Below are 98668 nucleotides of genomic sequence, written 5' to 3'. Positions count from 1 at the left end.
AAATCCATATTTTGAAGCAATTTCACGTAGACACTGCTTCAAGACAACTTCAACGTTTCCTTTCAACACTTTGTTGCTGTATTTAGTTCCCCATATGATGTGGTAATTCAGATTGTAGACTGATGTTCGACCATATGTAAGTTTATTAATATCATTCATACCAAGCATTGTATCATATTTTGCTTAATCCATGTGTGAAATAGGCATAAAAAGTAGGGGCAATTCATCACGTCCTTAAAAGAACGAGTTTTCTTGCTCTCATTTCAAAAAAGCTACAGTGTTGAACACTGCAGCTTTTTGATTTTATCGCTGTGAGCTAGCCTTCAAAGGCATCGGTCAACGGTGGAACCACTTGTTTCTTCCGGGAAACAACACCAGGCAGGTTCATCCGGTGCTGATCATTTAACTTCTTACCAAAGGCCTGTTCGACCTTTTCGGTTGGTTCGCCGGTCACTAAGAGGTCGGAATCACTGTTAAGAATGTTGGTGACAATTAAAATGAAGAGGTCGTAACCATTTTTGTCCATTTCACCCTTCATGGTCTTTTCGAGATCAGCTTGCCGCTTAAAGACGTCATCTAAATCAACACAGTTAACCTGACCGATGCGAATGCTCTTGCCGCCGAGACTAAAGGACTTTGAGTCACCCTCAACAATGTCCAAGTCGGTCCGCTTATCGACATTCGTCCCGGCCTTCAGCATTTGCAGACCATACTTTTCGTAGTCCACATTAGCAATTTTAGCAAGGTATTTTACTGCTTCACGGTCATGATCAGTAGTGGTTGGTGACTTCAGCAACAAGGTATCAGAAATAATAGCAGAAAGCATCATCCCAGCTAAGTTAGCAGGGATATCGATGTTTTTCTCCTGGTACATTTCCGTCAAAATGGTGCTGACACAGCCGTAAGGACGGGCGGTGTAGTATAACGGTTGAGCAGTATTGAAGTTGGCAATCCGGTGGTGATCAACAACGTGCGTGACGGTAACCTTATCAATATCTTCAGCACTCTGTTGCGGCTCGTTATGGTCAACTAGCATTACCTTGTCAACCTCGTTGGAAACTGTTTTAACAACCCGTGGAGCCTTCATCTTGAAATGGTCTAAGGCGTATTTCGTTTCATCGTTTGGCTCACCTAGTGCAACAGCTTCAGTTTCAAAGCCTAATTGGTTTTGGTAATACGAGTATGAGATAGCGGCTGTGATGGCATCCGTATCAGGATTGCGGTGGCCAAAAACTAATTCTTTACTCATAAAATGAATTCCTCCTCGATTGCTTGTTGTATCAACAAGTTACTCACATTTTAATTTTACCACTTTCCGCCCCTGAAGTTGATCAATTATTTCCTGTTAGCATCAGGAACTGGCTGGGCTTTTTCTTGAAGAATTAGGGGCAAACGAATTGCCACTGGTTCGCCCTGACTATCAACGTCGATCACAAACATCCCGTTGGATTGTGGTCCGCTGACGTGGTGCTCAGCCACTGGGATTTCGATGATTTGTGGCCGCTTGGTAATAACTTCGACCCTTTCCCGGTAATCAGGCGCGAAGGCGACGGCCGCTGCTAATTCGTGCGGGTTTCGCTTAAGGTGTCGCAGAACCAGGTTGCCGCGGCGAGCACGACTGCCGAGTTCAATATCCGCAACCTTCATCACTTTAAAGGATCCTCGTTGGGTGATGATCGCAAGATGCTGATCATCAGCCACTAAGTTCATACTAGACAGGGAATCACCATCCTTTAGATTAATCCCCCGAACGCCACCCGTTCGAACGCCCATTGTCGGTACTTCGGCAACGTCAAAGCGGAGGGCATAAGCTTGCCGGCTCGTCAGCAGCAATGATTGCTGGACCTGACTGTTTGGCTCGTAGTAAATCACATTAACGACCTCGGCATCCTTGCTCTTCAATTTCAAATACTTGGAAGCGTGGGTCTTGTAACGGCTGCCAGGAGTGTAATCAGTCATCTTAGTTTGTTTGATTTGCCCATCACTGGTAGCCATGATAAAGGTTCCCGGCATGGACAATTTATTAAAGATGAAGGCCTTGATGATGTATTCATTGTCGGCCAGGCCGATGGTTTGGGATAGATGTTCCCCCATCTCCTTCCAACGGACATCAGACAGCTCATGCACGGGCCGATAAATAAGGTTGCCACGGTTTGTAAAGAGAAAAAGATGATTGAGAGTTGATGTTTGCTGAATCATCACCGGATAATCATCTTCACGCAAACCATTGTCATCAACCGGAGACGCATTAAAGGAACGAAGGCTGCTCCGTTTGATGTAGCCAGCGTGTGATACCAGCACGACAACCTGCTCATCGGCAACAGTTACTTCGCGGGCAACCGTCAACTTGGCAACGTGCTGCTCAATCTTGGTCCGCCGTGGATTGCCGAATTCCTTCTTCACCGCTAGCAACTCGTTCTTTAAAACGCGATTCAATTCATTGGGATCATCCAAAATATGGTGAAATTCTTGAATCTTGTGATTCAGCTGTCGTTGCTCCTTTTGCAGCTCGCTGACGTCGGTATTGGTCAAGCGGTAGAGCTGCAGGGTAACGATCGCTTCTGCTTGATCGTCAGTAAACTGATACTGTTGAATTAAATTTTGCTTGGCATCGGTACGATTCTTACTGGAGCGGATGGTAGCAATGACCTGATCAAGAATCGACAAAGCCTTGATGAGGCCTTCGACAATGTGTAATCGTTTCTCGGCACGTTGTAAATCAAAGCGGGTCCGGCGGCTGATAATTTCCTGCTGGAACTGCAAATAGGCACGCAAGAATTCCTTCAAACCAACACGTTGTGGCCGCTGATTTTCGATCGCAACCATGTTGAAATTGTAGTTGATTTGCAAGTCCGTGTTTTTAAAGAGGTAATTCAAGATTCCCTGGGCGTCGGCTTTACGTTTGAGCTCAATAGCGATGCGTAACCCGGTACGGTCGGTTTCGTCCCGCACTTCAGCTAAACCTTCAACCTTTTTGTTGATCCGCAGATCGTCGATTCGTTTGACTAACTGGGCCTTATTGACCTCGTAGGGGATCTCCGTCACGTTAATCTGCTGACGGCCACCTCGCAGATTTTCGATGTTCGTCTTAGCTCGCACAACGATGCGGCCGCGGCCTTTGGTATAAGCTTTCTTAATCCCTTCAACCCCTTGCACGATTCCGCCGGTCGGAAAATCAGGACCAGGAATGAACTTCATCAGTTCATCCAAACTGGCTTCAGGATGGTCCATCAGATAGGTCAAAGCATCGATCACTTCACTCAGGTTGTGCGGCGGAATTTCGGTAGCATATCCGGCCGAAATTCCCGTAGCTCCGTTAACGAGCAGGTTGGGGATGCGGGCAGGTAGAACAGTTGGTTCCCTTTCAGTGTCGTCGAAATTCAGGGTCATATCGACGGTTTCTTTGTCGATATCACGAAGCATCAAACCGGCAATTTTGCTCAGCCGGGCCTCAGTATAACGCATCGCAGCTGGCGGGTCACCGTCCATCGAACCGTTATTGCCGTGCATCTCGATCAGCGGCTCCCGCAATTTCCAATCCTGGCTCATCCGGACCAGGGCTTCATAAATGGAGCTATCACCGTGCGGGTGATAATTACCCATGACGTTACCAACGGACTTAGCAGATTTGCGAAAACCCTTGTCATAAGTGTTACCATCCTTGTTCATCGCAAACAGAATTCGACGCTGAACAGGCTTGAGACCGTCACGAATATCTGGAAGCGCACGCTCTTGAATAATGGCCTTGGAGTAGCGGCCGAAGCGATCACCCATCAATTGTTCAAGTGTTTCTTCCCTAATTTTTGGTTTACTCACCTTTTTCGCCTCCTAAATATTGAGATCCAGTTGATCTGTTTGCTTTGGGGATGCGCCTTTCTTGCTGTGCTGACGGTGAGACGAGCTAGCCGTGCTGCCCTGTTTCATTTGTTGACGACTTTCTTCCAGTTGGTCGCTATCGCTATCGTTCATCGTGAAATGAACGTTCTGATCAATCCATTCCCGCCGCGGTTCAACTTTGTCGCCCATCAAAGTGGTGACACGCCGTTCTGCCATTGCCGCGTCTTCGATGCGCACCCGAATCAAGGTCCGTGTTTCGGGATTCATCGTCGTTTCCCAAAGCTGGTCGGCATTCATTTCCCCGAGACCCTTAAATCGTTGCAACGACCCACCATGACCCCTACTGGTCAGCTTAGCTAACTCATCATTGGTCCAAGCGTATTGGATTGTTGTTTTTGCACCACGTCCTCGTTGCAAGCGATAGAGTGGTGGCAAGGCAATATAAACCCGCCCCGCTTCAATCATCGGCCGCATATACTTGTAAAAGAAAGTAAGCAATAGAATTTGAATGTGGGCGCCGTCATCATCGGCATCAGTCATGATGATCACCTTGTCATAGTTGGCGTCTTCTAGTTTGAAATCAGCGCCGGCGCCGGCACCGACCGTATAAATAATCGTATTTAATTCTTCGTTTTTCAGGACGTCATCCAATTTGGCTTTCTCAGTGTTGAGAACTTTCCCACGGAGGGGCAAGATTGCCTGATAACGACGATCGCGGCCCTGTTTAGCACTACCGCCAGCAGAATCCCCTTCGACCAGAAAAAGCTCGTTCTTCTTCGCGTTCTTTGATCGGGCTGGCGTCAACTTGCCAGACAGGTTCCGTTCCTTCTTGTTTTTACGTTTACCGCGGGAAATGTCCCGGGCTTTCCGGGCAGCTTCCCGGGCCTTGCGAGCGCGCAGAGCTTTGTGAATCAGATCCTGCGCGTAATCACCGTTTTCCATCAGTTCGTAGGACAACTGGTCACTGACGATGGAATCAACAATCTTCCGGGCTTCTGGAGTTCCTAATTTATCCTTAGTTTGTCCCTCAAACTGCAAAATGCGTTCCGGGATCCGGACGGAGACGACGGCCGTTAAACCTTCGCGGACATCAGACCCCTCAAGATTCTTATCGCGTTCTTTGAGCAAACCGACTTTACGCGCATAATCGTTAAAGGTTTTGGTCCAACCACTGCGGAAGCCGGCTTCATGGGTACCGCCATCGGGAGTCCGAACATTGTTGACAAAGCTCAAGACATTTTCGGAATAACCATCATTATATTGGGCTGCCACTTCAACTTCAACGCCGTCCTGTTTTCCATCGAAATACATAACTTTGCCCAGGACATCCTTGCCCTCGTTGAGGTAGTCGACAAATTCCTTAATCCCATCTTGATAGTGATAGGCCTGAGTCTGTTCCTGGCCCGGTCGCTGGTCGATCAGGGTGATCTTAATTCCCTTCAGCAAAAAGGCGGATTCCCGCAGGCGTTGCGCAAGGGTGTTGAAATCAAAAGTGGTTGTCGTAAAAATCTTCGGATCCGGCTTGAAGTGAACAGTCGTTCCGCTCTTTACAGAGGTATGGCCGATTTTTTTAAGGGTTCCAACCGGGTGCCCGCCATTTTCAAACTCTTCCCGATAAAGGGTATGGTCCCGGACGATCGAAAGTGTCAGCCGGGTCGATAAGGCATTAACCACTGAAGCCCCCACCCCGTGGAGCCCCCCGGAAGTCTTGTAACCATCATCCTGACCGAATTTACCCCCGGCATGAAGCACAGTCATAATGACTTCTGGCGTCGGTTTGCCGCTGGCATGCATCCCCACTGGCATCCCCCGCCCGTGGTCCACCACCGCAATTGAATTATCAGCACCAATCGTGACTTGGATTTCCTTGCCATAACCTGACAAGGCTTCATCCACTGCATTATCAACAATTTCGTAGACCATGTGATGTAGTCCGCGTGAATCAGTGGATCCGATATACATTCCTGGACGCTTCCGAACGGCTTCCAGGCCTTTTAAAATTTTGATTGAAGCATCATCATACTTAGCCATAATGATTCCTCCTAACGTTGCAACGCCATCATTTTCGCGACGTCGCGTCAAAAACAATACCATACTATAATAACGAACAATGTAAAATGGCGCAAATTGAGTGCATGATGGCTGGAGCTTAGAAATGAAGCATGATAAGATGAATGGGTTAATAAACATGGAGGAGCACTTAAATTCAAATGAATATTTTATTAATTGTCTTGATGATTGTCATCGCTTATTTCTTAGGTTCCATTCCTTCTGGCCTCTGGGTTGGCAAACTGTTATACAACAAAGATATCCGTTTGGAAGGAAGCGGCAACATCGGTACGACTAATGCTTTCCGAGTCCTTGGAACACGTGCTGGGATCATCGTGCTGGTCGTTGACATCCTGAAAGGGACACTCGCTGCCAGCCAACCCTATTTTTTCCATTTGTACCCGCAGGTCAACCCGCTGTTGATTGGGATTTTCGCATCGCTCGGCCACACTTTCTCAATCTTTGACAATTTTCACGGGGGAAAAGCTGTCGCGACTAGTGCAGGGATTTTGCTAGCATATAATCCCCCGCTGTTCTTATTAGCCGCCGGGGTATTCGTTGCCATGTTGCTCCTCACCAGCATGGCTAGTGTAGCCAGTATGGTTGGCATCTCAACTATTTTTGTCATTGCTTTAGTAGAACATGATCTGATTTTGTCAATTGTGGCCGGTTTGTTGACAATTCTCGTATTTATCCGTCACCGCAGCAACATCGTTCGAATCATCAAGGGGCAAGAATCAATGGTTTCCTTTGGTCTTGGCCGTTATTTAAGAAATCATCATCAGCATTAATTGAGTGCAACAAATAAAGAAGAGACTGGGAAAAATCCCGGCCTCTTCTTTTTGCATAGTAGCGACTTGTCTACCACTAGCCAGGTGACAAAGCAAATTGTCATGCCAGCCTAAAATAATTGAATGGAGAACTGGTAATTAGCATTTTTCCCGGCTGCCAATCGATGGATAGCTTGTTTTTCACTTAATTGCCCGCTGGCGTTAATGTTATCAGCAATCCCCCACCACGGCTCGATGCAGACAAAATTGCCCGTGGCCGGATATGAAGACCAGAGGCCCAGATACTCAATATCCTTTGCACTAACTTTTACTCCGTGGTGGTTGGCAGGGTTAGCTAACAGGACTGAGATAGGTTGTCGATTGATAGCGAGAGTTAGCGCATCATCTTTAAATAATTCGTGGTTTAGCTGACGGGGGCTGGTAAAGTCGATGGTTCGTGCTTTACCAGTACCAATATCATTATAAGAACCAATTAACATACTAAGTGGATAAGACTGGGCTGGTGTTAGAGAAAGCTGATAATCCTCATAGCGGTCACCTGCTAAGCGGTCACCTGCTAAGGGAATTCTAAAACCAGGGTGCGCCCCGATGGCATACAACATTGACTGCTGAGAATCATCGTTAGTTACTTGGTAGTTAATCTCGATTTGATTGCCGATTAAACGATAATTAACGTTAAGGGTGAAGTGAAAAGGATAAACTGCTAATGTTTGTTTGCTGTCTGTTAACTGAAAAGTAACTGCGGACTCACTCTGATTGACGACTTGGAAATCACAGTCTCGCGCAAAGCCGTGCTGCCCTTGGTGATAGTGGCGGCCTTGATATTCATACTGATCATCCTTGAGTCGGCCAACAAAGGGAAAAAGAAGCGGAGCTTGCCGATTCCATGATTGAGGATCACCCTGCCAGAGATATTCTACCGGGGATGCTCTGCGTTTAAGGCTGTGCATTTGGGCACCATGTTGATTGATCTGGGCCGTCAGCTGATCATTTTCAATTGTTATCATCGGTTTTAGTTCTCCCTTTCTGTTGATTAGTTGCTTCCTTAGCTCGCGGAAAAAATTTGGCATAGCTTCGCTGAATTTTTTCACGACTAACGTGAGTGTAGATCTGGGTTGTCGACAGGCTAGTATGGCCAAGCAGTTCCTGAACACTGCGAATATCAGCCCCATTGTCTAAAAGATGCGTGGCAAAAGTGTGACGCAGCATGTGGGGATGAATGTTGCCAGTCAAGGTGCTGCGTTTCATCACTTGTTTCAGTAAGTATTCGATCCCGGCGCTAGTAATCGGTTTGCCATGGGCGTTGATAAAAACATAATCATGATGCTGATTATACCTCGCCATCAATGGCTGCCGACAACGTGTATAGTAACGATGTAGGGCTTGCAAAGCATAATTTCCAAAAGGGACATAACGCTGTTTGCCACCCTTTCCTTCAACCAAAATCATTCTGACGTTTTCTTCAATTTGCTGCAGCCGGAGATGGGCGCATTCACTAACTCGCAGGCCGGTAGCGTATAGCAATTCCAGCACCGCGCGGTTGCGAAAATCTAATGGCCGTCCGTTTCCGTCGGCAGCTTGAAAAAGCGCAGTCATTTCCTTTTGGTAAAAATAGCGCGGCAGAGAACGGGGATGCCGTTTAATGTGGACGTTGGCAAAGGGATTGTGGTTAACTAAACGATTGCGTTCCAGAAAGTTGTAAAAAGATCGTAAACTAGAAACCTTTCGTGAAAGCGTAGTCCAAGCGTCATGTTGGTCCCGCAAGTGGCTCAAATAGACCTGGACGTCGAGCTGGTCGATAGCTGTCCATCCTGTAAACCCACCAGTCATCACTAAAAATTGACGAAAAGCAGAAAGATCTTCAAGATAGGCTTGAACTGTATCGGGACTGTATTGCCGCTCAGCACTGAGATATTGACGATAGAGCGAAGCATAAGTTAGAGGGTTCTGCTCGTAATATCCATTTTGGGTTAATAGCGCGCCCAGCTCAGTCAACCACCCCACCCTTTGGCAGATTTCGTGCTGACTCTTACCATCCTGGTTTAAGCCTTCAACATAGACTGCCAGTTCGCTACTACTGAGCTGGTCCCAGCCGGGAAAAGAAGATGTTACCGCAAAAAAATGTTGAAAAGCTGCTGCCTCTGCTGCAATTTGCGCCCGTTTGTGGGCGGGAAAAGAGCTTTTTTGTAGAATTTCTTTAATTGTTGTTTTAGACATAAAAACACCCCTTCAATGCGCTCCAAAAGCACAGTGGCAAGGTGTATTGGACATTATTTTTGTTCATTTTCCTTGTAGTCACCATTCGGACAGACAATCTGTTGCCCACCCTTTAATTTTTTGACTACCAGGAAGTGCCCACACTTTGGACATTTCCGTGCAAGCGGTTGATCCCAAGAGACGAAGTCGCAATCAGGATACCGCGAACAGCCATAAAAGGTTCGGTTCTTTTTTGATTTGCGTTCGACCACGGTGCCTTTGCCACATTTTGGGCACTGAACCCCGGTGTCTTTAACGATGGCCTTCGTGTTATGGCAGTTTGGAAAACGGGAGCAGGCGTAAAACTTCCCATAACGCCCCATTTTAACAACCATTGGGGCACCGCAAATGTCACAGTTAATGCCTGCCAATTTATCGCGCATCTGGATCTTTTCAACCTGCTTTTCGGCGGCGTCCACTTCTTTTTGAAATGGTTGAAAGAATTGATCGACGACTTGTACCCATTGCCGTTTTCCTTCTTCAATTTGGTCAAGGTGCTTTTCAACGTCGGCGGTAAACTTAACATCTACGATCTCTGGAAACTGTTTTTCAATAATTTTGTTGACGATTTCGCCTAATTCAGTCGGTTCGAAGTGGCGCGCCACCAGGCGAACATAATAACGGCGTTGAATGGTATCCAGGGTTGGCGCGTAAGTAGATGGCCGACCAACACCATTTTCTTCAAGTGTTTTAACCAGGGCGGCTTCAGTATAACGAGCCGGTGGTTGGGTAAAGTGCTGGGCTGGATCATCCTTAACCATTTTCACCGCATCGCCGTCTGCTAACTCAGGTAGCAGGTTATCAGTATCTTTGTTCGTCCGGTGATAAACTTTGGTAAAGCCAGGGAATTTTACCTTAGAACCCGTCGCCCGAAAATCGACTGAATTCTGGCTGATGGTCAGACTCATCGTATCCAAAACTTGGGCAGTCATTTCACTGGCAACGAAACGTGACCAAATAAGTGAATAAAGTCGGTATTGATCACTGGTCAGGTACTGTTTCATCTCCGCCGGCGTTCGGTAAACAGACGTGGGCCGAATTGCTTCGTGGGCGTCTTGAGCTCCTTCTTGCAACTTGCCCTTTACAGGTTTTGCAGCTGCGTAATTGGCACCGTATTTCTCATGAATAAACTTAGATGCTTCGTGCTTGGCAACAGAAGCAATCCGCGTTGAGTCCGTCCGCATATATGTAATTAAACCAACAGCGGCTCCTTGGCCAATGTTAATGCCTTCGTAAAGTTGCTGTGCCGCCATCATGGTCTTGCGGGTGCGGAAGTTTAACCGCCGGTTAGCTTCTTGTTGAAGGGTGGACGTTGTAAATGGTGGTTGAGGCATCCGTCGCCGTTCACGACGAGTAACTTTGCTGATCATAAACGGCGCTTTTTTGTCCAACTGACGGAGCACCTTTTGGACGTCGCTATTGTTATGTAAATCTTGCTTTTTACCATTTTGTCCAAAGAAACTGGCTTTAAAGCGTTCAGCTCCCTTGGCAAATTCAGCGTCAATTGTCCAGTATTCAACCGGCTTAAACTTGCGGATCTCTTCTTCACGTTTAATGATCAAATTAAGGGCAACCGATTGAACCCGGCCGGCACTTAAACCGGTTTTGACCTTCTTCCAAAGAATCGGGCTGATAGAATAGCCGACTAGCCGGTCTAAAACCCGACGGGCTTGCTGGGCATCCACGAGGTCCATATTAATCGAGCGCGGCTCTTTAAAGGCATCTTTGACGGCGTCCTTAGTGATTTCATTAAAGGTGACCCGATTCTTTCCCTTGGGGTCGAGCTTTAAAATATTCGAAACATGCCAGGCAATTGCTTCCCCCTCCCGGTCGGGGTCAGAAGCTAAATAAATTGCTTTGGCGTTTTTGGCGTCACGTCGCAAACCCTTAATCACATCGCCTTTGCCGCGAATCGAAATATATTCAGGTTGATAGTTGTTGTCGATTTCGACACCCATCCGGCTCTTTGGTAAGTCACGAATGTGGCCTAAACTTGCAACAACTTTATAGGTTCGTCCCAGGAAACGGCCAATTGTTTTGGCCTTTGAGGGCGATTCAACGATTACGAGTTTGCGCGTATTAGTACGTGGCCGTCGCTTTGTCGTTGTTTTCGTTGCTTTTTTGGTTGCCATGGTCAGGCTCCTCACTGCATAAAATTTTTGAACAAATCAATCATTAAAATGATGATCAAATCAAAATCAGCATATTGCATTAATTCGTGGATGTCAAACTAAGAATTGCTTTCTTACCATATATGTGCCCCTATGATGCGTCATTGCGCAAGATTTATTTAAGCGGAAATTGAAATTCGCTGAGAAGATCATTAGCCGACAAAACCGGTTTGGCACCGGCTGCGATCAACTCATTGCAGCCTACTGATAAGGGCGCATCAATTCGGCCCGGGACCGCGCAAACGTTGCGGTTTTCCTGGAGGGCAATGTTGCTAGTGATCAGGCTGCCACTCTTCTTCTTCCCTTCAACGACGAGGCAGGTCTGGCAAAGGCCGGCAATAAGGCGATTCCGCTCCGGAAAATGCCAAGCCAGTGGTGGGGTTCCCAGCGGGTATTCACTAATCAGAAGTCCATCGTGAGCCACCGCAGCTTGCAAACGCTGGTTTTCACGCGGATAAGCTTGGTCTAAACCAGTTCCAATGACCCCGATGGTCCGACCGCCATATGTCAGCGCTAATTCTTGTGCTGTGGAATCAATACCGCGTGCCAAACCGCTGACAATGGTAAGCCGATGCTTGACAACTGTTGGAATCAGGCCATGAAGCACTGCTTTCCCGTAAGTGGTCATTTGGCGACTGCCGACAACAGCTAGGATCGGGTCACTTAGTAAAGTCAGATTGCCGCGGTAAAACAGCACGATTGGCGGGCAATACGTTTCCCGCAACAGTTGTGGATATTGATCATCCAAAATAGTAATAAAGGCCTGCCCTTTGTTGAGCGCGACAGCTTGATCCAATAAGGGACTGGTCCAGTTATTAAATAATGCGGTCTGGGCTTTCAAACTAAGCCCGCTTTGGTTCGCAACTTTAGCAAGGTCATCAAATTGGTAAGTGTCGCTGGCGTTTTGCCAAAGCCGGTACTTGCCAACGATGCCAATCCCTTGGCAAAGGGCTAAACGCAACAAAAAATCTCGTGGTCTCATCATAATTTTCCTCCCATAACAAAGTTACGAGAAAAAAACGACCAGCACCTTATTGCAAATATTTCTGAACCGGGGCAAAGGAACGACGATGAATCGGACAGGCCTTGTACTGTGCCAAGGCCTTGAGATGAGCTGCTGTCCCATAACCCATGTTTTGTGCAAAACCGTATTGAGGATACAAGCGGTCATAATCCCGCATCAAGTGATCCCGGTACTCTTTAGCAACAATACTTGCTGCCGCAACACTGATGCTCTTTTGATCACCTTTGATGAGGGTCGTTTGGGGAATCTTCGTTGCTAAAGGCACCGCGTCCACAATTAAATGGCTTGGCCGATGGTGCAACTGATGGACCGATCGTATCATCGCTTGTTGGGTTGCAGCGTAGATATTGAGCCGGTCAATGACTTGGTGATCATTGACGGCAATGCTTACTTCGACGGCCTCGTTGACAATCTGCAAGTATAATGACTCCCGTTCGTGACGCGTCAACTGTTTTGAATCGGTTACCGCGACCAGGTCAAAGCTCGGATCGAGGATTACCGCACATGTGACGACTGGTCCCGCAAGCGGTCCGCGACCAACTTCATCGATTCCCGCGACATATTGATTACCGGCTTGCCAGAGTTGTTGCTCATAAACAAAACGTTTTTGAAAGGCCGCCCGAGCTGTTGCTTGTTGTTGAAGATGACGTTTTGCCACCAGCAACGCCTTCTGGACTCCTTTACGCGGATCCGCAGCCAGACTGGCAAAGATTGGGTCGTGTTTATCTTGAACCTGGGCTAATAACTGACGGATCTCTTTGATAGTCTGTTTGCTCTTTGCCATCCTTAATCCTGACTTTCATTTAAATACCGCGGACTTTCCAGCGAAATACGACCCAATTTGCCACGACGCAGCTCAAAAATCAACCGCTCGCTTGCCCGATCATAATCATCGCGAAACCCCATTTTCCTGGTAATTGTCAGCAGAAGATCAGCATCGCTGACAGCATCATCAAGATCACGATCCTGCAAGTGGTAACGGTTCATCAGCTCTTGCGGGCGATGCTGCCGCAGGTATCTTAGCGCATAAAGCGCAACATCGTCTTTCGGGTAAAGGCTATCCTTAATTGCACCGCTGATTGCGAGCAGCTTGGCCTGGTCTTGGTTAGCAAATTTAGGCCAAAGGACACCTGGAGTATCAAGCAGTTCCAGATCTGCTGATGAACGGAGCCACTGCTGACCAGTCGTGACGCCAGGTCGATTGGCAGTTGTGGCCACGTTTTTGCCGACCAAATGGTTGAGGAGCGTCGACTTGCCGACGTTTGGCACGCCGACACACATTGCCCGAATGGCCCGCTTTTTCATCCCTTTCGACTGCTCAGCCTCTATTTTATCTTTCAGGATGCGCTGCACCGTTGTTGTCAGCTGATGCTTGATTTTATTGCCACGAGAATCCAGGGCAATAGCTGGCAGGCCATGTTGTTTGAAATAATCGATCCACTGTTGGGTAATGTTAGGGTCAGCCAGATCAGCCTTGGTGATGATCAAAAGGCGCGGTTTATTGCCGGTAGTTGCGGCTACCTCGGGATTTTGCGATGAATAGGGGATGCGAGCATCCACTAGTTCGAAAACAATATCCACTTGCGGCATTTTCTCGCTGATCAGCCGTAAAGCCTTAGCCATGTGGCCTGGAAACCATTGAATATCTGCCATCAAATCTCCTCCTAATTCATTTTATCAATATACATTTGCCAAGCATCGTCGAAAATGGACATGGCCGGCAAATAATCCGCATTTTCTTCCAAATAGTGAGAAATTTCGTCAAATCGCTGCGATTGTTTAGGAAATGCTGAATCAAAAAAAGCATTGTTGGCAAATTGCTCGACTTCACTGGGCTTATTGGGCTGCCGAAGTGTCATCAAGAAGTGATAAAAACTCTGTCGATACAATCTTATGACTCCTCCCTACTTAATTGGCATTTGCTGGTGCGGTGGAATTGAAACCTGAATTTTAAAACGGCCTCTAGCCATATCGATTTCTTTGGCGGAATAATGCAGTTCCTTGCTGCGGCTATATTTATTAAGATCCAGCAGAACCGTCTTCTGCCGTTGATTGATGGAAACCCAGTTAGGCAACTTATAAGTATTTTTGACATAGCCCATCACAAAAGAAACTGGTAAGCTGAGACGCCCGACCGCAAGTCCTTTTGCCTTTAACAAGACGTTGCCGTTATCTAAGCGTTTTGGAACACAATTGAGCGCAAACTGCACTTTCGCCCCCAGCACCTTCGTTTTACCGATCAAAGTGGCATACTTTGGGCCGACGATAAAACGGTATTTGATTTTGCTGTTGTGCAAAAAATGATTTAAGTAATTGGCAGAAAGGGCGTTGATCTGTTTGCGGTTTAAATTGACTTGAACCGCACTGTCTGTTTTTCGATAAGCTGCTGTTCCAGTCATATTAGACGGAACGGGAGCGAATACCTTGTGAGCGAGGAAGCCGCCGGTTAGTAGGATCACAGCGACAAGTAAGAAAAAAGCCCATTTCCACCAATTATGTTTCTTGCCTGCATTTGGACGTTGTTCAGTCATTTATTGTTCCCCCTTCTGCTGGTAAGCCCAGCTATCATGGCGCTGCATGACTTTAAAAAGGTGATTTGCCATCTTCACATAGCCACGATGGTTCGGATGGAAATTGTCATCAGTTGAGATATATTCGTTAAGGTTGTGATTCTGGTGGTTGAGAATGCTAGTGACTTGGTTCTGGGTCATTGAATTACTGTTGCTCTTTTGAGCTGCGTGAACGAGTTTTTGCCGCGAAGCTTTTGTTTGGTACTGTCCGTAAGACATCAGGTGGTCAATATTAACAAAGTAGCTGTTGCGATACTCACCAACTGTCTCACTGGTTAAACGGTTCCATTGGGCAATGGAGCGGGTGATGGAAGTAACATTGGCAAAGTAAGTGTAAACTGGGTTGTAAATACTGAGAACAAAGATTGGGGCACGAGGATTTTCTTGACGGATGGTGTTCATCAATTTCGTCAATTTTGCTTGGTAAGTACTCCCGCTTTTAGCCACCTGACTGTCAAATGCTTGCTTGTTATTACTGGTAATGTTCTTTTCTAGCGTTTGCATAAGATCATTGCCACCAACTGTCATGGTGATGACATCAGCTTTGCGTAAATCGCGGCGCATCTTCTTCTGGCTCTCCAAGCGTGCGAGTATTTGATCGGAGCGATCCCCACTGACACCATAATTAACACTTGTCACTTTGGTATGATAGTGTTTATGAATTTTTTGATCAATGATGCCGACATAGCCGCCGTCTTTCTTCTCGTCACCCTGTCCATAAGTTAAGGAGTCGCCAATTGCATAAAGACGTACACGCTTTTTAACGTGCTTAGCAGGGCGAGGACGGTTTTGGACACTTTTTGATGAAGTACTATTTACCGGCCGATTCAGATAGAACCAGTAAGCCGTAGCGGCAATCAGCATGAGAATGACCAAGCCAACCAATATTTTGACGACCTTTTTCAAGCTTAAACCTCTCCTTTAATAAGCAAGGCTGCGTAATCCTGATGGTTCACGCAGCCTTAAATAGTTCTTATTCAGTAAAGTACAACAAGCAACAAGCACCCATTCCCGTATGGGTGGCAATAATTGGAACTGTTTCCCGCACCACGATCGGAATCTTCGGGTAGAGTTCCGTCAAACGTTCTTTCAGACGGTTAACCTCTTTCATGCCCTCAACGTGCGAAATACCGATCGCCTTCACAGCCGGCCCTTCACTCATGTTTTTCAGAATTTTATCCCATTCTTTGTGAATGGCCTTGGTGCCGCGGCCCTTCATGGCGATATGAATTTGCCCATCATAAACTTGCAACATAACCTTGATATTTAAAAGGCTCGACAAAGCACCGGCAAAACGGTTAATCCGTCCACCTGCAACTAAATTATGCAGATTGTCAATTGCTAAATACAGCTTTGATTTGCTGAGAACCTCTTTCATCCGGGCAATAGCTTCATCAACTGTTCCACCAGCCTCGATCACTTTGGCTGCTTCGATGATTTGAAAAGCCATTCCCCGATCCGTTGTCTGGGAATCGTAAACCGTAACTTTAGTTTTAGACATATTTGCCGCCTGTTCGGCAGTATGAACGGTTCCCGAAATCGATGCCATCATGGTCACGCAAAGGACTTCGCTACCGTCCTGACCCAGCCGATCAAATGCTTCCACAAATTTGCCAATTGGCGGTTGGGAAGTGGTCGGTAAAGATTTCGCATTTGCCATCATCTTCGGGAATTGTTCATTGGTGATTGTTTCCCTTTCGACATAGATCGTACCATCAATCATCACGTTTAAAGGAATAATTGTGATATCATACTTTTTAATTTCATCATCAGTTAAGCCGGCTGATGAATCAGCCACAATTTTAATTTTAGCCATTGGAACATAACACTTCCTAGAATATTCATTTATGCTATAATATATCTAGTTTTCAAAACTAGCAAGCGCATTTTTAATATTACTAAGGTCCAAAAACCACGTTACGATCAGTATAACAGAAGTTCTAAATGATTTCATTTAATCAGTGACAGTTGCTGGAGGAGGTTTGCCATTAAATGACCACTGTTAATTCAAAAAAGACCCTGCTGATAGAGATTGGCAACGCGATCAGCCATGGTTTGGGAGCCATTCTTTCAATTATTGGCCTGGTTCTACTCATTATCAAAGCCGTCCACACCGGTAATCCGGTTAGAATCGTCACTTTCACGATTTATGGCAGTATCCTGATTCTTTTTTACCTCTCATCGTGTCTTTACCATGCCCTGATCTACACCCGCGCCCGACACGTTTTTCGGATTTTTGATCATACAATGATCTTCCTGGTCATCGCCGGAACCTACACACCTTATTGTCTGCTGGCCATTCGCGGCTGGCTGGGCTGGACCATTTTCGGTGTCATCTGGTTCTTAGCTATTCTAGGAGTAGTTCATAAGGCGATTCGCCTAAAGAAAGCAGGTAAAAGTAAAATTTCCACAATCCTATATGTCGCAATGGGTTGGCTATGTATCTGCGCTTTTTTCCCGCTTTGGCAAAGCCTGGGACCTTTAGGCTTCAGCTTATTGTTAGCCGGCGGGATCGTCTTTACCCTTGGTGCCATTCTTTACAGCTTTCCAACTGCTTATACCCATTTGATTTGGCACTTCTTCGTTTTAATCGGAACGACGCTCATGTATTTCTCAATCCTACTTTGTTGCTAACTCCCATGTTTTGAAGATACAGTTAGGTTCGCCCGGACGACCTGCGCGAACCCGATTTTGTTCAACCAAATGCCACCGCTGTTGATTCAGGGGCGGCATTTTTGTGTCTGAAGGATAATGACCTTCAATGATGGTTTGGTACAAACGATCGGCCAGTGGCAACAATTGTTCAAAGACAGAAACGCCACCGATGACAAAGACATCAGTAGCGGACTGCTGAATCGCTTTTTGCGCCTCATCAATTGATGCTAAAGGATGAATGTTCGTTTGCTGGAGGTGTCGGTGCGTCAAAACATAGTTGTAGCGGTGTGGCAACGCTCGCTTCCCCATCGAAACAAAGGTTTTGTAACCCATAATAACCGGAAAACCATTAGTTAGCTGGCGAAAGTGGACCATGTCCTCATGACAATGCCACGGCATAGTCCCCTGATAGCCAATTGTTCCGTTGAGGTCCTCAGCCCAAATAAAATTTAACATGATATTCCCCCACTTAAACGGCAACTGGAGCTTTGATTGGGCCCTCGTGTTCGTAGCCTTCCAATTTGATGTCAGACATCTGGTACTCATCAATGGCTTTTGCTTGATCCGGCAAAATCAATTGTGGTGCCTTGTGAGGGGTCCGGCTTAACTGCTCTTTGATCTGCTCAAAATGATTAACGTAAATATGAGCGTCACCCAAAGTGTGCACAAAATCGCCCACCGCTAAATGGCACTGGTGAGCAATCATATGCGTCAGCAAGGCGTAGCTAGCGATATTAAAGGGAACCCCCAAGAAGATGTCGGCACTACGTTGGTAGAGCTGACAACTCAGTTTTCCGTCATTGACATAGAACTGGAACATTGTGTGGCAAGGCGGAAGCGCCATACTTGGCACGTCTTCGGGATTCCAGGCCGTGACGATCAAGCGGCGCGAATGTGGATTAGTTTTAATTTGTTCAATCACATTGCCTAATTGATCAATAAATTGCCCTTGACTAGTCCGCCAGTGTCGCCATTGTTTGCCATAAATATTGCCTAATTCACCATACTTGGCAGCAAATGTGCTGTCAGCTAAGATCCGCTGGCAGAACAGCTTTTTTTGCTCTTGGTAAAGCTTGTTGAACTCCGGATCTTTTAATGAACGTCGGCCGAAATCAGTCATGTCCGGTCCCTGATATTCATCGCTGTTGACCCAGTTTTTAAAGGCCCATTCATCCCAAATGTGATTCTTGTGCTGTAACAGGAAGCGAATGTTTGAATCGCCCCTTAAAAACCACAACAGTTCACTTTTGATCAAGCCAAATGGGACGCGCTTCGTGGTCAGAATTGGAAAACCCTTTTGTAAATTAAAGCGCATCTGATAGCCAAAGATCGAGCGCGTTCCAGTTCCAGTACGGTCATCTTTAAAATGTCCATGCTCCAAAACGTAACGCGCTAAGTTTAGATACTGATCCTCATTCTCATTAATTGTCATTACAAATCCCCTTATAATTGGTCATTGTCAACAAACTGGCTGAGATATTCCCAGCGTTTCATCTTTTCGTCACTCTCCTGATTAAGGGAGTCGAGTTGTTTTTGCAAGTCAGCCAATTTATCGTAGTTATTACCGTTTTCGGCCATCTCTTGTTCAACCGCTTTGATCTGGTGGTCCAGTTTATCCAATGCAGGCTCTAAGTCGCGCCATTCCAGCTTTTCCTTATAAGTCAGCTTACTTTTTTTAGCTGTTGACTTCTGCTGGCCGTTCTGACCCTGCTTTTTAGAATTGTTGGTCTTCTGCTTAACTGGTTTTTTCTTGGCAGCCAATTTTTGACTTAGGTAATCAGTAAAGCGGCCAGTATAACGTTCAATTTTAGCGTTACCATCAAAAATAAGTAAATCGCTAGCAACCTTGTCCAAGAAGTAACGGTCATGTGATACCGTAATGACGGTTCCGTTAAAGTTCGCAATATAATCTTCCAAAACTGTTAAAGTGCTGATATCCAGATCATTGGTCGGCTCGTCCAATAATAAGACGTTTGGCTGTTGCATTAGTATCTTCAAAAGATATAGACGCCGCTTTTCACCACCAGACAGCTTGCGAATCAATGTTCCGTGCATGAAACGAGGAAACAAGAACCGTTCTAGCAACTGGGTGACACTAACCCGCTGACCATTAGCATCAGTCACGCTGTCGGCCACCTGGCTAAGGTAGTTGATCATGCGCATGTCTTCATCGATAGGCTCCGTCTTTTGGGTATAGTAACCCAATTTAACGGTCTCACCGATCTTAACAACCCCGCTATCGACGGGCAGTTGACCTGCAATGACGTTAAGGAGACTGCTTTTCCCTGCACCGTTCTCCCCGGTAATTCCGATTCGATCCCCAGGCTTTACTAACCAGTCAAAATGAGCCAGGAGTTGGTGGTTACCTAATTTGAGATTAACGTCCTTCATCGAAAGAACATCTTTTCCCAGTCGTTGCGAACCAAGACCGATTTCAACATTATCCTCAGTTTTTAATTTACCAACCTGCTGGCTCAGCTTATTGAAGCGGTTGATCCGTCCCTTTTGTTTGGTAGAACGAGCTTTGGCTCCGGTCCGCATCCAAGCCAGTTCTTTCTTGTAAAGTTGCTGGCGCTTATGTTCAGCACTCGATGCCAATTCTTCCCGCTCAGCCTTTTGCTGAACATATTCTTGGTAATTGCCATCATATTTATAAAGTTTTCCAAACGACAGTTCCCAAATATGGTTGGTGACTTTATCGAGGAAGTAGCGATCGTGGGTGACAACTAGTACTGCCCCGCGATACTGCGCCAAGTAGTCTTGCAACCAGATGATGGAATCAAAATCCAGATGGTTCGTTGGTTCATCTAGCAGCAACAAGTCCGGTTGTTGAATCAAAACTTGGGCTAAGCCAACCCGTTTCTGCTGGCCACCGGACATCTGCCCAATTTTTTGATTCATGTCTTTGATCTTTAGCTGCGTCAAGACCGTTTCAACACGACTTTGCACTTCCCAAGCGTTTTGTTGATCCATTTTAGCTTGCAAGTCATTGAGCCGATTTAAAGCAGATTGATCTTCTGGATGTTTACTGACAATTTGCAAAGCACGTTCATAGCCGCGAATCAAACGGAAAAGCGGTTGATCCCCAGCCAAAACGGCATCCAAAATATCCTTGTCCGGATCCAGCTGTGGTTGTTGCAATAAATAGCCCATCGAATAATCGTTGGGCTTTTCAAAAGAGCCCTTTTCTGGGCTAGTGACTCCGGCAATAACATTCAAGAGCGAAGTTTTGCCACTGCCATTAACTCCGATCAAACCAATGCGATCGTGCTCCTTAATTAAAAAGGAAACGTCTTTAAAAAGGTCCTTTTCACCATATGTGCTTGTTAATCCTTCAGCACGCAGGCTTTGCATTATTCATGGCTCCTTTCTTGAGCATACTCCATTAATTTTTCGTGATTATTCGGGAGTTTTCCGTATAAAACGTTGGTCAATAATTCTTGTAACAGCTTGCCGACGGCTGGTCCCGGCTTAACAATTTGTGCTTTTAGTAAATCGGCGCCATTGATGGCCAGTTGCTTTGAATCCTTAATCGGCAAATACTGATATGCGCTGTCCAATTCGCTTTGAAGCATGTTCCAATTAAAAATGGTAGCAACCCGGTTGGCATCATAGAGCCCTTGCTGGCCGGTAGCAAACATTTGCTCACGCGTAAATGAGCGTCTTTTGATTGAGTTAACAGCCGGTACAACTTTTTTAACGTCCGCTATTAGTTTGTTAGACAGCTTCCAACGGCGGAGAAAAGAAGTGATTTCTTTTTCCGGCAAGTACATCGCAACAATCAGACAGCTCCAGGCCTGGGTAGCATTATCAAGTGGCCAGTGGTTGGATAAAGCGAGCTGACTGAGCTCATTTTTGTAGTCCTTCAGAGCCGGACAGTACTGGTAAAGACCGGTTTTTAGCATCACTGCTAAACCGGCAGAAACGTTTTGCCCGAGTAGAAGTTTCTGCATCTCGACCTGGGTCCGTTCAACTGCAATCTTACTCAAGAGAGCTGCATTATCAGCAATCCCCTGCACGGTCTGCGCGTCAATCTTAAAGTCAAGCCGACTAGCAAAGCGAACAGCCCGCATCATGCGCAACGCGTCTTCGTGAAAACGAGTATCAGGATAGCCAACTGCCCGAATTAGATGATTCTTTAGATCACTTAGTCCATCAAACTCATCAATAACTTCACCGTTTTCTTTCATCGCCAAAGCATTGATAGTAAAATCGCGCCGCTTTAAATCTTCCTTCAAGGAGCGGACAAAAGTAACCTTGTCAGGACGTCGGTAATCTTGGTATCCCGACTCGGTTCGGAAAGTTGTAATTTCATAACCCTGATTGTTAGCTAAAACCATCACCGTACCATGTTCAATACCGGTGTCGACAGTCCGCTTAAAAATGGATTTGACTTCTTCAGGATAAGCACTGGTAGCAATGTCAATATCATGAATTTTATCGCCCAGCAGTGTGTCACGTACACATCCACCAACAAAATAAGCTTCATAGCCTGCTTTTTCAAGTTGTTGGAGGATAGGACGTGCAGAATCAAAAATCTTTGGTAACTTTTCAATTTTCATATCTGTCATTCCTTAATAATTCCGGGTTGTGCCTATCCATTTTAACAAATCTAGCGTGTGAATGGTTAGTTGTTTCTTGTTTGTTTTTGTGGTAAGTTAAGGTAAATATTTATTTCTGCGAAATGAAGTGATTAAATGCAAAACCAACAATACCCTTACCAGACGTCCTTTGAACTATATCTCAAGAGTCAACAGCTGTCGCAAGCGACAATCATCACATATTCAGTAACGGTTGCCCAGTTATTTAAATTTTTAATGGCAAACCGACCCCAAGCATTGCAAAACGGCCCCCGCTCCGTCAACACAGCCGATGTGCGAGCTTACTTTGATTATCTGGAAGCTGAACGCCGTATCACCCTTGCTTCCTACAACAAAACCCTTGCTCAGGTCAACCGCTATTTCACTTACCTCTTTACTCACCAGCTCAGCACCCAGTTGCCCACTTTGCTTTTGCATGGTCAACAAATTGCCGCTAAACCCGAGCTTAACCTTACTTGGCTTGGCAAGATGGACGCAATCCTCATGGACAATCATTTGCATCATTACAGCCGTTTAACCCTCTTGCTGCTCGGTCACGGTTACACGGTCAAAGAGTTTCTGCAACCCGGCTTTTACCGCGTTTATCGATCAATGAAACCGACCTTTGCGCGCGAAAAAGACTTTCGACGCGACTTTGCCAAATTTATCAAACCACTTCAAGATAAGCAAAATTCCGCTGATATCTTTTTAAAAAAACGTTTTTCCCCCTCTTCACCAAACCTTACCAACCCGGCCCTTCACAAATATCTCAAGAGTGACGAGGAGTATCTCGGTTTTGCCATTTCACCTGCTAAACTCCACCAATCCTATATTTGTTGGCGAATTCAGCAGCTCCATGATAAAACTGATCAGGAAATTGAAGATATTCTCCAATTGGATCCCCAATCGCTGATCTATTTTAAAAAGCTACTATTAACCCTCAAAACAGAAAAAGGCTAACCGCCTTCGCAGTTAACCTTCCTAAAATCCTTCGTCTGTCAATTCATCAAAACGCTGCAACATCTCTGTATCTGTCGGCACCAGCTTGACGTAGTGCTTGAGGATCCCTTTTTCAGTAGCAGGGTCCCCGCTTTGCCGGGCCCAGTCGGCGTAATCGTGCAGGAACTGTGAATCATCTTTTAAAGCCAGGGCAGCCGCTTGGTAGAATTTGCCGGCCTGATCATCTTGATCCATCGCTTGGTATGAGCGCGCTAAGTTCCATTCGACCTGTGGATCAACTTCGTCCTGATTGATCAACGGCAGCAGCAAATCTAGATTATCCCGATGGCGTCCCTGCAGCAAAAGATGCTGACTCAGTGCCAGTGTGATCGTAATGCTATCAGGATTGAGCTGGTGAGCCTTGATCAGGTATTGACTCGCCAAATCTGGATGCCCAAGACGATCTGCTAACTGACCAGCCATCATAAAAAGCTGTTCATTATATTGATCAACCCCTAAACCCTCTTGCATGACTTTGAGGGCCTCGTCATCCTTGGCTTGTCCTTCAAGAGCCGCTGCCAATTGGGGATAAGCGGAAGCATAGTCAGGTTCGCTTTCAATGAGGGCATTGAGACTGTCTTCAGCCGCCTGGTAGTCTTTAAGGTGTAATTGAGTCATGCCCATTTGAAAACGAAGATCAGAATTTTGCTTGATCGGTGCCACTTGTTTAAAATAGCCGAGAGCTTGCTCATAATGCCCACTTTGGGCATAAGACATTCCCAGGCGTCCGGCAAGATCCACTTTAGCAAATTCGGTATAACCCTTTTGAATGAGGGCAAAATAATACGGAATTGCTCGCTCAAAATTGCCCATCAGATAGTAAAGCTCCGCATTGGCAAACAAGACTGCTGGTTCGTCCGGAGCAAGACGGTAAGCTTCTTGCAATTTGCTTTCACTAACTTCCAATTCACCCTCTGTTTGGTAAAGATCGGCCGCAACAAGCAGTGATTGAAGATAATTATCAGAATCAGGGCGAATTGAAGTGAGATAATTCAAAGCCCGGTCATTATCATCATCATCGATGGCAATTTCGGCGAGATTTGCCTTTAAGTCGTCATCATCAGGATAGGACTGAAGAAGCTTTTCATAAATCCGCTGAGCACGCTTGTTAAAGCCCAATCCGTATAATTCTTCTGCGAGGTTATACAAGGTTTCATCATCATCTTTGCGCAAAGCCCAGATGAAACTCTTCTTAGCTTCTTTTAGTTGGCCCTTTTCCAGCTGATCTAGCATTCGTTTGGAGTAACTCATGGACACACGTTCCTTTCAGTTCAGAATAAGCAAAAAACGGCGGTCACAATGACCACCGTCGTTTTGTCGTTAAAAATTACTTAACGGCATCCTTCAAAGCCTTGCCTGGCTTAAATGCCGGAACCTTGCTTGCAGGAATCTGGATTTCCTTACCAGTTTGTGGGTTACGACCCTTACGGGCGGCACGGTGACGTACTTCAAAGTTACCGAAGCCGATGAGTTGTACCTTTTCACCCTTGGCAAGTGAAGCCTGGATTGAGCTAAATACTGCATCAACTGCAGCAGTTGCATCCTTCTTCGTCAAGCCAGTTGCAGCTGCAACGTCGTTGACCAGTTCTGCCTTGTTTGCCATTAGAATTCACCTCCCAGAAGCCGTAACCGTAGATTACGGCAGTGCTCAGTTAATTTTGAGTGGTCCAAAATTAACGAAATAATAACGAAAAGTCGTATCATTTCGTTTTTTACGTTACCATAATGAACCGCTAACCGCAAGCGGTTCTAAGCGTTTTTTTGCTTTTTTTACCTGAAGCAAAAGCCAAGGTAAAATTAACAAATTGTTACTTTAATCATTGTCGTTTTCGACTGATTACCTTAATCGGCGTTCCGGTGAAATCAAAGGCAGCCCGAATCCGATTTTCCAGGTAACGTTGATATGAAAAATGCATCAAATCAGGATCATTGACAAAACATACGAAGGTCGGTGGGGCAGTTGCAACTTGCGTCATGTAGTAGATTCGCAAACGTTGACCATTGACCAACGGGGTCGGGTTAGCCGCCTGCGCGTCAACCAATACATCGTTGAGAACACTGGACTTCACCCGCCGCTGATGATGTTCTTCGACCTCCGCGATCAGTTCAGGCAGTTGATTCAAACGCTGTTTCGTTTTGGCAGAAACAAAAATAATCGGCGCATAGGACAAATACTGGAACTGAGAGCGGATCAGGTTGGTAAAGTCGGTCATCGTCGCCTGATTGTGGTTTTTAATGAGGTCCCACTTATTAACAACGATAATCACTCCCCGACCAGCATCATGGGCGTAACCTGCCACGTGCTTATCAAGTTCCCGAATCCCCTCTTCGGCGTTTAAAACAACGAGGACAACATCAGATTCATCGATCGAACGCATCGCCCGCATCAGGGCATAGCGTTCTGTGTTTTCGTACAACTTGCCCTTTTTCTTAATCCCAGCCGTGTCGACCATGGTGAACTGCCGACCCTGTTTATCAGTAAACTGGGTATTGATCGAATCACGGGTAGTCCCAGCCAGATCAGAAACGATCACCCGGTTTTCACCAAGCATCGCATTGACCAGAGAAGATTTGCCGACATTCGGTCGTCCGATAAGCGAAAAGCGAATCGAATGATCTTCTACACTATCGCTATCTTCAGGAAAGACCTTCACAACCGCATCCAACAAGTCTCCGAGTCCAACCCCGTGGACACTGGATACTGGGTAGGGTTCACCAAGACCAAGTGAATAAAAATCATAAACTTCAGCTCGCCGCTCCTGATTGTCAACTTTGTTAACAGCCAGGACAATTGGTTTGTGCGACCGATATAAAATCCGCGCAACTTGTTCATCCGCATCGGTCACGCCACTGTTGATGTCAACCACCATTACGATCACATCAGCTTCATCAATCGCAACCTGAGCTTGTTGACGAATCTGGGTTAGCATCGGCTGGTCCGACATCTCAATTCCGCCAGTATCGATCATGCGAAATTGCTTACCTAACCATTCAGCATGAGTATAAATGCGATCCCGGGTAACACCAGGCGTATCTTCAACAATTGAGATCCGTTCGCCTGCAATACGGTTAAAAAGTGTTGACTTGCCGACGTTGGGCCGCCCAACGACAGCGACAATTGGTGTTGCCATTGTAATGCCTCCTTTCGGAAAAACAAAGAGGATGCAGCCAGATAACCGCATCCTCAATTCGCTGAAATTACAGCAATGTTAACTTACTTGCCAGCCTTCTTCAGCTTGTCACCGATCAGGTCACCAAGGGTAAAGCCACTTTCTTCTTCTGGAGCATTGGAAGCAAAGTTGCTACGACGACGAGGACGACGGTTACCACCACGTTGGTTGTTATTGTTGTCATCAGCGTCAGCAGGCTTTTCTTGCAGGGCCTTGATTGACAAACCAAGACGTTGCCGTTCAGGATCAACGTTCAGGACCTTGACCTTGATTTCTTCGCCCGGCTTCAAAACATCAGCTGGGGTAGCAATGTGCTTGTGTGAAATCTGTGAAATGTGAACCAGACCTTCAACGCCAGGGAAGACTTCAACGAAGGCCCCAAAGCTCGTCAGACGACGAACCGTCCCGGTCAGGACACTGCCAACCGGTGCCTTGTCTTCGATGTCGTCCCAAGGGCCTGGCAGGGTCTGCTTGATAGACAGGGAAATCCGTTGACGATCTGGGTCAACGTTCAGAACCTTAACCTTAACCTTTTGGCCAGACTTCAATACATCTGATGGCTTGTCAACATGTTCGTAAGAAATTTCAGAAACGTGGCAAAGGCCATCGACCCCACCAAGGTCGATAAATGCACCGAAGTTAGTCATCCGGGCAACAGTGCCTTCAACAACGTCACCCTGCTTCAATTCAGCAAAAATCTTCTTCGCAGCAGCTTCATGCTGAGCTTGAACGATTTCCTTGTGGGAAAGAATCAGACGGTTCTCACTAGGTTCAATTTCAACGATTTGGAATTCCAGTTCCTGACCCTTGAATTGGTTCAGGTCTTCCACATAATGATCAGTAATCATTGAGGCTGGAACAAAGCCACGAACACCTGCGTCGACAACTAAGCCACCCTTAACTGCCTGGGTTACTTTAGCAGTGATGTGCTCGCCAGCATCGAACTTCGCTTGAATATCATCCCATACCTTGCGAGCTTCTAAACGCCGGTGTGAAAGCAGGTAACTGCCATTTTCCTTGTCACTGCCAATCTTGGCGATAACAACAAGGTCCAATTCATCACCCTTCTTAACCGCTGCATTGACGTCTTCAACAGGCGTAGTTGACAGTTCCTTAGCAGGAACAACCCCTTCAACACCTGCATCTTCAATGCCAACGATAACTTGGCGATCGTCATCAATCTGCAGTACCTTTCCTTTAACAACATCCCCAACCTTGATGGTCTTGATGCTGTCAAGAGCTTTTAACATTGCGTCTTTGTTTTCGTTTTCAGCCATTAAAAAAATCCTCCTTGCAACACAACTCTGACTCATAGTCTACCAGAAAAAAGTATTTATTGCCAACAATAAATTCAATTTAAGCCAAAGCTTTTTTGATAATTCGAACAATTGAATCGCAAACCTCGTCGATTGACATTTTGGTCGTATCAATGCGGATTGCGTCGGCAGCCTGCCGCAATGGCGAAACCGCTCTCGTGGAATCCTTCTGGTCACGCAACTGAATTGCTTTTTCAATTTCCGCAAGACTGGCTGTCGGGATACCTTTGGCCACATTTTCTTTGTAGCGCCGGGCTGCCCGTTCATGAGCGCTTGCAACCAGAAAGATCTTCACTTCAGCATCCGGCAGAACCGTCGTCCCAATATCACGACCGTCCATCACAATGCCACCGTGGCAAGCAATTTGTCGTTGCTGATTTGTCATTTGAGCTCGAACAGCCGGAATCGCCGCCACCGCTGAAACATTAGCACTGACTTCCCCACTTCGGATATCCCGGGTCACTTCCTGCCCATCGACAAACACCCGCTGATTGTCCTCGGCGGGTTGGAAAGTAATTGAAATCTCCTTAGCAATTTCAATTACAGCATCTTGATCACTGAGGTCGACATGACGCCGCAGCGCCGTCAGAGTTACTGAACGATACATCGCTCCCGTGTCACAATAGACGTAATTAAACCGCTTTGCCAACAACTTTGCAACGGTACTTTTCCCGGAAGAGGCCGGACCGTCGATAGCAACTTGGATTTTTTTTACCAAAATTAAAAACTCCTTTACTTGACCCGCAGACGTTGACCTGGATGGAGCGGCGTTGAGGGTGAAATGTTATTCAATCGTGCTAATTCTTGAACCGTTAAGCCGTTGTTAACAGCGACCCGGTAGATGCCCTGCCCGGCTTCAACAGTCGTGTACTGGCCACCGGACTTGCTCGATGAACTGACCGAACTATTGGCGCTACTGCCACTGTTGCTTTCTGCCTGACCATTGGTCGAGCTTAGGCTTGAACTGCTTTGCTTAGCTTGACGATGATGATTGGGCTTTGCCGACTGACTTTGAGAATGATGCTGGCGTTTACTCGCCGAACTCGAGCTGTTTTTAGCCTTGGCCACCTTTTCTGTCCGGACCGGGTGGTTAAAAGACTGTTGGTGGTGGACCCAGAAAACTACCGGGGCAGCTGCCAAAATAATAATAAACAAAACGAGTATGGTCGTAATCATCGAATTATGCGAATCTCGTTTACGGTGCTCAGTGCGTGATAGATGACCATCAGAACCGATATCAGGATCATCGGTGAACGTTTTATCCCACAGCTTATCACCATCACGGTGCTGGTCTTCGCGTCGTTCGCTCATCAATTCATTCCTCCTCTGAAGACATTTAAATTAAATTGTAGCGCACTTAAATAGCGACTGTCCACTCTCCTAAAAAAAGAGTTGCCGCAACCGTTTTTGCCAATCGAAGTCATTCTCCACCGGGAAGCGCGTCGGCTGAATGACGGGCAAAACCAGGTCCTCTTGCCAGGCCTTTTGATCCGCCGAACAGCACCAATTGACAGGCTGCTTTTTCCCCGGCTCCCCAAAAGCAGTCAGCATAAATTCTCGCTTACACTGGCCAGTGCGGATATAAGCCAGCATCTCTTGCACCTGCCTTTGGGCAAGCTGCCAGCGCTGTTGAAAATAAGCCACGATCCGTTCAGGCTGCCAGCCGTGGTCCAAATAAAAAGTAAGGATGGTAGCGTTACGGCCCAGCGCATTAGCCGCTACCTGGTGCTTGCGGTAAGCATTCATCATCGCCACCGACGGTAATTCGACCGCTTTTAAATTCAGTGCCAGCTGCTCATCCCCCGGGCTGTACAACAAAACCGCCGCAGACTGCTTCCCGTCTCTACCGGCCCGGCCAATTTCCTGCACATAGCTGGTTAGAGAGGGCGGAAAATGATAATGAATCACGTAGCGAATATTGTTTTTATCAATTCCCATCCCAAAGGCGCTGGTCGCACAAATGACGTCGAGTTTCTCCTGCATGAATTGCTGTTGAATTCGGTAACGATCAATCGAAGCAACGCCGGCATGGTAAGCCGCCACCCGGAGCTTTGTTTGATTGGCCAGGAAATTGGCTACCTCACTGGCTATTTTGCGGCTGGAAAAATAAATCACCCCACTCCGGTCAAACTTTTTAACCAAGCGCAGCAATTGGCCCTGCTTTTCGTCTTGAGAATCACACTGTTCTACCGCCAGGAAGATATTCGGCCGGTCAATAGAACGCACCACCCGGGTCACATGCGTTAGAGATAATTTTTGGCAGATATCATCAGCAACCCGCCGGGAAGCGGTCGCTGTCAGCATCAAAGTCGTTGGATGACCCAAACTTCTAATCACCCGACCTAGGAGCAAATATTCCGGGCGAAAATCCGGTCCCCACTGGGAAATACAGTGGGCTTCATCAATCACCAGCAAAGCTAGCTTCATCCGGGCTAAGCCCTCTTCCACATCCTGCCGAGCAAGCATTTCAGGAGAAACAAAGATATAGTGATAGGAATTCAAGTGGGTAAGTACATGGATCCGCTCACTCATCGTCAACAACGAGCTTAAAACGACGACCCGTTTTTCTCCGCGAAGGCGGAGACGGTTTTCCTGGTCCTGCATCAACGAGAGCAAGGGTGAGACAACGATAATTGTTCCCTTCAGCAGGTAAGCGGGTAGCTGGTAAAGCAGCGTTTTCCCCGCCCCCGTCGGTAAAATAGCCAGCGTATCCTGTTGGGCCATAATCGATCGCAAAGTAGCTAACTGTCCTGGACGAAAAGCATTAAAACCGAAATGCTGTCGCAATGTTGCCAGAAGTTTTGCGTCATTAACCATGCTCTTCCTCACTCTTTAAAATCTGGTACGCCCGAAATTCGAAGAATGCCGTCGCTTTGTCTTCGCCGGTCGGGACTTGAAATTGCCAGTCGTTTATCGTCCCGTGGTAGCGTTGTCTTAGTTGGGCAAGCGTTTGGTCACCCAAAAGACGACGCAAGTTGACACTATCCGGCAGCAAAATTGCGGCCTGCAACAAATGTTCACGAATAGTCGACACTTTCAAATGACGACGAGCAGCAATAGCTTTCACCGCCATCCCCGTTCGGAAGTAATCGAGGGTCTGTTGGGTTGTCTGGTTCAGCGGTGACTTTTTAACGAGCGGCCGGCATAGATCAGCTAGGGGCCCGCGTTCTTGAAGGACGTGCAGACCAATGCCAATCCACAGGTCACGAATCATCAATCGTAATTCTTCGCTCTCCAGCTGCAAATTTTTAGCCGCCGTCAACTGAGTCCAACCGGCCTGGTGATAGCCGGGAAACTGGTAGATGAAAAGCGTCGCTAACCGCAAATCAACTTGTGCCAGATCATGAGCCCAGCTTTGCAGTTCCTCATAACTGGTCTTGCGCAGTTGCTGAAAAGGCTGCCGCAACCACTGCCGAACACAAGCCAACTCAGCCGGTGAACTTGTTACAGGAACGTAACGCCTGACACCATGACCAAGCTGACTCAATGCCTGTACTGCTAGCCACAGCCGAACCGGGAGGGCAGAATTTTCGCCTGCCCATGCCCACTTTCCTAACCGGGGCTGGTAAAATTGCCCTCTGATTTTGCGAACCCTTTGTATTCCTTTCGCGGTCAAACGTGCAGTCGAATGCTCAACATCAACCAAAAGTAAGCTGTGGATCGCGTAACTTTGGAGCAACTGGTCAAAATCATCCCGTGACAATTGTGGCATTGCTTTGAACCAGTCCAAAAGCCCATATTGTTGGCCCCAGAACAGAGTTGCAACTGTTCGCCGCCCGTGCAAAATCCCTTCGATAACGCGATAATGACGTGGCTGCTCATCAAAAAGTGTCAACAAGTAATCCATTCCCAGTCACCCCCTCTTCACAATGTCTATATTATAAAAGACATGGCGAATAACCGCCATGTCAGCTCCCTACTTTAATTTAAATTTCTGGGTAATCCGGGCCGGCAAATGAACCGCCAGGATAACAAAGACCGTGCCGACGATGATTCCCTTTAGTAAGTTGAAGGGAACAACCCCAAACAAAACTAGTTGCGGAATCGGCAGTGTCGGTTTCCAAGACCAAATTGCCATATAGAGTGGCGTCAACACGAACAAGTTGAGCAACGCCATCACAATTGTCATCATAATTGTTCCCCACGCCAGCCCTTTAGCCATTTGTTTAGCATCAACACTCCCAGTCCTCTTGATTACCAGGGCAAACGGAATCAGCATTGCCAGTGCTGCAAGGAAATCACTGCCACTCCCTAATAAAGTGCCAAGCGATAACCCGTAAATCACCGCGTGCAAAATGGCTTTGACTGCCGCGACGCCAATTCCCATCGCGGGTCCGTACATCAGTGTTCCGAGTAGAACCGGTACATCGGAAAAATCAACCTTGAGATAAGGGGCAATTGGAATCACCGGAAACTCGAAGAGCATCAGGATAAATCCGAGTGCACCCAAACAAGCCAACATTGCCAAACGCTTAATCCGAACATTTTTACTGTCCATCATATAACCTCCTCAGTGAGGTTATCTTCAAGTCAAACGAAAAAAGCCGCTGGAAATATCTTCAGCGACTTTTCGGGTTTCGTTTAAAACAAAATCTTCTGCATACCAGACTGTACTGTCGGCATCGGAATTTCACCGAATCAACCGCGAATGCGGGTTGCGGGCTATCACCGCCGGTCGGGAATTGCACCCTGCCTTGAAGATAATCCTAATTTAAATTTACAAATTTATTATAACACACTCAACTCATAGTAGCTAGAGTTGCCGAAGCGCGTCTACTTCTGCCGTCCGCAACTTGCGAAACTGGCCCGGGGTCAGGCCGTGCAAATTCAAAAAGGCGTATTGCTCCCGATGCAGCTTGAGCACCGGGTGCCCGACAGCCGCAAAGATGCGCTTCACTTCGTGGTAGTGGCCTTCGTGAATTGTCAGCCGCACGATACAGGTATGCTTATCGTGATCGACTGCTTCAAGGCGCGGGTGCGTCTCCTGGGTCCGGTGGCCGTCAATTTCCACTCCCTGACGAATGGTTTTCATTTCCTCGTTGGAAATGATGCCCTTCAATTTGGCCACGTAAGTCTTATCGACCTCAAAGCGCGGGTGCATCAGCTTATTGGCGAGGGCCCCATCGTTCGTCAGCAAAAGCGCTCCCGTCGTGTCGTAATCCAAGCGTCCGATCGGATAGATCCGCGCGCTAACCCCGGCTTCTTGCAAAATATCTACGACCGTCCGCCGACCCTTGTCATCGTGAGCCGAAGAAATCACCCCGCGTGGCTTGTCGAGCAGATAGTACTCGGCCTGTTCCTTTTCAATTGGCACCCCGTCAACCCTGATTTCGTCACTAGTGCCAACCTTGACGCCTTGCTGGCGCACCACCTGACCGTTGACCTGGACGCGGCCGGCCGCGATGATCTTTTCGGATTGGCGGCGGGAGGCGATCCCGGCCTCAGCCATCACCTTTTGTAATCGTTCCTTTTTCATCAACTTGTCAGTCCCCTTTTTGTTGTTTTTGCCGGCGCTTCAAGGCCTGCAAGAAAATATCACTATCGTAGTCGGCCAGGTTATCAGGCAGTTCTTCCTTGCTCAACGGCGGTAAGTCCGCCAGCGACTGGAGGCCAAAGTAGTCCAAAAACTTGTCCGTCGTGACGTACTGGAAGGGCCGCCCCGGAGCATCCAGCCGACCAGCCGTTTTCACGAGTCCCCGGACCGTCAATTTCTGCAAGGAACCAGAACTCTGCACGCCCCGGATATCGTCAATTTCAATGCGGGTCAGTGGCTGCTTATAAGCGACAATCGCCAAGACTTCCAGCAGAGCGTTGGTCAATGGCACCGTCAACGGCACTTCAAAGTAGTGTTTCATGAGTGGCGCCAAGTCGGGCTTTGTCGCCAGCCGGTAAGTTTGGCCGGCGTTCAGCAAAACCAGGGCGCAATCCGGATCCTGGGCGTACTTGTCAGCCAACTGCTGCAAGATTTCCAGGACGGCCGGCTTCATAAAGCCCGTCACCCGGCTTAAATCACCCAGGCTGATTCCCTGATCCCCGCTGATAAACAGCAACGCTTCAATTTGCGCTAGATTCGTCATTTTGGGTTCCCTTCTTCGTTAATTCCACAATCAGCGGCGCAAAAAGACCGGCTTGCGAGATTTTCACCTGACCATCTTTTCCCAAATCGAGAATTGCTAAAAAAGTAGTCACCAGGTTTTCCCGTGAAGCCTGATCGCTGAACAAATCGATAAAGCGCATGGGGCCGTCGGCTAGGCGCTGGCGAACAAAAAGCAGTCGCTCAGCGACCGTGATCTTCTCGGCCTGGACCGTCCCCCGTAGCGGTTCCTCGCTGACGTGGCGTTTGAGGACGTCAGCAAAGGCAGCTTTCAACTGGTCGACCGTCACTCCCGGTGCAACATGAGCACTGACCATTCCCGCCGGCACCGTCATCGCTTCCCGAGTGTACTCCCGCGCTCGCAAATGCTCCTTGTCCTTGAGCTTGCCCGCCGCTTTTTTATAGCGCTGGTATTCCATCAGACTTTCCACCAGCGCCGCCCGCGGATCGGCTTCTTCTTGGTCATCCGCCACCTCAACCGGGGCCTTGGGGAGAAGCATCGCGCTCTTGATCCGCATCAAAGTCGCTGCCATCACAAAATAATCGCCAGCAATCTGCAAACGGTGCTTCTTCATTTTCTTTAAGTAGGCCATGTACTGGGAAGTAATTGGCTCAATTTGAATGTCACTAATCTGCATCTGGTTTTCCCGAATTAAATGCAAGAGAAGGTCCAGCGGCCCTTCAAAGTCCCCCAGTTTCAAAGTTGGCTGATAGGGGTGCTGGTTAATCGCTGCTTCATTCATCAGTTTCGCGCTCCCAATTGGTAATCAACGGTTGGGTATTAAAGGTCCCCATGACCCGCTTGCGGGGAAACAACTGGGCAATCGCCGTCAGCATTCCGTAGACATTACGGCCGCTCCGCTCGCTCGGAGTAAAGGAAAGCCAGCGCACCAGGACGTAGTTATCGCCTTCCTGGATAATCGCTACGCCGGTAAAGTGATCCTCATCAGCGTTGTGCCATAAGTAGATGTGGTAGCCCTGCTGCAGTGACCATGCTATCTCGTCACGGACCCGTTCCACATCATGCAACTGGGGGACAAAGGACAGGATTCCCATAACAATTTTCTGGTAGTCTTTTCGGTATGATTTTAGCATTGTATCAACCTTTCTAGGCCCGCGGATGATAACGATTATAAACGGCCGCCAAGTGCTGACGGGACACATGGGTATAAATTTGCGTCGTCGTAATGTCGGCATGACCGAGTAATTCCTGAACCACCCGCAGATCGGCACCATGTTCCAATAAGTGCGTGGCAAAGCTGTGGCGCAGAGTATGAGGAGTCACCGGCTTATCAATCCCGGCAGCTTGCACCGCAGCTTTTAGGTTTTTCCAAACACCTTGCCGGGTCAACTGCCGGCCATGCGCATTTAAAAAGACATAAGGCGATCGTTGTTTCTTCAGCAACTGAGGACGGACCTCTTTAAGATAACGTTGCAGCCAATCGATGGCGACTTGGCCGATCGGAATGATCCGCTCGCGATCACCCTTGCCGCGGGGTTGTATCAAGCCGACTTCCAAATGGAGTTCATTAAGGCTTAAATTAACCAGCTCGCTAACTCGCAAGCCCGTCGCGTACATCACTTCCCACATTGCCCGGTCGCGTAGGCCCAGCTTTTGGTCGGTCTTCGGCACCGCCAGCAATTGCCCCACTTCCGCTTCCGTCAACACGGCCGGCAATTGGCGCTGGCTCTTCGGTAGGGTCACCAATTCCAGTGGATCCGTCGCAAGCAAATGTCGCCGATTAAGGTAGGCATAAAACTGGCGTAGAGAACTCACTAACCGGCTCAGACTGTGTCGCGCCCGCCCTTGATTTTGCAAATGAGCCAGGAGTGATAGAACCGCAAAACGATCCACTGCTTGCCAATTTTGCAGGCCGCGCTGAGCAAAAAAATGGGCTGCTAGCTTCAAATCGCTCTGATAAGCCAGCCGGGTGTTGTCGGCCAGACCGCGCTCGGCCCGGAGGTAGTCGACAAAGTCTTGAATTAATTCCTGATATGCTTGCTCTTGATGACCGTTCACCATTAGTCACCAGCTTGAAGCAGCTTTAGCATGCCGTCCTCTTCTTTAACCAAGCCGGCCTTCATCAGGTGACCGACCGCCCGTTTAAACTGTCCCTTGCTAATGCCAAACTCCTGCCGGATGGCAGCAGGATCGCTCTTATCGGTAAAAGGCAGCTCAGCGTTGACGTTATGTTGCAGCATCACCAACAGCATCTGCGCATCATCACCGATGGCCTCATAGGCCCGTGGCTTCAGGGACAGGTTCAAGCTGCCGTGCGCTGACAGGCCGATTACTCGCCCAGAAACGTGCTCACCCAGTCGCGGTTCACGGTCGCGTTCACTCGGGTGGACGAAACCCAGCTGATAATCGTCAGTCAGGATGTGGGTGCCAGTGATCTTCAACCGAATCACGGTGCCCTTGACATTGTGGTTCATCAAATGACGATCCGGCTTTTTGGCAATCGTCATAAAGAGGTCTTCGTCAGCCAATTGACCCCATAGCCGATCCTTGCGGTCTACTTTCAGGGCAATCATCAGCCGATCATCTACTTGGGGCCACAATTCCTTCTGTGCCGGCAGATCATCCTTGGACACCACGATGTCCTTATTGGGCAGGCCAATGTCGACGAAGACCCCCAGATCCCGGCGAACCCGGACCACGTGACCAAAGTCATAGTGATCCACTTGCACCGTGGGAATATGCTGGCAGGTCATCTGAAGTTGATGCTTTTCATTTTCGTAAACAAAGCCCCGGACAGAACCCCCAATGTGCAAAACCTGCGGGCTTTCTCCCTTTGGCAGCCGGTAAGTCTGCCCATTACGAGCCGGTTGAACAAAATAGTCCTGTTCGTTTTCGTCGATCATCACGGCCGAAACCACTTTCCCCAGTGACTGATTCATTTGCCTACCTCCTGCAAAACTTGTTGTCGCTTTTGTTTTACAATCACTTTATTTTACACGCGTCGCCAGTAAAAACCAAGTTGGCCCATAAAAAAAGAACTGAGAGCGAGTCTCAGTTCTAAATTTGTGATCGAAATTCAATTTAGACGCGTTGAATCCGCATCGTGTTAGTCGTCCCTGGAGTGCCAACTGGAACCCCGGCAACGACGATGATCTGGTCACCCTTTTTGGCAAAGCCGCGCTTAACAGCTTCTTCACCAGCCCGCTTAAACATTTCGTCAGTGTTAGCTGGCTTGTCAACTACGATCGGTTGAACACCCCAGTTAACCATCAGACCAAGTGCAACCCGGTCAGTAAAGGTCATCGCCACGATATCAGCATCTGGACGATACTTAGAAATCATCCGGGCAGTGTAGCCGCTGGCCGTCGCAGCAACAATCGTGTGGATGTTCAATTCGTCAGCAGCAGTCTTAACCGCAGAACCAATTGATTCGGTGACGTTGGAAGTGTCAAAGTCAAAGGTTTCGGTCCCGAATTCCTTCAGACGACCCTCAGCCTTAATGTCAATCCGGTTCATCGTGGCAACTGATTCAACTGGGTAGTCCCCGTTGGCACTTTCACCAGACAGCATCGTAGCGTCAGTCCCGTCAAAGATCGAGTTGGCAACGTCAGAAACTTCAGCCCGAGTTGGCCGTGGGTTCTCTTGCATCGAATCCAGCATTTGGGTAGCCGTAATAACCGGCTTGCCTAACAAGTTGCACTTGCGAATCAGGGTCTTTTGAACCAGCGGAACGTTTTCAGCTGGAATTTCAACACCCATGTCACCACGCGCAACCATCAGCCCATCAGAAACCTTGATGATTTCGTCAAAGTTGTTGATTCCTTCTTGAGATTCAATCTTTGGGAAGATTTGAACATCTTCCATGTTCTTTTCCTTAAGCAGTGCCCGAATATCCAGGACATCCTGCGGCTTCCGAACAAAGGAAGCGGAAATGTAGTTGATCCCATTGTCACAACCGAAGCGAATGTCATCTGAGTCCTTCTTGGTGATCCCAGGCAGGTTGATTGAAACGCCAGGAGCGTTGACACCCTTACGTGAACCCATCACTCCATCGTTTTCGGCCACCGTTACCAGTTCTTTGTTGGCATCGTCTTTTTCGATAATCTTGAAGTCAAGCAGACCATCGTCTACTAGAACGTGACCGCCGACGTGGGTGTCATCATAAAGACCAGGATAGGTAACCGCGATCTTGTCCTTGGTCCCTTCCAGGGAATCATCCATCGAAATCCGCAACTTATCGCCAGTGTGGAATTCAATCTTACCGTCCTTTTGAACAGTAGTCCGGATTTCAGCACCTTTGGTATCCAGCATGATTCCGACACGCTTACCGGTGATTTTTTCAGCCTTGTGAACATTTTGCATCCGACCTAAGTGTTCCGGATGATCACCGTGTGAGAAATTAAACCGGAAAATATTTGCACCCGCGTTAATTAACTTCACAATTGTGTCGACATCAGTGCTGGCAGGACCCAGTGTGCTGACAATCTTTGTCTTCTTCATCAGTGACATCTCTCCTTTATGTTGATACGTTAATCGGTAATTGCTCATCACCGAACACAGCTAAATCATACCACTTTTTGAACACATTGTTCTACCATTTTCACCCAGCAATCACAATTTAGATAATAAAAGCGCTTTCGTTAGACCGGCACTTTACCGGCTTCCAGCTTTCAAACGTTGCAAGAAAACATTGGCACTGCCAAAGGCATCATTCAATGCGGCACGGGTGCGCTGGTCCGTCGCTAAGGATTGCTGCTTGGGTTGTAAAAATTGCTGGTGCAAGTCTGGATAATAAACCACCACCCTAGCGGGGCCGGGATGGACCTGGGACAATCTGTCCAAGATTTTATTAACCTGGGGCGTCATCAAACCGTTCACCACCTGAACAGCCCACCGATCCACTACATGGTCAACTAGCTGCTGCTTGAGCAGGCGGGCTGATTGCATCTGTTCAACTACTAATTGCAAGCCACGTTCTCGTTGTTCGAGGTGCCCCGACACTACCAACACCCGATTTTGATCTAATACCGGTTCAAATTGTTGGTACTGTTTAGGAAACAGGGTGAGGTCCAGCTGACCAGTTGCGTCGCTGACACTAATAAAGGCCATTCGTTGCTGCCTTTTACGAGTCGTAATTCGTTTCACTTTCATAACGTACGCGACCACTGTAGCCCGCCCAGTAGCCCCCAGTTCCTTAATTGGAATGGCACCAATATATTCGGCCAGCTGCTGATATTGATCTGTGGGGTGACCAGAAAGATAAACCCCCAGTGCTTCTTGTTCCTGATTGAGCCGTTCCGTTAGCGAAAATTCAGGGCAGGAACTGATCGTAGTCGTCAAACTATCTCCCAAGTCAAGGTGGTTTAAACCAAGCTCAGCCCCACTAATTAAGTCAGGCAGGGCTGTCACCATCTCTTTGCGATTATAGCCAAGTCCATCAAAACAACCGGCTAAAATTAAAGCCTTGAGTGGTTCAACCTTCCGCCATTGAGCAGCAATCCGGTTCAAAAAGTTTGGTAAATCTCGGTACGGCCCGTTTGCCGTCCGTTCCTCGATAAGGGCCTGTGCCATGTCGCGACGCATCCCTTTGATATTGGCGAGGCCAAAATAAATCGTTGTGTCGATTAGATGAAAACTCAATTCGCTCTGGTTAATTCGCGGCCCACTGACATGAACTCCTACGCGGCGCGCGGCCTCGACATAATCACGAAGTTTTTTTACATCACTAGTATCACTCATCAAAGCGGTGAAGAAAGCCGGACCGGCGTGGAGCTTCAAATAAGCAATTTCAAAAGCTAGTTTAGCATAAGCCACCGCGTGGGAATGGTTGAAGCCATAGTTAGCAAACTGGTCGATGTAATCAAAGACCCGGCTAGCCGTCGATTCATCAGTTCCCTTCTTAACGGCCCCTCTGATAAATTGACTCCGCATTTTCTCCATCGTTGCCTGTTTTTTCTTGCTCATCGCCCGCCGCAGCAAATCCGCTTCACCCATTGTAAAGCCGGCCATCACACTGGCAACCTGCATGACCTGTTCTTGGTAGACCAAAATACCATAGGTAGGCGCCAAAATTGGCCGCAAACGAGAATCAGGCAGGCTGACTTTTTCCTGTCCTTTCTTCCGAGCAATGTAGTGGGCAATGTTTTCCATCGGTCCCGGCCGGTAAAGCGCGATAACCGCTACAATATCATTAAAGGAATCAGGATGCAGGGACACCAACACCTGCCGAATTCCCCGGGATTCAAACTGAAATACTCCACTGGTAGCACCCTGCTGAAACATTTTGAGAACACTAGGATCATTAAGATCAATCTGGTTTAGGTCAAAATCAGGCTGCTGACGGCGAACTTGACGCACCGTGTTATCGACGATCGTTAAATTGCGTAAACCTAAAAAGTCCATTTTCAGCAAGCCGACTTCTTCGACGGCATTTTTGTCATACTGGGTCATCAGCATTCCGTCACTGCCAGTTTCTAGTGGAACCGTATCACGCAGCGGCGCCTCTGCCAGGACAATCCCCGCCGCATGAGTCGACTGGTTGCGCGGCAGCCCCTCGAGCCGCAATGCCGTCTGGTAAAGCAATTGATTAAGTGGACTGTCAGCAACAAAATTACGAAAACGTTGGGACTGCTGATAAGCCTGGTGCAAAGTAATGTTGTGTTCTCGTGGGATGGCGGCGCTCCAGTCGGCCTGGCTGTATTGGGGAAGGCCAAAAGCACGGGCCACGTCACGAATTACCTGTTTGGTCTTTTCAGTGCCGAAAGTAATAATCTGTGCCATCCGCTTATGACCATACTTTTGGTGCAGGTACTGCAAAACTTCCTGGCGACGGTTATCTGGCAAATCCAAGTCAATATCCGGCATTTGCTGCCGTTCTGGATTTAAAAACCGCTCGAAGAGCAAGTCATATTCGAGGGGGTCCACTTCAGTGATTGCCAAAACATAGGCGACCAGCGAACCACTCGCTGACCCTCGTCCCGGTCCCGTGGTAATCTTCTGCTGGTGGGCAAAGCGCATCACATCCCATTCAATCAGAAAATAGTCATCGAAGCCTAACTGATGAATAATCTTTAACTCATAATTCAATCGTTTTTGGTAGTCTGCCCGGGTTTGCCCGGCCGCGAGCGGCCGCTTCGCGAGCCCCTTTTCGCACAACTGCCGCAAGTATTGAGCTGAGCTTAATCCTTCTTCATTGTGAAAATGAGGCAAAACGGGTGCTTTGAGCTCCACCGTGGCCTGACAGGCATCCGCAATCTCAGCGGTTTTTGCCGCCGCCGCACCGAGGCCAGCCTTTTGGTAGGCGGCAATTTCTTCGGCCACGGGCCGCAAATAATGCTGACCGGACTCCTGGCTGCTATGCAAAGGGTCAACGATCGTTTGTCCGTTACCAATCGCTTTGAGTACCTTAGTTGCAAAAGCATCCTCCGCATTAAGGTAACTGACATTTGACATCCCCACTAGCGGCAATTGATAACGCTTGGCAATTTCCTTTAGCGTCGTCTGCAGAATCGGCGAACAATAAGGATTAATCCCCTGTAAGAGCTGACCAGTAGACAAGCCTTGGGACAATTGAGCCAGCAAATCACTTTTGGCTTCCGGCCCACATGCTAAGCCAACGTTATTACTGGCAGCAATGATGACAAACAGGCCCCTCGTAAAGGGCAATATTTGATCAACATTTAACGGCTGGTTATCTGTCTTGGTCTGAAGCAGACTCGACAGCATCATCAGGTTCCGGTAGCCTTGTTGGTCGCGCGCTAGGATAACCAGCGGAAGGGTGTGCCCGTCGACATCATTGATAGCAACCGCTATTTGCAAACCGAGGAGTGGTTTGATGCCGACACTTTGCGCAGCGTGGAAGAATTTCACGGTTCCATACATCACGTTCACGTCCGTCATCGCTACCGCACTGTAGCCGCGTTTTTTGGCAGCTTGGGCTAGTTTGGCCGGCGCAATAGTGCTTTGCAGCAGCGTATAAGTACCTGTTACTTGTAATGGCACGAAATTCATTCCAAAACCTTCCTTTCGTCATTTTCCCCCACTTTTTACAAAAAATTTTAATGGTCACTGTCAATATGGTACAATAGTTTTGACAAGTAGAGGAGTGAGGAGCATGAAGTGGCTTATTCAAAACGTCATCGTTGCCTTTTGGGCTTTCCTGCTTGGTGAGGTATTGACTTACATTACCGCCCAGCTCGAAGGCGTCCAACCGCAATACCTGTTTGACGGGATTGTCGCAATCATTGTCGGTTTAATCGCAGTTAACCTCATCAGCTGGATTACTGGTCACGCCGACCCACATCGTCAAGACAATTAATCTGATTTAGAATTTAAAACTGCCGCGATTCAAACGCGGCAGTTTTTTTATTTAATATGGTTTTCGACGTTCAGTGCATTGATCTTCAGGAGAACATCGAGAGCTGCTTCCATCGTTTGCAGTGAAACATACTCGTAGCGTGAATGCATGTTTTCTCCACCAGCAAACAGGTTTGGCGTTGGCAAACCCATGAAGCTAATCGTTGAACCGTCCGTACCACCCCGCACCGGGTAGATGACGGGTTTAATCCCAAGATCTTCCATCGCGGCCTTGGCCAGCTCCACCACATCCATGTGCTTTTCGAGGACCTCCCGCATATTGTAATACTGGTCGCGAAGAGTCAAATGAACCCGGTCAGCGCCGCAGCGCTGGTTAATCCGGTCCACTACCGCCCTTAAGTGCTGTTTGCGATCCTCAAAAATGGCTTTATCATGATCACGAATTAAATACTTCATCGTCGCATGGTCAACCGTCCCATCCAGGCGGTAAAGATGATAGAAGCCTTCTCGCCCTTCAGTCCGTTCAGCGCGGTCGTGTTCAGGCAATAATTCATGCAAGTCGATCGCCAGTTGAATGGCGTTGACCATCGCCCCTTTGGCAACAGCCGTGTGCACATCCTTGCCTGCAATGTCAATCGTCGCGGCAGCCGCGTTGAAGGTTTCGTATTCCAGTTCGCCAAGCGGCCCGGCATCCACCGTGAAGGCAAAATCAGCATTAAAATCTGTCACGTCGAAATGATCGGCTCCCGTCCCAATCTCTTCGTCCGGGCTCAAGCCAATCCGGATAGTTCCGTGCTTAATTTCTGGATGAGCCATCAGGTACTCCGCCATCGTGACAATTTCAGCGACTCCAGCTTTATCATCAGCACCTAATAAAGTAGTGCCATCGGTCGTAATAAGGGTTTGACCAGCATAATTTTTTAAAGCCGGAAATTCAGCGGGGTCGAGCTGATATTGGCCATTCTTCCCCAACGGAATCTTCGAATGCCCGTCATAGCTTTTGACTACCTGCGGATTGACCCCATGAGCATTAAAATCAGCGGTGTCAATATGAGCTAAAAAACCAATGGTCGGGATCTTGCTGGATTCACCCAGATTGCTGGGAATCGTTGCTAGTAAATAAGAATTCTTGGGGTTAATGCGTACGTCACTAAGCCCTATGTCCTGGAGTTCAGTCGCTAACCGCTGTAAAAAAGCAGTCTCCTTAGGGGTTGAAGGAATCGTCGAACTTTCGGGATCCGAACGAGTCTCGACCCGCACGTATTTAAGAAAACGTGGTAGTAACTCTGCATATTTTGCCATCTTACTCACCTCGTGGACTTATACTTTGGTCAAAAAGTGAAAAGGCTCCGTGTTCACTTCAGACTTGACAACATCAATTCCCCACTCTTCTTCCTGATTCCATTTTAGCAGGAGTTTTGCCAGGCCATCAACCATTGTGACCTCGACATGGTGACCAGGATCAACAAGCAGCAGGTGATTAATCTGCATATCCTGGGCAATGTGGTAGCTAACGTCACCGGTCACAAAGGCGTCAGCGTGTTTTGCCAAAGCAAGTGGGAAGTATTTCGCAGCTGAACCCCCAATAACAGCAACCCGACGGACCTTCTTTTTCGCATCAGACTCGTTGTAACTATAACGCAGCCCTTGAAGGTCGAAATGCTGCAGACAATACTGGTTAAAGCTATCAACACTCATCGCTTCTGGCAAATCGCCCACCCGGCCGAGGCTGACCGCTAAGTTGGTGTTCGGGTCGACAGCGCTGTCGTCAAGGTGCTCAACGTTTTTGAGACCGAGATCAGCAGCAAGCCAGTCGTTCATCCCCTCATTAGCCATGTCCAAGTTGGTGTGAGCCGAGTAGACTGTGATGTCATTAGCCATCAAGTCTTTGTACATTTGATTCTGCGGATTGGCCAGGTCAAGGTCGCGGGCCGGATGAAACATCAGGGGATGATGGGAAAAGATCAATTGAACCCCGCGACGCTTGGCCTCAGCGATCACCTGGGGCCGGACATCGAGGGTCACGAGGACCCGCCTGACCGGCTGACTTAAAGAACCCAACTGTAAACCAACGTGATCCCAAGACTCAGCGAGTTGCGGCGAAGCAAAACGTTCAAAACGATGCGTTAACGTTCCTACTGTGATCATCCTAAAACCCCCTTAATTAAATCGATCCGGTGCTTAAACTTTGCTTCTCTTTCCACGGGACTTTGCTTGGCCTTCTGAAGCTGCTGGATGGTCCGTTCGTCGCGCTGCAATTCTCCGAGCCACTTGTCACGGAAAACTGGGCCCGCTTGTTCTAATAGAAGGGGGCCAAAGATGAGTTCCCGCTCATTATAGACAACCGGCATGGCAACCGGGTCCGCAACGATGACTTCATAAATGTGACCATCCTCTTCAACCAGTTGCTCGTGATTGATTTGAAAACGATGGTCAGCGAGCCAGCGACGGAGGTTTGCTGCGCCAATATTAGGTTGTAAAATCAGCCGCTGAATCGTCGCTAAGCGTGCCTGACCTTGATCTAAAATCTTGCGAATAAGGCTCCCACCCATTCCGGCAATAATCACTGTATCGACCCGGTCAGAATCGTTGATGGCAGCCAGACCATCCGCCAATCGGGGAATTACTCGACCAGTCAAACCTTGCCGTTTCACTTCGGCCACAGCGTTTTCAAACGGTCCGCGCGCCACTTCGCCCGCAACCGCGTACTCCGCAACGTTGTTGACGATCAATGAAGCTGCCAAGTAGGCGTGATCCGCCCCAATATCCGCAATTCGCGACCCAGCGTTGACAAATGAAGCAACAAGTTGCAACCGCTGGGAAAGATGATGTTCGTCCACAAAAAAACCTCCCTTTGCATTGTCATTATACACAAAGCCGCAACCAAAAAGAAACAGGACCATGAGAAAAGTCTCTCACGCTCCCGTTGATCTCAATTGATGAACTTAAAGCAAGTCCATTTCAACCATCTTTTCGGCATTTTCAACCGTGTTCCAAGCGGCTCCCTTGAGTAGGTCGTCAGCAACGACCCACATATTGAAGGCTCCCTTGTTTTCGTAATCAGGCCGAATCCGTCCAACAAAGGTGGACCGGTGACCAGTTGCGTATAGTGGTTGCGGATAGACTTGGTGCTTGATGTCGTCTTGCAAGACGTTGCCAGGAAAGTCAGCTACCGCCTGCTGAATTTGTTCGTTCGTGGCAGTCGAGTCCTCAACCGTAAAGTAGACACTCTCCCCGTGTGAAATCGGAATTGGCACCCGGACACAAGTAGCGGTAACTTTGATGTCCTGAGCATTCATGTCGCCGAGCATGATCTTCTTTGTCTCGTGGATCATCTTCCACTCTTCATGGGAGTAGCCCGAATCTTCCAGCACGTCAATTTGCGGCAAGAGGTTGAAAGCTAATGGGTAGTGACGCCGGTCCCCCTTTGTTGGCAGAATCTTGGCATCAGGCTCCATCGGCTTACCGTCGATGTAATCTTGGGATTCCTTCAATAGTTCGTTAATTGCACTTTGTCCCGCACCACCAGCGGCTTGGTAGGTGGAAACAATAATTTGCTTGAGGCCAAACTTGCGGCGAATTGGTTCAAGAGCCATCACCATCTGAATGGTCGAACAGTTCGGGTTGGCAATGATACCGTGGTGGTTCTTTAACGCTTCGGGGTTAACTTCGGGAACCACCAGGGGAACATCCGGTTCCATCCGGAAATGACTGGTATTATCAATGCAAACCGCACCCCGCTTGACAGCTTCCGGCAACAACTTAGCCGAAACCGAGCCACCAGCCGATGACAGGACAATGTCAACACCATCGAAGGATTCTGGTTTAGCTTCTTCAACCGTTACTGGCTGACCGTTAAACTCCAATACCTTGCCCACGGAACGCTTAGAAGCCAGCAATTTGATCCCTTTAACCGGAATCTTATCGCATTCCATCGCCAGCTGTTCGATCATCCGGCGACCAACAGCACCAGTGGCCCCTAAAATTGCAACGTTATACTGCTTACTCATGACCTCACCCCGTCTTAGTTCAAATGTTCCATGAAGGCACTGATTCGCTTGACAGCTTCGTGCAAATCAGCGTCAGAAGCAGCGTACGACAGCCGTACGTAACCTTCACCACCGGGGCCGAAGACGTTGCCTGGAATCAAACCGACCTTAGCCTGCTTAGCCAAATCGGTCGCAAACTTGAGGTCATCCGTACCGTACTGGGCCGGAATCTTAGCGAACATGTAGAAGGCACCTTCTGGCGTGGCCATCTCAAAGCCCAGCTTGCGCAATGCTGCTTCCAAGTAGTCACGGCGCTTTTCGTATTCAGCCCGCATCTTGATTGGGTCCTCGTCACCGTTATTTAAAGCTTCAATAGCCGCGTCTTGGGAAGCGTCAGTTGCAGTCGTGACTAGGTAACTGTGAATCTTACCAGCTTCGTTAACGAACTTGGCTGGCCCGCAGATATAGCCGAGCCGGTAACCAGTCATCGCGTGGGACTTAGACAAACCAGAAACGAGAATCGTCCGTTCGGGCATCTCGGTAGCCATTGAGTAGTGCTTACGGCCACCGTAGATCAATGAACTGTAAATTTCGTCGACGACAGCAAAGAGATGGTGCTTCTTGATAACCGCTGCCAAAGCCTGGATTTGCTCTTTCGTGTAAGTCCGGCCAGTCGGGTTGGTTGGATAGTTAAGCATTACGGCCTTCACTCCATCGCCGGCCTTAGCAATTTCGTCTTCCAAACGTTCTGGGGTGAGGTTAAAGTCATCACTTGCTGTGTTGACGAGGATCGGCTTAGCCCCTGTAATTTCAACGATTGGGAAGTAAAGGGAGAAAACCGGTGTCGGGATAATTACCTTGTCGCCAGGGTTTAACATCGCCATCATCGTGGAGGTTAAGGCTTCGGTCCCCCCAATCGTAACAATAATTTCCGTTTCAGGATCATAGTCGATCCCCCGGCTGCGCTTGATGTAGCTTGCAATAGCCTGCCGCAGTTCAATCTTGCCCCGGTTGACCGAGTAATGGGAATCATTGTTTTTGATTCCATCGATAGCTGCTTGCTTCACGTGTTCCGGCGTATTGAAGTCGGGTTCACCCAAAGTCAGCTTAAGAATTCCGGGAATCTTGCTGCACATGCCATCAAAGGCCCGAATCCCACTGATTTGCATCTTCGTAATTCGGTCATTGACCGTCTTGTTTAAATCTTCTGCTAATTGTGGCATCTTTTTTACCTCCAATAAAATCTGTCAGTGAACTAAAGAATATTTTCTAGGCCAACAACAAGGGTCTTCAAATCGTCAGCGTGTTCAAGGGCCACCTTGACACCGCTCATGAAACTGCCGCGGTCAAAGGAATCTTGCCGGATGGTCAACGCTTCGCCCGGGCCGCCAAAAAGCACTTGCTCATGGGCCACATAACCCGGCAAACGAACCGAATGAATATGAATGCCGTGGTAATCGCCACCACGCACATGATCGAGCGTCGTGACCTTGTCGGGACTGGACTCGTGTTCCGGACGGTTCTGGTCAATCATTTTAGCGGTTGCCAGAGCGGTACCAGATGGAGCATCAGCTTTATCAGCATGGTGCATTTCGATAATTTCAACGTCAGGGAAATATTTAGCGGCATCACGAGCAAACTTCATCAGCAGGACGGCTGACATTCCAAAGTTCGGGGCGATCAAGCCGCCGATCCCCTTTTCCTTGGCTAAAGATTGTAATTTCTTTACCTGTTCATCACTCAAACCGGTCGTCCCGATGATTGGCTGAATCCCATGTTGAATCGCCGCCGTCGCGTTGTCAAAGACAGCCGCTGGAGCTGTAAAGTCTACCCAGATATCGGCATCGCCATCGGCCACTTCAGATGCATCGTGATAAACCTTGACATCATCTCCTAATGCCAAATCCTTCACATCCTGGGCCGTTGTCGTGGGTGAAACCACCGCACTAATTACAAAATCGTCAAGACTTTGTACCAGTTTGACAACCTTCTGACCCATTGAACCATTGTAACCAGCAATTAATACTTTTTTCATTTAATACCTACTCCCCTAAATCCAGCGGTAACTTCCCCTGCAATGCATCACTCGGCAATGACAAAGCCGTCGCTAACCGTGCTTTCTCTTCGGCATTTAAAGGAACAATCGGCAAGCGACAGCCACCCATCGCAAAGCCTTGAGCGTTGAGCACAGCCTTCACCGGTGATGGCGACGGGAACATGAACAGCGCCGCCATCCGTGGCGTTAACCAGCGTTGTAATTTACCTGCTTCCTGGTACTTGCCCGCATACAGATCATCATACATCTGCCGCATCTGCTTGCAGTAGACGTGGCTTGCCACCGAAATCACCCCGTTACCACCGAGCAAGCGGAATGGCAGTGCCTGGGCATCTTCACCGCTAAAGACGAGAAAGTCGGGATCCTTGTGGTCCACAATGTATTCCATGTCTTCTAACGGTCCACACTGCTTGACAGCAACGATATTCTCATGGTGTGACAATTCAACAATGGTCTGCGCTTCCATCTTAACGCCGGTCCGCCCAGGAATATTATACATCACCACCGGCAACTTCACCGCATCGGCTACCGTTGTAAAGTGAGCAACCATTCCACGCTGGTTAGGCTTGTTATAAGGCGGCACAACCACCAGGGCCGCATCAATGCCCGCAATTTCAGCAACTTCGTTAGTAAAGGCGATCGTCTCCTGGGTGTTATTGCTGCCCGTTCCGGCGATAACTGGCACCCGCCCGTTCACGATTTGACCAAAGTGTCGATAGAGAGCGATTTTTTCGTCGTGGCTCAGAGTCGGGGTCTCTCCAGTCGTTCCGCCGATCACAAAACCGTTACAACCCTGATCAATCAAGTAAGTCGTTAATTTTTCTAAAATATCATAATTAATAGAGCCATCTTCGTCAAAAGGAGTGGCCAGCGCCGTCAACAGATCGGCATCCTTCAAAGCAGTCATTCTAAGATCTCCTTAATCTTGGTCATTCATTCGGTACTCTAAAAATGAGCTAATTGCATCAACACCCCGCGATAGTGCCCGTTCGTCAGGAGTTAATGTGGCGGAGTGAAGCTGCGAATCATCTTCGACTCCCAGCCAGAACATCGTGCCGGGGAATTTTGCTAACAAGAAGCCGAAATCCTCACCGGTCATCGCCGGTGCCGTTTCAATAAAGTTCACGTCCTTGTTATTAGCCATGAAGTTAATGAAACGTTTGGTCAAGGCCGGATTGTTTTCTACCGGCCAGTAGCCTCCCTGATTCAATCCCAGCTTTACATCACAATTGTAGGAGCGCGCAATCCCATCGCAAACATCCTGCAGACGGGCATCAATTTGCTTGATCATTTTCTGGGTCAAACCACGGATGGTCCCTTCAACCCGGGCATCCCCCGCAATCACATTGCGAATTGTTCCCGCCTGAAACTTTCCCAGGGTGATAACCCCACTCTGGATTGGGTCAATTGAACGGGAAATAATCGTCTGCACCTGCATGATGAGAGCAGCAGCAGCCACAACCATGTCGTTAGCATCTTGGGGGTAAGCGGCGTGACCGCCCTTGCCATGCAGATCGATGTTGACTTCCGTCGTGCCAGCAAACAGTGTTCCCATGCGGCAACCAATCGCTCCCGCCGGTAATTCAGGATTATCGTGGAGACCGTAAAATTCATCCGGGCACCATGCCCCCTTGAAGAGGCCTAGTTCATAAGCTCGTTTCCCACCGTTTTCCGATTCCTCGGCTGGCTGGAAGAAGAAGAGCAAATTGTCCTTTGGCTGATGCTCGCTAAAGTATTTCAAAACTCCGAGGGCCACTGTCATGTGAATATCATGACCACAGGCATGCATCACTCCAGGATGCTTGGACTTGTATGGCAAGCCCGTTTGTTCTGTCACCGGCAATGCATCAATGTCAGTCCGGTAACCAATTGTCCGCTGCGGGGCGCTGCCCTTGACCAGCACCATTAAAGCGGTCGGCAACTCTGCCGGTTCCCGGATGGTTAGGTAGGTCTGTGACATTTCCTGCACGCATTTGAGCAGGTAAGCGTGCGTTTGTTTCTCGTGCAAGGCCAGTTCTGGAATTTGATGAAGGTGACGGCGAATTTTGACTAATTGATCCTGTGTATATGCCATTTGATCACAACTTTCTCAGATCATCCTGCAGGCCGGTCTTGGATTCAGTTTTGGTGTCAACCTTCTTCAAAACCCGGGCTGGTACCCCACCGACAACGGTATGCGGGGCAACATCCTTCGTCACGACGGCTCCGGCCCCAACAACAGCACCTTCACCAACGTGAACCCCTTCGATTACCACTGCATTAGCTCCAATCAAAACATTATCATCAATTCGCACTGGTTCCGCGCTGGCGGGTTCAATCACGCCAGCTAAGACGGTGCCGGCACCGATATGGCAATGCTTGCCAACGATCGCCCGGCCTCCAAGGATCGCACCCATGTCAATCATGGAACCTTCACCAATTTCGGCACCGATGTTGATGGTTGCTCCCATCATGACCACTGCGTTATCGCCGATCAAGACATGGTCCCGAATCGTAGCTCCTGGTTCAATCCGGGCATTGATCCCTTTCAAATCCAGCAACGGAACCGCTGAATTGCGGGCGTCGTTTTCAATGGCGTAGTCCTGGATATGATCTTCTTCCTGCTTCAGGAAGGGTTTGATGACTTCCCAGTCACCGAAGAGGGTCCCACTGTGCTTTTCAACAAAATCCTTGACCCCCTCAGGGTAATTCAAGTCATCTAGATTGGTACCCTTGATGTAAACCTTGACCGGCGTCTTCTTCGGGGCGTTGCCGATGTATTCAATGATCTTTTTTGCATCTAATTGAGCCATTTTTATCTTTCCTCTCTATACTATTAGCCGATTATTCTATCCATTATAAGGCAGGTCTAAGTGAATCAAATCAGCATAGCTTTCTCGTTTGATTACCAGCGAAGCCTTGCCGTTCTCGGCGAAAACTACGGCTGGCCGGGGATTACGGTTATAATTTGACGCCATCGCGTAACCATAGGCCCCGGTGTCCAGGGTAACCAGGACGTCCCCGGCTTTAGTTGCCGGTAACGGTTGGGCTTCGGCCATAATATCGCCTGATTCGCAATACTTTCCAGCTAGACGCACCGTTTCGACAGGCTTTGCCTGTGGATCCCGCGCAAGGACCGTCTCATACTTGGCTTGATATAAGGCGGGACGAATGTTGTCACCCATCCCCCCATCGATGGTAACGTAGGGCTTCAATCCTGGAACGTCCTTGCGCGAACCAACAGTGTAAAGGTTATAGCCAGCAGGACCAACAATTGAGCGGCCGGGTTCAATCCAGATTTCCGGTAGCGGCAAGCCCTTTTCCTGGGCTGTCTTCTTAATGGTCTTGACGATCGCATCCACAAATTGTTCCGGCCGGAGGGGTTTGTCGGAAGCTACGTACTTAATCCCGAATCCGCCGCCGACATTGACAATTTCAGCGGTGTAACCAAAGGCTTCCTGCCAATGGGCCGCAATATCAATTAATTTCTTGGCTGCCAGTTCAAAACCCTCTAGTTCAAAAATCTGAGAACCAATATGGCCGTGCAGACCATGCATTCGCAACCGCGGGTTAGCCAGAACTTTTTGCAAGGCTTTATCGGCCTGGCCAGAATCAACGTCGAAGCCGAATTTCGAATCCACCTGGCCAGTTTGGTCATATTTGTGGGCGTGGGCACTGATGCCGGGAGTAATCCGCAGCATGACGTCTGCACTGGTGTCTGCTTCTTCTAAGACCTGGTTCAGTAGGTCAATTTCGTGGAAGTTGTCCAGCATGATCATCCCTACATGATGGTCGACGGCCAGTTTCAATTCCGCAAGTGACTTGTTGTTGCCGTGGAAACTCACCTTGTCCATCGGAAAACCGGCCTTGATCGCCGTCGTCAGCTCACCGCCGCTCACAACGTCCGTATGTGCTCCTTCCTCTTTCATTACCTGGTAGATCGCCACGGAAGAGAAAGCTTTACTGGCATAACTTACTTCGTAGTCAACATCGTTATCTTCAAATACTTTTTTGAAGCGGCGGATCTGATCGCGAATCGCTGCAACGTCATAGACTACCAGCGGCGTCCCAAACTGTTCGGCTAACTCTAACGTATCAACTCCGCCAATCGTTAAATGACCGGCAGCGTTAATTTCTGATGGTTGAACTTGTTCGTTCATCTTTCACCCTCCAAGTAAATCAGTAGCAAAAAAAATCCCGTGGGCACTATGCTCACGGGATTTTTTGGCGACAAGATCGTCAATTTATCCACGATAACAAAATAGCGCCCCGCAGCATTCTTTGCCGCGACAGTCCGTGATTTGTTAAACCACGCCCCAGCAACTGCTCCCTGTCAAAGAACAGCACTTCGGCAACCGCCCCTTTCTCTACTTGGCATTGATTGACAAATCGCCACGCAGATACTGATGTTGGCTGCGCCTCTATTTCTCTATGCCAATAGTATAAAAGTTGAATGAAATAGCGTCAAGTGCTTTTTAATGTTTTTCTCATTGACCGTCGTTCCAACACGGGCAGACAATTTTATCGAAGTCGATGCTTGCAACCAAGGAGGAAACTGTTAGAATTTCATTAATAAGATCTCACACAAGGAGGAGCATGTTTATGAAGGTTGTTAAGTTTGGTGGCAGCTCATTAGCCGACGGACAAGCCTTTCAACAGGCAATTAAAATTATTACGGGAGACCCCGAGCGCTGGGTAATCGTCACCTCCGCTCCGGGCAAACGACAAAGCGGTGACACCAAAGTAACTGATCTCCTAATCAAATACGCCCAATTAACTAAGAAAGGCCAGGAGACGACCGCGATTGCCAAGGCCATTTTTCAGCGCTACCAGCAGATTGGCAACTTCTTCGGTCTTGACGATAACGCTTTAGCCCCAATTAAAGAAGCCCTGGAGCAACTACCTGCCGGTGATTATCCAGACAAAGATTACTTGATGGCTGCTTTTAAGGCCCACGGCGAACGGCTTAATGCCCGTTTAATGGCGATGGTCCTGAACCATCTCGGCTACAAGAGCCGCTTCGTGGACCCTTCCGAGGCCGGGATCATCGTCAGTGGCACCCCCAATAACGCTTCAGTCCTGCCGATCACTTATCAAAACTTAGCAAAACTGAAAGTCAGTGACGACGAACGCCTCGTCTTCCCTGGCTTCTTCGGCTTCACGCCAACCAACCACATTGCCACTTTCTCCCGTGGCGGTTCTGATATCACCGGAGCTATCCTGGCAAGAGGGCTTCGGGCACGCGTCTACGAAAACTTTACCGACGTTGACGCGATCTTTTCGGCCAATCCAAAAGTCGTTGATCACCCCGCACCGATCAAGCGAATGACCTACCGGGAAATGCGGGAATTATCTTATGCTGGCTTTTCCGTTTTTCACGATGAAGCTTTAATTCCTGCCATTCAGGGACAAATTCCGGTAAACGTCCGCAACACCAAGAATCCTAGTGCTCCCGGAACCATGATTGTTCCCGAAAATGGCTTTCAGGTGGCCTCAACGGTCACTGGCGTAGCCTGCGCTAAACACTTTGCTGGCCTCTACCTTCACAAATACCTGATGAACAAGGAAGTTGGTTTTAGCTTGCAAATCCTGGAAATTCTGCGAAAATATCATTTAACCTATGAACATATGCCGTCTGGGATCGATGACATCACGATCATCCTCGACCGCAACCAGCTGACCGACGTAATCGTCGACCGTATCTGTAACGAAATTCAAGAAAAATTCAACCCCGACACCCTGCGCTGGATCGACGACTATGCCATCACGATGGTCGTTGGTGAAGGAATGAACCACACCGTGGGCGCGATGTCACGGATTGCTAACGCGGTTGCTAAACAACATATGTCAATGACGATGGTCAACCAAGGCGCTTCGCAAATTTCGATTATGATCGGGACGAAGACTGAGGACGCCGATGACGCCGTCCGGGCGATTTACGACGAATTTTTTCATTCAAACCCAAAGGAGGATTAGTTAATAATGACTGAATTAATAAAGGTCCACGGATCACAAAACTGCTTCTTCATCCTTGACCAAACCGAACTCACCACGCCGCTGTCAAAAAAAGAACTCAGTGCCCTTGGGGTTCAGCTGTGCGATCCGCAAAGCGGAATCCTCGGCGGGGCTGACGGGCTCTTAGTGGTTGACAAAGGAACCCATGAACAAGTTGCCGGCCGGATGCAAGTTGTCAATGCTGACGGATCGTTTGCTTCAATGTGCGGTAACGGTTTGCGGACCGTTAGTCGCTACCTGGCAGAAAAACTGGGGCGCGATCATTTCGTCGTCCAGACCCAGGATGCCGACCTGCACGTCCGCAAGCATGCCGATTTTGCCGCTGGGGTTCCCGCCTACGCGGTAGAAATTTCTCCGGTCCGTTTTAACCGCGAGGCAATGCCGCTTGACAATGTCGGTCATGAACGCCTGCTGGATGATTACGTGCCAGAATTTGCCCCGGCGATGAAGTTTTCTGCCATTGCCGTGCCAAATCCCCACTTGATCAGTTTCATGGACGAAGCAACCTTAACTGGACCTCTGCTCGGCCAGTTAGGAAAGTGGCTCAACGGCAATAATCCTTACTTTAGCGACGGGGTCAACGTCAACTTTGCCCAGATTCTCGGCGACAATCAGCTATTCGTCCGCACCTACGAGCGCGGGGTCGGCTTCACCAACGCTTGTGGAACGGGCATGTCTGCCACCAGCCTGGCCTTTGTACTGACCCATCCGGAACACGCTCAAATGGACCAAACCATTACCGTCTACAATCCAGGCGGGATGGTGAAGACGATTGTGCACCGCGACCTTGATCGCTACTGGATCGAATTGATCGGCAACGCCACCTTTACCCACCACATTACTGTAAATGAAGGCGACCTGCATCAAGCCAATGTCGAGCCGGATCGCGTTAAAATTCAGGTAACGGACGAACAAGCCGCTTACCAGCAATTTGTCCAGTCAATGCCGAAAATCAACAGTCTCCAAGTTCGTTAATCCATCCTTTAATTAATAAAAATGCCTCATAATTGTCAGACAAAGGTCTAACGATTATGAGGCACTTTTTGTGAGCTAATTTTAAAATGATTTCTCTGCAACTAATCGCGCGTAATTACCATGGTAAAGTTTCGCTAAATCGTCCTTTGATAGGTCGAGACTATTAATAGCGTCAATAATAATCCCACTGGCTCCGCTCGGTTGAACCGCAAAGGGCGCATCAGTGCCAAAGAGAACGTGGTCAATCCCGTAATAGTCAATTGTCAATTGCAGAGCCGCCGGATTACCGAGGATCGCCATGTCAACGTAAAACTTCCTAAAATCAGCTGCGTGGACCTGGTCCAAGATATGTTCAATTCGGCCAGCAAAAAACAGCACCATCGCTCCAGCATGATGAACAATTATCTTGATTGCCGGATATTTTTCAAAGAGATCGCTTTGCACCAAGTCTAACATCGCTTGTGATAATTCATATTCCCAGGAGAATACTAATTCATTATCTGGTTTCCGTTGATCGAAAACTGGGTGTAACCATAATGGAATACCAAGCTCAGCTGCCCGGGATAAAACAGGCCTAAATTCTGGGTCAGCAATGCTTTTACCAAGATGACGAGTATAGATCTGGGCACCAACCAAAACAGGACTTTTAGCGACCTCGTTAATAACCTTTACCGCCTCTTTAATATTATTCATTGGTAAGATAGCAATACCAGCAGCAAAAGAGTCTGGATGAGCACTGACGATCGTACTCAGTTCTTGATTTGCGGCGTGACATAGTTTGGCAGATTTATCAGAGCTGACATAATCTTCGGGATTGATATTCACCAGTGAAATTACTTGTTTGATCGACTTATCTGGCCACTTACTTAGCCGCGTGTCCATATCAATAAGCGTTTTAATCTTAATGAATGGATATTTTGTGGGAATCTGTGGGTCAATTGCCAGCATCTGTTGGTAGAATTTTGCTGGCAGAATATGGGCAAAGGCATCAATTTTCATCCTAATCACCTCAATTATTCTTTTAGCCACAATTCAATTATAGTAGCATCTTTCAATTCAATAATTTAAAATATGGGGAAAAGGAGGAACAATAATGAGTTTTACGATGAATCTTTATTACACTGGTGAAAATGACAACGCCCAAAAATTCGTCCAAGAAATGGAAAGTCGTGGGATTGCTGATCAAATTCGTCAGCAGCCAGGCAATTTGCGTTATGAATACTTCCAGCCACTAAATGACCCGCATACGGTGTTGCTCATCGATTCCTGGGAAAGTCAGGAAGCGCTTGATGCCGATCACGACTCGCCTATGATGACTGAACTTGCGAAATTGCGGGAGAAATATGATCTGCATATGCGGGCAGAACGTTTTGTCCCCGAAAAATTACCAAACCAAGACAATAAATTCCTACGAAAGTAAATCTGAATAAAACTAAGGAGGTGAAGGAATGGATCAGATCCTCACCAAACGTGTTTCGATGATTGAACTGTTTTACGACTTGGTCTTTGCCTACACGTTATCGCAAGCGACCGCGCTAATTCACCACCTCGAGCACGGGATCGTTAACCCAACTTCTTTTCTTGTCTTTGCTGTCATTGTAATCGTCTTTATCAATTCATGGATGTTTCAATCGGTCTTCACTAACCGTTACGGAAAATCGTCATGGAAAGATATTATTTTCTACTTCATTGATATGGGAATTCTCCTGTATATGGCCAATGCCTTTACGGAGACGAGCGTCCAACACTTGCAAAGTTTCTTTTTTGCAGCTGGCCTTTTATCATTAACCCTAATGATCGAATACTTAATCGTCTATCTCAGGAGCAATAACCATCATGACCAGGCTATTGCCAAGGTTTTTTCATTAATTCTGCTCCTGCGAACGGTAACTCTTTTCATCGGTGGTCTTTTTGATAATCATGCTGGCCGCTGGATTGCCTTTCTGGGCATTATCATCAGTTGGCTCTTGCCAGCAACGACCGGCAAATATACCCGTCAGCATCCGATCATCTTTTCCCACTTACTTGAGCGGCTCACCCTCTTGATTATCATAACCTTTGGTGAAACGATCATCGGAATTGCTGATTATTTTCGGCCCCAAACTTTCAATCTCGTATCCGTCTTCGTCTTCCTAATCGTGGTCACCCTGTACTTCAGCTACATTGTTGAATTTGATCACTTAATTAACGAAAAGCAAAGACACGAAACCGGTAACCTTTTGATTTACCTGCACTACTTCAACTTATTCGGGCTGAGTTTGATTACCGTGTCCTTAAAGTTTATCGCTGAAGAACATGCCAACCACAACTTTGCCGTATCGTGCTTATACTTAGGCATTCTATTATTCTACCTTGGGATAATCTTAGCCAGCCATTACAATAAGCAACGAGTTCAATTATCTAAACAACTGAATCTTCTTGTTTTAGCAATTTCAATTGTTATTGCTTACTTCATCTGTATTCAATCTTCATCGATACTGGTGATTACCCTGACGACCACTATCCTCTCACTCCTGAATACCGGAATGATGATCAGACTATACTATAAATTAATGGGGACAAAGTAAATAGAACTTCTAAATGCAAAAAGGCTTGATATTGGGGATTTACAATCCGTGATATCAAGCCCTTTTTTGTGGTTCAAACCATCTTATTCCAGAAAATCCTTCAGTTGCTTGGACCGTGACGGATGACGGAGCTTGCGGAGCGCCTTGGCTTCGATTTGCCGAATCCGTTCACGCGTAACACCAAAGACCTTTCCGACTTCTTCCAAGGTCCGCGTCCGTCCGTCATCGAGGCCGAAACGAAGCCGCAAGACGTTTTCTTCCCGGTCCGTCAACGTGTCCAGAACGTTTTCCAGCTGCTTTTTCATCATCTCGTTGGCGGCGTGGTCGGCCGGACTCGTTGCATCCTGGTCTTCAATGAAGTCCCCAAGGTGGGAATCGTCTTCTTCACCAATTGGCGTTTCCAGAGAAACCGGTTCCTGAGCGATCTTCAAGATATCACGCACCTTGGAGGTCGGCATGTCCATTTCCGCCCCAATTTCTTCGGGCAGTGGTTCCCGTCCGAGGTCCTGAAGCAGTTGTCGCTGAATCCGAATCAATTTATTGATCGTTTCAACCATATGAACCGGAATCCGAATCGTCCGCGCCTGATCGGCAATTGCCCGCGTAATTGCTTGCCGAATCCACCATGTCGCGTAAGTGGAAAATTTGAAGCCCTTCCGGTAGTCGAACTTTTCGACAGCCTTCATCAGCCCCATGTTCCCTTCCTGAATCAAGTCAAGGAACTGCATCCCCCGACCGACATAACGCTTAGCAATCGAAACCACCAACCGAAGATTAGCTTCGGCCAACTCCTGCTTGGCTTCCTCGTCGCCTTTTTCAATTCGCAGCGCCAATTCGACTTCCTGGTCGGCTGTCAGCAATGGTACCCGCCCAATTTCCTTCAAGTACATCCGCACAGGGTCGTTAATCTTGACACTGGAAGGCGCACTCGTATCCTTCATCGCCTTCTTGGTTAGCTTTTCCGTGGCCTTCAGTGCGCGCGGGTCCGGCTCACCGTTTTCGTCAACAACACTAATACCGGCATCTTCAACATTTTGAATCAAGTTGTCCATTCCATCAGCGTTTAACTCAAACGGTTGTGCCAATTCTTTGGTCAGATCACTGTACTTGATCTGCTTAGCTTTCTTATACTTGCGGATTAATTTACCAACTGCGGCGTCATAATCTTTTTGGTCAAAGTGATCTAAGTTGGAAATCATAACATTCTTTTTCTTACTCTTTGCCATATTAACTTTCCTCCGTTTTGAGTTGTTGTTGCTGAGCATACAACTGCACGAGTTTCGCAGTTAATGTTGTTTCAAGATCGTCATTGTGAACCGCACTGGCTTCTTGTAAGGCTGCCTTGGTCTTTTCAATTTGAGCGTCCAAAGGAACCTTTTGTGTCAAGAAGCGAACCAGATCATCAAAAGCCCGCTCACTAAGGACTTGTTTATTTGACCGGGCTTGAATAGAAGCCAATAACGCCTTTAAATTAGCATCCGGCAGCTTTGCCATTAAGTCATCAGGCCGAACCAAACGATCCGGAGCTGTTGCCTGGACCTGCTGAAAAATGTGGTATAGCTGATCATATGATCGATCCGGAAAACTAAATTGTGCGGCATTCGCTCGTAAACGTTCATAGCTACCATCATCAGCCAGCAAGGAATAAAACAGCATCTGCTCCGCCTGCTCCGTCTGGCTAGGCTGATCTGCCACTGCGGTATCAATCTGGGGTGTGGCTCGCCCGTTTTGCCTAGCAAAATGACGATGCACTGTCTGGTGTTCACTCCCACCCCGCCGGTGCAAAATAGTCTGTAACTGGGCCGCCAAGGCTTGAGAATCTAATTTGAATTCCTGAGCTAACTGCTGAACATACATGTCACGACCAAGGGGATCTTTCTCCGTTGCTACCACCGCTAAAGCGGCATTGAGGTAGCTTAGCCGTTCCGCTTGGTTGGTCAGGTCTAAACCTCGCCGTAGATAGCGAAGCTGAAAACTCACCGGCGATTCCTCATGGTGGTTCAAAAACTGGCGAAATTGGGCTCCCCCATATTTCTGGATATACTCATCAGGATCAATCCCTGCCGGCAACTGAACTACCCGCAGAGTCAAAGGACGTCGGGCTTCTTGGTTAATCAGCTTCAGTGCCCGGTTGATGGCATTTTGCCCAGGATCGTCGCCATCATAGCAAATATCAAGCTGGGCCGTTGTCGACACAATCAATTGGACCTGCTCTCCAGTAAAACTCGTTCCCATCGAGGCAACCCCATTCTTGACACCAGCGCTAAAAGCCGAAATAACATCCATGAATCCTTCAAATAGGATTAGTTTGCCTGCCTTGCGCGCAGCCGTTTTTGCCTGATCGTAATTAAACAATAGCTGACTTTTGTCGAAAATTGGCGTATCCGGACTGTTTAAGTACTTCGGCAGATCCGTGCCCCGCGTCGTTAGCAATCGCCCAGAGAAGGCGATCACTTGGCCGTTACCATTTAGGATTGGGAACATCAGCCGATTGATAAAACGATCAGTCAGTTCCTCTGCATCACCCCGTCCAGTCGTAAACAGGCCTGATTGGCGAAGCAACTGGTAATCAACCTTCTTCTCGGTAAAATACTGCTTTAAAATCCGCTGTTCAGGAGCAAAACCAATGTGAAACTGGTCGATCATCTCACGCGTCATTCCGCGCCGCTTTAAATAGCGACGGCCAGGCTCACCCGCAGCGGTATGCATCAAGACATGATGGTAAAGCTCCATTGCCTGCTGTTGAAGACTTACAAGCTGGTGATAACGAGAAGAGGCTCCAGAATTTGTTTTCTTCTCAGTCTGGGCTTGCCAGTCCGCTGGCATCGAAAGATGAGCAAAGTTTGCCACTTCGGCGAGGGCTTCGGCAAAGGATTCGTTTTTGAGATCCTCCAAAAAGGTGAAAACATCCCCACCACGGTGACAACTGAAACAATAGAAAAATTGCTTTTTTTCGTCGACCGAAAAGGAAGGGGTTCGCTCATCATGGAAAGGGCAAAGCGCCATTAAGGATTTACCAGCTGGCCGAAGCTGGACATACTGGCCAATAACATCAGCAATGTCAACGGTGTTACGAACGGTGTCCACAAAATCTTTTGAAACACGAGCCACGCACTCACCCCTCTTAACTTGATTATTAGCACAGAAAGGTCGCCTTCTAATACGAACGCGACCTTCCCCTTATTTACCACGAAAGGCAAAAAAGCGCCACTAAGGGCATACTAATTTGCCAATGCTATTTTAATTTACTACTTGACAATCAATTTGTCAAGGTTACCGAATTCCTCCGTCATATGAGCAATGATACTGAGTTGGGCCAGCCGGTTGTGCCGAACAGCTTCATCCTTAGCCATGATCATATTGTCATCAAAGTATTTTGTGATAACTGGCTCCAAAGCCAAAAGGCCATCAAGGTGTTGAGCCAGACTCTGCTGAGCAAATTTTGCTTGCAGCTCTTTAGTTGCAGTCAGCAACTGCTGTTCTGAATCGGCTTCAAAGTGCTGCGGGTCAATGTGCCAGTCATCTGGAGCCAGTTTGCCCTTCTTTGCCAGCCGGCAAACCCGAGTTAGTGCCTCAATTGCTCCCTTAAAGTCCGGCTTATCTTTCCGTTCATCCAAGGCCTTAGCAGCTTCAATCACAGCATCGATGTCATTTTGCCGGGTAGCAGTCACAGCGTCAACGATGTCATGCCGCAACTTTTCGCCGTGGAAGAGCTGGCGTAAGCGGTCCAGGAAGAACTCGCGCACATCACGAGCGTGTTTGGCAAAGTCCAGCTGGTTGGCAACTCCTGCTTGCTTCAAAGCGTCACTGTACTGCTGGCTCATATCCATCAATGGCACTTGCCAGCCCCGCGAAGCGATAATACGAACGATTCCGTAAGCTTGCCTGCGCAAAGCATAAGGGTCATTGGAACCACTCGGAATCATGTTGACCGCAAAAAAGCTCATGATGCTATCAAGCTTATCCGCAATTGAAAGGACAGTCCCGACAGTCGTATGCGGCAGCGCTCCCTCCGCTGATACCGGCATGTACTGTTCCTGAATGGCCGTGGCAACCGCGTCATCTTCACCCTGCAGGCGGGCGTAAATATCACCCATGTAGCCCTGCAATTCGGCAAATTCACCGACCATTTGGGTAGTTAAGTCAAACTTGTAGATTTGGCTAGCCCGCTTGAGGTCCGTCAATTCCTGGTCAGATAAGCCAACCTGCTTGCCGATTAACTGAGCCAAGACAGTCACCCGGGCTAATTTTTCGGCCATCGAACCGATTTTGTCGTGGAAGCTGACCCGCTTTAAGCGTTCAACATACTGGCTGATGGTGATTTTTTGATCTTCCTGGTAGAAAAACTTGGCATCTTCCAAGCGGGGAACCAAGACCCGTTCATTACCCTTGATGACGTTAGCGAGGTGCTTTTCATTACCATTGCGAACAGAGATGAAGTGTGGCAAGAGCTTGCCATCATCGCCACGAACACAGAAGAAACGCTGATTATCCCGCATCGAAGTGATCAAAACCACTTCAGGCAATTCCAGGTACTTGGGATCAAAGTCACCCGCAAAAGCGGTCGGCCATTCAACCAAGTTGTTAACTTCTTCTAACAGATTATCGTCACGATCAACATCCCACTTGTGGGCGGCAGCAATTTGGTGAATCTGATCAACAATCAATTGCTTTCGCTGGGCTTGGTCGGCGATCACAAAGTCATCCTTCAGTGCTGCTTCGTAATCACTAGCCTGCTTCAAATCAAGATTATGACCAAGGAACCGGTGACCGCGGGTCGTCCGACCAGCAGTAACATCCAAGATCTTAAACGGAACGACTTGGTCATTCAAAAGTGAAACGAGCCAACGAATTGGCCGGATAAATTGGAGGTTATTGTAGCCCCACTTCATCAAAGTCGGAAAAGTCATCGCGGTGATGACACTTGGCAGTCCCTGCAGGACTTTTGCCACCGGCTTGCCCGCAATATGCTTTTCAACAAAGACGTATTCAACACCCTTAACTTCCTTGAATTCAATATCATCAACCGTTGCGCCCTGACCACGGGTAAAACCGATTGCCGCTTTGGTCCAATTGCCATCAGCATCCTGGGCAATCTTTTTGGCTGGGCCTTTAACTGACTCGTCAATGTCAGGCTGTTCATCACTCAGACCTGAGATGAGCAGAGCCAGCCGCCGCGGAGTAGCAAATTCTTTGATCTGATCAAAAGAAATGCGTTCTTCTTTGAGGTAGTTAGCAACTCGCTGGTGCAGCTGCTTGATACTTGGTGTGACCACATGGGCAGGCATCTCTTCTACGCCGACTTCTAGTAAATACGTATTAGCCATGATTACTTATCCCCCTTGTGCTGTTTCTTGGCCCGTTGCTTGGCTTTTTCCGCCTTCTTGGTGTATTCGGCCAGCGTCTTTTGCCGGAGCTGATCATCGTGAATCAGCGGGAAGCCACGCTTGCGCCGTTCCTCAACGAAGGCTTTGGCAATCGACTTTGCCATGATCCGGATACGGTGCAAATAACCAGCCCGTTCAGTAACGGAAACCGCGCCCCGCGCATCCAGGAGGTTAAAGGTATGACTGCATTTCAAAACGTAATCATAGGCGGGGTGAACCAAGCCAAGCTTAATCAGCCGCTTGGCTTCTGCCTCATAATCATGAAAGGCTTGCAGAAGCATTTCCTGGTTACTTTCTTCAAAGGCATACTTTGAATGCTCATATTCCGGCTCTTTGAAAATATCGCCGTATTTGACGCCATCCGCCCATTCTAGATCGAAGACGGAATCAACATTTTGAATATACTCTGCTAGCCGTTCCAAACCATAAGTAACTTCAGAAGCAACGGGGTTCATCGGCAACTCCCCCACTACTTGGAAGTAGGTGAACTGGGTAACTTCCATCCCGTCTAGCCAGATTTCCCAACCGACACCGGCACAACCCATCGACGGATTTTCCCAGTTGTCTTCAACAAAACGGATGTCGTGTTCTTGTGGCTTGATTCCCAATTCTTCCAGGCTTCCCAGATAAAGGTCTTGGATGTTTTCCGGCGATGGCTTCATGATCACCTGGAATTGGTGGTGTTGGTAGAGCCGGTTCGGATTTTCCCCATAACGACCATCTGCTGGCCGCCGTGAAGGTTCCACGTAAGCCGCATTCCAGGGTTCCGGCCCAATTGCCCGTAAGAAAGTATACGGACTCATCGTCCCGGCACCCTTCTCAGTATCATAGGCCTGCATCAACATGCAGCCCTGCTTGGCCCAATATTGTTCTAGTGTGAAAATAATGTCTTGCACACTCAGTGTCTTTGCCATCAAGATCCTTCCTTTCAAAAAAAGCCCTGCAACAGCCAAGTTACACTAACCTGGTTGTTGCAGGGACGAATTCAAATTCGCGGTTCCACCCTGCTTTTCCGCTCGACGCGAAACAGCTTCATTCAATAACTCCGAAGTGCCACACTGAAACAGAACCACGCGGCTCCCACTAACCCGCACTCGCTGAGGTCTGCATCCAATCTAATCTCCATCAATGCTATTTTCTTGATTTAAATGTGAACGTCATCATCATAGAAAAAAATCGAGCCCTTGTCAATTCTTGCGCGGATTTAATTTCAGCCGACGGTCCCACTCGTGCATCTGCTGAATATACCGTTTGCTCTTGAGATGCAGGCCGGCTTCGTCGTCATAAATGGTATCGATCAACTGACGCAAATCTGCCTTCGTCCATGAATCAACGTCAATAGCATCTACTCGTCGCAAGTCAATCCGCGCCAAGAGGGCTAGATAAGCGGCGGTCTTTTGGCGGAGATGCAAGCAGCGGGGGTCTTGACTCCAGTGGTTAGCACATAACATCCCCCCAAATTCTTCCGAAAATGCCATTGCTAAGTCAGAACGGCCGCAAATCACACAACGGTCCCAAACCGGCGCCAACCCGAAACGCCCGAGCAATCGAATTTCCATCACATTGACGATAATCTGCGGATCCCGGCCTTTCTCCATTAACTCAAGTGCCGCTTTGACCTGATCGTACCAGCCACCGAGAACCTGCCGATCATCAAAGGCGACATCGACCAAAGCAAGCAAATAGGTCGCATAAGCATTGGCGAGAAGATCATCGGCAATGTGACGATACATTTGATAATGGTCCACCGCCGTAAGGTAACTTAGGCCGTGACTGTGGATCGATCCTAAGTATTGACCATGGCAGAGGGGCTGGACCGCTCCGGCTAGCTTTGCCCGCGGCCGTTTGGCACCCCGCGCTAGAAACATCACTGGTCCGGCCTGTTTGGTTAATATCTTTACGAGGAGGTCATGCTCGCGATAAGCACGTTGCGACATGATGATGCCAGACAGCCGTTGGATCGGCATTTAATCATCTCCCAGCAAGCAAAATCTAATAATCCTGGTTGCGATAACCATATTCCTTCAGTAACGATGATTTATCCCGCCATTTGGGAACGACTTTGACCCACAGCTGCAAAAAGACATGGCTGCCCAGCAAAGCTTCAATATCCTGTCGTGCCAAAAACCCAATCTTCTTCAGCTTTTGACCACCCTTGCCAATGATTATGCCCTTTTGCCCTGGCCGTTCGACAACGATGTTCGCGCTAATGTGGACCTGATCCGTCTCAGAACTCTTGACGCTGGTTACGTCGACAGCCACCGAGTGGGGGACTTCCTGCCGGGTCAGCTTGAAGACCTTTTCCCGAATAATTTCCGCAATCACGAAACGCTCTGGGTGGTCACTGACCTGATCAGCCGGATAGTACTGCGGGCCCTCTGGCATGGTCTTAACTAGCGTTGCCAAGAGTTGATCGACATTATTGCCGTTCAAAGCCGAAATCGGGATTACCCCCGCAAAGTCCATCCCTTGCTGGTAGTCAGCGACAATCTTCGGCAAATCGTTTGGGTGAACCGCATCAATCTTGTTAACCACTAAGTAAATCGGCTTTTTGACCTTATCGAGAACGTGGTCGACGATAAACTGGTCGCCCATCCCCCGCTTGTCGGCAGCACTGACGATATACAAGACTGCATCCACTTCATCTAAGGCTGAATAGGTCGACCGTTCCATAAAGTCGCCAAGTTTGGTCTGTGGTTTGTGAACTCCAGGGGTATCGATAAAGACAAGCTGAGCGTCCTTCGTCGTATACACGCCTTGAATCTTATTCCGAGTCGTCTGAGCGACGTCGCTCATAATTGCCACTTTTTGTCCGATAACCTGGTTCAAAAGGGTTGACTTACCGACATTGGGCCGGCCAATCAAGGCAACAAACCCCGAACGAAAACCATGTTCTTCTCTCATTTTCTAAAACTCCTTTAAAAATTTTAGCAGGGCAGGCACGAAAATAATTAAACCGATGATTAACGCCAAAAAAGCGACCAGGATAACCATTCCGGCCGCTGCATCCTTAATTTTTTTGACCAGGGGATCAAAGCGTGATCCCACCACTAAGTCACACAACCACTCAGTAATGGTGTTGAGCATCTCAGCAGCCAAAACGGCAACGATGGCTGTCACTAACCACAGCCAATCTAGACAGGATACCTTCAGCAGTCCACCGGCAAGTACCACCAGCACAGCACTTGTTAAATGAAAGCGCATATTGCGCTCACTGGTGATCACATCCTCAATACCTTGAAGTGCATGTCCTACCGCCTGCCCCAAATGACGGTTTTTAGCAGTCTGTCTTTTATCTTTCAAGGCCATAAGAGTCCAAAATTTCCCGTTGCAAGGTAAACATCTTCTTTTCGTCAGCAGCTTGTTCGTGGTCATAGCCGTTGAGGTGAAGAAAGCCGTGGACGCACAAAAAGCCTAGCTCACGTTCCGGTGAATGGCCCAAAAATTTGGCCTGTTCGGGCACTTTATCAATACAAATAAAGAGGTCCCCGAGGTTTTCCGGCAACTCAGCTTTCAATTCGGCCGGCATGATAATTTGGCTCTCGTCGCTATCGTCCTCGGCTGCAAAGCTAATTACGTCCGTGGCTCGATCAACACCTCGGTAACGCTTGTTCAGTTCCTTGATTTCCGGATTACGAACAAAGGTTAATGACATCTGAACGTCGGGTGCTAAATGGAGATAGTCAGCCGCGTAATTCAGTAATTTTTTGGCTAGTGTACTCTGCTCCGTAGTTAAAAGACCATCTGTGTGATCAAAGATTGTTAGATCCATGTTAATGCTCCTGTTTGCTTCCCGCTTCTTCATAAGCGGTAATGATCCGCGCAACAACTGGGTGCCGGACAACATCATCAGCCGTGAAGTGGACAAAGTCAATCGACTTGATATTGGCCAAAATGTGCTGAGCACTAATCAAGCCACTTCGCGTCCCATGGGGCAAATCGATTTGCGAAACGTCACCGTTGACCACCATTTTGGAGCCAAAGCCCAGCCGGGTCAAAAACATCTTCATCTGGGCATTGGTCGTGTTTTGGGCCTCATCCAAAATCACAAAGGCGTTATCCAATGTCCGACCACGCATATAAGCCAGCGGAGCAATTTCGATCGTATCACGCTCCATCAACCGTTCGACATGATCTGCTCCCAAAATTTCGTTTAACGCATCGTAGATCGGCCGCAAGTAAGGGTCAACTTTTTCCTTGAGATCCCCCGGCAAAAAGCCTAGTGATTCGCCAGCTTCAACGGCTGGCCGGGTCAAGATAATCCGTTCGACTTCACCACGCTTGAGAGCGGCAACAGCCATTGCAACGGCTAAATAAGTCTTCCCCGTTCCGGCCGGGCCAATCCCAAAAGTGATGTCATTCTCCTTCATCGCATGAACGTACTGCCGCTGGCCAAAATTTTTAACGCGAATTGCTCGCCCCCGGCGGTCCTTAATGATTAATTCATTGTACAATTCAGTAAAATATTCGAGCGTTCCCCGGTGAGCCATCTTCATGGCACTGACGATGTCGGTGCTGCTAATCATGATTCCCTGTTCCAGTAGCTTAACTAATTGGTCCAGGACATCGACGGTTAACTTCACATCAACTTGGTCGCCGATGATGGTCAAATGATCCCCAAAGGGGTTAACCGTCACCCGCATCCCACTCTCCAGGAGAGCAACATACTTGTCCTGGGCACCCAACAAGCCGATTTCGACCTGTGGACTATCGAGCCGATAACTTTGTTCATATGATCCTGATTGTTCTTCGCTCAAAGATTGTGGTCCCCTTTTCTGTCGGTTAGATAACCGCAAAAATCTTTATTTATTATAGCATAAGGCGTCCTGTTTCCTGCAGAAAATGCGCTCAAAAAGGGCCCCGTCGCCAAAACGGGGCCCTAATTCAATTAAACGCGCTCTATTGCAACATTGCCTTGACAGTTTGGTTGACAATTTTTCCATCAGCACGACCGTTGAGCTTCTTCATCGCAGCTCCCATGACCTTACCGAAATCCTTCATGCTTTGAGCATCAACGTCCTTAATCGTTTGCGCGATCACAGCCTTGACTTCATCTGCCGACATCTGCGCTGGCATATATTTTTCAACGACCTTGAGCTCTTTTTCGGTCTTTTCAATCAGGTCGTCACGACCAGCCTTTTTAAAGTCAGCCAGGGAGTCCTTGCGTTGCTTGTCTTCCCGCTTGAGAACGGCTAATTCTTCATCAGCTGACAAGTCATGGCCCTTTTCAATCTGTTCGTTTTTGACTGCGGCCTTCAGCATCCGAACAACTTCCAGAGTGTCCTTATCGTGATCCTTCATCGCCTTGATCATATCTTTTTGTAAAGTAGCTAATAAACTCATTTGATTGCCTCCCAAAAATAAAAGCCCCTGCCGAATGAAACATTCGTTCAGGAGCTTTCCAGCTTGCAAGCTTAGTAACGGCGACGCCGCTTGTTCTTCCGCTTCCGAGCCGCCTCTGATTTCAACTTACGTTTTACGCTTGGCTTTTCGTAGAATTCACGTTTGCGATATTCGCGAAGAGTGCCATTGCGTGAAACTGAGCGTTTAAAGCGTCGAAGAGCGTCGTCTAACGATTCATTCTTGCGAACGACTGTTTTTGACATCAGATATCCCTCCCTCCGAGCTAAAAATGCGTAATTGCCGCGGCCAGATCGACAATCTGGCCTTACCACTACAGGTACCAGTATACCCACTGGCATTTCCACCGTCAACAGCTGATTTTATTTTTTTACAATCGATTGGCGAAACTTCAAAAAAAGTGGTTAATCTTTAGGGTTCTTATCCTTTTGGTCCTTAATGATCAAGTGGGATTCATCCAGTTGTTCCTGGGTGATCTCACCTGGGGCCTCGGTCATCGGTTCAACAGCCTTGGAGTTCTTTGGGAACGGAATAACGTCCCGGATATTTTCAGCCTTGGCCAGTAACATCACATAACGGTCCAGGCCAAACGCTAAACCACCTTCTGGCGGCATCCCCATCTGCAAAGCATGAATCAGAAAGCCAAAGTTTCGTTCGGCTCGTTCCTTAGTAAAGCCTAACGCCTTCAAAACCTTTTCTTGGACTTCAGGCTGATGAATCCGGATTGAACCACCGCCAATTTCGTGGCCGTTTAAGATAATATCATAACTTTGCGCGTGCGCTTTGTGCGGGTCTTCACCCGGTTCAAGGTAGTGCAAATCTTCTTCATTCAGCATTGTGAATGGGTGGTGGGCAGCAATCCAGCGACCCCGACCTTCGTCATATTCAAACATCGGCCAGTTAACAACCCACAAGTAATTCCACTTGTTGTAGTCGATCATTCCCAGCTCATGGGCAAAGTTTTCCCGCAGGTAGCCCAGCGCGCCACAAACAACCTGGAAACTGCCGGCAACGAAGAGCAGGAGATCGCCTTCATTAGCATTCAAACGCGCATTCAGCTGGTCACTAGAATCTTTTAAGAATTTAGCAACCGGTCCGGAATAACCATCGGCAGTTACCTTAACCCAGGCCAGTCCCTTGGCATGGAAACGTTTGATGTAATCTTCTTTTTCACTGATCTTTTTGCGTGAGTATTTATCCGCCCCACCCGGAACACAGATAGCGCGGACGTAGTTGCCGTCGGCCACTGTCTTGGCAAAGACCTTGAAACTACTGTCTTTGACCAGGTCAGAAACGTCGGTGATCAGCATGTCAAAACGAGTGTCTGGTTTGTCAGTTCCGTAACGGTCCATCGATTCCTGCCACTCCATCCGCGGGAATGGTGTCTTGACGTCAACATCTAACACATCCTTCATGATCTTCTTGATCAAGCCTTCCGTTTCAGTTTGGATGTCTTCCGCTGTTGCAAAACTCATCTCGGTATCAATTTGCGTAAATTCCGGCTGGCGATCGCCCCGCAAGTCTTCGTCACGGAAGCAACGTGCCAGCTGGTAATATTTGTCAACCCCTGCCGCCATCAGAAGCTGCTTGAACAACTGTGGAGACTGCGGCAAAGCGTAGAAGTGTCCCGGATAAACCCGTGAAGGTACGACATAGTCCCGGGCCCCTTCCGGCGTCGAACGGGTCAAATCAGGCGTTTCGATATCCATAAAGCCTTCTGAGTCGTAATAGTGATGAACTACGCTCGTCACTTTGCTCCGGATCTTTAAGTAGCGCATCATTTCAGGCCGCCGCAGGTCAAGGTAACGATACTTCAGACGCAGGTCTTCACTGGCGTCCACCTTATCTTCGATGGCAAACGGTGGCGTCTGTGACTTGGCCAGGATATTAATCGTGTCCACCACGACTTCGATCTTGCCTGTTGGGATATCTGGATTCGGGTCCTTACGCATCCGCACCTTGCCTGATACTTCGATAACGTATTCACTCCGGCAAGAATCAGCAACCTTGAAGGCTTCTTCATTTTCCTGCTCGTTAAAGACCAGTTGAACGATTCCTTCCCGATCCCGCAAGTCAATGAATACCAGACCACCCAGGTTGCGTTGCTTAGCAACCCAGCCCTTCAGGACTACCGTTTGACCTACTTGGTTTTCAGAAGTTAGACCGGCATAATTGGTCCGCTTCACGATGATTATCCCCTTTCACATTCCTGAAAATACTTTGCAAAATCAGCCAGCAGATCACTGATAGCGACCCGCTTGTCTTCCTGGTGACCGACCCGCAGACGAACCGTCTGGTCTGCCAAGTCTTTTTGGCCAAGGATCACAATCAACTTGGCTTTTTCCCGGAAGGCGTTCTTCATCTGGGTCTTGAATTTGCGCCCTTCGTAGTCTCGTTCGGCTCGCAAACCGGCGTCACGTGCGGCTTCAACCAGCTGCAGGGCTGGTAGATTGGTGCCCTCACCATCGTTGATCACGTAAACATCTAAGCCAGACTGCTGGCCAAGACTGATTCCTTCATCTTCTAACAGTAAAAGCAAGCGTTCCAAACCGATCCCAAAGCCGATTCCGGGCGTCTCCGGGCCGCCTAATTGTTCAACCAAACCGTTGTAACGACCCCCACCGCAGATAGTTGTGTAGCCACTACCTAAGGACTTCGCTTTAACCATGATTTCAAAAATCGTGTGGTTGTAGTAATCGAGTCCCCGCACCATGGTCGGATCAACAACGTAGGAAATCCCCAATTTGTCCAGCATCGTTTTCACCGTTTCAAAGCGCTGGCTTGCTTCCGGGGTCAGGTAATCCAAAATCGACGGGGCATCAGCGACAAACTGCTTATCCCGCTTATCCTTACTGTCGAGGACCCGCAAAGGATTCTTTTCCATTCGCTCTTGTGAATCTGGACTCAGTTCGTCAAAGTGCGGTTTCAGATAGTCAACGAGGGCTTTGTGGTAATCATCCCGTGACTTTTTATCACCGAGAGTGTTGATTGCTACCCGCAGATCGTGCAAGCCAATCTGCTTGAAAAGACGCATTGCCATCGTGATGACTTCAACATCCATTGCTGGATTTTCGCTGCCGAAAGCTTCCACCCCGATCTGATGGAATTCACGTTGCCGTCCAGATTGGGGACGCTCATAACGAAACATTGGACCCATGTAGTAAACCTTGTAAGGTTTCTGATATTCCGGTCCGTACAGTTTATTTTCAACAAAGGCCCGCACTACCCCTGCAGTTCCTTCGGGCCGCAAAGCAATGTGCCGACCGCCCTTGTCGTCAAAATCATACATTTCCTTGGTAACAATGTCAGATGTATCACCCGATGAACGGGAGAAGACCTCATAATTTTCAAACATCGGGGTCCGAATGTTTTGGTAACCATAACGCTGAAAAATTTGACGAGCCGCATTTTCGACCCGCTCCCAGTTAGCGGAAGCCCCCGGCAAAATATCTGCCGTCCCGCGTGGACGTTGGTAACGCATGTTATTCCTCCTTAAAATTCTGCCAAAAAGAAAAACACCCTCGCAACTGCAAGGGTGCATTGATGCACGGTACCACCTTGGTATCACTCTTGGATAACGTCGTAACGACGGGGATTAACAGTCCCGACCTCCAAAGTGTCAAGCGGATAACCTTCCAGTAGGCTTTCACCAGACCCTACTCGCTAGTTTGAGGCTTGCCGCACATTCTTCTTCACTGGTCATTAATATCTTGTACGCTATTTAAGTTACCAGTTGCCCTGCGTCAAGTCAAGTCACAATCACTCCCAATTGGAAGAAGACGCTTGCAAAAGCCCACAGGTGTTTTAAAATCAAAAGCAGAAACTTCTGGCCGGGGGTGACGTCGTGAAGAAAAAACTGCCAAATTCGATCATCATCAGTGTCTTGCTAATCTTGTTAGCGCTGGTGTTGGTCTGGGGATTAAGCCGGCAAAAAACAGTCGACATCAAAACTGCCAACCTAAACATCCATCGTGGGCCTGGAATCGATTATCCGACCATTGACCATACCCAGCGACAACGCTACCATGTCATTAGCAAACGCAACGATTGGTATAAGATCCGCATTACAGACCACAAATACGGCTGGGTCGCCAGTTGGCTTGTTGACCGCAAGAAGCCACTGGGGCATGTGTCCCGTCTTTCTGAAGCGACGGTGGTCATCGATGCCGGCCACGGCGGGTCCGATTCAGGGGCAGAATATAAAGATTCCAAAAATTCTCGCTACATGGAAAAAACTTATACACTCCAGTTGGCAAAAAAGGTGGCCGCCGCCCTTCGCTTACGGGGTTGTCACGTGATCATGACGCGGGATAACGACCGTTATGTTGCCTTAAAGCCCCGGCCACAACTCGCCGAGAGTGCCCACGCCGATGCCTTTATCAGTTTCCACTATGATTCTTCACCCCAACGTAACGAAGGAACTGGGATCACGACTTATTATTACCACCGCGGAACTTCCAAGCAGCTAGCCGAAAGCTTGTCAGCACAGTTTGACAACCTTCCGTTGACCAATAAGGGGACTGATTTTGGAAACTTCCTGGTAATCAGGGACAATACACGGCCAGCAATTTTGTGCGAAATGGGCTATATTAATAGCCGTAAGGACTTCCACCACATCAAAAGTTTTTCCTATCAAGTTAAGGTTGCCAATGATGTTGTAAAAGGTCTCAACCAATTTTTTAAACAGTAAAAATCTAAGGAGATGCAGGAATGAGTCGATTAAACCATCAATGGATTAGTCAATTACCGATCAAAAACATCAAGAAGCTCAAGCCAGTTAGTGGTGGCGACATCAATGAAGCCTATCAAATCACCACTGATAGCCACCAATACTTCATGAAGGTTCAACCTCACAAAACGGCAAAGTATTTTGGACATGAAATTAACGGTCTCAAAGCTATGAGCAAGGCGATTCGCTGCCCCAAACCTTTATACAACGGGCAAATTAATGGGGACGCCTACCTCGTTTTAAACTGGGTGAATACCGGCTTCCAGGGCAGCCAAGCTGAACTGGGGCAGCTTGTTGCTAAACTGCATTCCCAGACTAATGACCGTTTTGGTTTTGTCGACAACCACGAAACTGGCGCCCTCAATAAGACCAACAACTGGGACGATAACTGGAGTCGCTTTTACGTTGAGCAGCGCTTGGAACCAGAAATCGATGCTTGCGAAAAGCTGGGCCGGTGGAACAAGTGGCGCCAGCAGCACATGGATCATATGATCAGTGCCTTTCAAAATTACTATCAAGAGCATTCTGTTGTCCCGAGCCTTTGCCACGGCGATCTTTGGTCCGGCAACTACATGTTCGACCAAGATGGTCACCCGCTTCTCATCGACCCTGACGCAGTTTATGCCGACCGGGAATATGATCTTGCCATGACAACCATCTTTGGCGGTTTTGACAGCGAATTTTATCAAGCCTACCAGCAAACTTTCCCCTTTGATGATGGCTTTCGTGACCGTTTGCAGTGGTATCGTTTCTTCTACCTCTGCTTGCATCTGATTCTCTTCGGCGAAACTTACGGCGGTTCAGTGGACGCAATCCTAGGTGGTTTTTAGTTGATTAAAAGCTAAATTATAAAGACCTCATGGCTTTCTTTTACAGGAGTCATGAGGTCTTCTTTGTCATCTATGCATCTTGTTCTTTTATTTTTCGTAGATAATTGTCGTCGGCCCATCATTTTCTAAAGCCACTTGCATATCAGCGCCAAAATGGCCGGTCTCCACATGAATCCCGGCCGCCGCGAGCTTCTTGTTGAAACGCTCATATAACGGTTCAGCAATGTCGGGACGGGCTGCCTTGGAGAAACCAGGACGGTTGCCGTGCTTGGTGTCCGCGTAGAGGGTAAATTGTGAAATCGACAGGATGGCACCCCCGACATCTTTTATGGAGTAATTCATTTTCCCATCCTTGTCTTCAAAGACGCGCAAATTCACGATCTTATGGACCAGGTAGTCAAGCTGCTCATCTGTGTCGGTCGGGGCAAAGCCAACCAGTAACATGTAACCCTGCTGGATTTGACCAACAACGCAACCCTTAATCGTAACGCTAGCGTGATTGACCTTTTGCAACACCACTCGCATAATCTGCCTCCTTAAGAGATTACCCGTTTCACAACGTAAACATCTGGGATATTCTTTAAAGCATCGATAATCAATTGCAGGTGCTTCAAATTGCGAACGCCAACCGACGCGTTGATCGTTGCCATCTTATTATGGTCTACTTTACCGTTAACCGATGTCAAATAACGCGTATTGTTATTGATTGAACGCAAGACATCGTTCAGCAGCCCACTGCGGTTATAACCCTGCACTTCGATATCAGCGTTGTAGTTGGTCTTATCACCTTCCGGACTATCCCAATAGACATTGACAATGCGTTGTCCATTGAGCTCGGCTTGTTTGATGTTCGGACAGTCGGCACGGTGCACTGAAATGCCCCGCCCCTTTGTAATGTAGCCGACAATTGGATCGCCAGGAACTGGATTACAGCAGTGTGATAACCGGGTCAACAGGTTGTCGACCCCTTCGACCACGACGCCGCCACCCCCTTTAGACATATGCTTAGCCTGGTTGTGGCTCGACTTGTCGACGGTTTGATGGTTCTCAAGAACTGCTTTTTGCTCGGCCCGTTCACGATCATCACGGCGTTGCTGTCGAATATCAGCCGTAAAGTGATTGGCAGCCCCCTTTGGGGTCGTATCTCCAAAACCGATCGACGCGTACATGTCATCAGCGGTCTTAAAATGCATCTTGGCAACAATTTCTTGTTCTTTGTCTGGCACCATTAAAGTGGCTGGTTCATAGCCACTCTCGTGCAGCTCACTTTCTACCAACTGACGCCCTCGCTGAATGTTTGCCGTACGGTTATGGACCCGGAAAAATTGCCGAATCTTGTTGCGCGCGCGCCGCGTTGAAACCAGATCAAGCCAGTCACGACTTGGCCCGGCCGACGACTGCGAAGTCAACATATCAACTATATCGCCGTTTTTGATTTCGTAATTGAGTGGAACAATGCGACCATTCACCTTCGCTCCAGTCGTATGGTTACCGACCTCAGTGTGAATCTGATAAGCCATATCCAAAGGGCCTGAACCTTTTGGCATTTCGATGACGTCCCCTTTCGGGGTAAAGGCGTAGACCTTGTCTGCAAAGACGTCGCTTTGAATCCCCTTGAGAAAGTCATCAGTCCCCTGTGACTCGCTCCGCATTTCTAGAATTTCCTTGACGACGTTAAGCTTCTGGGAGTCCTGACTAGCTTTGACACCCTTAAAATTACCTTCCTTGTATGCCCAGTGAGCCGCAACCCCGTATTCAGCCACTTGGTGCATGTGGTGTGTCCGAATTTGAATTTCCAGCGGCGTCCCCTGGGGGCCGATCACTGTTGTGTGCAGGGACTGATAGCCATTAGCCTTAGGCATCGCAATGTAATCCTTAAAGCGACCCGGCATCGGTTTCCAGGTTGTATGAATTGCGCCGAGGACGGCGTAACAATCCCGAATAGAATCGACGACCACCCGAACAGCCAAGAGGTCGTAAATCTGGCTAAATTGCTTGTGCTTCGTCACCATCTTATGGTAAATCGAGTAAATGTGCTTCGGGCGCCCGTAAATTTCGGTATTAGGGCCCAAATTCAAACCGCTAATCGCCTTTTTGATCTGTTCGATTGCCCGCTTGATATAATCGACCCGCTGATCCCGCCGGGAATTCATCAGATGAACAATCCGGTAATACTGTTGCGGATTGAGGTAGCGCAAAGAGAGGTCTTCAAGCTCCCACTTAATTGTGCTGATCCCCAAGCGATCAGCAATTGGGGCATAGATCTCTAACGTTTCGTTAGCGATGCGCCGTTGCTTATCCGGCCGCAGATGCTGCAATGTCCGCATATTATGCAAACGGTCAGCAAGCTTGACGATCATCACCCGGATATCCTTACTCATCGCAAGCAAGAGTTTCCGGTGAGTCGCCGCCATTTGTTCTTTATTCGACTTGTAGTGAATTTTGCTCAGCTTGGTGTCACCGTCGACGATCAGGGCCACGGTCGGCCCAAACAAAGTCTTGATGTCATCCAGGTTGGCGCCCGTATCTTCGACAATGTCGTGAAGGTAGCCAGCACAAACGGTATCGGGATCCATCCGCAAATTGGCTAAAATCCCGGCCACTTGAATCGGGTGAATAATGTAAGGTTCCCCCGATTTGCGTCGTTGATCGTGATGGGCCACAAAAGCAAAATGATAAGCCCGGTCAACCTTTTTGACGTGCTCCTCATTCATATACTTCTTGCAAAGATTGTGAACGTCATCTGCCGTCAGCTCTTTTAATTCTTCTGACATGATTGACGACCTCCTTTACTTTGTGCCCAGTGATGAACGCTTAATCGACCACGTTAAGTAGCTGACCCCTAGATAGAATAAGGCAAAGTACCAGGTATACTTGGGTGCGAACTGGTAGGCAGTAATGAAGAACAAAACCGGTAAAACAAAAAGCTGCCACCACTGGCCAGCCCGCTGTACCAAACGGTAACCCAGCCAAACACTTGCCAGGCCATTAATGGTAAACAAGAACCAGCCAACAAAAATGGCCTTTTTCAAGTGACCGAAGTGAATTAGCGGTTGCTTCTTTAACATGGGGATAATTAAACCGCAGATGATCACCACAATCCACCAGACCAGATCGAGATGTTGACTAATTGTTTGCCACTTTGCCTTCATAACACCAGCTCCTTCGCATTAGCTAATGGAAATATTCTACCACAGAACGCAGCGACTTTAACAGTTCAACAGCTCTAGCTGATAGGAAACCGCTGCCATCAAATACAGAGGCGCAGTCTCAGTCCGCAAAATCCGCGGACCTAACCCGACAGCAATCATTCCCGCGTCTTTCATTGCACTAACTTCCTCAGAAGTCAGCCCCCCTTCAGGTCCGAAAAGCGCCAGGAGACGCTGGTTTTTTTGTAGTTTTTGCAACTGCTGTGCCAGCTGGGCACGTTCGCCGCGTTTGGCCGATTCTTCCCATGCCACCAGGCTGACATTGGGTCGAGTTATTTGCAGCGCCTGCTGCCAATTGTCGGCATATGAAATCTTGGGAATGTAGTTACGGTGTGATTGTTCTGCTGCACCCTGGGCGATTTTTTGCAACCGCTGCAGCTTCTTTGCTCGTTTGTTGGCTTTCCACAGCGAAACAGAGCGCTGCGCGTTGAAGAAAACTATCTCACGTACTCCCAGTTCCGTGCTCTTTTGAACGATCCACGCGGGTTTTTCTTTGGTCTTCGGAATCCCGCAAGCGAGAATGGTTTCAACCGGCAACTCAGACTGATGCGGCAAGTTCTTGACCACCTGAACACAGCCCTGGTCGTCGATTAAACGCACCAGGTAAGTCTGGTGATCTTTTAATACTAATTCACACTCATCCCCGGCTACAGCCCGTAAGACCGTCAAAAAATGGTGACGAATGTCTGCTGGGAGTTGGAATTTCTTTTCTTGTGGTGATTGCTCAAGTAAAAAATAGTGTTGCATTTGACTCCCCCCTACTCCTGCTCAGTTGGTCTGTGGGCAATGATGCCGTACCAATCCTTCATGCGTAAAGTTTCGTCAACCAAGAACCCCTGTTTACTCAACGTTTCAGTGACCAGGCTCAACTTATCCTTGATGATTCCCGACAGAAGCAGCTGCCCGCCCTGCTTCAGGTTATCCCACGCCTGGGGGATCAGCGGAACGATAATTTCAGCCAGGATATTGGCCACCACCAGGTCAACCTGCTGGTGAATGCCATCCAACAGACTATTGACCCCCAATTCAACGTCGCTTGCTACCGGATTTAAATTGAGATTCTCGCGGGCTGATGCCACCGCCGTTTCATCGATGTCATAAGCGATAACATGCCCGGCACCCAGTTGTTTGGCGGCAATGCTCAGCACCCCTGATCCTGTTCCGACGTCAATCATCGATTCGCCACCCTTAATGACGGTTTCCAGTGCTTGCAGCATCAGCTTGGTTGTCGGGTGCGTCCCAGTCCCAAAAGCCATCCCCGGATCCAAAATCAGCAACTTTTCGCCGGCTTGCTGACGGTGGTAATCTTCCCATTTAGGTACGATAGTCAGTTGGTTAGTGACCCGCACCGAGTGGTAATACTTCTGCCAAACAGTTGCCCACTGCTCGTCTTTAATGGCACTGCTTTCAACAGTCCCAGGACCGCAATTAAGGCCAAAGGAAGCTAACTGTTTAACCCGGCTTTCAATCGTCCTAATTAATTCTGGTAAAAAGGTCTTAGGCGGAAAATAACCGGTCACTGCTGCGCCATGTTGACGGTGGGGCAGGGTTTGCGGGTCCACAATTTCACCATATTTGCCATAATGACCCGCTTGCAAGTGAGCGTAGTCCGCGGCATTATCGATTTGAACCCCACTCGCTCCCTCATCGGTCAGAATGTAAGAGACCGCTTCAACCGCTTCATTACTGGTAATTACCGTCACTGCCGTCCATTCCATGAAAATCACTCCTAAACAAGCGGAGGCCGGAGAAAAAACGCAGTTTTTCCCCGGCCTCCAAAATCTTTCGCTTTAATTTGCGTTGTCGTGCTCTTTGTCTTTTACAATTTTGCCTTCCTTTGCCCATTTCTTTTCTAAGTGGTGACGAAGGTAGTCAATTAACTCTGTTTCCGTTTTAAAAATACGGGGATGCTTTTGGTGGTGCAGTCTAACGTCAATTTCATTGATCCGCAGACGCCCCGTCCAGGTATGGGAGTAACGAATGATTACCCGGTTCTTTAATTCGTGTTTGCCAAAGCGAAAAACATAGATATGCTGTGGCGTCATCATTGGCCGAATATAGTCTTTTTGGTATGTCAGGTCGTTATCACGCATAAATTTCTTAGTGCGATTAAGCATGGTAATCATTTCCTCCTTTCACGCAAAGTTAGTAAAAAGCCTGTTCTGTTCGACAAATTGCTTGTAATCTCGAATATTGTATCATACAAACATTGATTTGCCAAAAGACGACGTGTTCCAACTCATTAATGCTGGCTAAAAAAACGAGTAGCTTCAATTGCCTTCTGCCAGCCTTGATAGTAACGCTTAGCATCCGCGGCCGCCATCTGTGGCCGAAATTCAGAACCGATCGGGCTGCAGTTCTTCAGATCAGCTTGCTTGTCCCAAAAATCAACCGCCAGACCAGCCAAAAAGGCAGCACCCAGGGCAGTCGTTTCTTCCATTTTGGCCCGTTCGATCCGCGTTTGCAGAATATCAGCCTGGAATTGCATCAAAAAGTCATTGCGGGACGCTCCACCATTGACGGTCAATTTTGACAATTCGAGACCAGTATCTTTACGCATCGTGTCAATGACATCCTTAGTTTGGTAAGCAATTGACTCCAGAGTGGCCCGGGTGATGGCCTTTTTATCAGAGCCACGGGTCAACCCGAAAATGGCTCCCCGAACATCCTGATCCCAGTACGGTGCACCTAGGCCCGTAAAAGAAGGAACGACGTAAACCCCACCAGTCGATTGGGCTTGTACTGCCATTTCTTCTGACTCACTGGCATGCTTGAAGAACTTTAAGCCATCGCGCAGCCATTGAATAGCTGAGCCCGCAACAAAAATGCTGCCTTCCAGTGCGTAATTGATCTTGCCATCAAGGCCGTATGCGATCGTTGTCAGAAGGCCATTTTTTGACAAGATCGGCTGAGTTCCGGTGTTCATAACAATAAAAGCACCAGTACCATAAGTATTCTTGATATTGCCCTTTTCAAAGGCTCCCTGCCCGAAAAGCGCCGCCTGCTGGTCACCTGCGATCCCGGCAACCGGAATCTGGACCCCGAAGAAATGATAATCGCCAGTGTAGCCGTAAACTTCCGATGAAGACCGAACCGAAGGCAACATTTCTTTCGGAATATCGAGCAGTTTCAAAATATCCGTATCCCATTTGAGGGTATGGATATTAAACAACATTGTCCGGCTGGCATTGGTGACGTCCGTCGTGTGAACGCGGTGACTAGTGAGATTCCACAGCAGCCAGCTGTCAATCGTCCCAAACAGCAATTCTCCCCTGCGCGCTCGTTCTCGTGAGCCAGGGACGTGATCCAGGATCCACTTGATCTTAGTTGCTGAGAAATATGAATCAACCACCAGTCCTGTCTTTTGGTGAATCATATCCTTATAACCATCGGCGATTAACTGATTAGCAATGTCACTAGTCTGCTTGGACTGCCACACGATGGCATGATAAATCGGCTTGCCGGTATAACGATCCCAAATGACAGTCGTTTCGCGTTGGTTGGTGATCCCAATTGAAGCGATCCGATAAGGTTGAATTCCCGACTTGATCAAGACGCTGGAAATTACCTGTTGAACGCTGTCCCAAATCTCCATCGCGTCATGTTCAACCCAACCGGGATGGGGAAAATACTGTTTAAATTCTTGTTGGGCCATGGCAACTTCTTGGCCCTGGTGATCAAAAATCATCGCCCGCGAACTCGTTGTCCCCTCATCAATTGCCATCACATACTGCTGCTCATTCAAGATCGTCAACCCTTTCCAAATTTTACCCGCTAGCTGCGCGCCAATATAACACTATTTTAGCATATCCCTGCTTAATTGTTACGACTCAACGCCGCTTGAACGGAAGCGATATCATCGTAGGAAGCCGTCACGAAAAGGCGATCACCGGCGTTTATAACTGTGTCACCGTGAGGAGTCAGCCACTTGCCATCGCGTCTGATTCGACTAATCGTGATCTTGTCAATCATCGGCAGTTCATCAATATTGATCCCAGCATAACGCCGATTTTTGACCGTAATTTCAAAGATACCGTGTTCTGTATCAGTTAAAATGTCCATCATTGCTGGTGATTCAATTAATGCCCGCAGCATACTTGACTGCACATTGTAAGGATTAAAGATCTCAACCCCTTCTTCAACTAGGTGGTGGATATTGTTGAAGTCATGGTGATTGCTCATCTGCGACATAATAACTCGCTCAACCCCATTCTTACGGGCAATTTCGGCGATCGGGAAGTTACGATCATCTTTCCGGAAACCGACAACTAAAACCTCGGTGTCAAAGAAGTTGCCCTTTTTAAGACTGGCTTCATCGACTGTTGGCAGGTAAGTAATGTTTGCTACCTCACTATTATAAGTGCTATAAGCATCATGGTTGTCCGTAACCATCCGAACGTCATAGAGCTGACTCGTCAGTTGCTGGGTGATCGGTACTGTCAAAACGTTGGCCCCGATGATGACTACGCGTTGCTTAATCAGGTCTTCCTTAGTGGCCTTAAACAAAACGTTAAACGTGATTGGTCCACAAATGCAGACAATCACTGCGCCAAGAATAAAAGCGTCTTGCTGGGTCGCCGTAATGGCATGCAGGTTGCGTGCCACCTGCAAGGTTGGTAGCACCAATGTAATCGTCGTGGCACAGAGAAAGGCGCCTGCCAGGGAATTATTCGGACTGAAACGTCGTCGATAAATGAATGTCGGCACCATCTTAGCAAGTAAGAAACAGATGACCAGGACTGGAATGAGCATTAACGCTCGTGGATTCGAGAACAATGTGCGCAGATTAAGTTTGATCCCCGTAGTGATAAAGAAAATCGGGATGAAGAAACCATAACCGATCGAAGTCAATTTGTCTTCCGTCGCTTGTTCCGGCTTCAGCAACTTCATCACCATCCCTGCGAGAAAGGCGCCCAGGATGTTTTCAGCACCGACCGTCGTGGCCAAGGTCACTAAGGTGAAGATTAAAAAGAAAGCTAGCCGAACATCGAGCTGGGTCGTAGACTTGGTGATCTGGTTAAACCACTGGTATGGCTGCTTAAAACGACGCAACAAAATAATTGCCGCAACAAACAAAAGAACGATTAACCACAAACGACCGGCATGTCCCCCGTTTAAAGACGCGTAAACCGTCAGCATCAGCATCGGAATCACTTCGCCCAACACGGCAGTCAATAAAATTGTTTGTCCGATCGGTCGGCTCAGGATTTCTTTTTCCTTGAGGGTCGCAATCACAACACCGAGAGCAATCGAACTGAAAATGATTGTCGCCAGCATTACGCCATTAAACATCCCCAGGGCTTTCAAAAGGAAGCCGAGAATTGCCGACACAATGAAAATCGAAGCAAAGGCCCAAGCGGCTAACTTTACCGGAGAAGCAGCTTCAGCCTTTTGGTCGGGCTGGCGCCGAAAAAGATCAAAATTAATCTCCATTCCGGAAAGAAAGATTAAAACAATTACGCCCAGGCTCGAGAGCAGGTTCAGCGTACTGTTCATTTGAACGACATTAAAACCACTCTGGCCGATCACAATCCCGATAATGATTTCGGCAATGGCGGTCGGCATGTTTGAAACCTGAAAACGAGCCATCAGCAGCGGAACAATCAGTGCTGCTAACATGACGATAAGAATTGAAAGCTGAGACATAGAATCATCCTCACTAAAAGTTTGTGAATTTCTCCCATTTTAACCGAATTCAAGGTTAGAATGAAGTTACAGTTTATTATAGCAATGGTAAGAAGGGATCCTGATCATGACTAAAAAATTTTCATCTTGTACCAGCATCTTAGTTGCTAAAAAGGCCTCCATCGATCACTCGATCATGATTGGCCGCAATGAAGATGCCAAGGCAGCTTGGCCCAAGAAAATGGTTATCCATCCTCATGGCAGTCTGCCGGATAGCTTCGTTTCAAAAGAAACTGGCCTCAAAATCGCTTTACCAATGCCTAGCGCCAGGTATTCTGCTACTCCCGAATGGACAGATAAAGAGGGGCTCTTTGAAGAGGACGGGATTAATGAATACAACGTCGCTATGAGTGCCACCGAGAGTGCCTATTGTAACGACCTCGTACTTGCCTGCGACCCTCTCGTCAAACACGGGTTAAACGAAGAAGCAATGATCACATTAGTTCTCCCCTTCGTCAAAAGCGCCCGGGAAGGGGTGCAACGACTGGGTCAGTTAATTGCCAATTATGGTACCGGCGAAACTAATGGGGTCCTTTTTGCTGACAACGATGAAGCTTGGTACTTCGAAAGCGGTGCTGGTCACTATTGGGTTGCCCAGCGAATTCCCGATGATTGCTACGCCGTCGTAGCCAACCAGCTGGCAATCCAGGAAATTGATTTCGATGATCCAAATAATTTTATGTACCATCCTGGCATCCGGGAATTTGTTGAACAAAACCACCTCAACCCTGACCCAGGCCACTTTAATTTCCGGCACATTTTCGGAACCGCCGACCGATCAGATGCGATTTACAGTACCCCCCGTGTCTGGTATGGTCATCAGATGTTCAATCCTCACTCCTGCGCAGCAGAATGCCCCGAATCACAGGATTTGCCATTCATCATCAAGCCGGAACATCCCCTGAGTCTGTTCGATGTTCAAGACTATCTGGGTTCTCATTTCCAGGGCACCCCATATGATCCATTGGCTGCCGGTAATGACCCCCGTAAAAAGAAGTACCGACCAGTCAGTCTCGCCAAAACCCAGGAATCTCATATTCTGCAAACCGGTCGCGAAACTGGCGTCAACATCCACTGGTTAGCCATGGGTGTGACTGCCGAAAGCGTCTACGTTCCCTTCTTTAATGGTATTACCGACGTTCCTGCCGCCTACAAACGGGGCAAACTTCCGGCCCAAAACACTTCTGCTTACTGGATTTTCAAGAAAGCAGGCGTACTTGTCGATTGCAATATGCACCAATTTCTACCACAGCTCGAGGACGTTCAACATCAGCTTAAACGCCAATTCATGCATCAGGTTAAAATTGTCGACCAACAAGCTCAGCTAAAAGATTCGGCTGCACGCCAGCAATACCTGACTGAATCCAGTACACAATTGGCCGAAGATGCTCTCCGGGCTTATCGCAAACTTTCCGCACAGCTGCTGACCCAGTTAACTGATTGCTCACCGCTCAATTTTGCGACTGACGAAAACCTGTAAGCAACTGGCTGAAAACTAATTCTTGGCTTTTTGCTGGCAGTATTGTCGATACTGCTGGTCGTAATGATAAAGAGCGTTGTAGTGACTTACCATTTCCTGATCGTGCGTGTAGACCCGACCAGTGTCAAGTGTCTTCTCGTACATTTCCAGGTAAGGAATACCGGCTTGACGTGCTGCATGGCGTTCCTGTTCGCGATCATAGGCAACGTGGCGGTAATCCAAATCAGCAATTCCTTGCTCGTCAACCGTCATCAATAGATAATGAGCTCGCGTGTCGGCTTGCAATCGGGCTTGACCATTAAAGGGCTCCCCTACTGAACCGGGATTCAAAACGATCCGCTCGTCTGAAGCATAGCGGAAAAGCTGGTGATGGACATGGGCGTAAATTGCCACATCTTGACTGCCAGGAAAGGCTTCGTCAAAATTAGTCGACGGTTGAGTTGGGAACAGTTTCTGGCCCATGTTGAGTTTTGGCAAGTTGTGAGCAACCGAAAAAACCAGCTTACCAGCTTGAACAGTTTGCTGGAGGGGCCAGGATGCCAGGATTTCAAAAACACTTTGGTCCAACCGACCGGCTAAGTCTTGCGCCAAGCGGCCAAAGTAGATCCGTGACGGCTTGAGCGGTTTAATTTTTCCGGCCGCCCCGTTGATGGCGAGATCGTCCCAATTACCCCGCACACAAACCTGTGGATGCATTTGCTTAAAGAGCTGCCAAACATTCTTGGCGCCCGGGCCCGGCATAAAGAGATCACCGATAAACCAATATTCATCTACATGGTGACGAAGACTGTCTTGATACATTGCTTGCATTGCTGTGAAATTGCCGTGGACATCAGAAAAGATGGCAATCGTTTTGCTTTTCCCCATTTTCTCACCTTCCATTTTTAAAACCATCTTATCAGGATCGGCAACAGAAAAAAAGCGGCGCAAATGCGTCGCTTTTGCTATTTTTACTACTAATTCTGCTTTCGGTTGTGTCGCGTGTTGACTTCATAAAAGATCCAGGCCACCCCACCAAAAAACAGCGGTCCAATAATCGTCCAGAAGGCCGTTTGGTAATCGTGCTGCAAAATTGGTGACAGGCAGGTAAAGATAATCCCAAAAGCAATTACCAGCCAGACAACCGCAACGATGATGTTTGTCAAAACTTTATTCTTGTAAATCACGAACGGCCGCTTCAAGTCTTTGCGTTTCTTAAAGGCTGGGAAAGCACCAACCAAGAAGAGGTACGGCGCCGTCGTAGCTACGTTAGCCATATTGGTCAAAATCTGGTAGAAGCGTTGGGCAGCGTTGCCCCCGAAAGCCACCAGGAAAATAATGACACAGATAACAATGGCTTGCAGCCGCATCGCATCGCTCGGCATCCCGTGTTCGTTGATTCGCGTCAACCGTTTTGGCCACAGGTCTGGGTTTGAACCAAGAATAAAGGACTTAATCGGTGAGTAGATAACGACAAAGAAAGAACCACAATAGGCTAAGAACATGCTCAGACCGGTGAAACGTGTCAAGATGCTTCCTAACATTACAGCCGTTTCATGGCTTGTGCCCAGGGCATTGCCCATTTGGACCCCCAAGTTATTCATCAATACGTAGGAAATGTTCCCTAAGTTGACAGTTTTACCGCCTAAGACTTGGTGCCAGTTGGTGCTGACCCCCCACAGCAGGATCATCAGCGAATAGAGGACCATCACAACGACCATCGAAATGGCAATCCCCAGTGGGAAGGTACGCTCAGGTTTTTCAAGCGAATCAACGACGCCCCCCATCGTTTCCATCCCGCCGTAGGCAAAGATGGCATAGATAACAAAGGAAATCAGCGCAATCGGGCTTTGAAACAACGGGTTCGGTGATTTAATAAAGGAACCAGCGTGAATTGGCTGCGCCATGGCCCCGTGGTTAGCAGCCCACACCACCAAACTCAAAACGATAAACAGCGCCGATAAGATCATCACGAAAGTCCCACCAATCGATGCAACTTTCGCAATTTTATCGACCCCGTTACTTGCCAGGGCCGTCACCAAAATAATCCAGATAATGGCTAAAATACCGACAACCTCAATCGAAGACAACCCCATAAAATGCCAGCTCTGCGTTTTATCGGCACCGAAAATCAGCGAAGAAAGTGGAATCCACACTTTGGAAGCTGTTGAAACCATCCAAATAATCCACGCCGACAACCAAATAAAAGTTCCGATAAAAGCGAGCCGCTCCCCGATGGAAACTTTTAACCAAGAATAAATTCCACCCTTAGCGTTTTTTAATGCTGAACCGTATTCGGCAAACATCATCGACGACGGCAGGAAAAATAGAATAGCAGCTAGAATATACCAGATAATGCTGGCATAGCCCATTTGGTCATATGCCACTGTTGTATTGGCAAAACCAAAAGTCTCCGTAAAAATCATCAAGATCAAACCGATAACGGTGATCTTCTTTTTAGCATTTGACATAATACTCCCCTTACTAAATTATAAAAATTGCTTATCTAATTCTTAGTATACCCTTCTTTTCCAAAGAAAAACTTTTAATTTAAAATTTGAGGGGAGCAATTTTAATTGGCAGTCAGCAAATTACTCTATCTTGTCATAACCTAAGTTCATGTTCGCGGATAATTCGGCGCCCTTGCTGAAGGATAAAAATGGCGATAATTACTATAATAATGCCCAGTATCTCTACCCAATTCATCTTCAGATAAAAGAAAATCACGCTTAAAATTGAAGTCACGATTGGCTGGAGCGCATCCATAATACTGACTACATCGGAAGGAGCATATTTTGTGGCGTGCATTAACAGACTAAAAGGCAAGATGGTCCCAAACAAGACAACCGTTGCCACGGAGGCCACTAACGTCGTTGAGATTTTCGGCGTCCCCACCCAAAACGGACGGATAATGTTAAAGAGAATGCCGGCAATAATGGTGGCCCAGCCTAATACTACGATTGGCGGGTTATGCCTGGATGCCCGCTTAGGCAAAACTACGTATAGTGCCGCCGTAATTCCGGACCCGATTCCCCACAGCAAGGCTGAAAGGGGGATGGACAATTTGGTAATATTGCCCCGCGTAATACACATCACAACCCCAATTAAAGCGAGAATAAATGCAATGATATCAACTCGAAAGGGTTTATGATGAGTAAAAATAACACTGCCAAGCACGATAAAGAGCGGAGAAAGATATTGGAGAATGGTTGCAGCAGAAGCATTCCCTTCCTGAATCGCATAGTAAAAGGTCAGCAGGTTGGCCATCAAACCCAAAACAGCGTAAGCAATCAATGAAATTAGCGATTGACGCTCTGTAAAAATGTTAAAGATCCCCTTGCCATAGCGAATGGCGCTAAAAGCAAGCAAAATAATACCAGTAACCAGGGTGCGGACGGAAAGCATCCAAGTTGCTGGAATCGCAAGGTTTTGCGAAATCAGTTGAAGGACTGTGCCTGAAATACCCCACATCGTTGAGGCTAATGCAGCCAAGCCCATCCCCTTCATCACACGATTAGAATTTACATTATCCATTGTTATGGTTCCTTTCGAGCTAGAATAGCAATTTAACTTCGGTTATCAAAAATTTTCCTGATAAAAAGACCGTGCATCAAGACAATTGAGAGGAATTATAAGTTCCCTTCACTTGTCTGTGCACAGCCTAAATAACTAGACAGAGACTCACGCCTAGTTCTGCTCCTCATCGGTCTTCAAAACGGCCATGAAGGCTTCCTGCGGAATATCAACTTTACCGACAGCCTTCATCCGTTTCTTCCCACGCTTCTGCTTTTCCAACAGCTTAGCCCGCCGGTCTGGATCCCCCGTGTGAATCCGGGCAGTAACATCTTTGCGATAGGCCTTAATATTGGTCCGCGCAATGATCTTTGAGCCAATAGCCGCCTGAATTGGAATTTCGAAGTTTTGCCGAGGAATGATATGCTTCAATTTTGTCGCAATCTCCCGCCCCCGTTCAGCAGCCGTCGAACGGTGAGTAATGAAACTCAAGGCATCGACCCGGTCACTATTCAGCAAAATATCAATTTTAACTAAATCACTAACCTGGTAATCATCAATTTCATAGTCAAGGGAGGCATAACCGCGGGTACTGCTCTTCAATTTATCGAAGAAGTCATAGATGATTTCCGCCAGTGGCACGTGATAGATGACGTTCACCCGGGTATCAGAAAGGTACTCCATCGTGTCAAACTTACCCCGTTTATGCTGACACAATTCCATTACCGCTCCGACGTAGTCATTGGGCACCATGATCGAAGCCTTAACAAATGGCTCCTTAATATCTTTGATTTCGGAAGCATCGGGCATCTCCGCTGGATTTTCCACTTCAACTGTTGAACCGTCGTGAAGGTCCACATGGTAAGTAACCGACGGGGCGGTGGTAATCAGGTCGAGATTGAATTCCCGCTCCAGTCGCTCCTGAATGACGTCCATATGAAGCAATCCCAGAAAGCCGCACCGGAAACCAAAACCGAGGGCCTGCGATGATTCAGGTTCAAAAGTCAGTGCGGCATCGTTCAGTTTCAGCTTTTCCAAAGCATCACGGAGGTCATTGAACTTGGCATTGTCAGTCGGGTAAAGACCAGCGTAGACCATTGGCTGCATCTGACGGTAACCCGCCAACGGCTTGTCGGTCGGCCGGTCAGCGTTGGTAATCGTATCACCGACCCGGGTATCCTTGATGTCCTTAATGGCCGCGGTAACATAACCAACATCCCCAGCCATCAGGTAATCACGCGGTAAAGGCTTTGGTGAGTTGATGCCAACTTCAGCAACTTCGTAAGTTGTCCCGCTGTTCATCAGTTTAATCCGGTCACCCTTCTTGACGGTCCCTTCAACGACCCGCACCGAGAGGACAACTCCGCGATAGTCATCGTACTTGGAATCAAAAATCAATGCTTTTAACGGTGCTTTCAGATCTCCGTTGGGTGCGGGGATATCGTGAACGATCTGCTCCAGGACTTTGTCAACGCCCAGTCCGGTTTTCGCACTGACATCGGCGGCCTTACTGCAATCGAGGCCGATTTCATCTTCGATCTGTTCCTTGGTGCCGTCTACGTCGGCCGATGGCAAGTCAATTTTGTTAATCACCGGCAAGACCGTCAAGTCATTATCCATCGCCAAGTAAACATTAGCGAGCGTCTGGGCCTGGACACCCTGCGTCGCATCGACCACGAGAATAGCCCCCTCACAGGCAGCCAGTGACCGTGAAACTTCGTAAGAAAAGTCCACATGACCTGGTGTGTCGATCAGGTGGAAAATATAGTCCTGCCCGTCTTTGGCATGATAGGTCAAAGCAACAGCGTTAAGTTTAATCGTAATTCCGCGTTCACGTTCGAGAGGCATATCATCGAGGACCTGGTTTTTCATTTCCCGTTTGCTGATCGAATCGGTCATTTCCAAAATACGATCGGCCAAGGTCGATTTGCCATGGTCGATGTGGGCCACGATCGAAAAGTTGCGGATATGCTTTTGCCGCTCCTTCATTTTTTCAAAATCCATTATCACCAATTCACTTCTTCCGTTTAGTTACAGCTATTAGTATAGCAAAACAAAAGGGGCGCACGCAAAGCCGAAGCCCTGCCTGCGTCCTTTTGAAAAAGATTTAGTTAATCTTGGTAAAGGTTACCTTTTGTTTAACATTGCCTTGCCCGGCATTGACAATCTGGTAAGTAAAACTCCGGGAAGTCAATTTGTTACTGGTAGCAAACACGTTGTTATACTGCCACTGGGAAACCTTGTTGTTAGTCTTCATCTGTGCCAGCGTCAGTTTGCTGCCATCCGCTTTATAACGCCAGGAGCCACCGTTGGACTTATTCTGCTTTTGCCAAACACTCTCAAACTGGCTGTCACTGCTGGCCGCCTTAGTCGCTTGGGTCTTATTCTGGGTTACAACAACCTCGTTACCGGTTTTAGCGAAGGTCATGTATAGCTTACGCTTCGTGGTCGGATTATTGTAACTGTAGACATTACCTGGAACTTGATCAGCAACATCATGGGTAAAGTGATAGTAACCGCCACCGATTACCAGCAGAACTACGACGATTAACAGAATCCAGGGCCACTTACGCCGTGGCTTGTCAACTGAGGAGCTTGCATCATTAGCCTTTTGTTTTGCCATTGATCACGCCCCCTACTTGCTGCCGTTGTCAGCAGACTGAATCTGGTAGTTGACCTTGTTGCCGCTATAACTCAGTTGAACAGCTACATCGCCAGCACCGTTGATCTTGTCCAACTGGCCACTAGCCTTCAAACCAGCGACGATGGTCTTTGCCACCATTTTAGCAGTTGTTTCATTCCGGACAGGCAGCGTAATTGCGCCAGACTTGATGGTCTTCCCATCAGCAACGCTGTCAGTGAAGTTAATGTGAACACCGTCACTTTGGTTGATATTATCCTCGACAGCTGACTTAAATTCATCCGCACTCATCTTGCTGCTGGAGAACAACCCCTTCTTAGTACTGCTCGAGCTGCTGGAGGAGCTGCTAGAACTGTTAGAAGCTGAAGTCGAGCTACTATTATCACTTGCACTCGAAGATGATGGTTCTTGTGGTGATTTATCGCTCTTCGTTGGGTAATAGTTATTAGTCGTGTGAGTGGAGTTATTAGTGCTGTTATTTACTTTGTAAACTGAGTTGTCAATGTTGACGGAGTTGTCGGTATTGGAAATAACAATCTTGGTTTGAGCAACCACATTCGGGTTTCCCGTTACTTGGTAACCACTTGGTACACTTCCATCCCGGTTAAGAATCAAGATATCACCAGCATAAATCAAATTAACGTTGGTGATGTTGTTGTCATAGGCTAATTTTTCGACCGAAATGCCCGTTGCTGCTGAGATTCCAGAAAGGGTATCCCCCCACTGAATAACGTAGCGAGTGCCGTGCAAGTTGTTCAAATCAATGTGCTGAGCTAACATGTTGTCGCTGATCTGATCTGGTGTGTTAGCCACCCAGTTCGTAATGTCAGCTTGTTCAGCAGTCGTTTGATTCGAGTAGAAGTCATTAGCAGCTGCACTGATTGGTGCCAATGCCAGTGGTGCGACCAGGACCGCTGTCAAAGCGGCAGCACCAATTTGCTTCTTTAAATTCATTCTTTATCCCTCCGCAACGGTGAAAACACCGTTAATTTTCAACTCATATTATACTTCATTCGCTCTTCTCGTGCTGGTTTCTTTATAATTTTTTATAAATAACCCACACTAACAGCGATCCAGCCAGAGTCGCTTACTTGTTATCATCAAAAGCATCTTTGAGTTTCTCAAAGAAGCCGGGCTTAACCCCGCTGACTTTTTGACCAGAAGCCGCCGCGAAGGCTGCCATTGCTTCCCGCTGGCGCTTGTTCATCTTCGTCGGTGTTTGGACGTGGATCCGGACATGTTCATCACCGTTGCCACTCCCGTTAAGGTGGGGAACACCCTTATTGCGCAAACGGAAGTCCGTTTCCGACTGGGTCCCCGCAGGAATCTTCAAATCAACATCACCGTGGACCGTCTTAACTTTCACTTTATCACCGAGAGCTGCCTGGGCGAAGCTGATGTTTTGATCTACATAAATGTCGCTACCGTCACGCTGAAAGTCTTTGCTGGGTGCCACATGAAAGACAATGTACAAATCCCCGTAAGGCCCGCCATGGCTTCCGGCTTCTCCTTGACCAGCAAGCCGCATCTGAGAGCCGTCGTCAACGCCAGCTGGCACCTTGACTTTAAGTTCATGACGCTTATTAACGCGACCAGCGCCCTGACAAGTTGGGCACTTGTCCTTGATGATCTGACCGGTTCCGCCACATTCTGGGCAAGTCGTCTGGGTCTGCATCCGGCCCAACGGCGTGTTGCGAATCTGCGTGACTACCCCACGACCTTGACAACGAGGACAAGTCTCTGGTGTTGTTCCCGGACGCGCCCCGGAGCCATGACAAGTCGAACATTCCTCCTGCCGATTATAACGGATCTTCGTCTCTTTACCAAAAACAGCATCCATAAAATTAAGACTCATCGTGTATTGCAGATCCCGACCCGGACGAGGAGCATTGGGGTTTTGCCGCCGGCCACCGCCAGTGAACATGTTAAAAATGTCGTCAAAACCAGAGCCACCAAAATCACCAAAACCGCCGAAGCCGCCTTGCTGGCCCTGGCCACCAAAGCCACCCTGGCCGTTAACACCAGCTTCGCCGAACTGATCGTACTGGGCACGCTTTTGCTTGTCGCCAAGCACCTGGTAAGCCTCGTTGATTTCCTTAAACTTTTCTGCGGCATCAGGTGCGTGGTTAACATCTGGGTGATATTTCGCCGCTAGCCGCCGGAAAGCGTGTTTGATATCCGCATCAGATGCATCCTTGCTTACACCTAAAACGTCATAATAGTTTTTTTCTGCCATCTGCATCCCTCATCTTAAAGATTAACGTCATTGAACTACTCTAATAGTTATAACATTTTTTCCTAGACAGGAAAAACCAAAGTCCGGTTTCCTGGCCTTTGGTTTTTCCATAATATTGTGGCTAACGGTTACTTCTTGTCGTCGTCAGGGTTAACTTCGGTAAAGTCACCGTTGACGGTTTTACCATTATTATTGTTTTGGCCATCGTTGTTTGAAGAACCGTTGTTGTTACCATTCGGGTTAGCATTATTACCGTTGTTTTGGCCGTTTTGCTGAGCCTGTTGGTAAAGCTTGACGGAGAGGTCCTGAACAATCTTGGTCAGATCATCCTTCTTGGCCTTCATTTCGTCGTAGTTCTTGTCATCCTTTGCCTTCTTTAGAGCGTCACGAGCATCCTGAGCCTTCTTAATTTCGTCATCAGATACCTTGCCCTTCAACTGCTTCAAAGTCTTATCAGTCTGGAAGATCAGTTGGTCAGCTTCATTATTCAGATCAACCTGTTCCTTCTTCTTCTTATCAGCTGCGGCGTTTTCTTCGGCATCCTTCTTCATCCGTTCGATTTCTTCATCGGACAGGCCAGAACTGGACTTAATCGTGATATTTTGCTTCTTGTGTGTCCCTTGGTCTTCGGCCGAAACGTTTACAATCCCATTCTTGTCAATGTCAAAGGTCACCTTGATTTGCGGCACACCACGCGGTGCAGCCGGAATGTCTGTCAGCTGGAAGTTCCCTAAGGTCTTGTTGTCAGCTGCCATTGGCCGTTCACCTTGCAGGACGTGAATATCAACAGCTGATTGATTATCAGCAGCAGTTGAGAAGATTTGGCTCTTGGAAGTTGGAATCGTTGTGTTGCGTGGGATCAGCTTAGTCATAACACCACCCATGGTTTCAATCCCCAGTGACAGTGGCGTCACATCAAGCAGAACAACATCCTTCACATCACCAGTCAGAACCCCACCTTGGATCGCCGCACCAAGGGCAACGGCTTCGTCAGGGTTGATTGAGTGGTTTGGCTCCTTGCCAGTTAATTCCTTGACCATTTCCTGAACAGCCGGAATCCGCGTTGAACCACCGTTTAAAATCACTTGATCGATGTCGCTGAAACTCAGATCAGCGTCATTCAAAGCATTCATCACTGGTTGCTTCGTCTTTTCAACCAAGTCATTAGTCAACTGGTTAAATTTAGCCCGGGTCAGCGTCGTGTTCAAGTGAACAGGGCCCTGCGTCTTAGGATCCTGGGCAATAAATGGCAAGCTAATGTCAGCCTGTTGAGCACTTGACAGTTCCTTCTTTGCCTTTTCAGCGGCATCCTTCAGACGTTGCAGAGCCATCTTGTCTTGACTCAAGTCAATGCCGTGTTCCTCTTTGAAGGAATCCATCAACCAGTTCATGATCTTCTTGTCAAAGTCATCACCACCAAGGTGGGTATCACCATTAGTGGACAGTACTTGGAAGACCCCGTCGCCCAATTCAAGGATGGAAACATCAAAGGTCCCACCACCAAGGTCATAAACCAGAATCTTTTCGTCCTTGTCTTCCTTATCAAGACCATAAGCTAATGAGGAAGCAGTTGGTTCGTTGATGATCCGCTTAACGTCCAAACCGGCAATCTTCCCGGCGTCTTTAGTAGCTTGACGTTGCGCATCGTTAAAGTAAGCCGGCACCGTGATAACGGCCTTGTCAACCGTGTCACCAATGTAGTCTTCGGCGTACTTCTTGATGTATTGCAAGATCATTGCGGAAATCTCTTGAGGGGTGTACTTCTTACCTTCCACCTCAACCGTGTAGCCCGCTTCACCCATGTGACTCTTGATTGAGCTAATGGTGTTCGGGTTCGTGATGGCCTGACGCTTAGCCACGTCACCGACCTGGGTTTCCCCGTTCTTAAATGCAACCACTGACGGCGTTGTCCGCCCACCATCAGGGTTTGTAATAATCTTGGGTTCATTACCTTCCATTACGGCAACGGCGGAATTAGTCGTCCCCAAGTCAATACCGATAATTTTATTGCTTGCCATTTTTTATCCCTCTTTACTCTTTAAAACTCAAATTATTGTGCCACAATCACCATGGCCGGACGCAAAACCCGGTCTTTCAGCTTATAGCCATCCTGAAGAACTTGAACGACTGTGTCAGCTGGATGGTCATCATCGGCAGATACGGTTTGAACAGCTTGCTGAACGTTCGGATCAAATTTCTTGTCCAAGGCCTCGATCTTTTTAACGCCATGATTAGAAAGGGCGTGTGCGAAGTGAGTATAAACCATTTGAATCCCTTCGTGCAGTTGCTTAGCCTCATCGCCTTCTGCTTTAGTGCTCAACGCCCGCTGAAGGTTATCCAGGACTGGTAAAATTTCCTTGATAAGGTCTTGACCCTCATACTTGAGCAAGCTGGCCCGTTCATCTTTGAAGTGACGATTCATGTTTTGAATTTCAGCTTCAGCCCGCAAGTATTGATCATCTTTGCCAGCCAACTGTTTCTTCAAATCATCAACCTGTTTTTGCAGGTCTTTTAATTGCTGATCCGAAGCCTGATGTTGACCCTTTTTAGCTGACTTGTCAGCCTTAGCAGCTGCCTTTGGACGAGCCTCGGCGGAATCTTTTTTCTCTTTTTCAGCCATCTTATTTCCTCCTATTCATCATAGTAACGGTGATAGTAATTAAGCAAACGTTTGGCTAATTCGCGCCGAAAAGCATCGATGATCCCAATCGTTCTAGAATAAGGCATCCGCGTTGGGCCAAGCACAGCGATGATCCCTTGTCCGTACTGACTGACATCATAAGTAGCTGTAATCAAGCTGTAGTCTGCCATAACCTTGTTACTGCTAATTTCGTTACCGATTTTAACACTGATTCCCTCTTCCGGTGAATCAGCATCAATCAGGTGCGAAAGGCGGTCATTTTGATCAAGCAAACTATACAAAGCCTTCATTGCGTTAGGATCTTGTCGTTCCGAATAACCTAACAGATTCATCCGACCGCCGACAAAGAAGCGTTCACGCACTGCGGACTGTAACACATTATCAAAAACATCCAGAAAACCATCTGGGCTCTGCAGATAAGCAGTAATTTTGGCTGGAATATCTGTTTTCAGCCGTTTAATGACGTCCGTCAACGGTTGTCCCGTCAACTGATCATTAATCATCCGCACAACCATTTCCAGTGAATCAGTGTTGATCGTTCTCGGTAAAGTAAAAGACTGACTTTCAATATCACCAGAATCAGTCACTAAAATCGCAATCACCTTTTGGTTGCCAAGTGGCACCAAGCGAAAACCACTCAGTCGGACCTCTTTTTGCTCCGGCTTTAAGGTAAAAGCGGTATAACTCGTCAGTTGTGACAAGATATCCGCAGAATGCGAAATCAGCTCGTCAATCTTATGAAACCCCATTCCGAGAGAATGCTGAATTACAAGCAGATCGTTATCAGTCACCGCATCTGGATTCAATAGATGATCGACATAATAACGATAACCCTTTTTCGACGGCAGGCGACCAGAACTAGAATGTTCCTTTGTAATAAGGCCCGCTTTCTCTAAGATTGCCATCTCGTTACGAACAGTCGCGGAACTAACTTTCTGCGTCAAGCGGGTAGCCAACGATTTAGAGCCAACCGGTTGACCAGTTGCAGTATACTGACGTACAATCTGCTGCAGAATATCCTTTTGACGTTGTGTAAGCAATTATCACCACTTCCCTTTTTAGCACTCAACCGCGTTAAGTGCTAAATACATTTTCTAATATAACAATCAATATTCGAAAAGTCAAGAAACGTCAAAGATTTTTTAGGAGGAACCTTCATGGCCCAAGAAAAACACCATTATATCCAACCAACCGGGCCCCGGGACGCAATGGAGCTGATTCAAAAGCTTTTCAACAAATACCGTAATGCGGAGCTGACGAGCGAATTGCTTTCCTATCATCAAAACTTATTGATGCGCTTAGGCGACGACATTCTGCGAGCTGCTCAGGCAGAGCACAATCCCCAGCTGATGCAAGATCTCAAGTCAATGACTGCCATCATGAAAAGCTGGCTTCCAGTCCGGATGTCTGGACACCCCTTTCCTGGCAAAATGAAAAATTTCAAATTGGATGCCGCCAGTCCCAAACACCAGATCAAACGGCAAGTTCACAAGATTCACAATATTAGCAATCACCGCAGTAGCCGGCACTAACAAATAAGGAGTTGGGCAAAACCCAGCTCCTTATTTGTTATCTCGAAGATAAGCCAAGCAAGCCGCCTGGTCACACTTCATCTGCTTAACGAGCGCCGCTATCGAATTAAATTTGACCGTATCCCGCAGCCGTTGGTACCACTTCACCCGAACTTTTTCACCATATACCTCGTGATGAAAATCAAACAGAAAAATCTCTAGGGTCTTGTTGGCATCATCACCAAAGGTCTCGTCATAGCCAATATTAGCCATGCCACCATACCAGGTGCCGTTGACCAGAACACGGGTAACGTAGACTCCTGTTTTGGGCAAAACACACCAGCGGGGCCAATCAATGTTCAAAGTTGGAAAACCGATTTGCCGCCCGCGGGCAAAACCGTGTACCACTAAGCCCCCCGTTTGGTAATGATAGCCAAGCGCCTGGTTGGCCTGACCGATATTTCCCTTTCGAATTGCTTGTTTGATTTGAGTGGAGCCAACCTTCTCATCAGCGATTCCCGCCGCTAGTTTTGGCACGGTGATGACAGCAAAACGCCCCCTGGCATAATCAGGCAAATGCTTCATCGTCGCGGATTCACCTGGTCCATACGTATGGTCAAAACCCGCAACAACCACAAGCGGGTGTAAGGCGACGAGGTAGTGGTCGACAAATTCTTGCGGATTCTGGGCCCCAAAGTCAGAGGTAAATGCAACTTGATAGACCCGGTCAACTCCCAGCCGCTCAAACAGCTCATACTTACGCTGATTGCCAGTCAGATAGTGAATCCCGTGTTCAAAACGGCGATAAACGATCTGGGGACTATGGTTATAAGTCAACACTGCTAGCGGCACATGGCGCCGCATTGCTTCCTCCTTAGCACGCCGGATTACTGCCTGATGGCCCCGATGAACACCATCGAAGAAGCCCATCGCCAAAATAACTGGCCCCGCCGGAATTAAGTTCGGCTTGAGAGGGTGGTGAAGTTTGATGATTTCCATTATTAATCACGCTTTCGTCGAGATCATTTTGAGAGGGGCATAATGACCAGAATCACGTTGGTAGTACAGTGCTTTAACGCGGCCTTGATAGGTCAAGGCAATCCGCTGGTCAGCATTAGCGGGAATCTCAGCAGTTTTGAGCCAACCACCGTTCTGAACGGCTTGCCACTGTTCTTTATTCAAAGCTAAATGCTGCCAATCTTCAAAAACAATTTCAAGTGGCAAGACATACTGGCTGAGCAACTGATTGGCTGCTAGGTCCGATAAATCAGCCAAACTAAGTGTTTGGTCCAAGTTAAAGCCGCCACTACTGGTCCGGGTCAGCGAACTCATCACACCAGGATAACCCAATTTTTTGGCGAGGTCCACCGCCAGCGTGCGGACATAGGTTCCTTTCGAACATTTGACGGTAAAGCGGACCCGTTGCTGCCCCTTGGCGGGGTCAAAGTCATTGGCCACCATTTGAAAAGCATTGATCACTACTTGACGATGGGGCCGTTCGACAGTCTCCCCCGCGTGGGCATATTCGTAGAGGCGCTTGCCATTAACTTTAACGGATGAATACATCGGTGGAACTTGCGTTATTTTGCCCATCATCGTTGCCATCGCAGTTTTAACTGTTTCGTCACTAATTTTGCTTTCAACGCGTTGCCGTTTGACTGTCTCACCATCCAGATCTTCCGTAGTCGTTGAAAGACCGATTAGCAATTCACCACTATATTCCTTGGGCTTTTCGTGTAAAAAATCGACGCACTTTGTCGCCTTGCCAACGCAAATCGGTAAAACACCATCAACATTAGGGTCCAGCGTGCCAGCATGGCCCACGTGCGCTTCATGGATAATGTGTCGAACCCGATTAACACAGTCAAAACTGGTCATCCCGCGTTCTTTGTAAAGTGGAATAATGCCATCCACAAGACCACCTCCGAATTTTATCACCATTTTAGGATAACACATTCATTACATATTAGCAGTTGACGAACTTCACGCACAAAAAAGCAGAGCCCGGCTTAGCAAGCTTGATGCGTACCCCCAAAGTTGGAAATCGACTTTGGGGGTATTTTTTTATGACTAAAATTAGCATAAACACTAAGCT

At 48.0% G+C, this 98668-nt stretch carries 91 protein-coding genes and 2 riboswitches; of the genes, 12 read left to right on the top strand and 79 right to left on the bottom strand.

Annotated features, from left to right (window positions below; translation table 11 throughout):
* The 4 genes from QOR82_RS00455 to parE form a co-directional block, all read right to left on the bottom strand.
* A partial coding sequence (locus tag QOR82_RS00455) for a transposase (protein ID WP_283582803.1) occupies window positions 1–159 on the bottom strand: 159 nt, incomplete at its 3' end.
* Between the two features lie 157 nt (window positions 160–316).
* Window positions 317–1249 (bottom strand): manganese-dependent inorganic pyrophosphatase, encoded by a 933-nt coding sequence (locus QOR82_RS00450; RefSeq protein ID WP_283582801.1) that lies wholly within the window; start codon window positions 1247–1249, stop codon window positions 317–319.
* 86 nt (window positions 1250–1335) lie between these two features.
* Window positions 1336–3816, bottom strand: a complete 2481-nt coding sequence (parC, locus tag QOR82_RS00445; RefSeq protein WP_283582800.1) for a DNA topoisomerase IV subunit A — start codon at window positions 3814–3816, stop codon at window positions 1336–1338.
* Window positions 3817–3828: 12 nt separating this feature from the next.
* The gene (gene parE, locus QOR82_RS00440) at window positions 3829–5868 is read right to left on the bottom strand and encodes a DNA topoisomerase IV subunit B (RefSeq protein WP_283582799.1); all 2040 of its coding nucleotides are present in this window, start codon (window positions 5866–5868) and stop codon (window positions 3829–3831) included.
* Between the two features lie 179 nt (window positions 5869–6047).
* Here parE and plsY point away from each other — a divergent pair, with 179 nt between their 5' ends.
* Window positions 6048–6677 (top strand): glycerol-3-phosphate 1-O-acyltransferase PlsY, encoded by a 630-nt coding sequence (gene plsY / locus QOR82_RS00435; RefSeq protein WP_283582798.1) that lies wholly within the window; start codon window positions 6048–6050, stop codon window positions 6675–6677.
* 110 nt (window positions 6678–6787) lie between these two features.
* Here plsY and QOR82_RS00430 read toward each other — a convergent pair whose 3' ends face one another.
* From QOR82_RS00430 to QOR82_RS00385, 10 genes are all read right to left on the bottom strand, one after another.
* A complete protein-coding gene (locus QOR82_RS00430; protein WP_283582797.1) occupies window positions 6788–7684 on the bottom strand; it encodes an aldose 1-epimerase family protein in 897 nt (298 codons plus the stop codon).
* Window positions 7671–8663 carry a tyrosine recombinase XerC gene (gene xerC / locus QOR82_RS00425; protein ID WP_283582802.1) on the bottom strand — a complete coding sequence of 331 codons (993 nt, stop codon included), beginning with the start codon at window positions 8661–8663 and terminating at the stop codon, window positions 7671–7673. The genes QOR82_RS00430 and xerC overlap by 14 nt, the downstream gene beginning before the upstream one ends.
* Before the next feature lie 284 nt (window positions 8664–8947).
* Entirely contained in the window at window positions 8948–11065 is a 2118-nt protein-coding gene (topA, locus tag QOR82_RS00420; RefSeq protein WP_283582796.1) for a type I DNA topoisomerase, read from the bottom strand.
* 154 nt (window positions 11066–11219) lie between these two features.
* Window positions 11220–12086 (bottom strand): DNA-processing protein DprA, encoded by an 867-nt coding sequence (gene dprA / locus QOR82_RS00415; protein WP_408612892.1) that lies wholly within the window; start codon window positions 12084–12086, stop codon window positions 11220–11222.
* A 49-nt stretch (window positions 12087–12135) separates the two neighbouring features.
* Window positions 12136–12912 carry a ribonuclease HII gene (locus QOR82_RS00410; protein WP_283582794.1) on the bottom strand — a complete coding sequence of 259 codons (777 nt, stop codon included), beginning with the start codon at window positions 12910–12912 and terminating at the stop codon, window positions 12136–12138.
* Window positions 12913–12914: 2 nt separating this feature from the next.
* Entirely contained in the window at window positions 12915–13781 is an 867-nt protein-coding gene (ylqF, locus tag QOR82_RS00405; RefSeq protein WP_283582793.1) for a ribosome biogenesis GTPase YlqF, read from the bottom strand.
* Window positions 13782–13792: 11 nt separating this feature from the next.
* Window positions 13793–14017 carry a YozE family protein gene (locus QOR82_RS00400; RefSeq protein ID WP_283582792.1) on the bottom strand — a complete coding sequence of 75 codons (225 nt, stop codon included), beginning with the start codon at window positions 14015–14017 and terminating at the stop codon, window positions 13793–13795.
* Window positions 14018–14032: 15 nt separating this feature from the next.
* Window positions 14033–14659, bottom strand: a complete 627-nt coding sequence (locus tag QOR82_RS00395; RefSeq protein ID WP_283582791.1) for a YpmS family protein — start codon at window positions 14657–14659, stop codon at window positions 14033–14035.
* Complete coding sequence (locus QOR82_RS00390; RefSeq protein ID WP_283582790.1) at window positions 14660–15604, bottom strand: SGNH/GDSL hydrolase family protein; 945 nt, start codon at window positions 15602–15604, stop codon at window positions 14660–14662.
* A gap of 67 nt (window positions 15605–15671) precedes the next feature.
* The gene (locus tag QOR82_RS00385; protein ID WP_283582789.1) at window positions 15672–16514 is read right to left on the bottom strand and encodes a DegV family protein; all 843 of its coding nucleotides are present in this window, start codon (window positions 16512–16514) and stop codon (window positions 15672–15674) included.
* Window positions 16515–16690: 176 nt separating this feature from the next.
* On the opposite strand from QOR82_RS00385, the gene trhA reads away from it, so the two are divergent.
* The gene (gene trhA, locus QOR82_RS00380) at window positions 16691–17332 is read left to right on the top strand and encodes a PAQR family membrane homeostasis protein TrhA (protein WP_283582788.1); all 642 of its coding nucleotides are present in this window, start codon (window positions 16691–16693) and stop codon (window positions 17330–17332) included.
* On the opposite strand, the gene QOR82_RS00375 is transcribed toward trhA, so the two are convergent.
* The 4 genes from QOR82_RS00375 to QOR82_RS00360 are packed head-to-tail and all read right to left on the bottom strand — an operon-like array spanning window position 17318 to window position 21915.
* A complete protein-coding gene (locus tag QOR82_RS00375) occupies window positions 17318–17809 on the bottom strand; it encodes a dihydrofolate reductase (protein ID WP_283582787.1) in 492 nt (163 codons plus the stop codon). The two genes, trhA and QOR82_RS00375, sit on opposite strands and share 15 nt — an antisense overlap.
* Window positions 17810–17822: 13 nt before the next feature.
* Window positions 17823–18785, bottom strand: a complete 963-nt coding sequence (locus QOR82_RS00370) for a thymidylate synthase (RefSeq protein ID WP_283582786.1) — start codon at window positions 18783–18785, stop codon at window positions 17823–17825.
* 11 nt (window positions 18786–18796) lie between these two features.
* Window positions 18797–20707, bottom strand: coding sequence for an ABC-F family ATP-binding cassette domain-containing protein (locus QOR82_RS00365; protein WP_283582785.1), 1911 nt, complete (start codon window positions 20705–20707; stop codon window positions 18797–18799).
* Window positions 20707–21915, bottom strand: a complete 1209-nt coding sequence (locus QOR82_RS00360) for a CCA tRNA nucleotidyltransferase (RefSeq protein WP_283582784.1) — start codon at window positions 21913–21915, stop codon at window positions 20707–20709. The genes QOR82_RS00365 and QOR82_RS00360 overlap by 1 nt, the downstream gene beginning before the upstream one ends.
* A 135-nt stretch (window positions 21916–22050) precedes the next feature.
* Here QOR82_RS00360 and QOR82_RS00355 point away from each other — a divergent pair, with 135 nt between their 5' ends.
* Window positions 22051–22893: a phage integrase N-terminal SAM-like domain-containing protein gene (locus tag QOR82_RS00355; RefSeq protein WP_283582783.1), complete on the top strand. Its 843-nt coding sequence runs from the start codon at window positions 22051–22053 to the stop codon at window positions 22891–22893.
* A 21-nt stretch (window positions 22894–22914) separates the two neighbouring features.
* Here QOR82_RS00355 and QOR82_RS00350 read toward each other — a convergent pair whose 3' ends face one another.
* From QOR82_RS00350 to dnaE, 17 genes are all read right to left on the bottom strand, one after another.
* Entirely contained in the window at window positions 22915–24183 is a 1269-nt protein-coding gene (locus QOR82_RS00350) for a tetratricopeptide repeat protein (protein WP_283582782.1), read from the bottom strand.
* Between the two features lie 76 nt (window positions 24184–24259).
* Window positions 24260–24535, bottom strand: a complete 276-nt coding sequence (locus QOR82_RS00345) for an HU family DNA-binding protein (RefSeq protein WP_283582781.1) — start codon at window positions 24533–24535, stop codon at window positions 24260–24262.
* A gap of 214 nt (window positions 24536–24749) precedes the next feature.
* Window positions 24750–26063: a ribosome biogenesis GTPase Der gene (gene der / locus QOR82_RS00340; RefSeq protein WP_283582780.1), complete on the bottom strand. Its 1314-nt coding sequence runs from the start codon at window positions 26061–26063 to the stop codon at window positions 24750–24752.
* Window positions 26064–26146: 83 nt separating this feature from the next.
* Complete coding sequence (rpsA, locus tag QOR82_RS00335) at window positions 26147–27379, bottom strand: 30S ribosomal protein S1 (protein WP_283582779.1); 1233 nt, start codon at window positions 27377–27379, stop codon at window positions 26147–26149.
* 79 nt (window positions 27380–27458) lie between these two features.
* On the bottom strand, window positions 27459–28136 hold the full coding sequence (cmk, locus tag QOR82_RS00330) for a (d)CMP kinase (protein WP_283582778.1): 678 nt from the start codon (window positions 28134–28136) through the stop codon (window positions 27459–27461).
* Window positions 28137–28150: 14 nt separating this feature from the next.
* A complete protein-coding gene (locus tag QOR82_RS00325; RefSeq protein ID WP_283582777.1) occupies window positions 28151–28729 on the bottom strand; it encodes an SAG1386/EF1546 family surface-associated protein in 579 nt (192 codons plus the stop codon).
* Between the two features lie 69 nt (window positions 28730–28798).
* Window positions 28799–30235, bottom strand: a complete 1437-nt coding sequence (locus tag QOR82_RS00320; protein WP_283582776.1) for a RecQ family ATP-dependent DNA helicase — start codon at window positions 30233–30235, stop codon at window positions 28799–28801.
* Window positions 30228–31265: a helix-turn-helix domain-containing protein gene (locus QOR82_RS00315; RefSeq protein WP_283582775.1), complete on the bottom strand. Its 1038-nt coding sequence runs from the start codon at window positions 31263–31265 to the stop codon at window positions 30228–30230. Before QOR82_RS00315 ends, QOR82_RS00320 begins: the two co-directional genes overlap by 8 nt.
* 69 nt (window positions 31266–31334) lie before the next feature.
* On the bottom strand, window positions 31335–31919 hold the full coding sequence (locus QOR82_RS00310; RefSeq protein ID WP_283582774.1) for an ECF transporter S component: 585 nt from the start codon (window positions 31917–31919) through the stop codon (window positions 31335–31337).
* A gap of 86 nt (window positions 31920–32005) precedes the next feature.
* Window positions 32006–32124: riboswitch (FMN riboswitch) on the bottom strand.
* A 47-nt stretch (window positions 32125–32171) separates the two neighbouring features.
* Window positions 32172–32894 (bottom strand): pseudouridine synthase, encoded by a 723-nt coding sequence (locus QOR82_RS00305; protein WP_283582773.1) that lies wholly within the window; start codon window positions 32892–32894, stop codon window positions 32172–32174.
* A gap of 7 nt (window positions 32895–32901) precedes the next feature.
* Window positions 32902–33495, bottom strand: a complete 594-nt coding sequence (scpB, locus tag QOR82_RS00300; protein WP_283582772.1) for an SMC-Scp complex subunit ScpB — start codon at window positions 33493–33495, stop codon at window positions 32902–32904.
* Window positions 33473–34255: a segregation and condensation protein A gene (locus tag QOR82_RS00295; RefSeq protein ID WP_283582771.1), complete on the bottom strand. Its 783-nt coding sequence runs from the start codon at window positions 34253–34255 to the stop codon at window positions 33473–33475. The genes scpB and QOR82_RS00295 overlap by 23 nt, the downstream gene beginning before the upstream one ends.
* A complete protein-coding gene (locus tag QOR82_RS00290) occupies window positions 34248–34607 on the bottom strand; it encodes a reductase (protein ID WP_283582770.1) in 360 nt (119 codons plus the stop codon). Before QOR82_RS00290 ends, QOR82_RS00295 begins: the two co-directional genes overlap by 8 nt.
* 13 nt (window positions 34608–34620) lie before the next feature.
* Entirely contained in the window at window positions 34621–35535 is a 915-nt protein-coding gene (gene xerD / locus QOR82_RS00285) for a site-specific tyrosine recombinase XerD (RefSeq protein WP_283582769.1), read from the bottom strand.
* Complete coding sequence (locus QOR82_RS00280) at window positions 35535–36413, bottom strand: CvfB family protein (RefSeq protein WP_283582768.1); 879 nt, start codon at window positions 36411–36413, stop codon at window positions 35535–35537. Before QOR82_RS00280 ends, xerD begins: the two co-directional genes overlap by 1 nt.
* A gap of 142 nt (window positions 36414–36555) precedes the next feature.
* A complete protein-coding gene (gene pyk, locus QOR82_RS00275; RefSeq protein WP_283582767.1) occupies window positions 36556–37974 on the bottom strand; it encodes a pyruvate kinase in 1419 nt (472 codons plus the stop codon).
* 153 nt (window positions 37975–38127) lie between these two features.
* Entirely contained in the window at window positions 38128–41484 is a 3357-nt protein-coding gene (gene dnaE / locus QOR82_RS00270; protein ID WP_283582766.1) for a DNA polymerase III subunit alpha, read from the bottom strand.
* A 103-nt stretch (window positions 41485–41587) separates the two neighbouring features.
* On the opposite strand from dnaE, the gene QOR82_RS00265 reads away from it, so the two are divergent.
* Window positions 41588–41791 (top strand): DUF2929 family protein, encoded by a 204-nt coding sequence (locus tag QOR82_RS00265; RefSeq protein WP_283582765.1) that lies wholly within the window; start codon window positions 41588–41590, stop codon window positions 41789–41791.
* Between the two features lie 47 nt (window positions 41792–41838).
* Here the strand turns inward: QOR82_RS00265 and pepT are convergent, their stop codons facing one another.
* From pepT to lysA, 10 genes are all read right to left on the bottom strand, one after another.
* Window positions 41839–43092 carry a peptidase T gene (gene pepT, locus QOR82_RS00260; RefSeq protein ID WP_283582764.1) on the bottom strand — a complete coding sequence of 418 codons (1254 nt, stop codon included), beginning with the start codon at window positions 43090–43092 and terminating at the stop codon, window positions 41839–41841.
* Between the two features lie 18 nt (window positions 43093–43110).
* Window positions 43111–43938 (bottom strand): Nif3-like dinuclear metal center hexameric protein, encoded by an 828-nt coding sequence (locus QOR82_RS00255; protein ID WP_283582763.1) that lies wholly within the window; start codon window positions 43936–43938, stop codon window positions 43111–43113.
* Window positions 43935–44630 carry a tRNA (adenine(22)-N(1))-methyltransferase gene (locus QOR82_RS00250; RefSeq protein ID WP_283582762.1) on the bottom strand — a complete coding sequence of 232 codons (696 nt, stop codon included), beginning with the start codon at window positions 44628–44630 and terminating at the stop codon, window positions 43935–43937. Before QOR82_RS00250 ends, QOR82_RS00255 begins: the two co-directional genes overlap by 4 nt.
* A gap of 105 nt (window positions 44631–44735) precedes the next feature.
* Entirely contained in the window at window positions 44736–45800 is a 1065-nt protein-coding gene (locus tag QOR82_RS00245; RefSeq protein ID WP_283582761.1) for an aspartate-semialdehyde dehydrogenase, read from the bottom strand.
* 14 nt (window positions 45801–45814) lie between these two features.
* Window positions 45815–47002 carry an aminotransferase class I/II-fold pyridoxal phosphate-dependent enzyme gene (locus QOR82_RS00240; RefSeq protein ID WP_283582760.1) on the bottom strand — a complete coding sequence of 396 codons (1188 nt, stop codon included), beginning with the start codon at window positions 47000–47002 and terminating at the stop codon, window positions 45815–45817.
* Window positions 47003–47034: 32 nt separating this feature from the next.
* Window positions 47035–47814 (bottom strand): 4-hydroxy-tetrahydrodipicolinate reductase, encoded by a 780-nt coding sequence (gene dapB / locus QOR82_RS00235; protein ID WP_283582759.1) that lies wholly within the window; start codon window positions 47812–47814, stop codon window positions 47035–47037.
* Window positions 47815–47821: 7 nt separating this feature from the next.
* Entirely contained in the window at window positions 47822–48742 is a 921-nt protein-coding gene (gene dapA / locus QOR82_RS00230) for a 4-hydroxy-tetrahydrodipicolinate synthase (RefSeq protein WP_283582758.1), read from the bottom strand.
* 12 nt (window positions 48743–48754) lie between these two features.
* A complete protein-coding gene (locus tag QOR82_RS00225; protein WP_283582757.1) occupies window positions 48755–49909 on the bottom strand; it encodes an N-acetyldiaminopimelate deacetylase in 1155 nt (384 codons plus the stop codon).
* Window positions 49910–49913: 4 nt separating this feature from the next.
* Window positions 49914–50627, bottom strand: coding sequence for a 2,3,4,5-tetrahydropyridine-2,6-dicarboxylate N-acetyltransferase (gene dapD / locus QOR82_RS00220; protein ID WP_283582756.1), 714 nt, complete (start codon window positions 50625–50627; stop codon window positions 49914–49916).
* Between the two features lie 36 nt (window positions 50628–50663).
* Window positions 50664–51974, bottom strand: coding sequence for a diaminopimelate decarboxylase (lysA, locus tag QOR82_RS00215; protein WP_283582755.1), 1311 nt, complete (start codon window positions 51972–51974; stop codon window positions 50664–50666).
* A 94-nt stretch (window positions 51975–52068) separates the two neighbouring features.
* Window positions 52069–52246: riboswitch (Lysine riboswitch) on the bottom strand.
* 170 nt (window positions 52247–52416) lie between these two features.
* Here lysA and QOR82_RS00210 point away from each other — a divergent pair.
* Together QOR82_RS00210 and dapF are read left to right on the top strand one after the other, a co-directional pair.
* On the top strand, window positions 52417–53790 hold the full coding sequence (locus QOR82_RS00210) for an aspartate kinase (protein ID WP_283582754.1): 1374 nt from the start codon (window positions 52417–52419) through the stop codon (window positions 53788–53790).
* A 6-nt stretch (window positions 53791–53796) separates the two neighbouring features.
* Entirely contained in the window at window positions 53797–54804 is a 1008-nt protein-coding gene (dapF, locus tag QOR82_RS00205) for a diaminopimelate epimerase (protein WP_283582753.1), read from the top strand.
* An 81-nt stretch (window positions 54805–54885) separates the two neighbouring features.
* Here the strand turns inward: dapF and QOR82_RS00200 are convergent, their stop codons facing one another.
* A complete protein-coding gene (locus tag QOR82_RS00200; RefSeq protein ID WP_283582752.1) occupies window positions 54886–55803 on the bottom strand; it encodes an amidohydrolase family protein in 918 nt (305 codons plus the stop codon).
* A 94-nt stretch (window positions 55804–55897) separates the two neighbouring features.
* Between QOR82_RS00200 and QOR82_RS00195 the strand changes: the two genes are divergently transcribed.
* Window positions 55898–56224 (top strand): antibiotic biosynthesis monooxygenase family protein, encoded by a 327-nt coding sequence (locus tag QOR82_RS00195; protein WP_283582751.1) that lies wholly within the window; start codon window positions 55898–55900, stop codon window positions 56222–56224.
* Window positions 56225–56252: 28 nt separating this feature from the next.
* Window positions 56253–57371: a low temperature requirement protein A gene (locus tag QOR82_RS00190; RefSeq protein ID WP_283582750.1), complete on the top strand. Its 1119-nt coding sequence runs from the start codon at window positions 56253–56255 to the stop codon at window positions 57369–57371.
* Between the two features lie 83 nt (window positions 57372–57454).
* Here QOR82_RS00190 and rpoD read toward each other — a convergent pair whose 3' ends face one another.
* From rpoD to hisS, 13 genes are all read right to left on the bottom strand, one after another.
* A complete protein-coding gene (gene rpoD, locus QOR82_RS00185) occupies window positions 57455–58597 on the bottom strand; it encodes an RNA polymerase sigma factor RpoD (protein ID WP_283582749.1) in 1143 nt (380 codons plus the stop codon).
* Between the two features lies 1 nt (window position 58598).
* Complete coding sequence (dnaG, locus tag QOR82_RS00180; RefSeq protein WP_283582748.1) at window positions 58599–60482, bottom strand: DNA primase; 1884 nt, start codon at window positions 60480–60482, stop codon at window positions 58599–58601.
* Between the two features lie 137 nt (window positions 60483–60619).
* A complete protein-coding gene (gene glyS / locus QOR82_RS00175) occupies window positions 60620–62698 on the bottom strand; it encodes a glycine--tRNA ligase subunit beta (RefSeq protein ID WP_283582747.1) in 2079 nt (692 codons plus the stop codon).
* A 2-nt stretch (window positions 62699–62700) separates the two neighbouring features.
* Window positions 62701–63672 (bottom strand): glycine--tRNA ligase subunit alpha, encoded by a 972-nt coding sequence (gene glyQ / locus QOR82_RS00170; RefSeq protein WP_283582746.1) that lies wholly within the window; start codon window positions 63670–63672, stop codon window positions 62701–62703.
* A 273-nt stretch (window positions 63673–63945) separates the two neighbouring features.
* Window positions 63946–64725, bottom strand: coding sequence for a DNA repair protein RecO (recO, locus tag QOR82_RS00165; protein WP_283582745.1), 780 nt, complete (start codon window positions 64723–64725; stop codon window positions 63946–63948).
* A gap of 25 nt (window positions 64726–64750) precedes the next feature.
* Window positions 64751–65662 (bottom strand): GTPase Era, encoded by a 912-nt coding sequence (gene era, locus QOR82_RS00160; RefSeq protein WP_283582744.1) that lies wholly within the window; start codon window positions 65660–65662, stop codon window positions 64751–64753.
* A 3-nt stretch (window positions 65663–65665) separates the two neighbouring features.
* On the bottom strand, window positions 65666–66067 hold the full coding sequence (locus tag QOR82_RS00155; RefSeq protein WP_283582743.1) for a diacylglycerol kinase family protein: 402 nt from the start codon (window positions 66065–66067) through the stop codon (window positions 65666–65668).
* Window positions 66051–66530 (bottom strand): rRNA maturation RNase YbeY, encoded by a 480-nt coding sequence (gene ybeY / locus QOR82_RS00150; protein WP_283582742.1) that lies wholly within the window; start codon window positions 66528–66530, stop codon window positions 66051–66053. The genes QOR82_RS00155 and ybeY overlap by 17 nt, the downstream gene beginning before the upstream one ends.
* 1 nt (window position 66531) lies before the next feature.
* The gene (locus tag QOR82_RS00145; RefSeq protein WP_283582741.1) at window positions 66532–67515 is read right to left on the bottom strand and encodes a PhoH family protein; all 984 of its coding nucleotides are present in this window, start codon (window positions 67513–67515) and stop codon (window positions 66532–66534) included.
* Between the two features lie 142 nt (window positions 67516–67657).
* A complete protein-coding gene (locus QOR82_RS00140) occupies window positions 67658–68101 on the bottom strand; it encodes a GatB/YqeY domain-containing protein (RefSeq protein ID WP_283582740.1) in 444 nt (147 codons plus the stop codon).
* A gap of 71 nt (window positions 68102–68172) precedes the next feature.
* Entirely contained in the window at window positions 68173–68364 is a 192-nt protein-coding gene (rpsU, locus tag QOR82_RS00135; RefSeq protein WP_102281405.1) for a 30S ribosomal protein S21, read from the bottom strand.
* A 159-nt stretch (window positions 68365–68523) separates the two neighbouring features.
* Window positions 68524–70305: an aspartate--tRNA ligase gene (gene aspS / locus QOR82_RS00130; RefSeq protein ID WP_283582739.1), complete on the bottom strand. Its 1782-nt coding sequence runs from the start codon at window positions 70303–70305 to the stop codon at window positions 68524–68526.
* A gap of 5 nt (window positions 70306–70310) precedes the next feature.
* Window positions 70311–71600 (bottom strand): histidine--tRNA ligase, encoded by a 1290-nt coding sequence (gene hisS / locus QOR82_RS00125; protein WP_283582738.1) that lies wholly within the window; start codon window positions 71598–71600, stop codon window positions 70311–70313.
* Between the two features lie 363 nt (window positions 71601–71963).
* Here hisS and QOR82_RS00120 point away from each other — a divergent pair, with 363 nt between their 5' ends.
* Complete coding sequence (locus QOR82_RS00120; RefSeq protein ID WP_283582737.1) at window positions 71964–72809, top strand: N-acetylmuramoyl-L-alanine amidase; 846 nt, start codon at window positions 71964–71966, stop codon at window positions 72807–72809.
* A gap of 20 nt (window positions 72810–72829) precedes the next feature.
* Window positions 72830–73678, top strand: a complete 849-nt coding sequence (locus tag QOR82_RS00115; RefSeq protein WP_283582736.1) for a fructosamine kinase family protein — start codon at window positions 72830–72832, stop codon at window positions 73676–73678.
* An 87-nt stretch (window positions 73679–73765) separates the two neighbouring features.
* On the opposite strand, the gene dtd is transcribed toward QOR82_RS00115, so the two are convergent.
* From dtd to QOR82_RS00075, 8 genes are all read right to left on the bottom strand, one after another.
* Window positions 73766–74203: a D-aminoacyl-tRNA deacylase gene (gene dtd / locus QOR82_RS00110; RefSeq protein ID WP_283582735.1), complete on the bottom strand. Its 438-nt coding sequence runs from the start codon at window positions 74201–74203 to the stop codon at window positions 73766–73768.
* 11 nt (window positions 74204–74214) lie between these two features.
* Window positions 74215–76452 carry a RelA/SpoT family protein gene (locus tag QOR82_RS00105; protein ID WP_283582734.1) on the bottom strand — a complete coding sequence of 746 codons (2238 nt, stop codon included), beginning with the start codon at window positions 76450–76452 and terminating at the stop codon, window positions 74215–74217.
* A gap of 15 nt (window positions 76453–76467) precedes the next feature.
* Window positions 76468–76830 carry a hypothetical protein gene (locus QOR82_RS00100; protein ID WP_283582733.1) on the bottom strand — a complete coding sequence of 121 codons (363 nt, stop codon included), beginning with the start codon at window positions 76828–76830 and terminating at the stop codon, window positions 76468–76470.
* Window positions 76831–76887: 57 nt separating this feature from the next.
* Entirely contained in the window at window positions 76888–77634 is a 747-nt protein-coding gene (locus tag QOR82_RS00095) for an RsmE family RNA methyltransferase (protein ID WP_283582732.1), read from the bottom strand.
* 11 nt (window positions 77635–77645) lie between these two features.
* A complete protein-coding gene (gene prmA / locus QOR82_RS00090; protein WP_283582731.1) occupies window positions 77646–78605 on the bottom strand; it encodes a 50S ribosomal protein L11 methyltransferase in 960 nt (319 codons plus the stop codon).
* Between the two features lie 72 nt (window positions 78606–78677).
* Window positions 78678–79013 (bottom strand): hypothetical protein, encoded by a 336-nt coding sequence (locus QOR82_RS00085; protein WP_283582730.1) that lies wholly within the window; start codon window positions 79011–79013, stop codon window positions 78678–78680.
* 116 nt (window positions 79014–79129) lie between these two features.
* The gene (gene glpK / locus QOR82_RS00080; protein WP_283582729.1) at window positions 79130–80632 is read right to left on the bottom strand and encodes a glycerol kinase GlpK; all 1503 of its coding nucleotides are present in this window, start codon (window positions 80630–80632) and stop codon (window positions 79130–79132) included.
* Window positions 80633–80703: 71 nt separating this feature from the next.
* Window positions 80704–82533: a monovalent cation:proton antiporter family protein gene (locus QOR82_RS00075; protein WP_283582728.1), complete on the bottom strand. Its 1830-nt coding sequence runs from the start codon at window positions 82531–82533 to the stop codon at window positions 80704–80706.
* A 106-nt stretch (window positions 82534–82639) separates the two neighbouring features.
* Here QOR82_RS00075 and QOR82_RS00070 point away from each other — a divergent pair, with 106 nt between their 5' ends.
* Window positions 82640–84052 (top strand): C69 family dipeptidase, encoded by a 1413-nt coding sequence (locus QOR82_RS00070; protein WP_283582727.1) that lies wholly within the window; start codon window positions 82640–82642, stop codon window positions 84050–84052.
* 15 nt (window positions 84053–84067) lie between these two features.
* On the opposite strand, the gene QOR82_RS00065 is transcribed toward QOR82_RS00070, so the two are convergent.
* From QOR82_RS00065 to hrcA, 10 genes are all read right to left on the bottom strand, one after another.
* Complete coding sequence (locus QOR82_RS00065) at window positions 84068–84919, bottom strand: metallophosphoesterase family protein (RefSeq protein WP_283582726.1); 852 nt, start codon at window positions 84917–84919, stop codon at window positions 84068–84070.
* Between the two features lie 89 nt (window positions 84920–85008).
* The gene (gene yjeM, locus QOR82_RS00060) at window positions 85009–86502 is read right to left on the bottom strand and encodes a glutamate/gamma-aminobutyrate family transporter YjeM (protein ID WP_283582725.1); all 1494 of its coding nucleotides are present in this window, start codon (window positions 86500–86502) and stop codon (window positions 85009–85011) included.
* Window positions 86503–86635: 133 nt separating this feature from the next.
* Window positions 86636–87565: a DMT family transporter gene (locus tag QOR82_RS00055; RefSeq protein WP_283582724.1), complete on the bottom strand. Its 930-nt coding sequence runs from the start codon at window positions 87563–87565 to the stop codon at window positions 86636–86638.
* 153 nt (window positions 87566–87718) lie between these two features.
* Window positions 87719–89548: a translation elongation factor 4 gene (lepA, locus tag QOR82_RS00050; protein WP_283582723.1), complete on the bottom strand. Its 1830-nt coding sequence runs from the start codon at window positions 89546–89548 to the stop codon at window positions 87719–87721.
* Between the two features lie 103 nt (window positions 89549–89651).
* Complete coding sequence (locus tag QOR82_RS00045) at window positions 89652–90167, bottom strand: hypothetical protein (protein WP_283582722.1); 516 nt, start codon at window positions 90165–90167, stop codon at window positions 89652–89654.
* Between the two features lie 12 nt (window positions 90168–90179).
* On the bottom strand, window positions 90180–91139 hold the full coding sequence (locus tag QOR82_RS00040; RefSeq protein ID WP_283582721.1) for a LysM peptidoglycan-binding domain-containing protein: 960 nt from the start codon (window positions 91137–91139) through the stop codon (window positions 90180–90182).
* Window positions 91140–91272: 133 nt separating this feature from the next.
* The gene (gene dnaJ / locus QOR82_RS00035; RefSeq protein WP_283582720.1) at window positions 91273–92421 is read right to left on the bottom strand and encodes a molecular chaperone DnaJ; all 1149 of its coding nucleotides are present in this window, start codon (window positions 92419–92421) and stop codon (window positions 91273–91275) included.
* Window positions 92422–92549: 128 nt separating this feature from the next.
* Entirely contained in the window at window positions 92550–94439 is a 1890-nt protein-coding gene (gene dnaK / locus QOR82_RS00030) for a molecular chaperone DnaK (protein WP_283582719.1), read from the bottom strand.
* A gap of 32 nt (window positions 94440–94471) precedes the next feature.
* Entirely contained in the window at window positions 94472–95041 is a 570-nt protein-coding gene (gene grpE, locus QOR82_RS00025; protein WP_283582718.1) for a nucleotide exchange factor GrpE, read from the bottom strand.
* Window positions 95042–95052: 11 nt separating this feature from the next.
* On the bottom strand, window positions 95053–96102 hold the full coding sequence (gene hrcA, locus QOR82_RS00020) for a heat-inducible transcriptional repressor HrcA (protein ID WP_283582717.1): 1050 nt from the start codon (window positions 96100–96102) through the stop codon (window positions 95053–95055).
* 117 nt (window positions 96103–96219) lie between these two features.
* Here hrcA and QOR82_RS00015 point away from each other — a divergent pair, with 117 nt between their 5' ends.
* A complete protein-coding gene (locus QOR82_RS00015) occupies window positions 96220–96594 on the top strand; it encodes a hypothetical protein (protein WP_283582716.1) in 375 nt (124 codons plus the stop codon).
* Window positions 96595–96624: 30 nt separating this feature from the next.
* On the opposite strand, the gene ribF is transcribed toward QOR82_RS00015, so the two are convergent.
* Both ribF and truB read right to left on the bottom strand, forming a co-directional pair.
* A complete protein-coding gene (gene ribF, locus QOR82_RS00010; protein ID WP_283582715.1) occupies window positions 96625–97572 on the bottom strand; it encodes a riboflavin biosynthesis protein RibF in 948 nt (315 codons plus the stop codon).
* Window positions 97573–97578: 6 nt separating this feature from the next.
* Entirely contained in the window at window positions 97579–98487 is a 909-nt protein-coding gene (truB, locus tag QOR82_RS00005) for a tRNA pseudouridine(55) synthase TruB (RefSeq protein ID WP_283582714.1), read from the bottom strand.
* Window positions 98488–98668: the final 181 nt, after the last annotated feature.

Source organism: Limosilactobacillus difficilis (assembly GCF_947387495.1).
In the GTDB taxonomy this organism is placed as follows: Bacteria; Bacillota; Bacilli; order Lactobacillales; family Lactobacillaceae; genus Limosilactobacillus; species Limosilactobacillus difficilis.
This window is presented reverse-complemented; position numbering and strand designations above follow the sequence as displayed.

Bases quoted from the DNA above. Each gene is read 5' to 3' on its own strand.
- QOR82_RS00450 (WP_283582801.1), bottom strand. From the start codon at position 1,249: ATGAGTAAAGAATTAGTTTTTGGCCACCGCAATCCTGATACGGATGCC.
- parE (WP_283582799.1), bottom strand. From the start codon at position 5,868: ATGGCTAAGTATGATGATGCTTCAATCAAAATTTTAAAAGGCCTGGAA.
- plsY (WP_283582798.1), top strand. From the start codon at position 6,048: ATGAATATTTTATTAATTGTCTTGATGATTGTCATCGCTTATTTCTTA.
- QOR82_RS00430 (WP_283582797.1), bottom strand. From the start codon at position 7,684: ATGATAACAATTGAAAATGATCAGCTGACGGCCCAGATCAATCAACAT.
- topA (WP_283582796.1), bottom strand. From the start codon at position 11,065: ATGGCAACCAAAAAAGCAACGAAAACAACGACAAAGCGACGGCCACGT.
- dprA (WP_408612892.1), bottom strand. From the start codon at position 12,086: ATGAGACCACGAGATTTTTTGTTGCGTTTAGCCCTTTGCCAAGGGATT.
- QOR82_RS00410 (WP_283582794.1), bottom strand. From the start codon at position 12,912: ATGGCAAAGAGCAAACAGACTATCAAAGAGATCCGTCAGTTATTAGCC.
- ylqF (WP_283582793.1), bottom strand. From the start codon at position 13,781: ATGGCAGATATTCAATGGTTTCCAGGCCACATGGCTAAGGCTTTACGG.
- QOR82_RS00395 (WP_283582791.1), bottom strand. From the start codon at position 14,659: ATGACTGAACAACGTCCAAATGCAGGCAAGAAACATAATTGGTGGAAA.
- QOR82_RS00385 (WP_283582789.1), bottom strand. From the start codon at position 16,514: ATGGCTAAAATTAAAATTGTGGCTGATTCATCAGCCGGCTTAACTGAT.
- trhA (WP_283582788.1), top strand. From the start codon at position 16,691: ATGACCACTGTTAATTCAAAAAAGACCCTGCTGATAGAGATTGGCAAC.
- QOR82_RS00375 (WP_283582787.1), bottom strand. From the start codon at position 17,809: ATGTTAAATTTTATTTGGGCTGAGGACCTCAACGGAACAATTGGCTAT.
- QOR82_RS00370 (WP_283582786.1), bottom strand. From the start codon at position 18,785: ATGACAATTAATGAGAATGAGGATCAGTATCTAAACTTAGCGCGTTAC.
- QOR82_RS00365 (WP_283582785.1), bottom strand. From the start codon at position 20,707: ATGCAAAGCCTGCGTGCTGAAGGATTAACAAGCACATATGGTGAAAAG.
- QOR82_RS00360 (WP_283582784.1), bottom strand. From the start codon at position 21,915: ATGAAAATTGAAAAGTTACCAAAGATTTTTGATTCTGCACGTCCTATC.
- QOR82_RS00355 (WP_283582783.1), top strand. From the start codon at position 22,051: ATGCAAAACCAACAATACCCTTACCAGACGTCCTTTGAACTATATCTC.
- QOR82_RS00350 (WP_283582782.1), bottom strand. From the start codon at position 24,183: ATGAGTTACTCCAAACGAATGCTAGATCAGCTGGAAAAGGGCCAACTA.
- QOR82_RS00345 (WP_283582781.1), bottom strand. From the start codon at position 24,535: ATGGCAAACAAGGCAGAACTGGTCAACGACGTTGCAGCTGCAACTGGC.
- der (WP_283582780.1), bottom strand. From the start codon at position 26,063: ATGGCAACACCAATTGTCGCTGTCGTTGGGCGGCCCAACGTCGGCAAG.
- rpsA (WP_283582779.1), bottom strand. From the start codon at position 27,379: ATGGCTGAAAACGAAAACAAAGACGCAATGTTAAAAGCTCTTGACAGC.
- QOR82_RS00325 (WP_283582777.1), bottom strand. From the start codon at position 28,729: ATGAGCGAACGACGCGAAGACCAGCACCGTGATGGTGATAAGCTGTGG.
- QOR82_RS00320 (WP_283582776.1), bottom strand. From the start codon at position 30,235: ATGGTTAATGACGCAAAACTTCTGGCAACATTGCGACAGCATTTCGGT.
- QOR82_RS00315 (WP_283582775.1), bottom strand. From the start codon at position 31,265: ATGGATTACTTGTTGACACTTTTTGATGAGCAGCCACGTCATTATCGC.
- QOR82_RS00310 (WP_283582774.1), bottom strand. From the start codon at position 31,919: ATGATGGACAGTAAAAATGTTCGGATTAAGCGTTTGGCAATGTTGGCT.
- QOR82_RS00305 (WP_283582773.1), bottom strand. From the start codon at position 32,894: ATGAAAAAGGAACGATTACAAAAGGTGATGGCTGAGGCCGGGATCGCC.
- scpB (WP_283582772.1), bottom strand. From the start codon at position 33,495: ATGACGAATCTAGCGCAAATTGAAGCGTTGCTGTTTATCAGCGGGGAT.
- QOR82_RS00295 (WP_283582771.1), bottom strand. From the start codon at position 34,255: ATGAATGAAGCAGCGATTAACCAGCACCCCTATCAGCCAACTTTGAAA.
- QOR82_RS00290 (WP_283582770.1), bottom strand. From the start codon at position 34,607: ATGCTAAAATCATACCGAAAAGACTACCAGAAAATTGTTATGGGAATC.
- xerD (WP_283582769.1), bottom strand. From the start codon at position 35,535: ATGGTGAACGGTCATCAAGAGCAAGCATATCAGGAATTAATTCAAGAC.
- QOR82_RS00280 (WP_283582768.1), bottom strand. From the start codon at position 36,413: ATGAATCAGTCACTGGGGAAAGTGGTTTCGGCCGTGATGATCGACGAA.
- pyk (WP_283582767.1), bottom strand. From the start codon at position 37,974: ATGAAGAAGACAAAGATTGTCAGCACACTGGGTCCTGCCAGCACTGAT.
- dnaE (WP_283582766.1), bottom strand. From the start codon at position 41,484: ATGAATTTCGTGCCATTACAAGTAACAGGTACTTATACGCTGCTGCAA.
- QOR82_RS00265 (WP_283582765.1), top strand. From the start codon at position 41,588: ATGAAGTGGCTTATTCAAAACGTCATCGTTGCCTTTTGGGCTTTCCTG.
- pepT (WP_283582764.1), bottom strand. From the start codon at position 43,092: ATGGCAAAATATGCAGAGTTACTACCACGTTTTCTTAAATACGTGCGG.
- QOR82_RS00255 (WP_283582763.1), bottom strand. From the start codon at position 43,938: ATGATCACAGTAGGAACGTTAACGCATCGTTTTGAACGTTTTGCTTCG.
- QOR82_RS00245 (WP_283582761.1), bottom strand. From the start codon at position 45,800: ATGAGTAAGCAGTATAACGTTGCAATTTTAGGGGCCACTGGTGCTGTT.
- QOR82_RS00240 (WP_283582760.1), bottom strand. From the start codon at position 47,002: ATGCCACAATTAGCAGAAGATTTAAACAAGACGGTCAATGACCGAATT.
- dapB (WP_283582759.1), bottom strand. From the start codon at position 47,814: ATGAAAAAAGTATTAATTGCTGGTTACAATGGTTCAATGGGTCAGAAG.
- dapA (WP_283582758.1), bottom strand. From the start codon at position 48,742: ATGACTGCTTTGAAGGATGCCGATCTGTTGACGGCGCTGGCCACTCCT.
- QOR82_RS00225 (WP_283582757.1), bottom strand. From the start codon at position 49,909: ATGGCATATACACAGGATCAATTAGTCAAAATTCGCCGTCACCTTCAT.
- dapD (WP_283582756.1), bottom strand. From the start codon at position 50,627: ATGGCTCAATTAGATGCAAAAAAGATCATTGAATACATCGGCAACGCC.
- lysA (WP_283582755.1), bottom strand. From the start codon at position 51,974: ATGAACGAACAAGTTCAACCATCAGAAATTAACGCTGCCGGTCATTTA.
- QOR82_RS00210 (WP_283582754.1), top strand. From the start codon at position 52,417: ATGAAGGTTGTTAAGTTTGGTGGCAGCTCATTAGCCGACGGACAAGCC.
- dapF (WP_283582753.1), top strand. From the start codon at position 53,797: ATGACTGAATTAATAAAGGTCCACGGATCACAAAACTGCTTCTTCATC.
- QOR82_RS00200 (WP_283582752.1), bottom strand. From the start codon at position 55,803: ATGAAAATTGATGCCTTTGCCCATATTCTGCCAGCAAAATTCTACCAA.
- QOR82_RS00195 (WP_283582751.1), top strand. From the start codon at position 55,898: ATGAGTTTTACGATGAATCTTTATTACACTGGTGAAAATGACAACGCC.
- QOR82_RS00190 (WP_283582750.1), top strand. From the start codon at position 56,253: ATGGATCAGATCCTCACCAAACGTGTTTCGATGATTGAACTGTTTTAC.
- rpoD (WP_283582749.1), bottom strand. From the start codon at position 58,597: ATGGCAAAGAGTAAGAAAAAGAATGTTATGATTTCCAACTTAGATCAC.
- glyS (WP_283582747.1), bottom strand. From the start codon at position 62,698: ATGGCTAATACGTATTTACTAGAAGTCGGCGTAGAAGAGATGCCTGCC.
- glyQ (WP_283582746.1), bottom strand. From the start codon at position 63,672: ATGGCAAAGACACTGAGTGTGCAAGACATTATTTTCACACTAGAACAA.
- recO (WP_283582745.1), bottom strand. From the start codon at position 64,725: ATGCCGATCCAACGGCTGTCTGGCATCATCATGTCGCAACGTGCTTAT.
- era (WP_283582744.1), bottom strand. From the start codon at position 65,662: ATGAGAGAAGAACATGGTTTTCGTTCGGGGTTTGTTGCCTTGATTGGC.
- QOR82_RS00155 (WP_283582743.1), bottom strand. From the start codon at position 66,067: ATGGCCTTGAAAGATAAAAGACAGACTGCTAAAAACCGTCATTTGGGG.
- ybeY (WP_283582742.1), bottom strand. From the start codon at position 66,530: ATGGATCTAACAATCTTTGATCACACAGATGGTCTTTTAACTACGGAG.
- QOR82_RS00140 (WP_283582740.1), bottom strand. From the start codon at position 68,101: ATGAGTTTATTAGCTACTTTACAAAAAGATATGATCAAGGCGATGAAG.
- rpsU (WP_102281405.1), bottom strand. From the start codon at position 68,364: ATGTCAAAAACAGTCGTTCGCAAGAATGAATCGTTAGACGACGCTCTT.
- hisS (WP_283582738.1), bottom strand. From the start codon at position 71,600: ATGCGTTACCAACGTCCACGCGGGACGGCAGATATTTTGCCGGGGGCT.
- QOR82_RS00115 (WP_283582736.1), top strand. From the start codon at position 72,830: ATGAGTCGATTAAACCATCAATGGATTAGTCAATTACCGATCAAAAAC.
- dtd (WP_283582735.1), bottom strand. From the start codon at position 74,203: ATGCGAGTGGTGTTGCAAAAGGTCAATCACGCTAGCGTTACGATTAAG.
- QOR82_RS00105 (WP_283582734.1), bottom strand. From the start codon at position 76,452: ATGTCAGAAGAATTAAAAGAGCTGACGGCAGATGACGTTCACAATCTT.
- QOR82_RS00100 (WP_283582733.1), bottom strand. From the start codon at position 76,830: ATGAAGGCAAAGTGGCAAACAATTAGTCAACATCTCGATCTGGTCTGG.
- QOR82_RS00095 (WP_283582732.1), bottom strand. From the start codon at position 77,634: ATGCAACACTATTTTTTACTTGAGCAATCACCACAAGAAAAGAAATTC.
- prmA (WP_283582731.1), bottom strand. From the start codon at position 78,605: ATGGAATGGACGGCAGTGACGGTAATTACCAGTAATGAAGCGGTTGAA.
- QOR82_RS00085 (WP_283582730.1), bottom strand. From the start codon at position 79,013: ATGATTACCATGCTTAATCGCACTAAGAAATTTATGCGTGATAACGAC.
- QOR82_RS00075 (WP_283582728.1), bottom strand. From the start codon at position 82,533: ATGTCTCAGCTTTCAATTCTTATCGTCATGTTAGCAGCACTGATTGTT.
- QOR82_RS00070 (WP_283582727.1), top strand. From the start codon at position 82,640: ATGACTAAAAAATTTTCATCTTGTACCAGCATCTTAGTTGCTAAAAAG.
- QOR82_RS00065 (WP_283582726.1), bottom strand. From the start codon at position 84,919: ATGGGGAAAAGCAAAACGATTGCCATCTTTTCTGATGTCCACGGCAAT.
- yjeM (WP_283582725.1), bottom strand. From the start codon at position 86,502: ATGTCAAATGCTAAAAAGAAGATCACCGTTATCGGTTTGATCTTGATG.
- QOR82_RS00055 (WP_283582724.1), bottom strand. From the start codon at position 87,565: ATGGATAATGTAAATTCTAATCGTGTGATGAAGGGGATGGGCTTGGCT.
- lepA (WP_283582723.1), bottom strand. From the start codon at position 89,548: ATGGATTTTGAAAAAATGAAGGAGCGGCAAAAGCATATCCGCAACTTT.
- QOR82_RS00045 (WP_283582722.1), bottom strand. From the start codon at position 90,167: ATGGCAAAACAAAAGGCTAATGATGCAAGCTCCTCAGTTGACAAGCCA.
- QOR82_RS00040 (WP_283582721.1), bottom strand. From the start codon at position 91,139: ATGAATTTAAAGAAGCAAATTGGTGCTGCCGCTTTGACAGCGGTCCTG.
- dnaJ (WP_283582720.1), bottom strand. From the start codon at position 92,421: ATGGCAGAAAAAAACTATTATGACGTTTTAGGTGTAAGCAAGGATGCA.
- dnaK (WP_283582719.1), bottom strand. From the start codon at position 94,439: ATGGCAAGCAATAAAATTATCGGTATTGACTTGGGGACGACTAATTCC.
- grpE (WP_283582718.1), bottom strand. From the start codon at position 95,041: ATGGCTGAAAAAGAGAAAAAAGATTCCGCCGAGGCTCGTCCAAAGGCA.
- QOR82_RS00015 (WP_283582716.1), top strand. From the start codon at position 96,220: ATGGCCCAAGAAAAACACCATTATATCCAACCAACCGGGCCCCGGGAC.
- ribF (WP_283582715.1), bottom strand. From the start codon at position 97,572: ATGGAAATCATCAAACTTCACCACCCTCTCAAGCCGAACTTAATTCCG.